This window comes from Novosphingobium sp. SG720, from assembly GCF_012275365.1.
GTDB classification, from domain to species: Bacteria; Pseudomonadota; Alphaproteobacteria; order Sphingomonadales; family Sphingomonadaceae; genus Novosphingobium; species Novosphingobium rhizosphaerae.
The window spans coordinates 513,955-614,805 of sequence record NZ_JAAZQN010000002.1 but is presented as its reverse complement, the minus strand read 5'-3'; the positions used below and the strand labels follow the sequence as shown (position 1 = coordinate 614,805).

Below are 100,851 nucleotides of genomic sequence, written 5' to 3'. Positions count from 1 at the left end.
CTTGCTTTAAACTGGACGTCGGAGCCCAAAGACCCCCGACACCAGGCGCCGTCGCCCACATGTCCCTTCATCTAATCAACAATGTCAAAGACCAAACCCAGACAACAAAACCCGGACAACAATCAATCCCCGGTTCTCACCGGAAACCTAAGCCGTCCGTAGCTATCTGGCGACCAACACCGCAACACCTGGAAACAACCAGGCCGCCGGAAAAACCGGCTGCACCGCATCGGTGAAGCGGCATATATGGAGGCTCTCCCCAACCGTCAACGGCCATTTTTCCACAACCCCCGCAAATCCAACCAAAACCCCCACACCACAAGGCTTTTGAACCCAAACTTTTCTGTCTTTCCCCCCCAACCAACCCGAATCACCGCCGCTGAATCACTCCCCAAACACCCCCTCTCCAACACCATCACGTCAGAAGAAGCGCGGAAAAGGCACAAAAAACCCCGCAGCTCGCGCTGCGGGGTTTTTCGTTTGCGATCGAATCGCGGCTTAGTGGTGCGGCGTATCCTCAATCACCGGCAGCGTTTCGAACTGGTGGAACGGCGGCGGGCTGGACAGCGTCCATTCCAACGTCGTGGCGCCTTCGCCCCAGTAGTTGGGCGCGGCCTTCTTGCCGGCCAGGAAGGCGTAGGCGATGTTGATGAAGAAGATCACCAGCGACACGGCCATGACCATGTAGCCGATCGTGGCGATGTGGTTCCAGTATTCGAACGCCGGCGCATAATCGGGATAGCGGCGCGGCATGCCCTGCACACCCAGGAAGTGCATCGGGAAGAAGATCAGGTTCACCCCGACGAAGAACACCCAGAACTGCAGATGGCTGAGGAATTCCGAGTGCATCCGGCCGCTCATCTTGGGGAACCAGTAGAAGAACCCGGCGAAGAGCGAAGTCACCGCACCCAGCGACAGCACGTAGTGGAAGTGCGCAACGACGTAATAGCCGTCCTGCAGGTTATCGTCGATGCCGCCGTTGGCGAGGACCACGCCGGTCACGCCGCCCACGGTGAACAGGAAGATGAACCCGATGGCCCAGACCATGGGCGACTTGAACTCGATCGAACCGCCCCACATCGTGGCGATCCACGAGAAAATCTTGATGCCGGTGGGCACCGCGATCACCATCGTGGCGGCGGTGAAATACATCTTCGTGTTCACGTCGAGCCCGGTTGTGTACATGTGGTGGGCCCACACGATGAAGCCGACCAGGCCGATGGCGACCATGGCATAGGCCATGCCGAGGTAGCCGAACACCGGCTTGCGCGAGAAGGTGGAGATGATCTGGCTGACGATGCCGAAGCCCGGCAGGATCATGATGTAGACTTCGGGGTGGCCGAAGAACCAGAACAGGTGCTGGTAGAGCACCGGATCACCACCGCCGGCCGGATCGAAGAACGTGGTGCCGAAGTTGCGATCGGTGAGCAGCATGGTGATGGCCGCGGCCAGCACCGGCAGCGCCAGCAGCAGCAGGAACGCGGTGACCAGCACCGACCACACGAACAGCGGCATCTTGTGCAGCGTCATGCCCGGTGCGCGCATGTTGAAGATGGTGGTGATGAAGTTCACCGCACCCAGGATCGAGCCGGCGCCTGAAAGGTGCAGCGAGAAGATCGCGAAGTCCACCGCCGGGCCGACCGAGCCGGACGTGGAAAGCGGCGCATAGACCGTCCACCCGGTACCGGCGCCATGGCCGGTGCCGCCCGGCACGAAGGGCGAGATCATCAGCGAGCAGAAGCCCGAGAAGGTCAGCCAGAACGAGATGTTGTTCATGCGGGGGAAGGCCATGTCGGGCGCGCCGATCATGATCGGCACGAACCAGTTGCCAAAGCCGCCGATGATCGCGGGCATGACCATGAAGAACACCATGATCAGGCCGTGCGCCGTGATCAGCACGTTCCACATGTGCAAGGTCTGGTTGAAATCGGCGCCATCACCGCCGACGAAGCGGGTCCAGAACGCCAGGTACTGGATACCGGGATGCGCCAGTTCGGCGCGCATGATGCCCGAGATCGCGCCGCCGATGACACCGGCGAAGATCGCGAAGATCAGGTAGAGCGTGCCGATGTCCTTGTGGTTGGTGGACATGAACCAGCGCGCGAAGAAGCTGGGCTTGTGATCGTGTTCATGCGCATGATCATGATGCGCATCGAAGCTTTCATGATCGGCGGGAATGGTGGCCATGACGGGCGATCCTCTTTCCGATTGTCGTTCAGGCAGCAGGCGCTGCAGGCGCTGCGCCCACGGTGCCGCCCTGGCTCTTGATCCAGGAGTCGAACTGCGGCTTGGTCACCGCTTCGACCACGATCGGCATATAGCCGTGGCGGGCGCCGCACAGTTCCGAACACTGGCCGTAATAGACGCCGGGCTTGTTGATCATCAGCACCTTTTCATTGATGCGGCCTGGCACGGCGTCGAGCTTGAACCACAGCGAGGGCACCGCGAACGAGTGGATCACGTCAGACCCGGTGGTCTGGAGGCGAATCGGCACGCCGGCAGGCACGACCATGCGGTTGTCGGCGGCAAGCTGCGGCTGTTCGCCCCGCTTGATCGCCTCGGCCGGCGGCAGCATGTTGGAAATCACCTCGAACCCGCCGTTGTCGGGATAAGTATAGCCCCAATACCACTGGTAGCCGGTGACCTTCACGGTCAACGCGCCCTTGGGCGCCGGTTCGTACTGGTGGGCCAAGAGGCGAATCGAGGGCACCGCGATCACCACCAGGATCAGCACCGGAACCAGCGTCCAGATCACTTCGATCACGGTGTTGTGGCTGGTCTTGGAAGCGACCGGATTCTTGCGGCGGTTGAACTTGGCCATCACCGCGATCAGCAGGAACAGCACCAGCAGCACGATGGCCGTGATCACCGGCATCAGCACGTAATCGTGCATTTTCAATGCTTCCTGACCAATCGGCGAATATTGGTCCTGGAACGTCCAGCCACCGGGAACCGGTTGCCCCTTGCCCGCAACCGGCTTGGCCGGGACGTAAGTGGCCGCAGCCAGCGCCAACGAAGGCGCGGCAGCCGCCGCAGTTGCTGCAATGCCTGCCACGAGATGACCGGCGGTCCGAAACGCTGTGCCCGCATGGCGGACGAATTCGATTGGACTCATCGTCGCTTGTTCCGCTCTTCCCCGCGTACACGCCGGTTTCGAGGTCCGCGTGCACTGATTGTAATTCCCTCGATTGAACCGGGCTATACGCGGCCTTGTCGCGCCCCACAAGTTGCGACCTTCACCATGGCGGCAGGAAAGGATTGCCCCTTTGGCCAAGATGCCGCTTTGGCGCGGGCCAATGGGCGAAAAATCCTTGCCCGCCGCCGCGCCAGCGCCCATGGCAGGCCGCAAACACCAGCAAGCCCCCCAACACCCCGGGCGGGCGATCATGCAGGACCAGCGAACGACAGCCATGCAGGACGAAGACATCCTTTCCGAATTCCGTGCGTGCCAGGCGCTGCTTGAAGGGCATTTCCTGCTCTCTTCGGGACGCCGCAGTGCCTATTATCTTCAGTGCGCACGCGTGTTGATGGACCCGATGCGCGCCTCGCGCCTGGCCAGTGCCCTGGCCGCCAAGCTGCCGCGCGACTTGCGCCAGCAGATTGCCAAGGTGGTTTCCCCCGCGATGGGCGGCGTGATCATCGGCCACGAGATGGGCCGCGCGCTGGGCGTGGAAGCAGTGTTCGTGGAGCGGCCCACCGGCACGTTCGAACTGCGCCGCGGCTTTTCGCTCAATCCGGGCGAAAAGGTGCTGATGGTGGAAGACGTGGTGACAACCGGCCTTTCGAGCCGCGAGGCGATCAAAGCCGTGGAAGAAGCCGGCGGCGTGGTGATCGCCGAGGCGGCCCTGGTCGATCGGTCGGCCGGCGCGGTGGACCTGGGTGTGCCGTTCTATCCGCTCGTCTCGCTCAACTTCCCCACTTATGCCCCGGACGAGATCCCGGCCGAACTGGCCGCCCTGCCGGCGATCAAGCCCGGCAGCCGCGCGCAACCCTGAAGGCACGACCCAAGGACAGGAGACGGTGGCAGTGAGCGAGTTGTTCACGCCGGCCCGGCTGAGGCTGGGGGTTAACATCGATCACGTGGCGACGATCCGCAACGCGCGCGGCGGGGATCATCCCGATCCGGTGCGCGCGGCCGAAATCGTGGCGGCCGTGGGCGGCGACGGGATCACCGCGCACTTGCGCGAAGACCGGCGCCACATCCGCGACGAAGATCTGGCCCGCATCCAGGCCGCGACCAACCTGCCACTGAACCTGGAGATGGCCGCCACCGACGAAATGCTGGCGATCGCGCTGCGCCACAAGCCGCACGCCTGCTGCATCGTGCCCGAGCGGCGCGAGGAACGCACCACCGAAGGCGGGCTCGATGCCGCTGGGCAGCACAACCGCCTCGCCCCGATCGTGGCGCGCCTGCGCGACGCCGGCATCCGCGTCAGCCTGTTTATCGCGCCCGAAGCGCGGCAGATCGAAGCGGCGATGAAACTGGGCGCGCCGGTGGTGGAACTGCACACCGGCGAATATGCCCATGCGCAAGGGGAAGCCCGCGCGGCGGAATTGAAGCGCCTGGCCGACATGGCCGCGCTGGCCGCCAAGAACGGTATCGAGCCCCACGCCGGCCATGGCCTGACCTATGACAACGTGCAGCCCGTCGCCGCGATTCCCCAAGTGGCCGAACTCAACATCGGCCACTACCTGATCGGCGAGGCGATCTTCGTGGGACTTGACGCAGCGGTGCGCCGCATGCGCAGTCTGATGGACGAAGTGCGCTGATGCCAGCGCGCGCATCGGAGGAGCACCCCGCGTGATCATCGGCCTGGGTTCCGACTTGTGCAACATCGAACGCATCCAGCACTCGCTGGAACGGTTCGGCGATCGCTTCGTGGAACGGGTGTTCACACCCACGGAACAAGCCAAGGCCGCGCGGCGCCCCTACACCCGCGCCGGAACCCTGGCCAAGCGGTTTGCCGCCAAGGAAGCCTATTCCAAGGCCGTCGGCACAGGCTTCAAGGCCGGCGTGTTCATGAAGGACATCGGCGTGGTCAATGCGCCGTCGGGTGCCCCCACCCTGGCGTTGACCGGTGGCGCTGCCGCGCGCCTCGCCGCCATCACCCCGCCCGGCCACAAGGCCGTGGTGCACCTGACGATGACCGACGACCATCCCTGGGCGCAGGCGTTCGTGGTGATCGAGGCGGTTCCGGCATGAGCGACGGCGTGACCGGCATCCCGCCCGAACAGGCCCAGGCCCGCACCGGGCGTGTCAACTGGTGGGAGGAACTGCGCGGCCTGGTCGGCATGCTGCTGGCCGTGCTGGTGTTCCACAGCCTGCTGGCCAAGCCGTTCTACATCCCCTCGATGTCGATGATGCCCAATCTGCTGGTCGGTGACAGGCTGGTGGTGTCCAAGTATCCCTATGGCTGGTCGTGGGTTTCGCCCTCGTTCCACGTGCTGCCACGCTCGGCCACGCGGCTGTTTCCGGCAACGCCGCAATATGGCGATATCGTCATCGTGGTCCCGCGCGGCAGCAACGAGGACTATATCAAGCGCGTGGTGGCGCTGCCGGGCGATCGCATCGCGGTGGTCCACGGGCAGATCGTGCTGAACGGCCGCGCCGTGCCGCAAGCGGTCGAAGCCCCGCTCGATCTGCCGGTCGACGCCAACGACCCATGCGATCCGGCCGATTTTCCCGGCCTGCGCTTTCGCGACGCCATGGGCCACGATTTCTGCGAATTGCCGATCCTGCGCGAGACCCTGCCCAATGGCGCAACCTATCGCATCATCGACCACAAGCAGCAGCCGCTGGACGATTATGCCGAAGTAACGGTGCCGGCCGGCCACGTCTTTCTGATGGGCGACAACCGCGATCATTCCGCCGACAGCCGCGAGCCGCTGGCACTCAAGGGACTGGGCGGACCCGTGCCGCTGGCCGACGTGGGCGGCCGCGCCGAATTCGTCACCGTTTCGCTGGATGGCAGCGAGACCTGGAACCCGTTGACGTGGTGGCATGCCTTGCGTCACGGCCGCAGTGGGACGACACTGCGCCCCGAACGGGGGCCGGAACGGGATGCGCCAACGCCCGTTCCCGCTTCCTGACGTCTCTTAGCAAGGTAGCTTGCCACCGATGCCCGACACTGCCCATCCCGCCGCCGCGCAACCAGCTATGACACCGGGGGTACAGACCAAGGCCCACGCCCCCGGCCCCACCGACATCGCCGATCGCACCGTCCGCCAGGAAGCCAAGAAGGCCTTCGTGTGGATCGGCATCGCGGCCCTGGTGGTTCTGGCGGTGTTCCTGGCGCAACCGCTGCTGGTCATTTTCGGCGGCGTGGTGTTCGCATCGCTGATCGAAGGCGGGCAGCGCCTGCTGGGCCGCATCCTGCCCGGCCCGCGCGCCTTGCGCATCGCCCTGGTGCTGGTGGCGGCGGTCGGTTTCCTGGTGTGGCTGGGCTATTTCGCCGGCAACCAGATCGCCGCGCAGGCTGCGCAGTTCCCCCATATCGTGGAAGGGCAGGCCCAGCGCACGCTGAGTTGGCTGCACGGCCATGGCATCAACGTGGGCCAGGCCGACGTTTCGAAGATTGCCGAACAGGTGATCGGCGGCGTGGGCCCGGTCACCCAGGCGCTGGGCGGGATTTTCGGCGGTTTCACCACGTTTTTCCTGATCGTGATCCTGGGCATCTATTTCGTGCTGGAGCCTGACATCTATCGACGCGGCTTTGCCTGGCTGTTTCCGCTGGAAAGCCGCCCGCATTTCCAGGTGACGCTGCAGCGCATGGGCAAGTCGTTGCGCATGCTGCTGTTCGGGCGGATGATCGGCATGTTCACCGAAGGTCTGGCCACCTGGGTGCTGCTGGCGGTCTATGGCGTGCCGATGTCCGCGCTGCTCGGCATCCTCACCGGCCTTCTGGTGTTCCTGCCCAATATCGGCGCGCCGCTTTCCGGGTTGCTGATGGTACTGGTGGGCTTCTCGGGCGGCACCGACATGGGCATCTATTGCATCATCGTCTACCTGGTGGTCCAGACGGTGGACGGCAACATCATCGTGCCGATGGTGGCGAAGAAGACGGCAGACCTGGCACCAGCGATGGTGCTGGGCGCGCAGCTCATTTTCGGCGTGCTGTTCGGTATCCTGGGGCTGGCCCTGGCCGATCCGATCGTGGCGATGATCAAGATCGCACTGGAACGCCAGGCGGAGCGCAACGACGGGGAGCGCGCGCAACCGGACGGCGAAACTACCACGCACGACGGCACTGCGCTTTCGACATGACGGTATAATGATCAAGCGGGTAATCCAGGCCGGCGCGTTGTTCGTGGCGCTGGCCTTGCTGTGCCTTGGCGTGCTGAGCCAATGTTCCGCGCAGATTTCACGCTATGCCTTTGCGCCAACCCACGGGTTCGAACCCGGTGCACCGCTGCCGCCGCGCGCCTATGACGACGCCGCGATGTGGATCGCGCGGCCGGGATTGGCCCGCGATCCCGCGCAATGGCTGCCACCCGGCATGATCCATGGCGTGACCGGCGATGCGGCGGTGTTCTTCGTCCATCCGACCAGCTACCTCAGCCGCAACCACTGGAACGCCCCGCTGACAGACGCGGATTCGCGCCGCCGTGCCGAAGTGCTGGTTGCGGCAACTGCCAGCGCGTTCAACAGCGTGGGCCCGGTCTGGGTGCCACGCTATCGCCAGGCCGCCTTCGGGGCATTTCTCACCGAAGGAGCAGAGCGGCAGCGCGCGATGGACCTTGCCTATGGCGACGTGCGCGCGGCCTTTGCCACATTCCTGACAACGCTGCCGCCCGAGACGCCGATCGTGCTGGCCGGGCACAGCCAGGGGGCCTGGATCGTGGCCCGCCTGCTGCGTGACATGGTGCGGGGCAAGCCGCTGGCCCGCCGCGTAGTGGCCGCCTATGCCATCGGCTGGCCGATCGTCGCGTCGCGTGCCGCTGCCGAAACCGGCTTGCCACCCTGCAGCGCGCCCGATCAGGCCGGATGCCTCGCGGGCTGGATCAGCTTTGCCGAACCGGCCGATCCAAGGCTGCTGGTCCAGGCCTATCACCCCTGGCCCGAAACCGGCGCGGCAAACCAGCCGGCCGATGCGCCGCTGCTTTGCGTCAATCCCCTGACCGGCACCCAGGGAGGCGCGGCGCCACGCAGCGCCAACCGCGGCACGCTGCTGCCCGATGAGAACGACGACGAGACCGAACGGGCGGGACCTTTGGTGCCGGCGCTGGTGCCGGCGCACTGCAGCGCGCAAGGCATCCTGCTGATCGGGTCGCCGCCTGAAATCGGCCTGTTCGTGCTGCCCGGCAACAACTATCACGTCTACGATATCCCGCTGTTCTGGGCCAATCTGCGCGCGGACGCCTTGCGTCGCAGCGCCGCGTGGCACCAGAAGCGGGATGGAGGAACCCGATGATCACGCAAAGCACTGCCGATTTTCGCGCCGCCCTGCCGATGGGCGGGGTGCTGATGGGTCTTGATCCCGGCACCAAGACGATCGGCGTGGCGCTGTGCGATACCGGCTGGCGCTTTGCCACGGCGGGGCAAACCGTGATCCGCCGCAAGTTTGCGCAGGACAAGGCCGCGCTTACCGCCATCGTCGCCGAACGCAGCGTGAAAGGCCTGGTCATCGGCCTGCCACTCAACATGGATGGCAGCGATGGGCCGCGCAGCCAATCCGCCCGCGCCATGGCCCGCAATCTGGCTGACCTCAACCTGCCGGTCCTGATGTGGGACGAACGCTGGTCTACCCAGGCCGCCGAACGCGCGATGATCGAGCAGGATTTCAGCCGGGCCAAGCGCGCCCAGCGCATCGATTCGCATGCCGCCGCATTGATTCTCCAGGCCGCGATCGACGCCCTGGCCGGCGGCGTCCTGTAATTTAAGCATTCGGTTGAACACTGCCCCGCGATGCGGCAAGGAACGGTGATGGCAGACGATCAACCCCCAACCTGGCGCAACGAAGGCCCGTTCGATCCGGCCCGTGCCGGCCAGTTGCTGGGGCGGATGGGCCACGGCGGATTCCTGGGCATGCGCTATGGCGATCACGGCCCCGACTGGTTCGAGGCGGAACTGCCGTGGCGCGAGGACCTGGTGGGCGCAGGCAACACCGGCGTGCTGGCTTCGGGCCCGATCATCAGCTTGTTCGACAATTGCACGGCGATGGCGATCTGGACACGGCGCGGGCGCTTCGTGCCCCATGTGACGCTGGACCTGCGCATCGACTACGTGCGCGCCGCGGTGCCGGGGCGCAGCGTGATCGCGCGGGCCGAATGCTATCAATTGCGCGGTGACCTGGCCTTTGCCCGCGCGCTGGCCCACGATGGCGACATCGCCGATCCGCTGGCCCACGCCGCGGCGATATTCATGGTGCTGGGGGAAAGCGAATGAGCGATCGCCCGGCCTTCATCCTGCCTCCCTTTGCGCTGGCGATGGGCATGGCGCTGTCCGCCGACGACGATGGCAATCCGATCGTCACGATGCAGTTCGGCAGCCATTCCGAAGGGCGCCCGGGTTTCCTGCACGGCGGCGCCATCGGCGGCCTGCTGGAAATGGCGGGCTTTGCCGCGCTTGCCACCGATCACGCCCGCCGCGGGGTGGAGCAGCGGATGAAGCCGATCAACATCTCGATCGAATATCTGCGCGCCGGCCTGCCCCGCCCGATCCACGCCATGGGACAAGTGCTGCGCGCCGGGCGCCGCGTGGCCAATGTGCGTGTGGAAGCCTGGCAGGCTGACCGCGCCACGCCCATCGCCAGTTGCTGGATGAATTTCCACCTCTCGGCGCCCAAGGCCTGATCAGCCGGGCAAGCGCAGTTCCACGGTCAGCCCCTCGGGGAGGGCCGCGCCGGGCGGCAGGCGCTGCGCATCGGCGCGAGCGCGGGCCAGCAGCGCTGCGGGCACATCGGAAGCGGCGACAACCGCGTCGGCCATGCCGAGCAGGCGCGCCTCGCGCAAGGTAAGGTCTTCGGGATCGGCGCTGCGCAGCGCGATCACGTGATGGCCGGTCGCACCGCCCCGCGCGCCGCCCAGCCAGGCCTCTACCGCGCCCGCCGGCTGCGCCACCATGGGATCGAGCGCCCCGCCCTCGCCCAGCGCCAGGTCGAGCGCGCGGCGCCGTTCCGCACCATCGGGAAAGCGCGCGCGCAAGCCTTCGCGCGCAGCAAACAACGCATCGGCCAGCGCGCCCAGGCCCTGGGGCAACAACCGCTCCAGCCGCAGGCGGATATGCTTGGCCAGGCCCGCCGAAGCGCCCGCCGTGCCCACGGCGATCACCACCGGGCTGCGATCGACCAGCGACGGCGTGGTAAAATCGCACAGCGCCGGGCGATCCACCACGTTGACCAGCAGGCCCGCCCCCCGCGCGCGCAGCGCGTCGGCCATGCAGGCATCGGCGCTGTCGTGGGCTATGAAGGCCAGCCGCGCGCCGATGTCGATGCCGTGGGCCAGATCGTCGATCACCTGCCCGCCGGCCCGTTCCACCAGCCGGGCCTTGGCCTGCGCTGCCTCCCCATGGCCCAGCACGATCACCGGCTGCCCGGCGATGCGGTGGAACAGGGGGAGAGCAGGCAGGCTCATCGCGTCAGGCCAGCCATTCCGGCACGCGCTCGGCGGCCAGGATCGTGGCGGGCTCGATGCGGTCGGCCACCACTGCCCACTTGTCGCCATCGACCATCACTTCGGGCACCAAGGGCCGTGAGTTGTAGGTGTTGGCCATCGTCGCGCCATAAGCGCCGGCGGTGCGGAACACGGCAAGGTCGCCCCGCGCCACCTTGTCGATCGTGCGGCCCATGGCAAAGGTATCGCTCGATTCGCAGATCGGGCCGACGATGTTGGCCTCCATCGTCTCGCCACCGGGCGAAACGGCGGCGAAATCGTGCCAGGCATCATAGAGCGCCGGACGCGCCAGATCGTTCATCGCGGCATCGACCACCACCCAGGGGGCGCCCACGCCTTCCTTCACGCGCACCACGCGCGTCATCAGCACGCCGGTGTTGCCGGTGATCACCCGGCCGGGCTCGAACATCGCGGTAATGTCCCAGCCTTGCGTCACGCGGGCGACCATCGCGGCGTATTCTTCCGGCTGGGGGAATACTTCGCCGGCCTTGTAGGGCACGCCCACCCCGCCACCGAAATCGATATGCGTGACGGCATGGCCAGCCTGGCGGATCGCGCGCATCAGGTCGCCGATCTTGGTAAAGGCGGCTTCCAGCGGATCGAGCCGCGACAGCTGGCTGCCGATATGCAGCGCCAGGCCGCGCATCGCCAGGCCCGGCGTGGCGGCCAGGCGCGCATAGATCGCGCCCGCGCGGTCATAAGGCACGCCGAACTTGTTTTCCGCCTTGCCGGTGGAAATCTTGCCATGGGTGCCCGCGTCCACATCGGGGTTCACCCGCAGCGCGCATTGCGCGGTCTTGCCCAGGGCCACGGCGATTTCGGCCAGCTCCAGGCCTTCTTCTTCGCTTTCCAGGTTGAACTGGCCGATCCCGGCCTCCAGCGCGCGGGCGAGTTCCGCTTGTGTCTTGCCCACGCCCGAAAACACGATGCCATCCGCCGGCATTCCCGCCGCCAGCGCGCGTTCCATTTCCCCACCCGAAACCACATCGGCGCCATAACCTTCGGCGGCCAGAACCTTGAGCACGGCAAGGTTGGGGTTGGACTTGACTGCAAAGGCCAGCTTCACCCGCGGCAGCACGGCCAGGGCATCGCGAAACACGCGGGCATGGCGCGTCAGCGTGGCGCGGGAATAGACATAGAGCGGGGTGCCCACCGCTTCGGCCAGCGTGGGCAGGGCAATATCCTCGGCGTGCAGCACGCCGTTCAACGTGTGAAAGTGGTCCATCGGAACTCTCGAAACAGATTTTTGAAAACGCTTATTCTTCGGGCGGCAGATCGAACGGGTCGTCCTCGCGCTCTTGCGAGCGGCTGCGCAACTCCACGTTGCGATCGGGCTTGGCCTGGATCGGCGCTTTCAAAAGCTCGTCCGCCCCGCGGCTCTGCGCACGCCCATAAGGCGCCGGCGGCAGGCCATGCCCCGGCGTGGGTTTCAGCTCGCGTTTGTTGCCGCAGCCGGCAAGCGCCAGCGCGGCTACACCAACGAGCAGGAACCCAACGGCTTTCGGGGCAGCGGGACGGATCAAGCGATTACTCCTCTATACCCAGTGCTTCGCGCGCCTGGGCCACGCGCTTCCTTACCTCGGCGGGGGCAGTTCCGCCATGGCTGCTACGCGCCGCCACCGATGCTTCGACCGAAAGCGCGGCATAGACGCGTTCGTCGATACGCGCATCGATGGCTTTCAGATCCTCGAGCGGCAACTGGTCGAGCGCGATGCCCCGGCTTTCAGCGAGCTTCACGGCGCTGCCGGTGATGTGGTGCGCTTCGCGGAACGGGATATTGGCCTGGCGGACCAGCCAATCGGCCAGGTCGGTCGCCGTGGCATAGCCGAGTTCGGCTGCGCCGCGCATCCGCTCGGTGCGGAACTTGGCCTCGGCCACCATGCCGGCCATCGCCGCGATCGACAGGGCCAGCAGGCTGGCTGCTTCGAACACCGGCGGCTTGTCGTCCTGCATGTCCTTGGAATAGGCCAGCGGCAGGCCCTTCATGGTGATCATCAGGGCCGTTAGGCAGCCCACGATCCGCCCCGAATGGCCGCGCACCAGTTCGGCCGCGTCGGGATTCTTCTTCTGCGGCATGATCGAGCTGCCGGTCGAAAGGCTGTCGGGCAGCGTGACGAAGCCGAACGGCTGGCTCGCCCAGATGATGAATTCCTCGGCCAGGCGCGAAAGGTGTAGCGAACATTGCGCGGCTGCCATCAGGTAATCGAGCGCGAAATCGCGATCGGACACCGAATCGAGGCTGTTGTCGGTCGGCCCGTCGAAGCCCAGCGCCTGCGCCGTGCGGAAGCGGTCGATCGGAAAACCGGTGCCGGCAAGCGCGGCGGCGCCCAGTGGCGAGCGGTTCATGCGGGCGCGCGCATCGGCAAAGCGCGAGCGATCGCGCGCGATCATCTCGTAATAGGCCATCAGGTGGTGGCCCAGCGTCACCGGCTGCGCGGTTTGCAGGTGGGTGAAGCCGGGCATGATGCTGGCGGCATGTTCGCCCGCGCGCGTGACCAGCGCGGTTTGCAGCGCCAGCAGGCCCGAATCGACCTGATCGATGGCATCGCGCACCCACAGGCGGAAATCGGTGGCCACCTGGTCGTTGCGGCTGCGCGCGGTGTGCAGGCGGCCTGCCGCCGGGCCGATCAGTTCGGCCAGCCGGCTTTCGGTGGTCATGTGGATGTCTTCCAGGTCCCAGTTCTCGGGCACCCCATTGGCTTCGTATTCGGCGGCCACCTGGTCCAGGCCGCCCGCGATCAGGCGCGCATCATCCTCGGCCACGATGCCTTGCGTGGCCAACATGTCCACATGGGCCTTTGACGCGGCGATGTCTTGGCGCCACAGCGCCTTGTCGAAGGGAATCGAGGCGTTAATCTCGCGCATGATGGCCGAAGGGCCGGCGGCGAAACGCCCGCCCCACATCTGGTTGGAGCCTGAATTGCCGCTCATGTCCGCTCGTCCGCCCTATGTGCCGTTGATCCTGGGTGCGCTGGCCGCAGCCACGCTTGGCGGCTGCGATAGGCAAGCAAGCCCGCCGGCGCAACCGTCGAGCGCCGCTGCCGCACCCGCAGGTGGCGCGAACGCCGCCGCTGGCAAGATCGACAGCAGCCACAAGGGCGCTGCCATGCCCGCCTTTGCGCTGACCGGGCCCGATGGCACCAAGGTTTCGTCAAAGGATCTGGCCGGCAAGCCGGTGCTGGTGAACCTATGGGCCACCTGGTGCGGCCCCTGCGTGGTGGAAATGCCCACGCTCGACAAGCTGGCCGCCGGCGGCCTGCGCGTGCTGACCGTGTCGCAGGACAGCGCGGGCCAGGCCGACAAGGTCAAGGGCTTCAAGGCCGAGCATGGCCTGGCCCACGTGCAGATGCTGCTCGATCCCGACAACGACCTGTCGTTCCACTACAACACCGGCGTGCTGCCCACCACCGTGGTCTATGACGCGCAAGGCAAGGAAGTGGGGCGCGTGGTCGGCGCGTTCGACTGGACCGGGCCCGAGGCTGCAGCCCTGATCAAGGCCGCCTCCTGATCCACCAGCGCCACACCCCGGTGACATAGAGCGCCACGGGCACCAGCCCCGCCAGCACGACGGCCAGCCGCAAGGGCAGCCCGGCGGCCGAGCCATCGTGCAGCGGATGCAGCCACTTGAGCCAGATGTCCATGGCCCCGCCCCGCGCCACGTCTGCCGTGGCCAGCACGGCGCCGCTGTGGCGATCGACCATGACCCAGCTATGCGGAAAGCGCGGCGATGGATCGGCGCGCTGCGCCAGGCGCAAGCGATAGGCGCCCTGCCCGCGCCCGGGCAATTCCACCCACACCGCGCGGGCACCAGGCAGGGCCGCCTGTGCCACCGCCACCGCGCGCGAGACCGGAATGTCGCGCCCCGGCGCGGCATCCGCAGGCTGGACCGGGGCCTTTTGCGCCTGGCCCAGCATGGGTGACAGAACGCTGTCGGTTTCCTGCGGCAGAGCCAGCATCACGCCGGTCAACGTCAGCAGCAGCAATAGCGGCGCGCCCGCCAGGCCCGCCAGTTTGTGCCAGTCGTAAAGCCGGCGCACCGGGGCGGCCCCGGCCTTGAAACGCAAGGCCTTGGCCCATCCGCCCCTTGGCCACCAGGCCCAGATGCCACTGGCCAGCAGCATGGCCAGGGCCAGCCCCGCCCAGCCGAAGATCGTGCCGCCCAAGGGCCCCAGCTTCAGGCAATAATGCAGGTCATAAATCCAGGTCATCCCCCCGTCGCCCCAGAATTCGGCGCGCAGCACCCGGCCGCCATCGGGGGAAAGCCAGGCCATCAACGGGGCATGGCCCGCGCCCGCACGCTCGGCCGGATGGTAATAGCGCGCGGGGATCGCGCCATCCCGGCCGGTCAGTTCCAGCCGCCACGGACCGTCCCGCTGTGGAAACATGGCGTGCAGGGTAACCGCTGCCCGGTCCCAATCGGCCGGCCCAGCATGGCCCGCCACCTGCACCACCGGGTGCAGGGCGCGGTCGATCTCCACATAGAAGACCAGCAGCGCCCCGGTCACCCCGGCCAGCACCATCAGCGCCCCCAGCGACAGACCCAGCCACAGGTGCACGCGCCGCACCCATGCGCGCAGGCTTATGGTACGGCGCGCCATGGTCAGAAACGCACGCGGGCGCTGGCGGTCAGGCCCAGGCCCTCGGCCGGGCTGTGCGCGCTGGGCGAACGGCTCTGGCTGGTGGTTATGCTCGAATCGTACCAGACATATTCGTAAGCCCGGTCGAACAGGTTCTTGCCCGTCAGCGCCAGTTCCAGCTTCTCCAGCCTTTCCAGCGGGCGAAACGCCACTTCGGCATTGAACACGGCGTATTGGCCGAACTTGCCCACCGCCGGGTCGTTGGCCGTGGTCAGCCAATAGCTCGATTGCCCATTGCCCCAGACCGAAACGCGCCAGCGGGCCGAAGGCGTCAGGTCCACCCCGCCCGACCACAACCAGTGCGGCACGTGGTCGATCTCGTGCCCTATATACGTGGGGGTTGCCGGATCGGCGACGCGGATGCGCGAGGTTTGCCAGGACAGCGCGCCCCAGGCGGAAACGCCCGCCACCGGCCTGACGTTCACCTGCACGTCCACCCCGCGCCGCCGCGTGGCACCCACGTTTTCGCTGTCGCCCAGCGGATCGTTGAGCTTGCGCTTGATCTCGCCACTGGCATCCTGCAGCCACAGCGCCACGCGCGCTTCCACCCCTGCCACCGGGCGCAGCTTTACGCCGGCTTCCCAGCCTTCGTTGATCGAAGGCGCCAGATCGGTGGTGCGCGGCGGGATCAGATAGGCACCCGATCCCACCCCGATCTGGAAGCTCTTGCCATAGTTGCCATAGAGCGTGACCTGGCTGACCGGGGTGATCGCCACTTGCAGCTTGGGCTGGCTGATCGTGCCGTAATCGTTGATCGGCGCCGTGGTGCCGGTCAGCCGGTTGTGGAACGTGCCGCCCACCCAATCGAGCCGCCAGCCCGGGCTGATCGTCAGCCAGGGCGCCGGCTCCAGCCGAACCTGGGCATAGACGCCGCCGATGTTGGTGGTGAAGGCCTGGTCGCGCGTTTGCGCGGTCACCACCCGCGCCACGGTGTTGTAGCGCAGCGAGACATTGTCCTGCCACTGCATGTCGCCGCCCACTTCGGCCATGACCGGAACGCCGGCCACGCGCGCATGCCAATGCAGCGCCGCGCTGGCGCCATAATGGTCTTCGTCGGTCACCCGCCGTTGCTGCGATGTGGTGGCGGAAAACTTGACATAGCGATCGTCGCGCAGGCGGTTGGCATAGGCCTTGGCGGTAAAATCGACCGTGTCGCCCAGGCTTGCATCCAGGTGCAGGCTGCCCTGCGCCACGGTGCGCGTGTCGCCATCGGTGCGGTTGTAGGCGTTGGTCATGCGCGGGTTGGCGGCGGCGTTTTCCAAGGTCAGATAGCCCGGCTCGTCGGCCGTGCCGCGATACCAGCGCGCAATCGCGCCGATGCGCACATCCTCGCTCGGGCGAAAGAACCACTTGCCCGCCAGCGTGCCCCGCGTCAGGCCGCCATGATCGCGCCACCCGCCGGCCTGGCGCCAAGCCGCCAGGTAGTTCTGGCTGAACCGGCCCTTTTCGATTCCCGCCACGGCCTGCGCTTCATAGGTATCGAAGCTGCCGCCCGAAACCTTGCCTTCCAGATAGTTGCCGCCAATCCGCGTCTGGATATTGGCGCTGCCGGCAATGGCATGCACGCCATAGCGCGGATCGGAAGTGCCGCGCACCACTTCGATCCCGGCGATATCGAGTGGAAAGACCGCATCGATATAGGGCATGTTGCCGTCGTTGCTGTTGGCCGGCACGCCATCGATCAGCAGCTTGACCGCGTTGATCTCGCCCTCGCCATTGAAACCGCGAAAGCTGAACTTGCCGCTGGTGGTGCCTTGGTTGAAATTGGTGAGCATCACGCCGGGCAGGCGGCCGACCAGTTCCCAGGCATAGTTGACGTTGGCCCGCTGCGCCACGTCGCCGCCCATACGGTCGATCGAGGTCAGGACGTTCTGCGACGAGGCGGCCATCGATCGCGCCGACACCACGATCTGCTCCCCGATCGAAAAACCGGTATCGACACCGTTGGCTTTCTCTGCAGCAGCCGGCGCTGGCTCTGCCGCCTGCGCGGGCATGGCGAAAACAAGCGCGCAGGCAAGCGCGCTTCCCGAAATACGCATTGTGATAATCCCCTGTCCGGCGCCTGGCGCCGGCCTGAACCTTGGTCATGCCGCCCCGGCAGTGGGGGCGGCGTGGTGTGGATCAGGCGATCAGGGGTGGGCCGCGCAGCGGGGGCCAGGCATGGGAATGCCGGCGCGGCGCGAGAGCCGCCACTGGTGCAAAGCCCAGCGCCAGGATAAAGGCCAGCGCGCCAGCCAGCAGCACCGGATCGGCGCCACCCAGCAAGGCATGGCCCAGGGCGCCAAACGGACACGTGCCCTGTGCCTTGGCATGGCCGGCATCGGCCTTGTCGGCCGCACCGCTCGCCGGCACCACCACCTGGCGCACCAGATCGTGGCGCCCGTCGATCCCTTCGGAACAGAGCTGGATGGTAAAGCTGCGCGTTTCCCCGCCCACCATATAGCCGGCGGGCACCAGCGCCTTCATCGCCAGGGCCAAGGCCACCAGCGCAAGGGCCAGGCCACGATTCCGCAGAAGAAAGGCGCGCAGGGCAATCATGCGATACGCGCCATAAGTGGCGCTAGCCGGATTGTCATCAGGGCAAAATGTCCCGCGAGGCCATAAACCGCCTGCTCTCACGGTATAAACGAGATGCTCTGGCGCGTGGTCCTGGTGGGCGGTGACGGGCTCGAACCGCCGACCCTCTCGGTGTAAACGAGATGCTCTACCAACTGAGCTAACCGCCCCCGTCCGGGGAAGCGCGCCTTTGCGGGATTTGCGCGGCAAGGTCAACGGGTTTGCGCACTGTCCTCTATCCGAAATGTGAGCCGCGCGGTGCTGTGGGCAGGCACGGTCACGCGCCAGAGCGGCTGGCCGTTCTTGCGGGTGAGCGGGCGGGAGGGGCGGGTCAGGCGCTGGTCTTCCGGCACGGGAATGGTGAGTTCGGCCTGCACGGGCTGGTCACGGCTGTTGGTCAGGGTGGCTATGTGATCGCGCCACTGCCTATGTTCGTCTTCCGTGGTCTCGGCCTCGGCCAGATGCACCGCCGTTGCCTGGCCAAGTTCGATCTCGATCTCCTCGCCTTCGGCCTTGTCGTCCATGCGGCCTTCGCCCACCGGCAGGGTGGTGGCTCCATGCGGTTCCAGCACCACGACATGCCCGGCCGGCAAGGCCAGACCCAGGCCATCGGCCTTGCGGTTGTTGAGGCGGATGGCCTGGCGCAGCGGTTGGTCCTCGCGATCGTCGAGCGACAGCGTGCCTTTGGTGAACGGCTGCACTTTCACGCCGCGCCGTTGCGCCAGGGCCACCTGCTTTTGCGCGCGCGGGGCGATCGTGGTGGGCATGGGCAGGCGATAGAGCTTGAGATCGCCCAAGGCTTCCTGCCGCGCCATCACGGGCGCGCGGCGCTGCGCGGTGACGATGATGTCCTCCATGCCCGCCACGGGTGCCGGGGCCATCAACATGAGCGGCGCCGACTCCGGCGGAGGTGGCGGGGGTGGCGGCGGAGGTGGAGGGTTGGTTTCGCATTGAAACGACAACCACTCGCCGCTGTTGTACCGGCCGCCCCAGCCCCGCCGCTGCTTTTCCGGCTTGCCGGCCACCACGGCGGCGGCAGCCCCGGCAAAGGCGGTATCGTCGCTGCTCGCCAGGGTAATCCACGCCGCCAGATCGAGATGGCGGCCATCAGGCCGCATCGACAGCACATAATCGGCACGCCAGTCGAACCCCCAGGCAAGGTAGCTGAGCGTCAGGCGCGCCGACGTGGCGACCGGCGCGGCGGTTTGCACCGACAGGGTGGGCTTGGCGACCAGGCCGGCGGGCAGTTCGCCATAGCTGATATATTCATCGGGCCAGGCGCAGCGGGCAGAGCGAAAACCTTCGCGCGTCTGGATCACCGCCGCGCCATCGGGGCCGGAGCGGATCACGCCTGCTTCCTCGATCACCGCCTTGGTCTTGGGATCGACCCGGCGCAGCATGACCGGCCGGCCAAAGCTGCGGGCATAGAGATTGCGCGCGCCGATCAGGTCTGCGTCCAGGTTCTGTTCGGCCACGCTGCCAGGCAACCCGCGCACCAGCGCGGTTTCGGCCAGCATCCCGGCCGCCACCCCTTCAAACCGCACGGTGGCCGGCCCGGCAGGCAAGGCCACGTCGCGCGTTTCGGTGACGAGGGCATAGCCACGCAGCCAATTGCCATCGAAATCGGCGTCCGCGGTCCGTCCCGGCTCGCGATAGATCGTCACCGCCACGCTGGCCGGCGCAGACGAAGTCACCGCCTGCTGCGCCAGCGCCAGGCCGGGCCACAGCGCCACGGCCGCGATCAGGCTGCGCATCGACACCCGCCTCAATAGCGGGTGTCGATCGTGGCCGTCAGGGTGACCGCGCCGCGCGCCGGCACCTTCACGCGCCAGACCCGGCTATCGCGCGAAAGCTGCCGTCCTGGCTGGCTTTCGGCCGAAACGCGCGTGTCGTGCCAGCCATTGTCGAGGCCATCCTGGATCACGTCCACCTCCACCGGAACGGCGCGGGCATTGGTCACTTTCCAGGCCATCTGCGTGCGCCAATACGTGGGATGCGCTTCCACCGTATACGTCACGGGCGCCTCGGCATTGCGGGTGATCCGCCATTGATCGACGCGCTGCCATTCCTCGCCGGTGATGCGCTCGCGCTTTTCAACCGTGGGCTGCACTTTCACATCGAACGCGGTGCCGGTTTTCAGCGCCAGGTCCGATCCCATCGGGGTGTGGGGCAGCGGGCTTTCCCCCACGAACTGCGGGTTCCCGCGCGCATCGCGCATATAGACGCGCATCGTGCCGGCCGGCAGCGCATCGCCCAGCCCGCCATCCTTGGCCGAAGTGAACGCCAGCACGGTATCGACGCTTTCGCCTTCCTCCGCGCTATGCTGCCAGTCGTTGCGATACTGATACAGCTTTTGCGCCGGCACGCCGGCCACGTTGAGGAAGCTGACCTGCTTGGTCTGGGCATTGGCCACCGTGGTGCGCCCGGCCAGCGGATAGACATGGAAATCGCCCAGCGTCTCGCGCCCGTCTTCGCCGCCGGTGCCCATGCGATTGCCGATCGGGCGCCGCCTTTGCGGGGGATAGACGACGGCATTGCCATCGTCGCCGTCGCCGCTTGGCTGGCCCGCCACCAGCATCACCCGCGCATTGGCAAAGCCGGTGCCCGTGGTGTTGGTCAGCGTGACCCAGCCCTGGACATCGAGCTTGCCCGCGCCTTCATCGAACAGCGCCACATAATCGGCCTTCCAGCCGAACCCGCGCGAGAGATAGCGCAGCCCCACGGCCCGTGCCCCACCGCCGGCAGCATCGAGCGTGACCGAAAGCGTGGGCCGCGCACGCAGGCCTGCCGGCAGCCCGGAATAGACCACGCGGCCCGGCATTTCGCGCAGCACCTCGATCCGGTTGCCCACCTGCACCACCGCGCCCTGGTTGTTGGCCAGCACATGCGCAGTCGTGGCCACTTCCTTGCCATCAGGCCCCAGGCGCACCACGCTCACGTCCTGGCCTACGGACTTGTCGAGCAGGGCACTGGGCGTGAGCAGGTCGTAATCGAAATTCTGTTCCACCACGGCGGCACCAGGCGCGGAAATGGTGACCGTTTCCGGCCTGATCTGCGCCGAGACATCGGGAAATTCCTGGCGGCTGAGGCCCTTGGGCAGCTCGATCCGCCGCACATCCTCGATCAGGGCCATGCCGTTATAGATGGTGAGCGCCACATCACCCTGCGCGCTTCGGGTTTCCACCACATCAGGCGTGGCCGCATGGCCCGCGGCGGCCACGCCCAGGCCCAGCGCCACGCTGCCCATCGCCCACGTTGTCCAACCCGGCCGCATCGCGCTCTCTCCCAATTGCCGAACCCCACGATAACCGTTTGTTTCGAATGCGCCACCGTCGATCGCAGCCACACCGGCGCAAATCGCCATCGCGCTTGAGCAGGCATGCGTGCTGGCCTAAACTCGGGCCATGGCACCGGCACCGCATATCAAGATCAAGCTGCAACTCTATTGCGGCGATGCCATCGCCATGGGGCCGGGCAAGGCCGACCTGCTCGATGCCATCGCCCGCGAAGGCTCGATCTCGGCCGCGGGCCGCGCCATGGGGATGAGCTATCGCCGCGCCTGGCAACTGGTCGACGTGATGAACCGCTGCTGGCACGGGCCGCTGGTGGAAACCTTCCCCGGCAGTGCCCACGGCGGCGGCGCCAAGGTCAGCGCGTTGGGCCAGTCCGTGCTGTCACACTACCGCGCCTTGCAAGCCCGGTTAGGCGGCGAGGCAACCTGTACCGATGCACAAGCGCTGGCAGGCCTGCTGCGCACCGAACCGCTGGAGCGGCAGGACGAACGCGCGGGGTAAGAGCACAGCCGCTGCGCGAAACCCACTCCGTCACCCCGGACTTGATCCGGAGGCTCGCCCTGTTTTGCCGTTTACGATCAATTCTGCCAAATGCTGGCGGCTTGGCGCCAATCGTCCTGAGAGCCATAGTGGGCGATGGCTTCGGCACGGTTCACCAACAGCCAGGCTATCATCGCAGCGATGGCTGCTTTCTGGGCCGCATCAAACGAATGCAACAGGCGGTTGTCAGGGCCATCGTGGGTCAGATGAAAGGCCATCTGGCCCGCATACCAATCCAGATCGGGCCAAAGATCGGGCGCCATCGTAAATCGCGCCAAGGCCGGCATCAGATGCGCGACACCCTGCGCGCTGGTATAATAAAGGGGATCCCAACCTTCGTGCCCAAGATCGGCGCGACGCAAGGCCATGCGCGGTCGGGCCTTAAGCTCTTCGTCGTGCTCGCGGCATTCCGAGCAGTGGTCAACATTGGTGAAATGGACAGGTCGCTCGATAGGGGCGAAAGCCTCGTCCACCAGCCGCAGAACCTGTGCGGCTTCGGCATCCCATGCAAAGCCTTGAGGCAAATCGTCGGGCTGCCATGTCAATGTCTTTGCCATCGGAACGATACTGACATGGCCCGATGGCCAAACACAACGGTGTCTGCGCAAGAGAGGCCGGCCTGAGCCGACATACCCCCTCTGCCTTTAGCCAGACACCTCCCCCACGATGTGGGGGAGGATCGTTGCGGCATCAGCCCTCGCGGCGGCGGGGCGGGCCCTTGCGGTGCGGGGTGCGGGGGCCATCGCCGCGCGGACCGTCGCCACGTGGGCCGAAGCCTTCGCGCGGGCGGTTGGGGCCATTGCCCTGGCGGCGGTTGGTGCGGGCCATTTCACGCGGCGGTTCGCTCGGTTCGATACGGATGCCGCTTTCGTCCTCGGCGCCTTCGCGGGCGGTGCGTTGCAGCGCGGCGCGGAAGCGGTCTTCCATTGCCTTGGGCACCTGGAAAAAGGTTTCGCTCGGCCCGATGCGGATCGCACCGATTTCGTTGCGGGTGATGTGGCCACGGCGGCACAGCAGCGGCAACAGCCAGCGCGGATCGGCATTCTGGCGGCGGCCGATATCCATGCGGAACCAGGCCACATCGTCAAAGCCGGTGCGGTGGGTGGCCTTGCGGCCTTCCTCGGTGGAAAGGTCGATCAGGTCTTCGGGCTGCGGCATGGCCAGGCGATGGCTGCGCACCAGGGCGAGCGCGATGTCGCGCGGGGCCATCTTTTCCATCAGCGTTTCGGCCAGCGCCACGTCCACGTCGGCCAAATCTTCGGCGTCGATCGGCGTCAGCAGCTTTTCCATCAGGCGCTCGCTGTCGCGCTGGCGAATCTGGTCCGCGCCCGGTGCCGGCATCCATTCCGCCTCGATCCGCGCGCGGCGCAGCATTTCTTCCAGGCGGCGGCGGCGCGGATAGGGCACCACCAGCACGGCCGTGCCCTTGCGCCCGGCACGGCCGGTGCGGCCCGAACGGTGCTGCAGGGTTTCGGCATCGCGCGGCACTTCCACGTGCACCACCAGGCTGAGCGAAGGAATGTCGATCCCGCGTGCGGCCACGTCGGTCGCCACGCAGATCCGCGCGCGCCCGTCGCGCAGCGCCTGGATCGCCTGGTTGCGCTCGTTCTGGCTGTGCTCGCCCGAAAGCGCCACGGCGGCAAAGCCGCGTTCGACCAGCGTGGCGTGCAGCCGGCGCACGTTGTCGCGCGTGGCGCAGAACAGCATGGCCGTTTCCGCCTCGTGGAAACGCAGCAGGTTGATGACCGCGTTCTCGATGTCGTTGGGCGAGACGGCGACCGCCTGATAGCTGATGTCACCATGGCCCTGGCGTTCGTCGATGGTCGAGATACGCAGCGCGTCGCGCTGGTACTGCTTGGCCAGCAAGGCGATGGGGCGCGGCATGGTCGCCGAGAACAGCAGGGTGCGGCGCTGCGCCGGGGTGGCGTCGAGCAGTTCTTCCAGGTCTTCGCGGAAGCCCATATCGAGCATTTCGTCGGCTTCGTCGAGCACCACGAAACGCAGGGCCGAGAGGTCGAGCGCGCCGCGCTCCAGATGGTCGCGCAGGCGGCCGGGCGTGCCCACCACGATATGCGCGCCATGGTTGAGCTGGCGACGTTCCTTCGACGGGTCCATCCCGCCAACGCAGGTGGCAATGCGCAGGCCGGCCTTTTCGTAAAGCCAGGCCAGTTCGCGGCTCACCTGAAGGGCCAGTTCGCGGGTGGGGGCAATCGCCAGGGCCAGCGGCGCGCCGGCGGGCGGAATGCCGTCGCCCAACAGGTCGGCGGCCATGGCCACGCCAAAGGCCACGGTCTTGCCCGAGCCGGTCTGGGCCGAAACGAGAAGATCGCGGCCGGCCGCTTCCGCTTCGAGCACGGCAGCCTGGACCGGAGTCGGCTCGGCATAGCCGCGTGCGGCAAGGGATTCGGAAACGGCAGCAGGGAGAGATGAAAAGGGCATGAAACTCAACGGGTCTGGGCCGGGCCGCAACGTGGGCAGGGACCGGCGGGGGATTATTACGCGAAGGGTCTAAAGGCCTGATGACAGTGCCACGGCCTCACCACGCGAAGCCCGATATACCATCTCTCGGCCCGAGCCCCCTAGCCGCTTGTTCCTTTCACCGCCATGACCAAATGCCAAAAATCGCCATCATCGTGGCGATTCTTCGAAAAAATGCCTATTTTGGCACGACGGTCAGCGATGGCAGAGGGTGCCAACCCCATGGATTGGGGGAAAACCCGGTCACGCCGCCTCGCACCAGCGACCAGCGCAGCGGCCGGGCAATCGGAATGAAGCCATTGGCCGCAGTTACCGCGCGCTCGGCCTGGGCAAGCAGCGCGGTGCGCGCCGCCGGATCGCGTTCGCCCCGCGCCTGGGCCGCCAGGGCATCGCCTTGCGGGCTGCATGCCGCGGGGCTGACCGGGCAGGCCAACTGGTTGAGAAACCAGGCAACGCGGGTATAGCGGGCGACATTGTCGACCAGGCGCAAATCCGCCGCCCTGCCCTCGTCCACGCGTTCCACCTCCACGCCGATGCCGGCAAGGTCGGCGGCGATGCGCGACAGCGCCAGGCGGGAACCCGGCCCATCGGGCGCGGCGATGCGCAACCGCGGCGCGCCTTGGCCCGTCGCCATCCACGCGATCACGCGCTGGCGGGCCAGGGCGCGCCGCTGGTCCAGCGTGGTGCCGCCCCAGCGTTCGCCGACACTGCCGTCGCTGTCGGGCACTTCGGCCGAAACCAGCCGCGTCGTGCCGCTCCACCCACCGATGCCGAATGCAGCCACCAGGCCATCGCGATCGATCGCCAGGGCCAATGCCTCACGCCGCAGGGGATCGGCCAGGAACCCGTCGGCGCGCAGCACCTGCAATCCGAACAGGCCCATGACCGGATCGAGCTGGACGTTGCCGCGCGAAAGCATGGTCGTACCGGCTAAGGGCAGCGAATCGATCGTGCCGCCCAACGCCACATCGATCAGCCCGTCGTTGAACCGCTGCGCCGCCACGGCCATCGGCTCCAATTCCAGGGCAAGCGGCCGCACGCTGCGCGAGAACCCGTCCTGCGCAGGCAGCCCCCGCTTTTCGGGGGGAATCGGGGAAAGCGTGGCCGATAGCCCATCATGGCGCAGGCCAAGCGGGCCCGAACCCAGCCGCGTGCGTGGCAGGCCGAGTTCGGGCTGGGCCAACAGGGTGAGCAGGTCGGGCAGCGGCGCGGACAAATCCACTTCCACCACGCGATCGGTCATCACCCGGATATCGTCGATCGGCGCGAGATCGAGCCCCAGCGCCGTGCCCGATAGCGCGCTGCGCGCCCGGCGCAGGGCAGTGGCCACGCTGGGTGCGTCGATCGGCGTGCCATCGGGCCATGTGCCATCGCGCAGCCGGAAAATATAGCTGAGGCCATCGTCGGTCACGATCCAGCGCTCGGCAATCGCGGGCACCACGCGTCCTTGCGCGTCAAATCCCACCAACCCTTCCACCGTCGCCGCGCGCAAGACCTGGGCCGCGGGCGAAAGGCGGGTGGCGGCGGTCTGGAATGCGGTTTCATCGCCAGCCAGCGCCACCGGCAGCGGGCCGCGACGGTCTGCGCCGCAACTGGCCAGAGCGCCGGCCAGAACCGGGGCCAACAGCGGCAGAAACGCCGCAAGCGTGCGGCGCGAATGGCAAAACAGCGGGGCCATGGCCCCTGCCTAGCAGATCAAGGCCGGCAGGCCAGTAAAGAAGGGCGTGGTAGAATTCGCCCGCGCCCAGTCAACGCTTGTGACGGCTCACAGCTTGCGCAGGCGCTTGACTTCGTTCTGCGCCAGCGGCGGGCGTACATAGCGCGGGGCGTAATCGTCGGATGGCTGCGTGGCCACCGGCTCGCGCGCCAGCTTGGGATCGATCTGTTCGACAAAGGCGATGCCAAAGCGGTTGTCCTGCACCCAGGCCACCACGCCTTCGATCCAGCCGATGTGGCGCAAGTTCGCCTCAAGCCGGGTACCGCGCGACACGCGCAGCGCACCTTCGGCCATCATCCCCCCGGCCGAAAGATTGCGCACGCGCACGCGATGCTCGCCGTCCTGCCCATCAAGGCGCAGGTCGGCCATCAGAAAAAGGCTGTCGCGCCCCAATTGCCGATGGTCGATATCAGTCACCGTCAGGTTCCGTTCCAGCAGAGATGGGCCAGCAAGGATGGATCAAGGAAGATGGGGCCAGCCACAAGTGGCTTGCGCCCGCCCTGCCCATCATGCGCAGCTATCCGTACCGACGCTGTAAACGAAAACGGCAAAAAAATCCTTAAAATCGGCATGGCCCAGCAGACAAGTGCCGATGGCAGCGGGGCGGCAGGCCCGCCCGCGCGTTTACCGAGTATCACAGCGTGGCGGATCGCCCGCGGCCGCCGGCCGGCGCATGGCCAGGCCGAGCGTGCCGCCAAGCCCATCACATGTCGCGCGAAATCTTTTCGCGGCGCTCGTGCGCTTCTTGCGCTTCGACAGTCATCGTCGCGATCGGGCGGGCGATCAAGCGGCCCAGGCCGATCGGCTCCCCGGTCACTTCGCAAAAGCCGTATTCGCCTTCGTCGATGCGACGCATGGCCGAATCGATCTTGGCGATCAGCTTGCGCTGGCGATCACGGGTGCGCAGCTCGATGCCCCAGTCGGTTTCGCTCGACGCGCGATCGTTGAGATCGGGTTCGCGAAGCGGGCCGTCCTGCAGGGCCGAAAGCGTGCCGGCCGAGGCAGAGAGGATCGATTTCTTCCATTCGAGCAAAAGGCGGCGAAAATAGTCGAGCTGAAGCTCGCTCATATAGGGTTCGTCGTCACTCGGAACGTAATCACCCGGCATGGCCCGGCGGGCTTTTGCCAACACGTCAATTTCGTCACCCAGAACCCCAGCCATCCGGCCCTCCGTATTGCGCCTTCCGACCACCGGGGCCGCAACGCGCCGCATGTTGGCGCGACCAGCCCCCGGCTTGCCGCGCCTATAGGCAGGCTGGAAAGGGCGCACAAGCACTTCCTCAACACCTTGGCGCATTGCTGCTGAACCGATGTGAAACAGACCGATAGGCATTGCGCACCAGTCCCCCGGCCAAATCGCGGCACGCAGCGATTCATGATTAACGGTTTGTTGACCTTAATTGGCGAGCGTTGCCGTGCCGCCAGGGGTTGGGTCTGGCAGATTCGCAGGGGGAATGAACGATGCCACAAGCACAATCCGAAACGGCGCAGAGCAGGATGTCATTGGTGCCGCCGCCACCGCCCGCCCATGCCGCGATGGGCGCGCACGGCACCGCAGACCGCGCCGACAGCCTGATCGCCGCATGCCTGGCTGCTGCCGCGCAGGGTGACAGCCACGCCTATTTCGATCTGGGCGTCGCGTTTTCCACCGGCAGCTATGGGGCCTGCTGCGATCTGGTCGAAGCGCACAAGTGGTTCAACCTGGCCGCCGTTGCCGGGCATAACGATGCCGCCCGCGCCCGCGCCGATGTTGCCGAAGACCTGACCGCACGCGAAATTGCCGAAGCGCAGCGCCGCGCCCGCGAATGGCTGCGCGCCGCCGCCCGCCGCGCTGCCTGACCGGCAAGGTTACCCCTTGCGATAGGGGGTGTGCCCGGCCAGTTCGAGCTGGCCCTGTTCGATCCCTTCGCGCTCGCGCACCAGGAAATCGGCCACGGCGGCGCGAAAACCGCGATCGGCGATGTAATGCGCCGACCACGTCTGCACCGGCTCATAGCCGCGCGCCAACTTGTGCTGCCCCTGCGCCCCCGCCTCCACGCGCGACAGGCCCAGCGCGATGGCTGCATCGATCGCCTGATAATAGCACAGCTCGAAATGCAGGAACGGCTTGTCCACCACGGCACCCCAATAGCGGCCGTACAGCGTATCACGGCCGATGAAATTGAGTGCGCCTGCCACCGGTTCGCCCTCGTGCAGCGCCAGCACCAGCAAGACCTTGTCCGCCATGCGCTGCCCGATCAGGTCGAACGCCGCGCGGGTCAGATAGGGCCGGCCCCACTTGCGCGCGCCGGTATCCTGGTAGAACACCCAGAACGCATCCCAGTGGGCTGGCGTGATCGCATCGCCGGTCAGCGCCACGATCTCCACCCCCGCCTGGGCGGCGGCGCGTTCCTTGCGCAGGTTCTTGCGCTTGGCCGAAGACAGCACGGCCAGGAAATCGTCGAACGTGGCATAGCCGCGGTTTTCCCAGTGGAACTGCAGGTCTGACCGCAAGAGCCAGCCGGCCTCCTCGAACAGCGGCAACTGCGCGGGCGCGATGAACGTGGCGTGGGCCGATGACAGGCCGTTCTGGTCCACGACCGCTTCGGCCGCGCGCAACAGCGGCAACGCCAGGTCGGGCCGCCCCTCGCACAGCAGGCGCGGGCCCGTGGCCGGGGTGAACGGCGCGGCGATCTGCAACTTGGGATAATATTCCCCGCCCGCGCGCTGCCAAGCATCTGCCCAGGCGTGATCGAACACATATTCGCCTTGGCTGTGCTGCTTGAGATAGGCCGGCAATGCCGCCGCAGGCCGGCCATCGGCATCGTCGATCAGCAGCGGCAGTGGCGTCCACCCGCTGCGCCCGCCGACGCTGCCCGATTCTTCCAGCAGGGTCAGGAACGCGTGGCTGACAAAGGGATTGTCCGCGCCGGCCAGCCGGTCCCAATCATCGGCCGGAACCGCGCCCACCGCGTGTTCCACGCGGGCGACCAGGCTCATGATGCGGGAGGGGCCAACAGCACCGGTCCTTCGGCGATCGGCGCATCGGCATAGGCGGCCGCGCGCTTGGCGTCTTCGGGCGTACGCACGGTCCAGGTCAGCACCGGCACACCCCGGCGCCGGGCCAGGCGCACCACGGGATTGGCGATATCGGCAATGTCATAGGCCAGGAATTGGGGACGCGCCCGCCACAGCGCAAGATGCCTCTTCAGGCGGGCCAGCAGGGTGCGGCGGCCCGCCTCGGTCACCACCAGCCCATGCACGACATGGGGCGAATAGCGCCGGAACCAGGCGGGCACGCGGGGATCAAAGCTCATCACCGCCACCGGCCCGCGATACCCTTCGAGCAGGCGCCGCACCGCCAGGCACAAGGGCGCAATGCGCCGGCCGCCCTGCGATTTCACCTCGATCAGCAGCGGCACGCGGCCTTCGATGCGATCGAGCAACTGGCGCAGGCCGGGAATGGTTTCGCCCGGCACCGCAGCACCGGTTTCGTCCAGCAGGCCGATGCGCGCCAGGTCTGCTGCGTTGAGATCGCCCACGCTGCCCTCGCGGCCGGTCAGGCGTTCGAGCGTCCAATCGTGGAACACGATGGCCTGGCCATCGTGGCTGCGCTGCACATCGCACTCGATGCCAAAGCCGCGCGCGATGGCGGCATCGGCCGCTGCCAGTGAATTTTCCGGCACGCCGGGGCCGTGCAGCCCGCGATGGGCATAGATCGCGTGCGCCAACCAGCCGGCCCGGTCCGCAGCCCGCGCCGGCAGGAGGAAGCGATCAATGAGCGCGAACAGCAAAGACAGCATCGATTTCCACCGCAGCGCCCAACGGCAGCACCGGCACGCCCACGGCGCTGCGGGCATGGCGCCCGGCATCGCCGAACACGGCCTGCATCAGTTCCGAGGCGCCATTGGCCACCTTGGGCTGATCGGTGAAATCGCCGGTCGAATTGATGAAGGCGCCCAGCTTGACGACCTGCTCGATCCGATCGAGCGAGCCGAGCGCAGCCTTGGCCTGGGCCAGCAGCATCAGCGCGCAGGCCTTGGCCGCGGCCGTGCCCTGTTCCAGGCTCACGTCTTCGCCCAGGCGGCCGGTGACCAGCTTGCCCTCGATGAACGGCAACTGCCCCGAAACGTGCAGCAGCCCGCCCGCCAGAACCGTGGGCACATAGGCCGCCACGGGCGCGGCGGCCTGCGGCAGTTCCAGGCCCAGTTCGGCAAGGCGGGCATCGATCGAAACGGTCATTACGGCAAACTCCAAGACGTGAAGCGAAAAATCAGGCGGCGGCCCAGTCCAGGCGGGCCAGTCCAGGCGGCCCAGCCCAGGCGGGCTAATCCAGCCGCGCCATCAGCCACGGCAGCGCGTGGTCCCAGGTATCGATCCGCGCGTGGGCGTGCCCCGCCTTGTGCGCGCAATCGATATGCGGCGCCAGCAAGGGCTCGCCGCACAGATGCAGGCGGATGACCTCGGGCGTGAGTTGTGACGCCGAATGGTGATGCTGGGGCAGATCATCGATGAACACCGCGCGCGTGGGCTGGTATTCATCGAGAATGGCCTTGAGCGCCGGCCCCTTGGGTCCCTGGTTGGTAAAGACGCGGGCCGTGATGCCCACGCTTTCCAGCTGCGCCGTGCGCGCCGCGCGATAGCCGTCCCCCAGGTTGGTGAGGATCACGAAATCGGCGCGTGTCGCCAATGTGCCCACCGCCTCCACCGCGCCGGCAATGGCCGGCTGGGCGTGCATCTGGGTGTCGAAGAACAAGTCGAGCAGGCGCCAGATCTCGCGCGGCTCCACCGCGCGGCCATCGGCGGCATGGCGCATGGCCTTGCCGAAATCGTTGCTTTCCATGACGAAGTCGATGTCGTGGTGGGCTTTCAACCAGGCCTTGTACGGGGCCACCATGTGCAGCAGCACTTCATCGCAATCGCTGATCACCAGCGGGCGGCTCATCCCAACTTCTCCCGTGCTGCGGCCAAGGCCTGGGGGCTTATATCGAGCGCGTCGGCCGCGGCAACAAGATCGGGCTCGTAAGCCATGAGGAAATCGAGCACCCCGCCCAGCACCGCGCTTTGCCCGGCCGGATCGGCCAGGCCGCTGCGCAGGGTTTCGGGCGTCATCCCGCTCAACGCCAGGAAGCGTTCGGCACGCTGCCCGTCGCCCAGCACCCAGCCGAGCGCGGCCAGCGCCAGATCCTGGGGATCGGGTACGGGGGACGATGGTTCGCGAATGATTGTCAGAGCCTTTCGAGGTCAATAGAGCATGGCGCGAACGAGGTGGGGCCCAAGGATGAGAGCCATGTGCCCTCGCGCAATAGAGGTGTTCCGTGGCAAAAAGAATTCTGGTTGTCGAGGACAACGACCTCAACCGCAAACTGTTCTGCGACCTGCTGGTCGCCAACGGCTTTACCGTGGAGCCGGTGGCTGATGGGCGCGAGGCGCTGGACCGCGCGCGCCAGTTCGTGCCGGGCCTGGTGATCATGGATATCCAGTTGCCCAACATTTCGGGCCTGGAACTGATCGAGGCACTCAAAGCCGATCCGGTGCTGCGCCAGATTCCGGTGCTGGCCGTCACCGCCTATGCCGGCAAGGGCGACGAGGAGCGCATCCGCGAGGCGGGCGCCGAAGGATACCTGGCCAAGCCGGTGTCGATCGGGCCGTTCATGCAGGCGGTGATGAAACTGGTGTAATTCCCCGTTCAGGCTTGACAGGGCAGGCCACAGGCCGCTTTTCCGCCGCAATGTTCTGGCAGGGGCACAGCCCTGCCCCACGGAGATAGAGACAAGATGGACCGCGCAGCGACCGCCGCAAGGATTGCCGAACTGATCGAGCCCTTCAACAAGAAGGGCGTGGCCATCAGCGATGCCACCACCTTTGCCGGCGACCTGGAGTGGGACAGCCTGACGGTGATGGATTTCGTTGCCGCGATCGAGGACGAATTCGACATCATCATCAGCATGAACCAGCAGGCCGAGATCGAGACGTACGGCCAGCTGATCGACGCCGTGACCAAGCTGCAAGGGTGAAACTGCCCATGACCGACCTGTTTTCCAAGTTTGACGGCCTGATCGAACAGCGCCGCGCCCTGCTGTCCACCGGCGTCACCGATCCGTTCAACCTGGTGATGGAAAAGGTGATCTCGCCCACGGTCGCGATCTGCAACGGCCGCGAGACGATCCTGCTGGGCACCTACAACTACATGGGCATGACGTTCGATCCGGACGTGATCGCCGCGGGCAAGCAGGCGCTGGACGAATTCGGTTCGGGTACCACCGGCAGCCGCGTGCTCAACGGCACGTATGCCGGGCACCGCGCCGTGGAAGACGCGCTCAAGGAATTCTATGGCATGGACCATGCCATGGTGTTTTCCACCGGCTACCAGGCGAACCTGGGCATCATTTCCACGATGGCCGGCAAGGGCGATTACATCGTGCTCGACATCGACAGCCACGCTTCCATCTGGGACGGCTGCAAGATGGGCGACGCCGAAGTCGTGCCGTTCAAGCACAACGATATCGAAGCGATGGAAAAGCGCCTCAAGCGCATTCCCGAAGGCGCGGGCAAGCTGGTCGTGCTCGAGGGCGTCTATTCCATGCTGGGCGACATTGCCCCGCTCAAGGAAATGATCGCCGTGGCCAAGGCCCACGGCGCCATGGTGCTGGTGGACGAAGCCCACTCGATGGGCTTCATCGGCCCCAACGGGCGCGGCGTGGCCGAGGACCAGGGCGTGCTCGACCAGGTCGATTTCGTGATCGGCACGTTCTCCAAGTCGGTCGGCACCGTCGGCGGCTTCTGCGTTTCGAACCATCCCAAGTTCGAGATCCTGCGCCTGGTCTGCCGGCCCTATGTGTTCACCGCCTCGCTGCCGCCCAGCGTGGTCCACACCGCCAGCACCTCGATCCGCAAGCTCATGCACGCGGCCGACAAGCGCGCGCACTTGTGGGAAAATTCCAAGACGCTGCACGCCGGCCTCACCCAGCGTGGCTTCAAGCTGGGCACGGAAACACCGCAAAGCGCGATCATCTCGGTGATCATGCCCGATCTGGAACGCGGCGCGATGATGTGGGAAGCGCTGCTGCACGAAGGGCTCTATGTGAACCTGGCGCGCCCGCCGGCCACGCCCGCCGGCATGACCCTGCTGCGCTGCTCGCTGTGTGCCGCGCACAGTGCCGATCAGGTGCAGACCATCATCGGCATGTTCGAACGCGCCGGCAAGGCGGTGGGTATCATCTGATGCGCGTGCGGTTGGTTGCTTTGGCCGGCGCGCTGGCGCTCGCCACGGCCGCTTCGCCCGTGCTGGCAGCCCAGGCCGGGCAGCCGGCCGCACCCGTGGTGGTGCCGGCCGCGCCTGCGCCGCGCGCTGCCGTGGCAGTGGCGGTGGCCCCCACCGGGCCCACCGCCATGGTACCCGAACCCTGCACGCCCAGCCGCGTGGGCGGCTATGACTGGGCCAATTTGTGCCGCTATCAGAAAGCGGATCGCCAGGTACCCCAGCCGGTGCGCGCGGTGTTCATCGGCGATTCGATCACAGAATGGTGGCTGACCACGGCGCCCGGCATCTTTGCCGGTGGCGTGGTGGACCGTGGCATTGCCGGGCAGACCAGCCCGCAGATCCTGCTGCGCTTTTACCAAGACGTGGTGCGCCTGCGCCCGCGGGTGGTGCACATCATGTGCGGCACCAACGATGTGGCCGGCAACACCGGCCCCACCAGCCCCGAGGAATATGCCGCCAATGTCCTGGCCATGGTCGATCTGGCCAAGGCCAACGGCATTGCCGTGGTGCTGGGCAGCGTGCTGCCGGCCGGTGGCTTCAACTGGCGCAGCGAAATGAAGCCTGCCGCGCAGATTGCCACGCTCAATGCCTGGCTCAAGGATCTCGCCCGCGCGCGGGGCCTGGCCTATGCCGATTACTACAGCGCGATGGCCACGCCCGAAGGCGCGATGAAGCCAGGCCTGTCGAGCGACGGGGTGCATCCCAATGCGGCCGGCTATGCCGTGATGGAGCCGATCGCCCGCGCCGCCCTGGCCGAGGCGGAAAAGCCGCGCTGACGTTTCGCGGTTGAAATTGGACACTTGTCCTACCCCCGCCCTATCTGCTTAGATCACAGATAGGGCGGCGCAGGGGGCGTCGCGCCGATGCGCGAGGTTGCCCAAATGTCTTCCCTTCGCCTGCTTTCGCTTCTCGCCGGTTCGGCGCTGGCGCTCGCCGCCGGCACGGCCCACGCAGCGCCTGCCGCCGATACGGTGCTGCTCCACGGCCGCATTCACACCATCGACGCCAAGGACAGCGTGGCCCAGGCCGTGGCGATCAAGGACGGGCGCATCGTCTATGTGGGCAGCGATGCCGGGGCCAAGGCGTTTACCGGGCCGGCGACCGAAACCATCGACCTGAAGGGCGGGGTGGTCATGCCCGGCCTGGTCGATGGGCACATGCACCCGCTGGAAGGGGGATCGGGCCTGCAGGCATGCGATCTGCAATACAAGCGGCTGACCGTGCCCGAATTCCAGGCCGCGCTGAGCGCCTGCGCCGCCAAGGATGGGGCCAGTGGAAACGGGGGCGGCCACGATGGCAAGTGGCTGGTCGCGGTGCACTGGTTCCAGCACGAAATGCAACCCTTGGGCATCGAGCGGACCAAGGCCATGCTCGATGCCTTGCCCACGCCACGCCCCGTGGCGGTGTTTGACTCGTTCGGCCATTCCGCGCTGGTCAACAGCCGCGCCCTGGCACTGGCCGGGATCGATGCCAAGACGCCCGATCCAGTGGGCGGGGCAATCCATCACGATGCCAGCGGCGCGCCCACCGGTCTGCTCGAGGATTCAGCGATGGATCTGGTGCGCAAGCTGATACCCACCCCCACGCCGGAAGATGACGTGGTGGCCGCCCGCGCCGCACTGGCCGCCATGGCGGCGCAAGGCGTGACCACGTTCCTCGATGCCGATGCGCCGGTCGAATCGATCCGCGCCTTTTCCACCCTGTCGAAAGCCGGGCAATTGACCGCGCGCGGCCATTTCGCCCCGCACATCGCGCCCGAGGAAGGGCCGAGCCCGGAAGGCGCGCTGTCGCGCATCATCGAATGGCGCCGCACCTATGACGAAGGCGCCGCGCGCGTGCAGCCCTCGATCATGGTGCGCACGGTCAAGCTCTATATGGACGGGGTGATCACCGCGCCCGCGTTTACCGGCGTGATGATCGCGCCCTATCTGGAAAACCACGGCACGGCGGACAAGCCCGATTGGCAGCCCGGCACCAACCGTGGCCCCGCGCCCTATTTCCCGCCGGCCTTGCTGGCCCCGCTGGTCGATCGCATCACCGCGCTGGGGTTCGACCCGCACATGCACGCCGATGGCGACGGCGCGGTGCGCATCGCGCTCGATGCCGTGGCCGCCTTGCGCAAGAGCCACCCGGCGCGCGACGCGCGCCCGGCCATTGCCCATGACGAGATCGTCGATCCCGCCGATTTCCCGCGCTTCCAGGCGCTGGGCGTCACCCCGGTGTTGTCGCTACAATGGGGCAAGCAGGCCGCCGATACAGTGGCCGGTGCCAAGGATTTCCTGGGGCCGAAACGCTATGCCTTCATGGAGCCATCGGGCCTGCTGGCCAAGGCCGGCGCGCGGATCACGTTCGGCAGCGACTGGCCGGTCGATCCGCTGAACGAATGGTTCGCGCTGAAAGTGGGCGTCACACGGCGCAACGATCCCTCTGCCGGGCCGGAATATAGCCAGCCGCTGTCGGGCGGCCCGCCGCTCACCGTGCCGCAGGCGGTGCGCGCCGCCACGATCAACGCGGCCTGGTCGCTGCGCGCGGAAAGCCAGGTCGGCAGCCTGGAACCGGGCAAGTTTGCCGACCTGATCTGGATCGACCGCGATATCTTCACCGGCAACCCCGATGCCATCGCGCAAACGCGCGTGCTGCGCACCATCGTCGGCGGCAAGACGGTGTACCAGGCGCCGTGATCGCGGCCTGATTCCCGCGGTCAATCTCCGGCGCGGTAGATCACCGGGGCAATGTCGGTGAAATTGGCCACGTCGCCCAGGATTTCCGGCGTATCGGGGCTGGCCAGCGCGGCATCGATTGCCGCCTGGCTGGCAAAGCGCAACAGCACGGCGGCTTTCCACGGCTGCTCGCCCGCCGGAAACAGGACTTCGGCCTGGGTGAAGCCGTGCGCCGTCCACAGCCTTTCCACCAGGGGAATGTGCGTGCCGGTGTAATAGGCGGTGTCGAACCTGGCGCCTTCTTGCGCGGGATAGCTGACGATCAAAGTGGCCATCGCATGTCTCCTGTGGTGAACATCCATAAATTCAGGGATTCGGCACGGGCACCGGGGCCGTATCGACCAGGCTGCCGCCGGCATCGTGCCAGCCTTCGATGCCTTCGGCCAGCCAGCGCACGCCCGTGACGCCGCCCAGCGCCAGGCGCCGCGCCACGTTCCAGCTCATCCAGCAATCGGCCCGGCAGAACACCACGATCGGCGCCCCTCGGTGTTGTTGCCGGAACGCCGCCACGCGCGCGGCAAGCGCCTGCCACAACACCGGATCGGGCGGGCTGCGCCCCGTTTCGGGATACCACAGCGCGCCGGGTATGGTTTGGTGCGGGCTGGCCAGCTGCCATGCGCCACTTGCGCCATCACGACGGGCGCCTTCGGCCGGCAACACATCGAGGAACAAGGCAGCGCCCGGCGCCAGGCCCAGCGCCTGCGCCGGCGATATGGCCGTGGCGGGCGCGGGATCGCGATCGACCGGCGCGCGAAAGGCGGCGCTGCGATAACCCTGGGCATCGAACGGTGCCTGTGACAAAGCCTGGGCATGAACCGGCGAAGACGCCAGGGCCAGGATCGCCGCGCCTGCGACCCCGGCGGGCAGCATGCGGCCCATCGCTGCGATCATCCTCTCATGCCTTCCGTTCTTGGCCTATGGTGCAATTGTAAGCGGGCCCCGGCCCAAGGCAAATGGTGCCTTGGTATGAAGCGCGCTGCCCCCTTCTTGCTGGCCATCCTGCTGGCCGTGCCGGGAACGACCCTGGCCGCGCCGGTGGCCGACCCGCTCGATTCGCCGATGTGGGCCAACCATGCCGCCTGGCTGCTCGGCAAGGCGCCGGTCCGGTTTGATCCGGCGGTGATCGTGACCATGCCCGATGTGACGGAAAACCAGCACGCCTTTCCCGTTGCCGTCGATGCCCGCGCCTTGGCGGGCGTGCAGCGCATCGTCGTGCTGATGGATCTCAACCCCCTGCCCGTGGCGATCGATTACCAGCCCCAGGCCGCGCTCCCTTACGTCTCGCTGCGCATCAAGCTGGACCAGCGCACCCCGGTGCGTGCCCTGGTGCTGACCGCTGACGGCGTGTGGCACGTGGCCGGGCGCTGGATCGATGCCGCCGGGGGTGGATGTTCTGCCCCGCCGGTCAGCCGGGTCAAAGGCGATTGGGCGCAGCATCTGGGCGAAATGCGCGGCGCGCTGTGGCGCGAGGCCGGCGATACCCGCCTGCGCCTGACAGTGCGCCATCCGATGGACACCGGCTACGTCGACAATATCGCCGCCTACAATATCGAAGCGCTGACCGTGCGCGGCGCAGATGGCGCCGCGCTGGGCACCATGGCGATCAACGGTTCGGTATCGGAAGACCCCGCTTTCACGCTGCTCTTGCCGCCTGGCGTGTCAGGCCCGGTGCACGTGCACATGGCCGACAGCAATGGCCGCACGTTCGATGGAAACCTCACGCCATGACCTGCACGCGGCGCGCCGCGCTGGGCCTCATCGCGGCAACACCCATCGCAGCCCATGCGGAGACCTTTGCCGGCGCCTATGCCTATGATCCGCAAGCGATCGGGCCGGGCATCTGGCTGGTGCGCGGCGCGGATGAAGCGATCGTTTTCGGCAATGGCGGGGCGATTGCCAACGCGGTGATCCTGGCCTGTCCGCAGGGCGGGGCGATCCTGTTCGATTGCGGCCCTTCGCTGCGCTATGCCCAGGGGCTGGCCGCCCTGGCCCGGAAGCTGGCTGGCGGGCCGGTGCGCCGCGTGTTCCTCAGCCACCTTCACCCAGACCATGCCCTGGGCACCGCCGCGTTCGATCCGGCCATCGTGGCCGCGCTGCCCGCCACCCGCGCCGAACTGGAGCGTGACGGCAATGGCTTTGCCGATGCGATGTATCGCATCCTCGCCGATTGGATGCGTGGCACCGCCGTTACCCTGCCCGGCGCCAGCGTCGTGCCCGGCCCGATCGAAGTGGGCGGGCGCAAGCTGACGGCTTTGTCGCTCGCCGGCCATTCCGCCGGTGACCTCGTGCTGGTGGACGAGGCGAGCGGCACCGTCCTCGCCGGAGACCTGGTGTTCCACGACCGCGCGCCAGCGACGCCCGATGCCGACCTGACCGCCTGGCGCAACAGCCTCGCCACGTTGGCGGCCCTGCCCCATCGCCAACTGGTGCCGGGCCACGGCCCGCTCGATCCCACCGACCAGGCCGCCATCGCGCAGACCCGCGACTGGCTCGATTGGCTGGAACCGGCGCTGCAACAGGCCGTGGCGCGGGGCCTGGACATGACCGAGGCGGGCGCGCTTCCCATTCCCGAACGCTTCGCATCCATGAAACTGACCCGTTACGAGCTGCAGCGCAGCGTGGCACACTTCTATGCCGCGCTGGAACAGCAGCACTTGCCGCGGATCGATGCCGCTGCGGGAAATGGCTGACAAGCGGTGATTTTGCGGGAATAGTGCGGCCTTCGCCACGATCACCAGGCGGGGGCAAAATTCATGAATCGCAACACGCGTCATCGTCGTTTCGCGCAAGGGCTGGGCCTTGCCGCGCTCGCCATGATCATGGCCACAGCGCCGGCCAGCGCCGAAGATTTCCGGGTCACCGTGCCCACCACGGCCAAGGACGGCCCCATCGATGGGCGCGTGCTGGTGATCCTGGCCGCCAAGCCCGACCCCGAACCGCGCGAGCAGGTAAAGCCCGACTATGATGGCGCGCAGGTCTTCGGCGTGACGGTCGATGGCCTCAAGCCCGGCGAGAGCACGACGGTGGGCAGCGGCGTGCTCGGCTTCCCGACGCTCGATCTCAAGTCCGTGCCGGCAGGGCACTACACGGTGCAGGCGGTGCTGCACCGCTATGACACCTATCACCTGGGCAACGGCAAGACCGTCAAGCTGCCCGCCCCGCGCGGCGCCGGGCAGAACTGGCGCGCAGAGCCGGGCAATCTGTTCAGCACGCCGCAGCAGATCGATTTCGATCCGGCGCGGCCGGGCACGATCGCCCTCACGCTCGACCAGGTGAACCCGCCGATCACCCCGCCGGCCGACACGCCCTTCGTGCGCCATTTCAAGATGCGCAGCGCGCTGCTCTCCAAGTTCTGGGGGCGCGACATCTTCCTGACGGCGCACGTGCTGGTGCCGCGCGATTTCGACAAGCATCCAAAAGCGCACTTTCCGCTCATGATATTCCACGGCCACTTCCCGGCCGACTTCGGCGGCTTCCGCACCAGCCCACCCGATCCCAACCTGAAATGCCAGCCCAGCGAACGCTTCAACCTGCCCTGCTACAACCGCACCGAGCAGGAAGAAGCCTATGCGTTCTACCAGCAGTGGATCGGCGACAAATTCCCCCGCTTCCTGGCGGTGGAGATCGACCACTCCAACCCCTATTACGACGATTCCTATGCGGTGAACTCGGCCAACCTCGGCCCTTATGGCGATGCCATCACGCACGAGCTGGTGCCGGCCATCGAAAAGCAGTTCCGTGGCCTGGGCCAGGGCTGGGCGCGGTTCCTCTATGGCGGATCGACCGGCGGGTGGGAATCGCTGGGCGTGCAGATCAAGTACCCCGACGATTACAACGGCGCCTTTGCCGCCTGCCCCGATCCCATCGATTTTCGCCAGTTCATGCTGACCGACATCTATGCCGACAAGAACGCCTATGCCTATGAGGGGCCGTTCGGGCGGGTGGAGCATCCCGGCAAGCGCGACTGGCTGGACCACGTGCCCTATACGATGGAGATGGAAAACCGCCTGGAGCTGGTGCTGGGCGACAAGAACCGGTCGGGCGGGCAGTGGGACATCTGGGAAGCGGTGTTTTCGCCGATGGGTGCCGATGGCTATCCCCAGCGGCTGTGGGACAAGCGCACCGGGGTGATCGATCCCAAGGTGGCGGCCTATTGGCGCGAAAACTATGACCTGCGCTATACGCTGGAGCGTGACTGGCCCAAGCTGGCGCCCAAGCTGCAGGGCAAGCTGCACATCTATGTCGGCACGATGGACAATTTCTTCCTCAACAACGCCGTCTACCTGATGGAAGATTTCCTCAAGAAGAGCGATCCGCCCTATCGCGGCGTGGTCGATTACGGCGACCGCGCAGAGCATTGCTGGAACGGGGATCATGCCCATCCCAACGCGATTGCGCGGCTGCGCTATCACACGTTCTACCTGCCCCAGATCCTCAAGCGGATCGAGGAAACCGCCCCACCCGGCGCCGACCTGAAGAGCTGGCGCTACTAAAGCGCCCGCTCTCTTTCCGCCGCGCTCAGTTGATGGTGATTACCCCATTGACCGCGCGGTATTCCTGCGGGCCGATCAGGTGGCGATGGGCGATGCGCACGGAATGGAGTGCAGCATCGATTTCGCGCCGCCAATGATCGAGGAACCCGCCCAGGCGGGGGAACCGCGGCGCAAGATCGTATTGCTGAAAGGCAAACATCTGCAACAGCGCCGGGTGATCGGGCATGTAATAATGCACCTCGATCGTGGTCAGGCCATAGCCGGCAAGTTGGCTCAAGAAATCGCTATCAATTCGTCCAGTATTCGCTCCGCCACGCACCATGCCTTCCCTCCGTGCGAGAAAGGGGCCCGGCCCGACGCAAAGCGGTCAGGCCCCGTGAAAGCCTGAAGACTTGAGGGGCCAAGCTTGGCACGTTGCGCTGCACAGTCAAGCCGCGGCATTAACCGCAGCGGCGTTTACCCTTGGGTGAGAATCGCCTTTTCGCAGCGCTCCATCGCCGCGGTCTTGCCACCGCCGCCGCCCAGCAAGGTTGCGGCTGCGAAGCCGGCCACCACCAGGATCACGAACCCGGCGGTGACCAGGCCCAGGTACTTGTCGATGAACCGCTTGATCGGTGCCCCGAACAGGCGGAACAGCACGCCCACGATCATGAAGCTGATCGAACGCGAAACCACGCTGGCCAGCAGGAACGGCACCAGCGGCATGCCGATGAAGCCGGCGGTGATGGTCAGCAGCTTGAAGGGGATCGGCGTTGCCCCCTTGAGCACGATGATCTCCACGCCATATTCGCGCAAGTAGCAGGCTGCCTTGGGGAAACTTTCCGTCAGATGCAGCAGGGCAAGCAGTTGCGTGCCCACGCTGTCGTACAGGAAATGCCCGATCGCATAGCCCAGCATCCCGCCCAGCACCGATCCCGCCGTGGCAAACGCGGCATAGCGGACGGCCTTGCGCGGCTCTGCCAGGCACATCAAACCCAGGAGCGGGTGGGGCGGGATCGGAAAGAAACTGGCTTCCATGAAGGCGAAGAGGAACAGCCACCAGCTGGCCTGCGGATGGGCGGCCTTGGCCATGGTCCAATCGTAAAGGCGGCGCAGCATGGTGTTGTCGTGTCCCCGGGTCAGTGGCGGCAATGGCGTGCGGGCGGGCCGCATCGCCCGTTCCTAGTGCAGTGCACAAGATTGCGCCAGCCATGTGAAGCCCGGTGTTGCTGCTTTGCCCACGGCACGCTCGCGCCAGATTGGCACCCCGCGCGCATGCGGGATGGCAAGGCCCGATCTCCGCCTATCGCGGACCAAATGCAGCTCATCGGCATTTTTTGCGCGAAATTCGGGAACCGCTTTTCACCTGCAGCATTGGAGGGGGCACATGAGGGTGGTTTCAACCGGGAAATTGCTGCGATGGTGACTGATACAGTTGCTTTTCGGCAACAGTTCACGCGTGTGTCCGCTTGCATGAACATAACAGAACCGGTAGACAACTGCCACGACGTGGCATGATCTCGCTAAAAAGGGGAAACGTAATGCGGAAACTGATCCTGGGCGTTGCCTTGGCATCAAGCGCACTGGCGACGCCCGCGCTTGCCAAGAGCAAGAGCTGGTATGTGGAAGGCGATGGCGGCGCGATGCTGCTTGAAGACGCCAACCACGATGTGAACGGCACCACGGATGCCGTAACGGTCGACTCCAAGACCGGTTATGACTTCGGTGCAGTCGTCGGTTACGATTTCGGTGGCTTCCGCCTCGAAACCGAAGCCAGCTATCGCCGCGCTCGTAACGACAAGGTTCGCAACAACGTCAGCGGCGTGGAATACACCCGTGACGCTGGCCAGATCGGCGGCAGCACCAGCGCGCTGAGCTTCATGGTCAACGGCCTGCTCGACTTCGGTCCCGACGATGGCCTCCAGGGCTTCATCGGCGGTGGTGCCGGTGTTGCCAAGGCGAAGTACTACGTCGCCACCCCGGTCGGCCTTCTTGACGACTCGCAGACCAAGTTCGCCTGGCAGGTTCTGGCCGGCGTTCGCGCGCCGCTCACCAAGCATGTCGACGTGGGCCTGAAGTATCGCTTCTTCAACGTCAGCGACGTCAACCTGGTCGGCACCAACGGCGCCTATGCCGGTGCGGACTTCTCGACCCGCTTCCGTTCGCACTCGATCCTGGGCACGCTGACCTACAACTTCGGTGGCGAAGAGCCGGCTCCGCCGCCGCCCCCGCCGCCTCCGCCCCCGCCGCCTCCGCCGCCCCCCCCGCCTCCGCCGCCGCCTCCGCCGCCGCCGGTGTGCAACAAGGGCCCGTACATCGTGTTCTTCGACTGGAACAAGTCGGACATCACGCCTGAAGCGGCCACCATCCTGGACAACGCCATCACCCAGTATGGCAACTGCCAGACCGTTCCGATCATGCTGGCCGGTTACACCGACCGCTCGGGCTCGCCGAAGTACAACCTTGGCCTGTCCAAGCGTCGTAACGACTCGGTCCAGGCTTACCTGACGTCGCACGGCATCCCGGCCTCGACGATCACCAGCCAGGCCTTCGGTGAAGCCAACCCGCGCGTTCCGACCGCCGACGGCGTGCGTGAACTCCAGAACCGTCGCGTGGAAATCACGTACGGTCCGGGTTCGGGCAACTAAGTTCCTCGGCCCCGGTAAAACGGGGCCGGGTTACCCAAGCCGAACGCAAAAAAACGAAGAGGGGTCGGAGCAATCCGGCCCCTTTTTCGTTGTCCGCTGCAGCAATGCCCGGCACATCGACTAGCGCCACGGCACAGCGGCAATATGCCAAGGAGATCCCGGATGCCTTCATCGCTTCTTTTCCACCGACTGCGCGCTCTGCGTCCCCTCCCCATCCTGGCGGGCCTGGCCCTGCCGCTAACCCTGGCCGCGTGCGGTGATGGCAGCATGGGGGGCATGCACAGCACCCCCACGCCCAAGGCGCAGGTCGTGGCCAATGCCACCCTCATGCTGGCCAGCGGCGCCAGTGCCGGCACGGCCGAACTGTTGCAGGGCCCCGATGGCTTCCGCGTGCATGTCGATGCCAAGGGCCTGCCGCCCGGCGTGCACGGCATTCACCTGCACACCGTGGGCAAGTGCGAGGCGCCCGGCTTCACCACAGCCGGCGGACATCTCAATCCCGATGGGCACCAGCACGGCGCGGAAAATCCGGCCGGATCGCACCTGGGTGACCTCACCAACCTGACGGTGGGCGCCGACGGCACCGGCGCGCTCGATTTCAGCCTGCGTGGCGGCGCCGACATGACCGGGCCGGCCCTGTTCGACGCCGATGGCACCGCCTTGGTGATCCATGCCGCGCCCGATGACTACAAGACCGATCCCAGCGGCAACAGCGGCGCTCGCCTGGCCTGCGGGGTCTTCGTGCGGCAGTGACCGCGCGCTGACGCAAAAAGGGGATGGGCAGGCTGGCTGCTCATCCCCCTTTTTTGCAACGGGTTGGCGGTATCAGGCGCCGTAGCGCGTGCCGTCGGTCAGGCCCGCTTCGGCAAAGCCCGCCTTGCGCAGGCGGCAACTGTCGCATTCGCCGCAGGCGCGGCCATCGGGCAGCGGATCATAGCACGACCAGCTTTCCCCGGCGTCGAGGCCAAGGCGCGCGGCCTCTTGCGCGATTTCCGATTTCTTGAGGTGCTGGAGCGGGGCATGCACGGTCACGGTGCCACCCTGGCTGCCGACCTTGGTGGCGACGCGCGCCAGGCCTTCGAAGCCATGGATGAATTCGGGCCGGCAATCGGGGTAGCCCGAATAGTCCAGCGCATTCACGCCGATATAGAGATCCTTGGCCCCGGCCGCTTCGGCCCACGCCAGGGCAAGCGACAGGAACACCAGATTGCGGGCGGGCACATACGTGATCGGGATGTCGTCGGTCAGGCCATCCTTGGGTACGTCGATCGCAGCGGTCAACGCCGAGCCGCCGAACTGGCGCAGATCGAGCGGCAGGATGACGTGGCGTTCAACCCCCAGGCGTGCGGCAATCACGCGCGCCGCATCAAGTTCCACGCGATGACGCTGGTTGTAGTCGATGGTCAAGGCCAGGACGCGAAAGCCCTGCTCCTGGGCCAGGGCCGCGCAGACCATCGAGTCCAGCCCGCCGGACAGCAGGACAACGGCAAGCGGCGCCTGTGCCGCGGGGGAAGATGAAGACAAGTCGGTATCGGTCATGGGCCAAGGGGCTAGACCTCTCGCCCAGCGCAGGCAAGCCCCCGGCACCCGCCGATTTTTGGCCTGGTGCCGGTCAGCGGGTGCAGGCGCCCAGCCGGCGTGCCTCGGCATTGAAGGCGAAAGGCAACCCCTGGGCGATGCCCTGGGCTTCGATCTGCAGCAGTTGCTCGTTTTCGAAGCGGATGCGGGTGAGCCCCGAACCGGCTGGGCCACAGGCATAGCTGACCGACACGGCGTTGGCCTCGTCCTGCACCACGAACCGGCGGCACGCTTGGCCGGGATGGCGCAGCTGGATCAACGGGCGCCCTTCGGCCAGGCACAGCCTGCTTTCGAAACCACCCGTTTCCCGCGCGCGCACCTGCCATTGCCCAGGCAGGATCCGATCGAGCATGGCAAGGCTCGCGTCACCCCGCTCGGCATCCGCCGGCGCCACCCAGGCGAGTGCAGAAGCAAGGATCGCCGCAGCGCAAGCGCGGCGCAACGCAGCACGGTACGTCATCAACCACCCTCCATCCCTGCCCGACGCGCGCAGCAGGTGCTTGCAATATAGAGCAACGGCGCCGCAATTGAAGGCCTGCGCGTTTTGCCAGCCTCAATCGAAACGAAGCGGAAACTCTTTCGAGCAGAACGCGCAATCCACCACGATAAGTCCATCGTCATTGGCCATTTCGGCGCGTTGGGCTTCGCCAAACCGGGCCAGCAATTCGCGGTAGTGCTCTGCCGAGCAGCGGCATCCGCGGGTGAGCGGCAGGCCGCGCGCCACGCGCACTTCGCTTTCCTCGTGAAACAGGCGCCACACCAGGTTTTCGAGGCCGAGTTGCGGATCGGTCAGTTCGGCAGGCGTGAGCGAACCGGCCAGCGCTGCCACGTGCTCCCATTCGGGATGGTCGAGCCGGGCATGCAACCGCTCGCGCCCTTCCTCGCCATCGGGCAGGTGCTGCACCAGCAGGGCACCCGCCACCGTGCGGCCGCCTTCGCTGTGCACGCTCACGCGGATCAGCGTGGGTACTTGTTCGGACTGGAAGAAATAGCTTTCGCAGGCGCGCGCCAGGCTGTCACCTTCCAGCGGCACGATACCCTGGTAACGCTGATCGCTGCTGGACAGATCGAAGGTGATCGCCAGATAGCCGTCCCCGAACAGGGCATGAAGCGAAGGGTGCGGCCCGAGTTCATCAAGCCGCGCGCGATCGTGGCGAACATAGCCACGCAATTCGCCCCCGCGATAATCGCATACCAGCAAGTCCACCACCCCATCCTGGGTCTGGGCCTGCATGGTCAGTTGGCCATCATCGTCCTTGAGCAGGGCGCCCAGCAGCGCGGTCAGCGCCAGCGCTTCGGCCAGCAGGTTGCGGATCGGCGCTGGATAGGCATGGGCCGAGAGCACGGTATCGAGCACCGGCCCCAGCCGCACCACGCGCCCCCGCGCGTCGCGCGCGGGGACGGTGAATTGCAGCACTTGGTCAAATCCGGTTTCGGCTTGGTCAGTCATGGAAGCTTTCGTTGGTTAGCAGCGCGGTCAGATCTGGCCGAACGCCCAGCGCAGCACCGATTTCTGCGCGTGAATACGGTTTTCAGCCTCGTCCCACACCACCGAGCGCGGGCCATCGATCACCGCGTCGGTCACCTCTTCGTTGCGGTGGGCAGGCAGGCAATGCAGGAACAGCGCGTCGCCCTTGGCTTGGGCCATCAGGGCCTCGTTCACCTGGAATGGTGCCATGGCCGCCAGCTTGGCCTCTGCATGGGCCTGGCCCATGGAAATCCAGGTGTCGGTCACCACCACGTCCGCCCCGGCCACGGCCTGCGCCGCATCGCGATAGACCGTGACTTTGGCGCCCTGGGCCTGCGCGCGCGTGACGAACCCGGCGTCGCAATCATAGCCTTCGGGCACGCCGATGCGCACGTTGAACTTCATCAGGCCGGCGGCCTCGACGATCGAGTTGAGCACGTTGTTGCCATCGCCCAGCCAGGCCACTTCGAGCCCGGGCAGCGCCTTGCGATGCTCGATCACGGTCAGCAGGTCAGCCATGATCTGGCACGGATGAGACAGGTCGGTAAGGCCATTGATGACAGGAACGCTGGCATAATGCGCGAGTTCCTCGACCTTGGCATGGTCGTCGGTGCGCAGCATGATGGCATCGGCCATGCGGCTGAGCACGCGAGCCGTGTCGGCGATGGTTTCGCCGCGGCCCAGCTGCGTGGTGCCGGCATCGAGCACAAGCGCCGATCCGCCCAACTGGCGCATCGCCACGTCGAACGACACGCGCGTGCGGGTGGAATTCTTTTCGAACACCATGGCCAGCACATGCCCGGCCAAGGGCGCATCGGCATCGGCCCGCCCCTTGGGCAGCGCGGCGCGCGCCGCCTTGCGATCCAGCGCATCGGCCAGCATCGCCGCCACCGCATCACCGCCGGCATCGGAAAGGTTGAGGAAGTGCCTGATCATGTCTGCTCGTCTCACGCCGCGGGAGCCGGAGGAACATAGCTGGCCGCGGCGGCCGAAAGCTTGTCCATGAATTCATCGATGTGGCTGTCGTCGATCACCAGCGGCGGCAGGACGCGGAACGTCATGTCGCCAGCCGAAACCGCCAGGAGCTGGTGGTTGTCGCGCATGTGGGCGACGAACGGGCGCGGCTCCATCTTGCACTTGACGCCCAGCATCAGGCCACGCCCGCGCACCAGTTCGAACAAGTCGGGATAGTTGCCGATGAACTGTTCGAGCCGCGCCTTGAGGCGATCACCGGTGGCGCGCACCTGGGCCAGGAATTCGGGATTGGCGACCACGTCGAGCACGGCCTCGCCCGCGGCCATGGCCAGGGGATTGCCGCCATAAGTGCTGCCATGCGTACCGAACACCATGCCGCGCGCGGCCTGCTCGGTGGCCAGGCAAGCGCCGAGCGGGAAGCCGCCGCCGATGCCCTTGGCGATGGACATGATATCGGGCGTCACGCCATACTGCTCATAGGCGAACATCGTGCCGGTCCGCGCCACGCCGCACTGCACTTCGTCGAAGATCAGCATCAGGCCATGCTCGTCGCACAGCGCGCGCAGGCCCTTGATGAATTCCTCGGTGCCTTCCTTGATGCCGCCCTCGCCCTGGATCGGTTCGACCAGGATGCCGGCGGTGTGCGGGCCGATCAGCGCCTTGGTCGCTTCCAGGTCATTGAAATCGACATAGTGGAAGCCGGGCAGGATGGGCAGGAAGCCCTTGTGCATCTTTTCCTGGTCCGAGGCACTGATCGTGCCCAGCGTGCGGCCGTGGAAGGCATTGCGGAACGTGATGATCTCGAACCGCTCCGGGCTCTGGCCGTGATACTGGTGATAGGCGCGCGCGGTCTTGATCGCGCATTCCACCGCTTCCGCGCCGGAATTGGTGAAGAACACCGTATCGGCAAAGGTCATGTCGACCAGGCGCTGCGCCAGATGCTCGCCCTGCGGGCTGCCATAGAGGTTGGACACGTGCATCAGCGTTTCGACCTGGCGCTGCAACGCGCCGATCAGGTGCGGATGCGAATGGCCCAGCAGGTTGACCGCGATGCCGCTGGCGAAATCGAGATAGCGCGTGCCGTCTTCGGAAATCAGGTGGCAGTGTTCGCCTCGCACCGGACGCACGCCGCACCGGGGATAGACGGGCATGAGCGGGGTGATCGACATGGGGTATGCTCCTGTAAATTCCAAGGACGGTGTATGGATCGGAAATGGCTGCAAAACGACAAATGGCGGCCCAGCGGACCGCCATTTGCACGCGTATGTGGTGATGCAAGGCCCCCGGGTCCATCAGACCCAAGGGGCAATGCGGCCGGGATCAATCCTGGCGCGGCACCAGGTTGACCGCCGAGTGCTTGCCTCGTCGATCAACTTCGAGGTCAAACTCCAGCTTGTCGCCTTCGTTGAGCTCGCGCAGGCCGGAGCGTTCGACAGCGCTGATGTGCACGAATGCATCGGGCTGGCCATCGTCACGGGTAATGAAGCCGAAGCCCTTCATGCTGTTGAAGAACTTGACGGTGCCAGTGGCCTTTTCGCCGGTCAGCTGACGCTGCGGGGCAGCCGGCTTGGCCGCCACGGGGATCACGTCGCCCACAACCTGAAGGTCAGCGGCAGAAATCTTGCCACCGCGATCGACGAGGTTGAATTCCAGGGTCTGACCTTCGGCCAGGCCTTCAAGGCCGGCACGTTCCACGGCGCTGATGTGCACGAACACGTCTTCGCCGCCGTCTTCACGCTGAATGAAGCCGAAGCCCTTCTGGCCGTTGAAGAACTTGACGACGCCCTTGCCGGTGCCAACCACCTGGGCAGGCATGCCGCCACCACGGGGAGCGCCGCCGAAGCCGCCACCACCGCCGCCGCCGCGATTGCCGCCGCCAAAGCCGCCGCGATCGCCGCCGCCGAAGCCGCCGCGGTCACCACCGCCGAAGCCGCCGCCGCGGTTGCCGCCGCCAAAGCCGCCACGGTCACCGCCGCCGAAGCCGCCGCGATCGTAGCCACCGCCAAAACCGCCGCCACCGCCGTAGGGATCGAAACCGCCGTCGTCGCCGAAACCGTCGCGCTTGTCGCGTCCGCGACCACGCCGCCCTCTGTCAAAACCCATAAAACCCAATAAACCTTACAATCCGCCCCAATTTTCCCGGCGCCACTGGCCGGACGCGGAGACCAGGGGCACGACAAGGACGACGTGCCGGGCTTTATGGGCCGGCCCTCTCCATTGCGCGGAAGACTATAACGAATAAAAAGCCGATGCGCGAACGGAATCGACGCGCATACGCGATTCAATCGCAAAATATCATTCTCAGCCACAATTCGTGACAAAAGTGCCGCGCTTTAGTGCCGCTTGGCGCCTTGCCGCAGCCTGAACGATACGGCACAAGCGGCCCATGGACCTTGTCGCTCTTCTATCCGACCCGCAGGCCTGGGCCGCGTTCGTCACCCTGGTGCTGCTGGAAATCGTGCTGGGCATCGACAACCTGGTGTTCATCGCGATTCTGTCCAACAAGTTGCCCGCCCACCAGCAGGCACGCGCGCGGCGCATCGGCCTGGCGCTGGCGCTGGTGCTGCGCCTGGGGCTGCTGTCCCTGATCGGCTGGATCGTGACCTTGCAGGCCCCGCTGTTCGACCTGGGCCTGGCCGGCGCCCCCGGCGCCCATGGCGAGCCCACGTTCGAAACGGCGTTTTCGGGACGTGACCTGATCCTGGTGGCGGGCGGGCTGTTCCTGCTGTGGAAAGCGACCAAGGAAATCCACCACACGCTTGACCCCGAACCCAGCGGCGAACTGCTCGACCAGAAGGGACACGGGGAAAAAGGCGGCCTGGGCCAGGCTGTCGTCGCCAACTTCGGCGCGACGATCGCCCAGATCATCGCGCTGGACCTGGTTTTCTCGATCGATTCGATCCTGACCGCGGTGGGCATGACCGACCAAGTGCCGATCATGATCGCGGCGGTCATCACCACGGTTTCGCTGATGATGCTGGCGGCCGATCCGCTGGCCAAGTTCATCGAGCACAATCCCACGCTGGTCATGCTGGCGCTGGCGTTCCTGGTGATGATCGGGCTGGTGTTGTTGGCCGATGGCTTTGGCGTTCACATTCCCAAGGGCTATATCTACGCCGCGATGGGCTTTTCGGTGTTCGTCGAACTGCTCAACATTGCCGGCCGCCGCCGGCGCACCGCCACGCGCCAGGCCTCCTGAAATTTCTCCTTTCGCACGCAAGGTATTGCCATGTCCCAGTTTCGCCAAGTCGACAGCCAGTTCCTGGCCAGCCCGCAGATCACCGTGGCCGACGTGGCCGAAGCCCAGCAACTGGGGGTGAAGCTGATCGTCAACAACCGCCCCGAGGGCGAATCCGACGACCAGACCCCCGGCGCGGAAATCGCCGCGGCTGCCGAGGCCGCCGGTATTGCCTATGTGGCCATTCCGGTCACGCACGCGGGCTTTTCCATGCCGCAGGTGGAAGCTCTCAAGCAGGCGCTGGCCCAGATCGGGGATGCGCCGGTGCTCGCCTATTGCCGGTCGGGTACGCGGTCCACGCTGCTGTGGGCGCTGGCCCAGGCGGCCAACGGCGGCAATCCGTTCGAGATCGCGGCCAAGGCGGGCGCGGCCGGCTATGACATCGGGCCGATCCGCGCCCAGGTGGATATCCTGAGCGCCCGCGCACAAGGTTAACGCGACGGCGCACCGGAAGGCCACCTGGCGCATGCCAGCGGCCGCCAAACCGGGCCTCAAGCGTTAAGGATTGTCAAAACACTGTGCCATCGTGAGACCCGACGCAAAACTGTGTTGCGTTGTATCGCCAAGCGTGGCCAGGGTTTTTCGCGCGCCTGACGCTCGGGCGCGCGCTGCGACAGGACATCACTTTCCCATGCCCGCCCCTCATCGGCTGCCCGCCCGTACCCGCCTGACCGCTGCCGTTGCCACGCTGGCTGCGCTGGCGCTGCCGTTCCAGGCCATTGCCGCATCCACCCCGGTGGGGATCGATGCGCTCAAGGTCTACAACCTCATCGTGCTGGGCAACCTTACCTCTTCATCGGAAGTGGAAGGACGTACGTTCGTGGGCGGGAACCTCACGGGCAATTCGTCCAACTATCTCATCTCAACCCTGCCTGCGTCGAGCTATACCGGCCCCGGCCTGGTCGTGGTGGGCGACGTGACGGGCGGGATCAAGAACCTCAACAACGGGTCGGGCGCAATCGTGGGGGGCAACGTTTCGAGCGGGTTCAACCTCAACGGCGCCACGCAGACCGTCCAGGTGGGTGGCGCGATCGCCAACACCAACGTCAATTCCAATACCGTCCAGGCGAACCTGGGCACGACCAATCCGGGCTTCGTCAGCAGCCTGCAGCAGGACGGCAGCCTGATGTCGACCAGCATGACCGGGCTGTCCTACCAGCTTTCCCAGCAGGGCGCGAACAGCACCCTGTCGATCAGCGGCAATCGCGGCACGTTCAACGCGCAGCCGGGCAGCAACGGCGTGGCGGTGTTTTCGATCACGGCAGCCGATCTCGACAAGATCGGCGAGATCCAGTTCAACACCAACGGCGCCGATACGGTAATCGTGAACGTGACCGGCAGCACGATCAACCTGAACGACAATTTCCTGGGTGGCACGGCCAACCTGGGCGAACACGTGATCTGGAACTTCGTGGACGCGACGGACCTGACACTGACGACCGCGTGGGGCGGTTCGGTGCTGGCGCCCAAGGCGGCCGCGCACACCTATAACTATATCCAGGGTTCGGCGGTGTTCGGCAGCCTGGTCCAGGACGGCGAAATGCATATCGGCACGTATAGCGGCAGCTATGTCGTGCCAAGCGATCCGCAAGTGCCGTCTTCGTCCAGCACGAGCAGCAGCAGCACGGGCGGCACCGACGTGCCCGAGCCGGGCATGCTGGCCCTGCTGGCACTGGGCCTGGGCGGGCTGATATTGGGCCGCAAGCGGCGCGACGACGCCGCCGCCTGAACCGGGCGAAGCGCAGACATAAAAAGGGCCGCGCCAGCCATGCTGCGCGGCCCTTTTTGCATGCCCTACGCGCGGGCCGGCTCAATCGCTGCCGACACGCTCCACATCGGCGCCGAGCAGGGCGAGCTTTTCTTCCAGCCGCTCGTACCCGCGATCGAGGTGATAAAGGCGGTGGACCTGGGTTTCGCCCTCGGCGGCAAGGCCGGCGATCACCAGGCTCATCGAGGCGCGCAAGTCGGTGGCCATGACTTCGGCGCCCGACAGCTTGTCCACGCCGTGGACCACGGCGGTGCGGCCCGAGGTTTCGATGCGCGCGCCCATGCGGTTCAATTCGGGCACGTGCATGTAGCGGTTTTCGAAGATCGTTTCGGTCAGCACGCTGGAGCCCTTGGCCAGGCACAGCATGGCCATGAGCTGGGCCTGCATGTCGGTGGCAAAGCCGGGATAGGGTGCGGTGGAAATGGTCACGGGCCGCAAATCGCCATCGGCGGCAATGTGCAGGCCGCCGCGCACCGGCTCTACCGAAACGCCGGCATCGCGCAGCGCCTGGACGGTGGTTTCCATGTCTTCGATCTTGGCGCCCTGGAGCGTGACTTCGCCGCCGGTGATCGCCGCTGCGCAGGCATAGGACCCAGCCTCGATACGATCGGGCATGACCATGTAGGTGGCGCCGTGCAGGCGCTCCACGCCATGGATCGTCAGGTCCGAGGTGCCGATCCCTTCGATATCCGCGCCCATCGCCACCAGCAGGTTGCACAGGTCGACGATTTCCGGCTCGCGCGCGGCGTTGTGCAGGGTGGACTTGCCCTTGGCCAGCACCGCGGCCATCAGCGCATTTTCAGTGGCGCCCACCGACACCACCGGGAAGCTGTAGCGCCCGCCGGGCAGCCCGCCATCGGGCGCGATCGCGCGGACATAGCCGGCGGCCAGTTCGATATGCGCGCCGAACGCTTCGAGGGCCTTCAAGTGCAGGTCGATCGGGCGGTTGCCGATGGCGCAGCCGCCGGGCAGCGACACGGTCGCCTCGCCAGCACGCGCGAGCAGCGGGCCGAGCACGAGGATCGAGGCGCGCATCTTGCGCACGAGGTCATAGGGCGCGACGGTCGAGGTGAGCCGCGTGGCCTGCAGCGTCATCACGCGGCCGAAATCCTCGGGGCGCGCGCCGGCGATCGCAGTGGACACGCCGAACTGGTTCATCAGGTGCTGGAAGCCGTCGATATCGGCCAGGCGCGGCAGGTTGCGCAGCGTTACCGCTTCATCGGTCAGCAGCGCGCAGGGCAGCAACGTGAGCGCCGCATTCTTTGCCCCCGAGACCGGGACCGTACCAGAAAGACGCTTGCCGCCGCGAATGATGATCTTGTCCATCGCGGCGGTTTAGCCGGTTTGCGATGCAGGGCAAGGGGCTAGGCGGCATTGCAGGCAACATGGTGAATATTGCGTTGCAGCATTTTTTGCACGCCCTGCCCGTTGCGGAACTTGTCATCACAAAGGCAGGCTGCTTAACTATCGTGTAACAGGACAATGGGAAAGACAACGTCATGAGCGAAACCACCGCAAGTCCCCGCAAACCGATCCGCAAGGCCGTGTTTCCCGTTGCCGGCCTTGGCACCCGCTTCCTGCCGGCCACCAAGGCCGTGCCCAAGGAGATGCTGCCGATCGTCGACCGCCCGCTGATCCAGTACGCCGTGGACGAAGCGCGCGAAGCAGGGATCGAGGAACTGATTTTCGTGACCGGCCGCGGCAAGACCGCGATCGTGGAGCATTTCGACACCGCGTTCGAGCTGGAAACCACGATGGCCAGCCGCGGCAAGGATCTTTCCGTGCTCGACGATACCCGCATCAAGCCGGGCAACCTGGTCACCGTGCGCCAGCAGGTGGCCATGGGCCTGGGCCACGCAGTGTGGTGCGCGCGCGAAGTGGTGGGCGATGAACCCTTTGCCATTTTCCTGCCCGACGAACTGATGGTGGGCGCGCCCGGCTGCATGAAGCAGATGGTCGACGCTTATAACGAAGTGGGCGGCAACCTGATCTCGGTGCTGGAAGTGCCCGAGGAAGAAGTGTCGAGCTATGGCGTGATCGCACCGGGCGCGAAGATTTCCGGCAGCCTGACCGAAGTGACCGGGCTGGTCGAAAAGCCCAAGCGCGAAGATGCGCCGTCCAACCTGATCATCTCGGGCCGCTATATCCTTCAGCCCGAAGTGATGCGCACGCTGGAAAACCAGGAAAAGGGCGCCGGCGGCGAAATTCAGCTGACCGACGCGATGGCCAAGATGATCGGCACCCAGCCGTTCCATGCGGTGACCTTTGCCGGGCGCCGGTTCGACTGCGGCAGCAAGGCCGGTTTCGTGGAAGCGACGATCGCCTTGGCGCTGGAGCGTCCCGACCTGGCCGACGATGTGCGCGCCGTGATCAAGAAACTGGTGGGCTGAACCCCGCACGCCTTGCCAGCAAGGCAAACAGGGCGGCGAAGCGATCTTGCGCTTTGCCGCCCTTTTTTGCGGGCCAGAGCCGCCACCGCGCGCGGCACCGGCATAGAAAAAGGCGGCCGTTGCCGACCGCCTTTTTCCGCATCCTCTCCGATGCTTTATCCGGGAAAGCTGGCGCTTATTCTTCGCCCTCGCCTTCGGCGTCGGTGGCGTTGAACGCGCGGATCTGCGAAGCGTCGGCGGCGCTGGCCAGCTGGGCAAGATTGGCGTCACGCTGCATGTAGGGCAGCGGATTGACCGCTTCGCCAGCAACGCGAACTTCATAGTGCAAGTGCGGGCCGGTCGAATGGCCGGTCGAACCGACGTAGCCGATCACGTCGCCCTTGTGCACGCGCTGCCCTTCGGCAACCGCGATGCGCGACATATGGCCATAACGGGTTTCAAGATTGCCGCCATGTTCGAGCTGAACATAAAGGCCATACCCACCAAAGCGTTCGGCCTTGCCCACCAGGCCATCGGCGCTGGCGCGGATCGGCGTGCCGGTGGGCGCGGGCAGATCGACACCCTTGTGCGCGCGCAGGCCACCGTAGATCGGGTGGGTGCGCAGGCCAAAGGCGCTGCTCATCGCGCGGCTGCTGGTGATCGGCATCAGGGTGGGGATCGAAACCGAGCTGGAACGAACCAGGGGAGCCTGGGCCGAGGCGGCGTTGCCACCATCGAGTGCTTCCCAACTGGCGAACAGCTTGGAGAATTCTTCATCGCCAGCCGGCGCGGTCAGGCCGGCCTTGGCGGCTTCGGCGTTGCGCAGCGGGGCGGCAATATCGGCGGAAGCGGCGTTGTTGGCCAGAGCCGGCGTGGCAAGCCCAAGAGTGAGAATGGTGCCAAGGGCAGCCAGACCGGTAGACAAGGTTTTTTTCATTGCGACCCGTACAACCTCTTTTCGGCTGGTATGCCGCGCGCCCTGCCCATCGGGCCTTGCGCCATCGGCACCCGCTTTGTGCTGACCCCCAGCGAACCGCGCCTGCCAGACGATCGCGGTGGAACCGCGTGCCCGGCCGGGCGTTGTTCAGAGATTGGTGGTAACCCCCCGCCGATCTCGTGACGGTGGGGTAGCGGCGGGTGCGCCTCTCACGCAAGAGCCGCCATCATTTCACACGACAAACCGGCTGAACGACGCGCCGAGTCGTTGAACGGTGGCTTAACGCTGCCTCGGAAGTGTTGCGTAACCAGCGTTTTCCAAAGCTGCGGTGCCTGTTTACCACGCTCTGCGCACACTTTGGCGAAATGGCTTGTACCAAAACGGACATGCCGCACTTCGTCGTCAACGATTCGCTGCAGGATTCGCGCGGTGGTGTGATCGTCTGCCGCCTGGAAGCGGGCGATGGTCTGCGGTGTCACATCCAACCCGCGGGCTTCGAGCACCATCGGCACGACGGCCAGGCGCGCGGCCACATCGTGCGCCGTTTCGCGCGCCGCATCCCACAGCCCATCGTGGGCCGGCATGGCGCCATAATGGCTGCCCAACGTGCGCAGGCGGCGTGCCAGCAGGGCAAAATGCATCGCTTCGTCTGCGGCCACGCCCAACCAGTCCGACACGAAATCGCGTCCGCGCTCGGCGCCAAAGCGGCCTGCGGCATCGAGCGCCAAGTCGATCGCCACGAATTCGATGTGGCACAAGGCATGGATCAGCGCGAGGCGCCCCCGTTCCGAACCGCCGCGCCCGCGCTTGGGCATCTGGCTCGGCGGCAGCAGTTCGGGTTGTGCGGGCCGCGCCGGCACATCGGGCATGGTCACGTCAAAGGCGAAGGCAAGCTGCCCGGCAGCCCAGTCACGCGCCACGGCCCGCGTGGCCATGACCTTGTCACGCGGATCGGCGGTCAGCATGGCGGCGCGAATCGCCGCCGCCACGGTAGGAAGCGATGGAGTCATGCCGCGCGCGTTACAGCGCCTTGGCCGCCGCGAGAACCTGCGCGGCGTGGTCCTTGACCTTAACCTTGTTCCACACTTGCGCGATCTTGCCATCGGTGCCGACAAGGTAGGTGGTGCGCTCCATGCCCATGTAGGTGCGGCCATACATGGACTTTTCGGTCCAGATGCCGAGCGCATCGGACAGGCCGCCTTCTTCTGCATCGCTGGCGAGCGGCGCGGCCAGGCCATGCTTGGCAATGAACTTCTCGTGGCGTTTGGGCGGATCCTTGCTCACCCCCAGCAGCGCGGTGCCGGCGGCGGCAAAGTCTTCGGCCAGGGCGGAGAAGTCCTTGTTTTCCGTGGTGCAGCCGGGCGTATCATCCTTGGGATAGAAGAACACGACCAGCTTGCGCCCGGCAAAATCAGAAGGCTTCACCGTGCTGCCATCGGGCGCGGTCAGCGGCAGATCGGGCAGCGGATCGCCCACGCCGGGAAAAGTGCTCATGCGTTATATCTCCAATGGTTGCCCGAAGACCTGGCCCCAGGCGTGGGCGATGCGGTGTCTTGCCCGGGCGACCGCGTCAAGCAGGGCATCCCAGCTTTCCTGGCCGCAGGCGGTGGCGACGATGGCACGGCTGGCGGGCGGCGGGAACATGCCATCAGGGGCAACCAGGCGCACCACCACCAGAAGCCCCGCCAACAGATCGTGCGCGCCACGCAGGCCCGCTGGCAGCAGGCCCGACTGCTCCAGCGCGGAAACCGCCGCGCCCAGATCGGGTTCGAGCGCGACATGATCGCGCAATTGCAGGTAGTGTGCGAGGAATTCCAGATCGACCAGGCCACCGCGCGCAAGCTTGACATCGAGCGGGCCTTTCGCGGGCTTGTGCCGTGCCATTTCGCTGCGCATGGCCAGCACATCATCGCGCAGCGCCGTGCCATCGCGGGGACGGCACAGCACGCGGCCGACGATTTCGGCCAAGGCCACGCGATCGGCGGCGGTGCCGAACAGCGGGCGCGCGCGGCACAGCGCCATGTGCTCCCATGTCCACGCATCCTCGCGCTGATAGCGCTCGAAACTGTCGAGGCTGACCGCGATAGGCCCTTGCGCGCCCGAAGGACGCAGGCGCGTATCGACGTCATAAAGCGCGCCGGCGGCCGTGGGCACGGATAGCGCGGCAATCATGCGCTGGGCCAGCCGGTTGAAATAGAGCGTGCCGCCGATCGGCCGTGCGCCATCGGATTCGCGGGCAAAGGCATCGGCCGGCCCGCCGAACAGGAACACCAGATCGAGATCCGAGGCGTGGGTCAGCGCGCCCCCGCCCAGCCGCCCCAGGCCGAGCACGACCATGCGCGCACCGGGCACCTGGCCATGGACGCGGGCAAATTCCTCCTCCGCCGCCGTGCCCAGCACCGCCAGTGCCGCCTCTGCCACGCGGCTGAGCGCGGCGGCGACGGCCAGCGGCGGGTGCAGGCCTTCGACCAGTTGCACGCCCAGGGCAAAGCGCAGTTCGCCCACCTTGCGCCGCACCGCATCGAGCAGGCGCTGGTAATCGTCGCCCACTTCGCCGCGCGACAGATCGGCCATGATCTCTGCAACGCCGCCCGGCAGCGCGAAGGCGGAATGATCGATCAGGGTATCGAGCAGGTCGGCCCGCCGCGCCAGGTCGTCAGCCAGGGTTGGCGCATGGGCCAGCACGCGCATGACCACGGCCATCAGGCCCGGCCGCGCCTCCAGCAAACGGAACACGTTGATTGCCGAAGGCAGCGCGGCCAGGAGCCGCTCCCACCGCGCCAGGGCATGATCGGGGTCTGGCGCCTCTGCCAGGGCCTGGAGCAATTGCGGGCGCACGCGCGAAAAGGCGGCGCGCGCCTCGTCGCTGCGCAGCGCGCGAAAGGCGCCGCTGTCCCACGCTTCCACGCGGCGGGCGAGGCCGTCGGCATCGGCAAAGCCCAGGTCGGCCAGATCCTGGGCCAGGCTGCGGTTGTCCACCGCCACCGCGCCAGTGGGGGAAATGATCGCCAGCAGCGCATCGAAGCGCCGGGCGACCGCCTCGGAAATGCCCTGGATCTCGGCGATCAGCGCGGCGCCATCGGCATGGCCGGACAGTTGCGCGACACTATCGAGTGCGGCCTGGTTTTGCGGCAGGGCGTGGGTCTGCTGGTCTGCCACCATCTGCAGCCGGTGTTCGAGCACGCGCAGCCGGTCATAGCTTTCGCCCATGACCACGGCATCGCCATCGGTGATGATCCCGGCCTCTGCCAGGGCATCGAGCGCGGGCCGCGTGCCGCGCAGGCGCAGCGCCGGATTGCGCCCGCCGTGGATCAGCTGGTGCGTCTGGGCAAAGAATTCCACTTCGCGAATGCCGCCGCGCCCGCGCTTCAAGTCATAGCCCGGCCCCACCTGCTGCCCGGCGGCATAGTGATCGCGGATCCGCGCGGTCAGCCGGCCGATTTCGGCAATCGCGCCGAAATCCAGGCTGCGCCGCCACACGAAGGGGCGGATCGTGTCGAGGAACGCCTGCCCGCGCGCCACATCGCCCGAAGCGGCTCGCGCGCGGATATAGGCGGCACGTTCCCACGCCAGCGCACTCGATTCATAATGCGTGATCGCGCCTTCGAACGGGATCGCCAGGGGGCTGACTTCCGAAGCGGGGCGCAGGCGCAAGTCGATGCGGAAGACATAGCCTTCATCGGTGATGGTGGAGAGCAGTTCCACCACCCCGCGCGCCACGCGTTGCGCCGCCTCTCCCGGTTCGTCACGCGCGCGGCGCGGCAGGGCATCGGGATCGTAGAGCAGGATAGGATCGATATCCGACGAATAGTTCAATTCCTGCGCGCCATGCTTGCCCAGGCCAATCGCGGAAAAGCCCACCGAAAGCGCATCGGGCACGCGCCGCGCGATCGCCGCGGCAATCGCCGCATCGAGCGCGCGATCGGCAAAATCGGACAATTCCTGCATGACCCGGCCAAGCGGCAGCGCGCCGGCGATATCACCCACCGCCAGGGCCAGCGCCAGGGCCAGCCGTTCGCGCCGCAAGGCGATGCCCACATCGTCGCACCCCTCCCCCGCGCGACGCGCATGGGCTAGCGCAGCCTCGATCTTGCCCGCTGCCAGCAAGGCAGCCAGATCGGGCTGGCGATCGAGCGCGCGGGCCAGGAACGTGGTATGCGCGCGCGCCAGGACCAACCCTTGTTCCCAATCGATTCCGTGCGGCACGCGGGCTTCCTCTTTAGCTGGCCGTTCGCGCGGCCACGGCAGGCCGTCTTGCCGCAGCGGGCCGCCTCTGCCAAGTAGCCGGCATGAGGCCCGCGCGTTCCCCCCATGGCGCGGGATTGTTTGCAAAAAGGGATTTGCCCCATGCGTGTTTCCTTTGGCGCCCGCGCGGCTGCCTTCCTGCTGGCCACGGCGCTGGCCGCCCCCGCGCCCGTCTTTGCCGCCACCGCCCCGGTGCCCTCCGTGCCGGTTCCGCTGATGCGCGAAACGATCAAGACCCTCGCGTCTGACGAACTGGAAGGCCGCGCGCCCAGCGGGCCCAAGGAACAGGCGGTGCTGGATGCGATCATAACCCGCTTCAAAGCCGCCGGCCTCAAGCCCGGCAACAAGGGGCAGTGGCTGCAACCCGTGCCGATGGTGACGATCGCGGCCAAGAACATCAGCCCGCTGACCGTGGGCAGCCTGTCGTTCAAGCCGGGCGCCGATTTCGTGGTGGGTTCCTACCGCGAGGCCGATCACACCGCGATCGACGCCAGCGAACTGGTCTTCGTTGGCTATGGCATCACCGCGCCCGAGCTGGGCTGGGACGATTATGCCGGCGTGGACATGAAGGGCAAGATCGCGGTGATCCTGGTCAACGACCCGGACTATGAAAACGCCGACGAACAGGGCCTGTTCAAGGGCCGCCGGATGACCTGGTACGGCCGCTGGCCCTACAAGTATGCCGAGGCCGCGCGCCACGGCGCCAAGGCTGCGCTGATCGTGCACGATACCTTCCCCGCCGCCTATGGCTGGAACGTGCTGGAATCGAGCGGCGGCACCGGCAATTTCGTGGCCAGCGCCAACAAGGGCATGGACCAGACCGAGGCCAATGGCTGGATCCGCCGCCCGGTGGCCGAGGCGATCTTCCAGGCCGCCGGCAAGGACTTTGCCGCGCTGTCGACCGCCGCCAAGCAGAAGGGCTTCCACGCGGTGCCGCTGGGCGCCACGGCCAGCCTGTCGTTCAACAACACGGTGACGCACAGCACCTCGCACAACGTGATCGGGGTGATCCCCGGCACCAGTCGCGCCAATGAATATGTGCTCTATTCCGGCCACTGGGACCACCTGGGCCACTGCAAGCCCGATGCCACCGGCGACGATATCTGCAACGGCGCGATCGACAATGCCAGCGGCGTGGGCGCACTGGTCGCGCTGGCGCAGATGAACCGCCGCGCCGGCCCCACGCCGCGCACCCAGGTGTTCGCCGCCTGGACGCTGGAGGAATCGGGCCTTCTGGGTTCGGAATACTATGCCCAGCATCCGGTCTATCCGCTGGCCCGCACGGTGGGCGGGGTCAACATGGATGCGCTTTCGCTGATCGGCCCGACGCGTGACGTGCAGGTGACCGGGGGCGACAAGTCCGATCTCACCGCCATCCTGCGCCAGGTGGAAAGCCAGATGCACCTGACCGAAACGCCCGAGGATCACCCCGAGCGCGGGCACTATTACCGGTCTGACCATTTCAGCCTGGCCAAGCGCGGCGTGCCGATGTTTGCCGTGGGCCGCGGCACCGACCTGGTCAATGGCGGCACCAAGGCGGGCGAAGCGGCCACCGAAGACTATGTCGAGCATCACTATCACCAGCCTTCGGACGAATATTCCGATAGCTGGGACATGACCGGCATGGCCCAGGAAGTGGAACTCTATTACCGCCTGGGCCGCGCGCTGGCCACCGGCACGACCTGGCCCAACTGGCACCAGGGCGACGAGTTCCGCGCGATCCGCGATGCCAGCCGCGCAACCGTCACGCAGGGCAAGTAAGCAAACCTGATGAGCGAAAACACTTTCACGGGCGGTTTGATGCCGCCCGAATTCGCCCCGCAGGACTGGCTGTGGGTGGGCTTTCCCCACCTGGCCGAGGAATGGTCGGGCGTGATCGACCGCGCGCAGGAACAGATCGCACAATTTGCCAGCACCGTGGCCGAGAGCGGCCAGCCGGTGAAGCTGATCGTGCGCGATGCGGCCAATCGCATGCGGGCCGAGCGGCTGACCAGCGCCGCCGTGACCATCGAAGAGCGCGTCTATGGCGACGTGTGGCTGCGCGACACCGGGCCGCTGGTGGTGTCGGATAGCGCCGGCGGGCGCCGCGCGCAGTTGTTCGGGTTCAACGGCTGGGGCGGCAAATACCTGATGCCGGGCGACCAGGAGATCGGCGCCAGGCTGGCGGCCGATGCGGGCCTTTCCGCCAGCAAGGCCGATTGGGTGCTGGAAGGCGGCGCGCTCGATGGCGATGGCACCGGCCTTGTCGCCACGACCGAGCAATGCCTGCTCAACCCCAACCGCAATCCGCACTTGTCGCGCGCCGACCTGGAAATGCGGCTGCACCGCGATCTGGGCTATGACCGCGTCTTGTGGCTGGGCGACGGGCTGATCAACGACCACACCGATGGCCATGTCGACAACCTGGCGCGCTTCGTCGGCGCCAATCGCCTGGCTTTGCCCCGCGCCACCGGGCCGGACGATCCCAACGCGGCGATCTATGCCGATGCTGCCGCCCGTGCGCGCGATTTCGGCGTGGACTTGGTGGAAGTGCCCTCCCCCGGCCGTATCGAATGGGGCGGCACGATCCAGCCGGCCAGCTACATGAACTTCGTGATCACCACGCATATGGTGATCGTGCCGGTGTTCGGCTCGGTGCACGATGCGGCCGGCGTGGAAGCGATCGGCGCGCTGTTCCCCGGCCGCGCCACGGTTGGCGTGATGGGCGATGCCGTGCTGGTGGGCGGCGGCGGATTCCACTGCGCCAGCCAGCAGATGCCGAGGGCCTAAAGGATCGGGATGTGGAGAGGCTAGCCCGCTACCGCTCCACATCCGATGTTTCCCTTAAGCGCAAGCCCTTATCCGGCGCTTAAGATTCGCCCTATAAGGCGGGCCCATGACCCAGCCCGCACCCAAGACCGTCCTCCTCGTGTTCGGCACCCGGCCCGAGGCGATCAAGATGTTTCCCGTGGTTCACGCCTTGCGCGCCGATGGGCGCTTTCGCGTGGTCACTTGCGTCACCGCGCAGCATCGCGGGATGCTGGACCAGGTCCTGGCCATCGCCGGGATTGTGCCCGATCATGATCTCGACCTGATGCGCCCGAACCAGACGCTGGATGGATTGACCGCAGCGCTGCTGACCGAAATCGGCAAAGTGATGGACGCGGAAAAGCCCGATTGGGTGGTTGTCCAGGGCGATACCGCCACGGCCATGGCGGGCGCGCTGGCCGCCTATTACCGCAAGATTGCCGTGGCCCATGTGGAAGCGGGGCTGCGCAGCCACAATATCTATCACCCCTGGCCCGAGGAGGTGAACCGCAAGATCATCGGCACGATCGCCGCGCTGCATTTCGCCCCCACCGAAACCGCCGCCGCCGCGCTGCGCGCCGAAAACGTGGGCCCGGCCGCGATCCACGTGACCGGCAACACCGTGATCGACGCGCTGCACTGGGTGACCGACAAGATCGCCGCAGAGCCCACGCTCGCCAGTGGCCTGGCGCCGCTCGAAGCCCGCTTTGCCGGCAAGCGCCTGATCGGCGTGACCAGCCACCGCCGCGAAAACTTCGGCGGCGGGCTGGAAGCCATTGCCGAGGCGATCCGCACCCTGGCCGCGCGGCCAGATGTGGCGCTGATCTTCCCGGTCCACCCCAACCCCAACGTGCGCGCGGTGATGGACGCAGCCCTCGCCGGCCTGCCCAACGTCGCCCTGATCGAACCGCTCGACTATCCCCACTTCGCCCGCCTCCTCGCCATCAGCGAGATCATGCTGACAGACAGTGGCGGCGTGCAGGAAGAAGCCCCGGCACTGGGCAAGCCCGTGCTGGTGATGCGCGAAACCACCGAGCGCCCCGAAGGCGTGGAAGCCGGCACCGCCAAACTGGTCGGCACGGATGCGGCGCGCATCGTGGCAGAGGCGACCATGCTGCTGGACGATACCGCCGCCTATGCCGCGATGGCGCGGGCGCATAATCCGTTCGGCGATGGGCATTCGGCCGTACGGATTGCGGATTTGCTGTCGGGTTAGAAGAACTTAGCCCCTAACTTTTCAATTGGCACCGGCAGAGGGCCTGCGGGCAAGGGGCTTCGACAAGCTCAGCCCGAACGGAATCTCAGGGAACTCCATACGTACCTCCCATTCGCCCTGAGCTTGTCGAAGGGCTCCGCGCGCGGCGCTCGCGGCTGGAAGGACACTCGGGCCAAGTCGAACCTGGAACGTCTTGGCTTATTTTGCAACACTACTCAGTGGGAGCAGCCGAACCTTAATTTTGCTTGGTTCAATTTCACCCTGATCAGGATATAGAACGAGGTTCGCTGCCGGCTGTGCTTTCCTTGCTAGTGGTGGACGAACACCAAACATGTAACATTGCCCGAGCTTTCCGTTGAGTTTGAGATCGTTGGCTGACTGGTACCGACAGAAGACGGCAACGAGGGGCGCACAACAAATTTTACCCGTGGTATCTGGCAGGAACCACTCTTGATTTACCTCGGCTTGGAAACGGAACTCAGCATATTTACCGGGCGCTATTATTTCTCCAAACCCGTCTGGAGCTGTTATAGAATCAATCTTCCCCTCGATTTCTTTTCGGAAATTGCCTTGCAAGATAGCAATCGCTTCCATTGGAACGTTAGCAAAATCGATCAGAAAATTCACTGCTGGCACGCTGCCGTGGTTATATACTTTAACGAGAACGTTGAACCAAGCGCCGTCATCGTCCCACCGCACGGAACTCTCCGGCTCAATTTCCATGGTTATCCACGGCCGAAGCGCCTGTTCGGCAGCATCCGCACTCCTTTTCGTGTGGTACGCCGCACGTTCAGCAAAAAAAGCGGCTGCGAAAGCGGCAAGCAATGTGAGAATTCCTGCACTAAAGCCCCACGCAGCAATTCGCGTCTGCTCATACGCTACAATGGCACTTGCGTCTGCCGCGTCCGCTGCGCGCCTGGCTTGTACCAGGCTGTCATTGGCTTCACGATACTGTTCTTCCGCTTTTGCGCATGCATCAGCCTTCCGTGTGCGCAACTTGACGGGTAGCACGCTAATCCTAGCCGGTTGGCAGTCACTCCCAACAGCGCGATAGAAATTGGGTTGCTCACTTTGGCCAATGCTACCGACAAGATTTGGTCGTTCGGGTTGCAAAAGCGATCCCAACGCAACAGCGATGACCAGGCTTAAGAAAGCCGTGAAAAAGAATAACCGATAGCCAGGCGCCATTGAGTCAGAAACACCGTTGTGAATCTACGACGGAGAATGTCGCGCAGGTTCGGCTCCGTGTCCACCGCAGGAATTGCAGAAACTAAACCGCCGCTGCGCCTGAACTATCAATAGCTTGCCTCTCAAAGGTTATGCCATCCGCCGCCTACTTCCGCAACCTGCGCCACAGCAGCACCCCCGCCACCGGCACCGCCAGACCCAGCGCTGCAAATGCAGCCACTTTTGCCGCGGCCATGGCTATGCCCGACAGCAGGAACAGCACGATTTCCAGGGTGGCTTTCAGCATGGGCGGGGGCGGCGCAGCATCCGGTTGCAACGGGGGAACGGCACCCCTTGTGCCATGCAAACGTGAAAAACCCCGCCTTCTTCCGTTGGGGATACCGGAAAAAGGCGGGGTGGTAAGCCAGAAAGGCGCACGAGAAGGGGATCTGCGCCTTTCTTGCCGACTTTGTCAGTCCTGGGGGTCAGGCTTTCAGGTCAAAGCGATCGGCCTCCATCACTTTGGTCCAGGCCGCCACGAAGGCATCGACGAACGGCTTTTCAGCATCATCGGTGGCATAGGCTTCGGCCAGGGCGCGCAGTTCTGAATTGGCGCCGAAGATCAGGTCTACGCGGGTGGCACCGTACTTGGGCTCGCCGGTCTTGCGATCGAACGCGGTGAACACGCCTTCCCCGGTTTCCTGCCAGCGCATCGCCGTGGTGGCGGCCAGCAGGTTGCGGAAGAAATCGTTGCTCAATGTGCCGGGGCGATCGGTGAACTGGCCCAGCTTGCTGCCGCCGTGGTTGGCGCCCAGCACCCGCAACCCGCCGACCAGCACGGTCATTTCCGGCGCGGTCAGGCCCAGCAACTGCGCGCGGTCGACCAGCAGTTCTTCCGGGCTGCGCCGGGCCCTGCCGGAGCCTGGCCCGCCGGCATAGTTGCGGAAACCATCGACCTTGGGTTCGAGCACGGCAAAGCTGTCCGCGTCGGTCTGCTCATCGCTGGCGTCGGTGCGGCCGGGATTGAACGGCACGACCACGTCGTGACCGGCCGCCTTGGCCGCCGCTTCCACGCCGGCATTGCCGGCCAGCACGATCAAGTCAGCCAGGCTCACCTTGCGGCCACCGGGCGCGACCACGTCGAACGCCGCCTTGATGCTGCGCAGCACGTCTAGCACGCGGGCCAGTTCGGCCGGTTCGTTGACCGCCCAATCCCTTTGCGGGGAGAGGGCGATGCGCGCGCCGTTGGCGCCCCCGCGCTTGTCGGACTGGCGGAACGTGGACGCACTGGCCCAGGCGGTTTTCACCAGGTCGGCAATCGACAGGCCACTGGCCAGGATATGGGCCTTGAGCGTGGCGATATCGGTTTCGGTCACCAGCGGGTGGTCCACCGCGGGCACCGGGTCCATCCAGACGCGCGGCGACTGCGGCACATCCTTGCCCAGGAAACGCACCTGCGGGCCCATGTCGCGGTGGGTCAGCTTGAACCAGGCCTCGGCATAGGCGCGGGCGAACTTGTCCGGGTTGGCGTGGAAATCCTGCGAAATCGACCGGTACGCCGGATCGGCGATCAGCGCGATATCGCTGGTGAACATCATCGGCTGGTGGCGGCGCGTGGCATCGTGGGCATCGGGCACGGTGCCGCTGCCGGCATCGCCCTTGGGCTTCCACTGGTGGGCGCCGGCCGGGCTCCTGGTCAGTTCCCACTCGTAGCCCAGCAGGGCATCGAAATAGCCGTTGTCCCAGGCGATCGGGTTGGTCGTCCAGGCGCCTTCCAGCCCGCTGGTGATCGCGTCTACCCCAGCGCCGCTGCCATGCGTGCTGATCCAGCCCAGCCCCTGGGCAAGAATGTCAGCCCCTTCGGGAGCGACGCCCACGTGGGCGGCATCGCCCGCGCCATGGGCCTTGCCGAACGTGTGGCCACCGGCGATCAGGGCGACGGTTTCTTCGTCATTCATCGCCATGCGGGCAAAGGTTTCGCGGATGTCGCGCGCCGAGGCGAGCGGATCGGGCGTGCCATTGGGCCCTTCCGGGTTCACATAGATCAGGCCCATCTGCACGGCAGCGAGCGGATCGGCCAGTTCGCGATCTTCGCCGCTATAGCGCGCATCGGCCAGCCATTCGGTTTCCGGACCCCAATAGATGTCGGCTTCGCTTTCCCACACGTCTTCGCGGCCACCGCCAAAACCCACCGTGGGCAGCCCCATCGATTCCAGCGCGCAATTGCCGGCCAGGACCATGAGATCGGCCCAGCTCAGCGCGGCGCCGTACTTCTGCTTGACCGGCCACAGCAGCAGGCGTGCCTTGTCCAGGTTCACGTTGTCGGGCCAGGAGTTGAGCGGGGCAAAGCGCTGCGTGCCGGTGGACGCGCCGCCGCGCCCATCGAACGTGCGATAGGTGCCCGCGCTGTGCCACGCCATGCGGATGAACAGTGGGCCATAATGACCATAATCAGCCGGCCACCAATCCTGCGATTGCGTCATCAACGCGTGGATATCGGCCTTGACCGCATCGAGATCGAGCCGGGCAAAGGCCGCGCGATAATCGTGGCCATGGGGCATCGGATCGCTTTTGTGCGAATGCTGGCGCAGGATGCCCAGGTCCAGCCGGTTGGGCCACCACATCTGGTTGGTCTGTGCCGGAACCTGGGCCTGGGCCAGCGCGTCGGCGCTGGCGCCTTGGTGGAACGGGCACTTCGAAGGGGCAGACATCGCTTGGCTCTCCATCAGGGGAAGATCGTTGGACGCGGTGTAGTGCCTGGCGTTTGATCGTCTAAATGGATTAAAATGCCTAGAGTAAGTTGAAATGACGATTTGTGTTGGCGCAAGGCCCTTGCCCGGCAGGCCATGGCACCGTAAAGCGCGCCCACTTTCTCCATCGCAGACGGGGCGATTTTTCAGACATGACGGCCACTCCCAAGACTTCCGCGCTGATGGCGCGCGGCGCCGCGTTCCTGGGCACTGAACATGCAATCCTGTGCGGGGCGATGAGTTGGGTTTCGGAACGGAACCTGGTGGCCGCGATCAGCAATGCCGGCGGCTTTGGCGTGATCGCCTGCGGGGCGATGACGCCCGACCTGCTCGACGCGGAAATCGCCGGGACCAAGGCCCTGACGGCAAAGCCCTTTGGCGTGAACCTCATTACCATGCACCCGCTGCTGTTCGATCTGATCGGGGTGTGCGCAAAGCATGGCGTGGGCCATGTCGTGCTGGCCGGCGGCATTCCGCCCAAGGGCAGCGTGGAAGCGATCAAGGCATTCGGCGCCAAGGTGATCGTGTTTGCCCCGACGATCGCGCTGGCCAAGAAGCTGTTTCGTTCGGGCGCCGATGCGCTGGTGATCGAAGGCAGCGAGGCAGGCGGCCACATCGGGCCGGTTTCCACCTCGGTGCTGGCACAGGAATTCCTGCCCGCGCTGGCGGCCGACCACCTGGTGTTCGTGGCCGGCGGCATCGGCCGGGGCGAAGCAATCGCATCCTATCTGGAAATGGGCGCGGCCGGGGTGCAGCTGGGCACGCGCTTTGCCTGCGCCAGCGAATCGATTGCCCACGCTGCGTTCAAGCAGGCGTTCTTTCGCGGCAACGCGCGCGATGCCATCGCGTCGGTCCAGGTCGATCCGCGGCTGCCGGTCATTCCCGTGCGCGCGCTCAAGAACAAGGGCACCGAGGAATTCACCGCCAAGCAGATCGAAGTGGCGCGACGGCTGGACGCCGGCGAACTGGACATGGCGGCCGCCCAACTGGAAATCGAGCATTTCTGGGCAGGCGCCCTGCGCCGCGCGGTGATCGATGGCGATGTCGAGCGTGGCTCGGTCATGGCCGGGCAATCGGTGGGCATGGTCACCAAGGAAGAACCGGTGGCCACGATCATGGCACAGCTGCTGGACGAGTGCGAAACCGCGCTGGACCGGCGCTGACACACAAGCCGCGCTGAATCGGGCCAGCGCGCGGGAGGGGGCATTTCATGACGCATCGGGCATCGCTGAGCTTCGTCTTTGCCATCGTGCTGATCGACATGCTCGGCTTTGGCATCGTCATCCCGGTGTTTCCGGGGCTGATCATGCATCTGGCCAAGGTTTCGATCACCCAGGCGGCCGAATATGCCGGCTGGCTGGGCGCCGGCTATGCCGTCATGCAGTTCGTGTTCGCCCCGGTGATCGGCAACCTGTCGGACCGCTATGGCCGGCGGCCGGTGTTGCTGGCCGCGGTGTTCGCGCTGGGCCTGGACTATCTGCTGCAGGCCTTTGCCCCGGCGATGAGCTGGCTGGTTGCCGGGCGGATCATCGCCGGGATCACCGGCGCCAGCTTTTCGGCCGCCTATGCCTATATCGCCGACGTGACCCCGCCCGAAAAGCGCGCGGCCAGTTTCGGCCTGATGGGCATGGCCTTTGGCATCGGCTTCGTGGTCGGCCCGGCGCTGGGCGGGCTGCTCGGCACGCTGGGGCCGCGCGTGCCGTTCATGGCCGCCGCCGGGCTGAGCCTGGCCAATTTCGTGTTCGGCTTCTTCACCTTGCGCGAATCGCTCGATGCCGATCATCGCCGCCCGTTCGACTGGCGCCGCGCCAACGCGCTGTCGAGCCTGCTGGCACTGAAAGGGCAGAGCGCGCGGGTGCTGTGGTTCGTGGCGGCGCTGGGCGCTTGGCAACTGGCCAACGTGGTCTATCCCGCGATCTGGACCTACATGGCGATCGCTGCCTATGGCTTTTCGACCAAGGCGGTGGGGCTGGCGCTGGCGGTGGTCGGCCTGACGGCCGCATTGTTCCAGGGATTTGGCATGCGCCTGCTGCTGCCCCGGCTGGGCGAACGGCGCGCCGTGATCATGGGCGTGGTGTCGCTGGCGCTGTCGGCGGTGGCCTATTGCCTCGCGCGCGAGGCGTGGCAGGTCTATATCGCCATCGGCATCGGTTCGTTCCAGGGCGCGGTGCAGCCAGCGATATCGGCCATGAACAGCCGCGCGGTCGATGCGCGCAGCCAGGGCGAATTGCAGGGGGCGGTGCAGTCGATCGGATCGATCGCCCAGATCATCGGCCCGCCGCTTTATGCCCAGACCTTGGCGCGGTTCAGCGGGCCCAATGCGCTGATCGACCTGCCGACGATGCCGATGCTGGTGGCCACGGCGATTGCCCTGGCAGCCCTGGCGCTATTCCTGAAAGGCGCAGGGCGCGCCGGCGAACAGCCGGCCTGAACACCGCCGGCGCGGCGGCCGTCAGCTTTCCAGTTCGACGTCCCAATAGAGCCAGTCGCGCCAGCTTTCGTGCAAGTGATTGGGCGGAAAGGCGCGGCCCTTTTCCTGCAATTGCCAGGTGGTGGGGCGGATCGGCTCTTCCATCAGGCGCATGTGCGCCTGGGCCGGGGTGCGGCCGCCCTTGGCCATGTTGCACGGCGCGCAGGCGGTGGTGACGTTTTCCCAGGTGGTGCGCCCGCCCAGCCGGCGCGGCACGACGTGATCGAACGTGAGGTGTTCGCCGCTGCCGCAGTACTGGCATACGAAGCGATCGCGCAGGAACAGGTTGAAGCGGGTGAAGGCCGGAAACTCGCTGGGCTTCACATATTGGCGCAGCGCGATCACCGACGGGATCTTCATGTCGAGCGAGGGGCTGTGCACCGCGCGATCATACGTCGCGATGATGTCCACCCGTTCGAGGAACACCGCCTTGATCGCGGTCTGCCAGGGCCACAGGCTGAGCGGGTAATAGCTGAGCGGCGTGTAATCCGCGTTCAGAACCAGTGCTGGGCAATTGTCGAGATGGCGATTGGATGCCAGCAAACGGGGTGTGGCGGCGGCATCGCCGCTATGGGGCCTGGCCGCAGCCGCCCGCTCGATCAGCGCCTGGTGAAGCATGCTCCGCTTGCGCTCCTGTGCCAAATCGGCTTCAGCCTCGCTCGGGGCGAGGCATGAAGGACAGGCATGACCGCTTCATGACGCATGCGCACAACGAACACCTTTGCGCCTTTTCGGTCAAGACCCGACTGCCCCGCCAAAAGGGCAGCCGGGCTTTATCCACAGCTTGGCACGCCGCTTGGCGTTACCGCGCGTAGGCGTTCACCAGATCATAGAGATAGGCGCGGCCGGTAAGCAGCGACTTGACCTCGATCCGCTCGTTCAACCCGTGCACGCCGTTGCCATCCGGGTTGCCCCACGCGCCCGGCACGCCGTAAGTCGGGATGCCCACCGCTTCCAGGAAAATGCCGTCGGTCGCCCCGGTCGACATGTCGGGCACCACCGGCACGCCGGGGAAATATTGCGCGGCCAGCTTTTCCATCGGGCCGATGATCTTGGGATCGAGCGTCGGCGCCTTGGCAAGCGGGCGCTGCGGCGGCACCAGGCTGACGCTCACCCCCGGATCGGCGACGACTTTCTGCAAGGCAGCCTGGATTTCCTCCACCGAATGGCCGGGGAAGATGCGGCAGTTCACGTTGGCTCCGGCGCGCTGCGGGAGGGCGTTGTTGGCGTGCCCGCCATCAAGCAGCGTGGCGACGCAGGTGGTGCGCAGCTTGGAATGAAAGCTGCGGTCGGTGTTCACCAGTTTTTCCGCGTCGACAAAAGCCGGGCTGCCGATCGGATTGGCGGCCAGTGCCTGCATCGCCTTGCCCATGGCATCGCCGCGCGCGGCGCCCGCCTTGGCAAAGAAAGCGCGCGTGGTGTCGCTCAGTTCGGCGGGGAAGTCGAAATCGCGCAGGCGCGCGAGGGCATCGGCGAGTTCATAAATGGCGTTCTCACGCACGGGGATGGAACTGTGGCCACCGGGATTGCGGGTTTCGAAGCGATAGTTCTGCACCGCCTTTTCACCCACCTGGATAGACTGGTTGACGAGGCGGCCCCCCTCGGAAAGGCCTTTGCCGTCGGTCTTGCCGCCGCCGCCTTCGTTCAGCGCGAATTCGGCGTCGATCAGGTCGCGCTTGTTTTGGGCCAGCCATTGCGCGCCGTTGAACGCCCAGGTGGTTTCCTCGCCGCATGTCAGCGCCAGTTTGACCGTGCGCTTGAGCGGCTTGGCCGCCTTGAGGCGCACCATCGTATCGACCCAGATCGCGGCCATCGACTTGTCGTCGGCGGTGCCGCGACCATAGAAATAGCCGCCTTCCTCGATCAGGGTGAAAGGATCGCGCTCCCAATCGGCGCGCTTGGCCTCAACCACGTCGAGATGGGCGAGCAGCAGGATGGGCTTGGCTGCCTTGGACGTGCCGGGCAGCACGGCGACCAGGCCGCCGTCCTTGGGATGATCGGGCACCGAAAACAGGGTGATCTGGCTGTCGGCATAGCCGGCCGCCTTGAGATGCGCGGCCATGCGCTCTGCCGCCAGGGTGCAGGACCCGGTGCTGACGGTCGTGTTGGTTTCCACCAGCTCTTTATAGATCGCACGAAACTGCGCCTCGCCAGAATCGGGCGCCGCAGCAGGCGCGGCCTGGGCCGCGGCGGCAGTGGCCATCGCCGCCACCACGGCGGCCGAAACGAATGTGTGCTTGATCAAAGGATTGCCCCCTTGTTTCCGATCGAATGCGCGCAGCATGCCGCACTTGGCCATGCATGCAAGCCGGTTGCCACAACCCACCGCGCGCCCTGTGCAAAACATGGCCAATTCGCTTGGGTTTTGCGGGCAAAGTGCCTATGTGCGAGACTATGGCCAGCACCAACGAAAATACCCCGAACACCAATTCCTATGGCGCCGACTCGATCAAGGTCCTCAAGGGCCTGGACGCGGTGCGCAAGCGCCCCGGCATGTACATCGGCGATACCGATGATGGCTCGGGCCTGCATCACATGGTCTTCGAAGTGTCGGACAACGCGATCGACGAGGCGCTGGCCGGCCATTGCGACCTGGTGCTGATCGAACTGAACCCGGATGGTTCGGTCTCGGTCGAAGACAACGGGCGCGGCATTCCCACCGGCATCCATGCCGAGGAAGGCGTTTCGGCCGCCGAAGTGATCATGACCCAGCTGCACGCCGGCGGGAAATTCGAGAACACGTCTGACGACAACGCCTACAAGGTTTCGGGCGGCCTGCATGGCGTGGGCGTTTCGGTGGTCAACGCGCTGTCGGAATGGCTGGAACTGACGATCTGGCGCGATGGCCAGGAACACTGGATGAAGTTTGCCCATGGCGATGCCGTGGCCCCGCTCAAGATCACCGGGCCCGCGCCGCAGACGGCCGAGGGCAAACCCAAGAAGGGCACCCGCGTGACCTTCTTTGCCAGCCACGACACGTTCAAGAACGTCACCGATTTCGATTTCGACAAGCTCGAACACCGCTATCGCGAACTGGCGTTCCTCAATTCCGGCGTGCGCATCCTGCTGCGCGACAAGCGCCATGAAGAGGTCAAGGAACACGACCTCTATTACGAAGGCGGCATCGCCGCATTCGTGAAGTACCTCGATCGCAACAAGCAGGCGCTGATCCCCGAACCCATCGCCATTTCCGCGATGCGCGACGGCATCGGCATCGACGTGTCGCTGGAATGGAACGACAGCTATTACGAAAACGTGCTGTGTTTCACCAACAACATCCCGCAGCGCGATGGCGGCACGCACCTGGCCGCATTCCGCGCGGCGCTGACCCGCACGCTCAACAACTATGCCGACCGGTCGGGCCTGCTGAAGAAGGAAAAGGTTTCACTTTCGGGCGATGACATGCGCGAAGGGCTGACCGCGATCGTTTCGGTCAAGCTGCCCGACCCGAAGTTTTCCAGCCAGACCAAGGACAAGCTGGTCTCTTCCGAAGTGCGCCAGCCGCTCGAAAGCCTGATGGCCGACAAGATGAGCGAATGGCTGGAGGAAAACCCGGCCCACGCCAAGTCGGTGATTCTCAAGGTGATCGACGCCGCCGCCGCGCGCGAAGCGGCCCGCCGCGCGCGCGAGTTGACCCGCCGCAAGGGCGCGATGGACATTGCCAGCCTGCCCGGCAAGCTGGCCGACTGCCAGGAGCGTGACGCCAGCAAGTGCGAACTGTTCCTGGTCGAAGGGGATTCGGCCGGCGGCAGCGCCAAGCAGGGCCGCGACCGCAAGACGCAGGCAATCCTGCCCCTGCGCGGCAAGATCCTCAACGTGGAGCGCGCGCGGTTCGACCGCATCATTTCCTCGCGCGAAGTGGGCACGCTGATCCAAGCCATGGGCACGGGCATCCGTGACGAATTTAACCTGGAAAAGCTGCGCTATCACAAGATCGTGATCATGACCGACGCCGACGTCGACGGCGCGCACATCCGCACCCTGCTGCTCACGTTCTTCCACCGCCAGATGCCCGACATCATTCGCGCCGGTCACTTGTTCATCGCCCAGCCGCCGCTCTACAAAGTCGCCAAGGGCCGCAGCGAGGTCTACCTCAAGGACAACGCCGCGCTCGATCGCTACCTGGTCGAAGCCGGCACGGCCGGCCGCATCCTGGAAACCCCGGGCGGCGCGCGCGGCAGCCAGGAACTGGCCGAACTGGTCGACCATGCGCTGCGCCTGCGCAACCTGATGGCGTTCGTGCCGCGCCGCTACAACTATGACATCATCGAAGCGCTGGCCCTGGCCGGGGCGCTCGATCCCGATCTTTCGGCCGATGCGCGCGTTGCGGCTCTTGCCGATGCGGCAAGCTGGCTCGATCGCGGCGATCCCGAGGCGCAGTGGTCTGCGCAGATGAGCGCGGAAGGCGGCTATCACATCCAGCGTGCCTGGCGCGGCGTGACCGACCACCACATGATCGAGGCCGGCTTCCTCACCAGCGCCGAAGCGCGCAAGCTGGCGCGGCTGGCCGGTGAACACGCCGACGTCTATGCCGGCGTTGCCCGCCTGGTCCGCGCCAGCGCCGCCGCGGCCGAGCCGGAAAGCACCGCAGTCGATGGGGAAGAAACCCCCGCTGCGACGCGCGCCGACAGCAAGGACGCGGGCATCACCCGGCCTTCGCAACTGCTCGAGGCGGTGATGGCCAATGGCCGCAAGGGCCTGGCGATCCAGCGCTACAAGGGCCTGGGCGAAATGAACGCGGAGCAGCTGTGGGAAACCACGCTTGATCCCGAAGTCCGCTCGCTGCTGCAGGTGAAGGTAGAAGACGCCGACGTGACGGACGAGATCTTCACCCGCCTGATGGGCGACGTGGTCGAGCCGCGGCGCGATTTCATCCAGGAAAACGCGCTCAACGTGGCCAACCTGGACGTTTAAGCGCGATGAGCACGCAGACCATCCCCTGGGACCAGGCGGCGACGATGATCGACCTGGAAGGCCGCACGCCGATCATCGGCACGGTGCGCGACTGCGCCCTGCACTTCTCGCTCTACAAGCCGCACGCCAAGGAAAACGCCCGCGTGCTGCTGACCGTGCCGATCCACCGCGAAGGGCGCAAGACGCGCACCTGGCTGCTCGACCCGCCGGAAATCGCCGAACTGGCCGAGCGCCTGGCTCGCGAGACGCAATAGCGCCTGCGGGCCCATCTGCTTACGCCTTGAGCAGCTCCGGCAGCTTCCCGCTCATGCCCCGTGCCTCATCCATGAACCAGCGCTTGAGCGCGGGCAGGCGCTGCACCCCGGCCATGCCGAAGCGCCGGACCAGGCTGGGCACGCGGCCCGGCAGGCCGAACAGGCGGGTCAGCACGTCGGTGGCCGCTGCCACCATGAAAGTATCGGCCGCGCGCCAGCGTTCATAGCGGGCAAGCAATTGCGCTTCGCCCGGCTCCAGCCCCAGCCGCGCGCCTTCGGCCAGGACTTCGACCAGCGCGGCCACATCGCGCAGGCCCACGTTGAGGCCCTGCCCCGCAATCGGGTGCATCCCGTGCGCGGCATCGCCCACCAGCGCCAGGCGATGATCGACGACCTTGGCGGTGTGATGGAAATTGAGCGGGTAGGACGAGCGCGGGCCATTGAGCGCGATTGTGCCGAACACGCCGCCCATGCGCTTTTCCACTTCGGCCAGGAATGCCTTTTCGCCCATGGCGAGCACGCCCGCGGCATCCTTTTCCGCCACGGTCCACACCAGCGCGCTACGGTGCGTGCCGTCCGCCTCGTCCAGCAAGGGCAGCAGGGCGAAGGGACCAGCCGGATAGAAGATTTCCCAGGCGGTGTTCTCGTGCGGCCTTTCGTGGGTGAGGCCCGCAATGATCGCGCGATGACCATAGTCCCAGCGCGCCGGGGTGAAACCCGCCTCGTCGCGCGTGGGGCTGCGACGGCCTTCGGCAGCGACGAGCAGACTGCCTTTCAGCAAACGGCCATCGGCCAGCGTCACGGTGACGCCATGTTCGCCGCGCTCGCGCATGGCGACCTGGGCGTTGGGCAGGAACGTGATCAGGCTTTCGCGCGCGGCGGCCTCGTACATCACCAGCCGCAGATCGCGGTTGGCATACATGCGGCCGAGCGAGCCCTCGTCGGCGCCGGGGCGGAAATCGATGCGGCCGGGCTTCATGCTGTCGGTCACGGCGATGGCGTCGATCGGGCAGCCCTTGGGCGCCAGCGCCTCGGCCATGCCCAGGTTGGTGTAGAGATTCCAGCTGGCGGTGGAAATCGCCGAGGCGCGACCATCAAACCCGGCGGCGGTCTGTGCTGCTGGATCGGAGGAATCGACCACCACGCTCGACAGGCCCTGCTTGGCGAGGCCAATCGCCAGCGTCATGCCGACCAGGCCGCCGCCCAGGATCACCACGTCGCCCGAGAGCGCCTGTTCCCCAGCCTGTTCCCCAGCCCTATTCGGCGCCAAATCGCTCATCACTTCACTCCGCAGGTGCTGCCCGGCCCGGAATCGAGATCGAGGCAGCGACCGTCATAGGCGCCTTGCGGCGCCGGCAAATTGATCCATGCCGAAAGGGTGGGGGCAATGTCCACTGTTTCAACGGGCGATGGCTGTTCAAAGCCGGTCATCCCCTTGCGCCAGAACAGGATCGGCACGCGCCGGTCATAGTCCCAGGGCGAACCGTGGGTGGCGACATAGCCCGGCCCCGGCTGGGGCAGCGCCATGACCCCGCGCCGCAGCATGACCACGAAATCGCCCGAGCGCGGGGCATAGAACGAAGCGCGCGCGCGCTGGATCAGGCTCCAGGTTTCAGGCGATCCGGACGGCATCGGCGTGGCCGCGATTTCAGCGGCGGTGAACACGCTCGCGACTTGCGGATTGGCCACCAGGATGGCGCGCGCGGCTTCCACCACGGCGGCCTTTTGCGCCGCGGGCAGATCGGCCTTGACCCAGAAATCACCGGCCGCGCCATCGCCCAGAATCAGCCCCTGTGCCGGCAGTTGCAGCCGCGCGGCGACTTGCTCGCTCAGCGCCTTGGGCAGCAGCGCCACATCGGCGCGGGCGGCCTGGGGCAGCGCTTCGCGGTTCTGCCGCTCGGGCATGTCGAACCCGCCGTGGTCGGCAGAGAGCACCACGCCGTAATCGATGTGGCGCGCATCGAGCGCTGCAAAGAACGCCCCCAGCGCCTGGTCGACCGTGGCCAGCTGGATGCACATTTCCGGCCCCTGCGTGCCGGTGCTGTGCCCGACATAGTCCGTCGCCGAAAGGCTGACGGCCAGCATGTCGGGCGCCGGCCCTTGGCCCAGCTTCATCGCATCGACCAGCTTGAGCGCCAGAGCGAGCGTCGCCTGGTCCAGCCGGGGCGAGGCGCGGAACGCCGTGGCATCACCTGCCGCCAGGGCAAAGTGGCCAGTGCCCACTGTCGCGCTGCCGGCCTGGATCGCGCCTTCGCGCGGGGCGCAGAACGCGGGCAACGGCAGGGCCGGGGCGCCCTTGGCCAGCAGCTTGGCCACGGCGGCGTTTTCCTGGCTGGCGGCCGGAATGGCGGGGCGGCCATCCAGCGTGACGAAGGCATTGTTCTTCCACCACCACACCTGGTCGATCACATGGCCGCCCATCATCAGCGCGGCGCGATCCTTGCCCGAAACCGCCACGTTGCGCGCGGCGGGCCACTGCTGCTTCATCCGCTCGCCCAGGGTGGGCACCAGCAGGTGGCCCACACTCGCCACGTAATCCTTGGGATCGGCGGCCGCCTTGGTCTCGTCCTCGGCGCAATAGACCTCTTTCTTGGGCCGTGCGGCAGACTGGTCGATCCAGGTGTTGGCGATGATGCCGGTGTGCGCCGGGCGATTGCCGGTGAGCAGGGTGGAATGGCCAGGGCAGGTTTCGGTGGCGGCGTGGCTTTGATAGCCGGCCGGGAACACCGCGCCGGTCGCCAGACGCGCCAGGCCGCCCGTGAAATGGCTGCGATATTCGGCAAACAGGTCGGCCGAGAACTGGTCCATCGCCAGTGCGATCAGCAGGCGCGGCGGGGTCGCGGCAGCCGAGGTTGCAGGGGCCGTGGCAGGTGTGGGTGCCGGCGCCGCCGATGCCGGCGCAGCGGCGATCGTGGCGGCCGCAATGGCGGCAAGGGCGGAAGTCAGGAACCGGGTCTTGTGCATGAAGTCACCTCAAGGGGATGCCGCCGCCGATGTCTATCCCGCCCTTGGGGTATTCACCAAGGGGCGTTCTGGACGGGGCGGGCCATGTGCCGTACATCGCGCGGGCGAACGACCGATCCTTCGCGCCGGAGACGGAGAACCTGTGCCCCTGTTGCAGCGGTTGTGGACCAGCCTGATGTGCGCCCCAGAGCGCCAGATAGCGCGCTTGAACCTGCCATTGCGCGCGATTGTTGCAGCCGTGTGGCTGCTGCCGTTCGCGCTGATGGGCGGGCCTGGGGTGCATGCCCAGCAAGCCGCGCATATTCGCGCCACGCTGCTGGCCGAGGGCCCTGCCCTGCCCGGGCAAACCGTCACCATGGCCGTGCTGATGGAGCCCGAGGCCGGCTGGCATGGCTATTGGAGCAATCCGGGCGATGCCGGGCTGCCGCTGTCGCTGGATTGGACCCTGCCGGCGGGCGCCAAGGCGGGGGATCTGCAATTCCCCGTGCCGCGGACGCTGGTGGTGCAGGGGCTGATGAACCATGTCTACGAACAGGCCTATGCCGTCTTGGTGCCGGTAACGCTGCCGGCCGATGCGCGCGTGGGCAGCACCCTGGCAGTCAGCGCGAAGGCGCAATGGCTGGCCTGCACGAACCAGATCTGCGTGCCCGAGCGCGCCAGCCTGATGGGCACGATCACCGTGGGCGGTGGCGCCAAGGATGGGCGCTTTGCCGCCTGGCGCGCCGCCCTGCCCGCGCGGCTGGACCAACCCGCCCGGTTCGAAGCGACACCGGCCGGGCTGTCGCTTGCCGTGCCCTTTCCCGCCAGCGCGGCGGTGGATGATCCCCACTTCTTCATCGGCGCGCAGGGCCTCGTCGATTATGCCGCGCCCCAGGCGTTCCGCCGCCAGGGCGACTGGCTGATCGTCGACCTGGCGCGGGCCAAGGGCGCCTTGCCCGAACATCCGCAAAGCGTTTCGGGCGTCCTGGCGCTGGGGCCCGGCGCCGGCGGCCTGGCGATCACCGCCACGCCTGGTGCGGTGCCCAAGGGCGGCACCCCTATCGGCGGCAGTGCCAAGGCTGCGTTTTCATGGGGCACCTTGGCCCTGGCCATGCTTGGCGCGCTGGCGGGGGGCCTGATCCTCAACGTCATGCCTTGCGTGTTTCCGATCCTCAGCCTCAAGGCCATGGCCCTGGCACGCGGCAACAGCCGCCACGCGCGGGCCGAAGGGCTGGCCTATAGCGCCGGGGTGATCCTCGCCTGCCTGCTGCTGGGCGCGGTGCTGCTGGCACTGCGCGCGGGCGGCGCGCAAGTGGGCTGGGCGTTCCAGCTCCAGAACCCCGGCGTCGTGGCCGTGCTGGTGCTGCTGGCCACCGCAATTACCGCCAACTTTGCCGGGCTTTACGAACTGCCAGGGCTTTCGGTGTCGCGCAGCGGCGCCAGTGCGGGCACCGTGGGCGGCGCCTTCGGTACCGGGCTGCTGGCCGCTTTCGTGGCGACGCCCTGCACCGGGCCGTTCATGGCCGCCGCGATGGGCGTGGCGCTGGTGCTGCCGCCGCTGGCGGGCATGGCCGTGTTTGCCGCGCTTGGCCTGGGCCTGGCGCTGCCGTTCCTGCTGATCGGCTTTGTCCCGCCGCTGCGCCGCATCCTGCCGCGCCCAGGGCCATGGATGGACCGCTTCCGCCGCGCCATGGCTGTGCCGATGGGGCTCACCGTCGCGGCGCTGCTGTGGCTGGCCTGGCGCCAGGGCGGCTGGGGCCTGGTCGCCGCCGCCGCCATCCTGGCGATCGTGTTGCTGGCCATGCTGGCCCTGGCCGAGCGCCAGCGTCGCCAAGGCCGACGCGTGACGGCTTGGGTCGCACCGCTGGCTCTCGCCCTGGTCGCCGTCGCGCTGTTCGCCGCGCCGCGCCTCGCCGCGCGACCTGCGACTGAAAGCGACGGCCTGCCTGGCGCACAACCGTTCAGCCAGGCCACGCTCGACCGCGTGCGCGCCAGCGGCAAGCCGGTGTTCCTCTATTTCACCGCAGACTGGTGCCTGTCGTGCAAGGTCAACGAAAGCGTCGCGATCGACCGCGAGGCCACGGCCAAGGCCTTCGCCAAGGCCGGCGTGCAAGTGATCGTGGGCGACTGGACCCGCGCCGATCCAGCCATCACCACGTTCCTCACCACGCAAGGCGCGGCCGGCGTGCCGCTCTACCTGTGGTACGCCCCCGGCGCGGCAAGCCCTGCCAAACTGCCACAAGTGCTCACCCCGCAGACCCTGCCGGACCTGGCGGCCAAGACCCAACAAGACGGTTGACCACCCCGCCCCCCTGTGGCAATCGCGCCCCACCCGAGCGGGTGTAGCTCAATGGTAGAGCAGCAGCTTCCCAAGCTGAATACGAGGGTTCGATTCCCTTCACCCGCTCCAATTCCCGGTCTCAGGGCATCCCCGACAGCTTTACAAGCCGCTGAAATCTGCGGCATTTTTCAGGGCGTCCGGCTGGCGAAGTCTCGCCTCATGCCATGCTAGGCCGGCCCTATGTTATTGCCGATATGGCAATTCGCAGAGCCAAGACGCGTGATAAGCCCTAGAAGTCGCATGACGAGCTCGGGCTCTTTCTGGTGATCTCGCCGTCTGGCTGGTTTCTTGCACCCCGGTGAACTGCCTGCCCGGTGCCGGGAGTTGTGGTGCAGCTACAATGGTCGTACAACAACCCGCAACATCAGTACCAGATCCGCAACGCGCCTTGGGCCGAAGTGTGGGGGACTGGAACGGGAACTGAATTTTCGATCTTCAAAAATAATCTTTTAAAATAAATGCCATACAACCATATTCGAGCGTCTCGACCGCGCCAATACCTCTAAGGCATGGCGACGGCAGTTACCTGACCCAAACGCGATGGCCGCCCTCGCTTTGCTGCTCCAGCCTGACGGCCCTGCCGGCGAAGCGCTGCGCAATGTCGATTGCAGTGATCAGATGCTGGCTGGGCTTGACCGTGGTGAAAGCACCGCCACCTGCCAATACAAAGGGCAGCACCAACTGATCGGCCAGATAGGGCCCGGCGAAGGCGTCGCTTTCCAGATAGCCGCGCATCCGCGCCGCCGCGGTCTTGCCCAAGCGCTCCGCCGTCACGCCCATCTGGCCGAAGCCACTGACGATTTCCGTCGCCCCTTCATAGCGCGCCTCCAGCATCAGGATCACGCCAGGGCCCTGATCTTCGGGCAATTGGCGCATGGCAAAGTCAGCGGCCTCCCAATTCGGCAAATCCTTGCGGGCACGGTCGAGCATGCGCTGCGGAATTTCGCGGGGAAGGCCGCAATAGGCTGCCTGCGCACCCACGCCCAGCAAGGCCCCGCGCTTGGTGCAGTCCACAGGTGCCAGCGGCGCGGGCGCGATCTCCACCTCGATTCGCCCGCCGCCGCGCGGGTAGAAGCCATGCCGCACCAGGCGTGCTGACACACGTGGCCCCATACGGTTGATGATGGGCAGAAAACAGCGCTCGATAAAGTCGAAGGGCGGGGCCAGCATGTTGTGCGTGCCCCCTTCCAGCACCAGGCGCGAGGGGCCATCGGCCAAAAGCAGCGGCATCAACACCGTTTGCAGCACCAGCCCGGTGCTTCCTGCGGTGCCGATCGCAAAGTGATAGTCCCCCGCCCGCGCCGTGCCGGGGTGAAAGGTGAGATCGCACGAGCCCACCGTGAGCCCGCTGCACGTGCTGCCGGAAATGGCCGCCGCAGCCTCCACCGCGGTCGCATGCTGGCGCATCAGGCCGGGCTTGGAGCGCTTGGCGCGGATGTTGATGATGCGGAAAGGCTGGCCGGTGACCAGCGACAGCGCGCATGAATTGCGCACCATCTGGCCACCGCCCTCGCCTTCCGATCCGTCGATAATCATCATTTCTAATCTGTGTCCGTAACCATGAGGACAGTCGCGATGCCCCTGCGAGTGTCAAACCACAGGAATGTTCCATCCCAAGCCACGTCCAAGAACCAATCCGTCCATGGCATCCAATTTACCCAAGTGTTCGTTTCGGAGAATCGCTTCTCGCATACTGATTCCATGAGGCCGGTCGCCAACTTCAAAGCGGCTTCGTCCGACCCATTAAATTTGCGATAGGCACCGCCTTCGCGAATCCAGTCGGCCAATCGACCAAATGCGGTTAATGTGCCCTCCATTTGGAAAGCGCAGATTGTTGGTTTAATCCGTTCCACTGGGGGTAAAATCTCTTTGACCAAAGTGTGCCTGAAAAATCGCCCCAACAAATCGAATTCATTCCAGCGATTGCGCGAAAGCGCCCATCGTACTGCGGGCGCGGCATCGATTTCAAACTGAGCGATTTTCGCACCGCCATTAACGTGCGTACTTACCAACGCACGAACGACCGACCTTATTTTCTCGTCCGTTTGCCGAATTGGAGTGATGACTGTCCGGTCCCAATCGCTTGCAACCGCGATCGGATCCGGACAGTCGGACTGCCAATCAATGTCGCGAAAATCCATCATCACCCCTTCACGCAGACCACTTGTTTCAACGTGTGGACGATCTCGACCAGATCGGCTTGCGCCGCCATGACGGCCTCGATCGGCTTGTACGCACGGGGCGTTTCATCGATCACGCCCACGTCCTTGCGGCACTCCACGCCTGCCGTATCGGCGATATGGTCGGCCAGACTGACCAGGCGCTTGGCCGCGGTGCGGCTCATCACGCGGCCCGCGCCATGCGAGCAGCTGTCAAAGCTCTCCGCATTGCCAAGGCCGCGCACGATGAAGCTTTTGGCCCCCATCGAGCCGGGGATGATCCCCAGTACGCCCTTGGCCGCACGCACCGCACCCTTGCGGGTGACCAGCACGTTCTCGCCGAAATGGTTTTCGCGCGTGACGTAGTTGTGGTGGCAGTTCACCGCTTCCAGTTCCGCCTCGAACGGCTTGGCAATCTGGCCCCGCAATGCGGCGATCACATTGGCCATCATCATCCGCCGGTTGAGCGCGGCAAAATCCTGCGCCCAGCCCACCGCCTCGACATAATCGTCGAAATGGTCGGTCCCTTCGGGGAAGTAGGCGAGGTCCGCGTCGGGCAGGTTGATGTGCCATTTGCGCATGTCCTGCTTGGCGAGCTCGATGAAGAACGAGCCGATCGCGTTGCCCACCCCGCGCGAGCCGGAATGCAGCATCACCCACACCCGCGCGTCCTGGTCTAGGCACAGTTCGATGAAATGATTGCCCGTGCCCAGCGTGCCCAGGTGCGTGAGGTTGTTGGTGTTCTTCAGGCGGGGATGCTTGTCGCAGATCCGCGCGAAGCGCACCGCCAGGCTGGCCCATGCCTCGACAATGGCAGCCGGCGGGTTACCCCACGAACCATGATCGCGCTTGCCACGCCCCACGCTGCGCCCATGCGGCACGGCCTGTTCGATGGCACTGCGGATGCCTTCCAGATTGTCGGGCAAGTCATGCGCCATCAGCGAGGTGCGCGCGGCCATCATGCCACAGCCGATGTCCACCCCCACCGCCGCCGGGATTACCGCGCCGCGCGTGGGGATGACCGAGCCGACCGTGGCGCCAATGCCGACATGCACGTCGGGCATGGCGGCGACATGCTTGAAGATGAACGGCATCCTGGCCGCGCGCACCAGTTGGTCGCGGGCCTGGTCTTCGACAGCCACGCCGCGCGTCCACATCTTGATCGGCACGCCGCCAGCGACATCGTGAAATTCATAAGTGGTCTCAGCCATCTCGGCCTCCCGCATGGTGATCATGGTGCCGGCGACGCGGCATTGGCAAGTCGCTGGCCGCCCATGGCAAAATTCGTTGTGAGGGGCGGTCTGGGGGCGGCCGGCCCATTCCGGCCGCCCCGCTTGCCGCTTACCTGTCGGGCTGTTCGACTGACCCGACGCAATACCATCTGCAGATGACGTGCCAGTTTTGGGAATGATGCTTTGGAAATTTTGTAAAGCATTGATAATTAATGTATTTAAAATCTTCTTGCTGATTGAGGGCAGCAAAGGCCACCGCAAAAATTCGGAAATTGTATCTGAAAATATAAGCTGATATAAATTTCGCGCATGAAGCCAACCACCGTCATCAGCTTTCTTGGCTCCACGCTCGACGCCGCAAAATTCGGCCCTTCGCGCTGGATGAAGTGGCGGCCGTCGGTGGGGCTGTGCATGCATGAGGATTTGCGGGTGGATCGCTTCGTCATGATCCATGGCAATCTGCACAGCCGCCTCGCTGACTATGTCGCGCAGGACATTGCCTCGGTCTCGCCCGAAACGCGGGTGGAACGGCATGTCCTCGACTTCAAGGACGCCTGGGATTTTGAAGAGGTCTACGGCAAGCTGCTCGACTTTGCGCGGGGGCTGGCGCTGGACCCTGATGCCGAGGATGTGCTGGTGCATATCACCACCGGCACCCATGTCGCACAGATCTGCCTGTTCCTGCTGACAGAGGCGCATTATCTGCCCGGGCGCCTGCTGCAGACCCAGCCCAAGCGCGGCGCCCCCGATGCGGCAGGCACGTGGAGCGTGATCGACCTTGATCTCTCGCGCTATGACAGCATTGCCACGCGCTTTGCCAGCGAGAGCGCGGAGAGTTCCTCGTTCCTGAAATCGGGGATCGAAACGCTCAACCCCGCCTTCAACACCATGATCGACGAGATCGAGCAAGTGGCCAGCCGCACACGCGCGCCCATCCTGCTGATGGGGCCAACCGGCGCTGGCAAGAGCCAGCTTGCCCGCCGCATCTTCGAACTGAAGAAACTCAAGCGCCAGATGACCGGCAGCTTTGTCGAGGTGAACTGTGCCACCTTGCGCGGGGACAGCGCGATGTCGGCACTCTTCGGCCACAAGAAGGGCGCTTTCACCGGCGCGGCGGCGGATCGCGCCGGGCTTTTGCGCAGCGCCGATGGCGGGATGCTGTTCCTCGACGAAATTGGTGAACTGGGCCTCGACGAGCAGGCGATGATCCTGCGCGCCATCGAGGACAAGCGCTTCCTGCCCGTGGGTGCCGACAAGGAAGCGCAGAGCGAATTCCAGCTGATCGCCGGGACCAACCGCGATCTGGCGTCTTGCGTGGCTGCAGGCACTTTCCGCGAGGATCTCTACGCTCGCCTCAACCTCTGGACCTTCGCGCTCCCCGGCCTGGCCGAGCGGCGCGAGGATATCGCCCCGAACCTCGATTACGAACTCGATCGCCATGCCGAGCGCGAAGGCGAAAGGGTGACGTTCAACAAGGAAGCACGGGCCGATTACCTCGCCTTCGCGCTGTCTCCCGCCGCGCGCTGGTCAGGCAATTTCCGCGATCTGGCCGCCAGTGTCACGCGCATGGCAACCTTCTCGCCCAAGGGACGGATCGATGTTCCGGCCGTGGCCAAGGAGATCGAACGGCTCAAGCGCCTCTGGGCCGATGGCCCGGTCGATGGCGATAGGCTGGAACGCTGGCTGTCCGCCGATGCGCTGGCTGATCTTGACCCGTTTGACCGCGTGCAACTGGCCTTTGTTGTGCAAACCTGCGCTTCTGCCCGTTCCCTGTCCGAAGCAGGCCGCACACTCTTCGCCGCATCGCGCGTAAAACGTGCCAGTACCAATGACGCCGACCGGCTGCGCAAATATCTGGCGCGGTTCGGGCTGGGGTGGGATGATTTCAGGGGTGGCAGATAAGCGCGCTAAATGCCCAACCATTCCAAGCCACCCGGCAAGGCGTCGGCGCTGAAATCCACTTGAAGAACGCGTCGATGCCCGGGCTGGCTGGCAGCATCGGAGGCATGAAGGATGGGCGTGGAATAGGCCCAGATGTCTCCCGCCTCGGCAAGGCAGGCAACAACGCCACATTCCGCCACCACCTGAGCTACCGAAGATTCCGGCACGCGGCTGCGGCAGTGCGACCCGGGAGCGATCAGCAGGGGAGCATTGATGGTAGGCACATCATCGAAATGAACCCGCAGCGTTACCATGCGCGACAGCAATTCTGCAGGAGGGGCAACGTGGAGCAGGCCCGCCTTGACTGACCATGGCCCAAAACCGGGCACCGCGATCCTATCACGCACGCAGATGGTACGATCCTGGTGCCAGCCCAACGACCAGTTGGTCGCCGCGCTCTTGTCGAACAGGATGGCGCGGACAGGCTTGGCTGCGGCGCCAAGGACGTTGCTGGCGATGGCACCGATCGAGCCGGACGGCGCCAGACAGGGGCGCAGCAGGCCCACTCCATGAATGCGGACACCCGCCTGATCGGGAGGCAGTTCTGCCGTTGCTGTCTGCAACTCCTGCAGGTCCGCCAAGGCTGCCCCGCAGAAAAGCTGCGCCCCATGCTCCGCAAGGCGCAGCGCATCAAGCGCGGTCATGCCAGCCACTTGGCCGCGCCTTGCTCCACTTCTGCCTTCGCCCGTCGCAGCAGTTCGGGGTGCCCTTCGGTCAGCACCTCCAGCAGGGCGGCAATCTCGTGCAGATAGACCCGGGCAAAGCCATCGCCGTGATAGACAATCGAGCGGGTGTTGGAAATCACATCGGCCAGCTTGACGGTCTTCATCTCGGCAGGGGCCTGCGCCAGATGCGCGCGGTCCATTGCCTTGCGGACCGTGCGGTTGCCATCCTCGGGACGGCTGACATCGGTGAGCCAAGCGACGCCTTGCGCAATGTCCTCGCCAAACTGGGCACGAACATCCTCAATGCTGGCCTCGGTATCCTCAACCACATCGTGGAGCAGTGCCGCCGCAATCATCGTCGGCGTTCCACCGACCTCCGCCACCGTTCGCGCCACCTCCAGACAATGCAGCACATAGGGCTCGCCGGTATATTTGCGCTGCTGGTTGCCGTGCATGCGCGTGGCAAAGGCGCAGGCATCCAGGACAATCTGCGTCGCGGCAAGGTCTTGGGCAAACAACACGGTATCTCCAGGAGATCGGTGGGCGGGTGCAAAACCACCCACCGACGGCGTTCAAGCCGATCTTAGCTGAAACCGCTCTCCGGCATAGACCCTGACCGCGTTCCCACGTTCAAGCTCCTGATGGACCTGCCATTGCGATCTGCGCGCATCGTCTTGGGCTTGCCCGTGCCACTCTTCCAGCATGATCGCCAGTTTCAGCCGCGCCAGCTTGCGGTTGGCGTGCTGGGACCGCTGCTCTTGCGCGGTGGCGACAAGGCCTGTCGGCCGGTGCGTTGCCCGCACCGCGCTGTCGGTCTTGTTGACATGCTGCCCACCCGGCCCGCTGGCGCGCATGGCCTGATAATCGATATCCTCCTCTCTCAGATCGATCATCTCGTCGGGCTTGGGCGCCAATGACACACCGACGAACCAGTTGCGCCGCTTGTGCGTTGGGCGAAAGGGGCTGTTGCCGATCCACTGGTTGGTGCCGATGCGCTTGGCGGCAAAGGCCGACGCTGCCTCCCCCGCGAGGCGCAGCAAGATGGAGGCTGGCCGTTCCTCCGCCCCATCGAGCACTTCGCATTCCAGCCCCACGGCCTTGGCCTCCCGCGCAAAGGCACGTGCCAGGCCGGCCACCACCCAGCGGCACTCCTGCGGCCCCTTGCCCGCTGTGACATGCAGGATCACCTCGCTCATGCTGCCCTCGTCTTGTAGCTGAGGAGAGGGCGCAGCTTGGCAATGACGCGGATCAGCCCTGCCAGCTCCAGATCGGCGATGACCATGCCAATGTCCTTGTACGCTTCGGGCGCCTCCTCGAAGATCAGGCGGCGGTCTTCGCAGATCACCTGGCTGCCCAGCGCAGTGCGCTGCAGATCCGCTACTTTGAAGCGGCGCGACAGGCGCGCGTGCGCATCCTTGCGGCTCCACTTGCGGCCCGCGCCATGGGCCAGCGAATGGAGCGCATGATCGGCGCCTTCCGCGACGGGTTCGACCAGATAGCTGAAATCGCCGCGCGAGCCTGGAATGGTCACCAACCCGCGATCGGCGGGCGCCGCCCCCTTGCGGTGCAGCCAGCCGCCTTGATGCGGCGTGACACTGTTGTGGCAGATGTCCAGCACGCGGCGCCCACCAAACCCAAGGCTCTCGCAAAAGCGCCGGGCAATGACCTGGCGGTTGAGGATAGCCCATCCCAACGCGGCGTCGTGGTCGGCCAGATAGGCTTCCGCTTCGGGACGACCGGCGGGGATGCCCTGGTGCGCATCAGCCTGGCGATGCGCCTGCAGGATGGCTTGGCCCAGCCCGCGCGACCCACTGTGGACCATCATCCACACGCGGTCCTGCCGCAGGCCCAATGCAGCAAAGCGGGCCTCGTCCACCACCGCTTCGACGCGCTGGAATTCGACGAAGTGATTGCCACCACCAATCGTGCCCAGCGCCGGACTGGCCAGATGCGGGGGGAGCCCGGCCTCGGCCAGAGCGGCCGCATGATCGCCTGCCCAAGGCGCGTCCAGCCCGTGCAACTTGCGCTCGACGGAACCGAGGCGAAACTTGCGCAAGGGGCAGTCCGTTTCCCACAGGGCCATGCCACAGCCAATGTCGCTGCCCACCAGATGCGGCCAGACGTGGCTTGGCGACCAAAAGGCGGCGCCCACGGCAATGCCATTGCCGGCGTGCAGATCGGGCAGTCCGACGATGCGCGCCATGCCGTCATAGCGCGCGCAAGCTGCCAGTTGATCAAGCGCCAAGGGATCGAAACGCGATGGATCGCGGGCGATCAGGGCTATCGGGCTCATTGCGCACCACCCTGGCCATGATTCTGGCCGGCAGGCAGAGCAGCAAGGATGGAAATGTCTGAAAAATCAGCGGCGTGATGGCCGCGAAAAGCAATCAGGCGAAACGTGTCGCCCGGGATAGAATTGCCCATGCAATCTGTTCCTGAACACAGGGAAGTAAGAAGTGGTTTGTGTTGCGGGCGGATGCTGCACGCATGGTCTTCTCCTTTCCTTGTTCAAAAACAGGCCGGTCTTGGCTGGGTGGGGCAATAGTTCAGATTGACCTTGTGGGCAAGCCGCCCAAAAAGTGCCGGCGATTTTGGTCCGAGGCGTTGCTTGAAAACCATTCTGTTCATTTGCAGCCAGAACCGCCTGCGCAGCCCGACGGCCGAGCAGGTGTTCGCCGAGTATCCAGGGTTGGAAGTGTCGTCAGCCGGCACCAACCAGGGCGCGGAAAACCCGCTGACCGCTGAACTGGTCTCATGGGCGGACATCATCGTGGTGATGGAAAAACAGCATCGCGCCAAGCTGCAACGGCGGTTCCGCGCGGCCTTGCGCGGGCAGCGACTAATCTGCCTGGATATTCCGGACGATTATGCCTTCATGCAGCCGGAATTGGTGGAACTGCTCAAGGCCCGTATGGCGCGGCATCTGCCGCCGGCATGATCGTGAATCGATGGCGGCTTCGGACGCACGTGATTGGACTTGGCAAGGCCGGCTTTTGCGGCGGCCGTTGACCGCTTGTGCATGCCATTTACGATTTTTCCAGCCTGTCACCAGCCTCGGCCGGCGCCTTCCATCCACCAATTTGGGATGCCCTTATGTCCTGGATAGCCGTTCAATTCTATGTCGGCGCAAGATTTCTGCAGAAAAATTCCCTACAATTACATCGAGTCCGGCTGCTGCATCCACGTCGTTTCCGCAAACGAACAGGTCAACTGCCGCCTCACCGGTTTCTGGCCAAGTGTGGATTGAAATGTGGGATTCCGCCAGCAGGGCGACTCCGGTTACGCCCATGCCCTCTCCAAAGGCGTGGACATGGACACTCAATACCTTGGCGCCTGCCGCCAAAGCCGCTTGGCGCAGCGTAGCCTCGACCAGTTCGAAGTCGCTCAGCCGCTTCCCTTGGCACAAGTCTGCGAGCAGATGGACACTGGTGCCGGGCAAATGCGCCATGTCAGGCAAGACTCTCGAAAGGGTGAGCAAGGTGGGCCAGCGCAGCCTCCGCTGCGACGACGCCGCGGTAGTGCGCCTCCTCGAACAACGAAAGACCGGACAGGTCCGAGTGGGCGAAGAGAACGGGCGGTTTTGCGTCGATCGCAGCCCTGCGGGCCGGGTCGGACAAAAAGCCCGGTGTAGGGCTGATCATGGCATGGCCCCAGCGCCAGACGTCGATCCTGTCGATTGCGCCCATCAGATCGGGATTCATCGTCAGGAGATCATCCGCGATCAGCCGTTGCCACGCTTGCAGCGTGCGCGTCATCATCAGCTTGCGCGCTTCGTTTGGAGCGGTCCTGGACAAGGGCAAATACCAAGTCAGCACGGTGGGGCCATTACCGCCACTTGCCGACTGGTGCGTCGCGACGACATAACCGAGGCTGTCGCTGCCGGTCGAGACATTGTCCCACGCAAGGCCGACGCCTCGCCCCTTCGGATGCCGATTGACGGTCACATTGGCCACGACCCAGGGCGCATAGCGAAAACGCCCTTCGCCGGCGTGTGCTGGGGCCACACGCGCGGCAACAAAATGCGGCATAGCGACGATCGCGCAAGCCGCATTCCACCGGGTGGTGGACCCGGCCTTGTGGTCAAAGGCGTCAACCACAGCGTGGTCGCCGTGCTGCGCGATCGCACATACACTGTGGGCCGCGCGGACATGATCGGAGACGCCGTCACGCAGCAGCGAGACGAGACGCCCATTCCCTTCGGGCCAAGTGAGCTCACGATCGCCGTCGTTGCCCGCAGCCCACCCGCGGCGCGCCGCGAAATAGTGCACGCCCGCCCATGCCGATACCTCTTCCGGTTCGGTCCCATAGTCATCCCGGCAGCAGTAACGCAGGTAGGCCCGTAGCACGGGAGAGCTGTAGCCGCGCTGATCGAGCCACTGCGCAAACGAGAGTCGATCAAGCCCGGTGTAGGCGGGATCGACGCTCGAATAGGCGCGGGGGATGGCGAACGCAGGGCGCCCATCCGTGCCCACGGCATTGCGAAGCTGCGCCATTTCCTGCGCAAAACGATCGCGTTGGGCGGCATCTTCTCTCGTCAGTCCGCTGGACGGATACAACCCTTCTTGCCAGCTTCCCCGCCACAGCAGGCGCTCTTCAAGATCGGCGCAGAGTTGATAAGGATCGTAGAGCGGCGCGCCGCCTTCCTCGCCCACGATCATGCCGAACTCTTTCAGCATGTGCCGCAGGGCCACAGCTTCCTTATTCGGCACCGGTAGATAGTGGGCGCCAAGTGGATAGGCGCTCACCGGGTTGCGACCAGATCGCGCATTGCCACCGACCTTGTCCTCAAGCTCCAGGAGCACGAAATCGTCGAAACCGGCGGCCTTGAGCCGCCAGGCAGCGGAGAGCCCAGCCACGCCCCCGCCGGCGATCAGGATCGCCGCCTGCTGTTCTGCCCCGTTTGCAGGTGGAAACTTGCCGTCGCGGACGAGGTGGCCGCGCCGCCAATCCGATCCGTCCAATGTGCCAGCCATGGGCGGCGTGGCGCAACTGCCCAGAGAAAGGGCGCCTGCTCCGGCGGCGCCAGCCCGAAGGACATCGCGCCGGGTGGCATCAGCCATCGTAATGCCCCCATTCCTCGGCAAAGCTGCGCACCAGCGCCTGGTTGTCGAGGCGGTTCACAGGCGTAGGGCGGCGCGCCATATCCGGCGGGAAATCGAACATGGCCCGTTCGCTGGCCTGCGTCAGGAACCGAAGCCCAGGAGGAAGGGCCACAGCATCCCCCGGCGGGCTGTGTGCAGCCATGGTGAAGCCCCATTCGCCGAAGCTGGGAACATAGGCGTGGTAGCCGCGTGCCGATAGCCCAGCAGCTTCAAGCGTGCTTGCCACGGTCCAGTAAGAGCGTGGCGCCACGAGAGGCGACGTGCTCTGCACCGTGAGCACGCCGGCGGGGGCCAGCAGGCGTGCGACCTCGCGATAGAAACTCTCGGTATAGAGCTTGCCGAGCGAAAACTCGGTGGGATCGGGAAAGTCGATCAGGATTGCGTCATAGGGCCCGGCCGCCTTTCTGACCCAACGGAACGCATCGCCATTGATCACCTGCATCTTCGGAGAGGACAGCGAATGCCGGTTGAGTTGTGCAAGCTGGGGTACATCCCGGAACAGGTGCGTCATTTCCGGGTCGAGATCGACCAGCGTCACCTTCGATACGCGCGGATCGCGCAGGACTTCACGTGCGGCGAGACCGTCGCCGCCGCCCAGGATCAGCACCTGCCGCGGATGGGCAACGCGGCCGAGCACGGGCCAGACCAGCGCCTCGTGATATCGGTATTCGTCGCGCGTCGAGAACTGCAGGTTGCCGTTGAGGTAGAGGCGCAGGTCCTCGCCCCGCCGCGTGATGGCGATGCGCTGGTACGGCGTCGAGCGGGCATAGATGACAGGCTCGCCATAGAACGCGACTTCCGACCAGCGCTGGATATGGTCGGCTGCAAACAGGCCGGCGACAAGCGATGCGAGCACGATGAGGGCCGCAACGAGATCGCGACCAATACTCTGTCGTGCGCGCAGGGCGATAAGCAAGGCGACCGCCACGCCGACATTGGCCAGACCGAACACAAAGCCGGTGCGGATCATGCCGAGCCAGGGCACCAGGACCAGCGGGAACAGCAACGAGGCAATGAGCGCCCCGATGTAGTCATAGGTCAGGACGTTCGACACGAGATCGCGAAAAGCGAAGCGATGGCGCAAGATGCGAATCAGCAACGGGATTTCCAAGCCGACAAGGATGCCGATCGCCAGCACCAGCGCATAGAGCGCGACCCGGAAATCCTCGACGATGGGGAAGAGCAGGAACAGCCCGGCGCCCGACCATCCTCCCAGCGCGGCGATCAGTATCTCGACGCGGACGAACACTCCGATCTCGTTGTGCCGCACATGGCGCGACAGGTAACTGCCGATGCCCATGGCGAACAAATAGCTGCCGATCACGGTCGAGAACTGCGTGACGCTGTCGCCAAGCAGGTAGCTGGCGAGTGTCCCGGCGAGCAACTCGTAGATCAGGCCACAGGTAGCGACGACCAGGACCGATACCAGCAGGATGATCGCGAGGGATCCAGGAGCGTCCGGTTGGGCTCCGCCGTCATCCCCCGTAACAGGATCAACCATGCACGGCAGCAGCGATAATGTTGGAAATCCCGATGGCCACGGCCCCGGCAAGCAGCGCCACGGCCATGTTCTTGCGCTCGATGATCTCGCGCCACAGCTCGCCGGGCGTCAACTTGTCGACCAGCACGAAGCTCACGATGAATATGACGATGCCGAGCGCTGCATAAAGCACGGTTGCGAGGAAAACGTCGAGGGTCAGCATAGGCACAACTCCATCGTGCGAAAGGTGGACTACTTGTGGGTGGGGCCCCGATAGCCGGTAGAGGCAGGTCGTTCGTCGTCGGAGAAAGGCGACCAGGCGAACCACGTCGCGATGCCCGCCAGAATGATCAGGAAGGCGCACCAGGCGGAGAAGAAGATCAGGCGCTTGCTCATCTCAATCCCGGTGCCTCCGCCACAGGATCAGGCAAGGCGCGCCGAACAGCAGGATCGCAAAAATCCAGAACATGCCCCACGAATGCCCGCCGGTGCAGGCGTTAAACCACATGGATATGGAATCCGGCGCACTCCATGGGTGGTCGGGATCCGTCGCATTTGCCGGCGGGTCGGTTGGCCAGCCGTGTGATCCGGTATCAACGTAAACATCGTAGCTACCGCGCGGAACGCCGGCAAACTGGGTCTCGCTATGATGGCTGCCCTCGGTCCACGGACCGTCGCTGTCGGACCCGGAATAGTATTCCACGATGCCATAGGCATCGATCGACTGCTGTGTGCGGCGGTTGACCAGGCTGTAGTCTAAATCCACCCAGCGGTTGCTGAAGTCGTTGCTGTCCGCCTGGATGGTGACGAACTGCCAGGGGCGCGTCACCTCGATCGTGCCGATCTTGTGAGTCGCGGTAGCGGCGCCGACAACGACATCGAAGCGATTGTTGGCGCACAGGTGCGGCCGGCTCATCAGGTCCTGGACGATCCCGATCATGAGCAGGGCGCCCAGCGCCATCAGAAACATCATTGGCAGGTCGTTTTCGCCCGTGCCTGGGGCCTTGAAGAAGCCGTCCGGTATGGCCTTGAGGCCTGCCCTCGGCTTGTAGCGCTGCCGGACGGCGAATGCCTCCTCCACCTGGCGCCGGTCGACCGGGACGAGGTGTGTCCATGTAACCTCATCCATGGCTGCTTCACGCGACAGGAAGCTGCTGCCGCATGCGAAAGTCGCGCATTGCACGCGATCCCCTCGCGACACGCGCCAGTAGAATTCGCCCAGGACAGTCGTGGTTTCGACCGTCGCATCGTCATCGAGCTGGTAGGTCTTTCCCCGCCATTCGATCGAAGCCCCTGCGCCATCGGGCCGATCGAGCAGCATCGTGCCGAATTGCCATTCGCCATCGGCAACGACCAACCAGCGGTATCCGGCGTAGGGATTGAAGAGAAGGTATTCCTGCCAGATCGCTCCCGGGCTCCGCCGGCGCAGTGCCCCGATCGCTTCCCACTCCACATCGAATAAGGAGCCACGCGTGCCAAGTTCGATGGCAAAATTGGCGTTGGCGCGCTTATAGGCGGTGATCAGCCGGACATCTTCGTGGGCGACGTCGAGAACCGATCCGCAATAGCGACATGCGAGGGTGACGGTGTAGCCGGCAGCCCGCACCTCGATCGAACCGCCACATGACGGACAAGTGACGGCTCGGGCCAGGGTCATGCCAGCGTTCCAGGCATGGTCCAGCCTTCGATCCGGCGCAGGTTCTTCGGCTGCAACCCTGCCAGATCACTCCAGCGGCCGAGCCATGCCGTCGTGCCATCATCGTCGCGCTGAACCGAAAGCGCATCGCCGTTGGCGTTACGGAAATCGACGTTGGTCATGGTCCGGCCCGGAAGCGTCGCGAAAGGCAGATCGCCTTCGCTGCCAAGACAGGATGCTTCCTTCACGTCTGTTGCCTCGAGCCACTTGCCGCCAGCCTTTACGGTAGCCCCCAGGGCAAAGGGATTGCCGTCGGCGAAGTTTTTGATGGCAGGCACCGCCAGGACGGCGGGGTATTCGCTGGTCAGCATATACATGCCCATTGCCTCGCCCAGCCAGTAATGCCGGCCATCGTCGGCGCGCAGGAACCATTCGTTCCAGGAACCATCCTGCCAGCCCCAGCGCACACGGCCAACCGCCACCGCGCTGTTTCCATCAAGGGCGAAAGTCGTCCCGATCTGTATCGGAGAAACATCGAGGGGCAGGCTGGCAACCGTTCCCACAACCTCGGCAGCGCCGTCCCGCCGCCTGACGAGGCTTTGGCAGTATTGGCAGGTCGAATACGGCAAACCCGGATCGCGCAGCGGAAGCAAAGCCCCGCATGAGGGACAGTTCACGCTTTCCATTCATCCCGCCCCGATTACACTCAGCGTATCCGGCTGAGCAGCTCGGCCTTCTTGGCGTCGAACTCTTCCTGGCTCAGGGCTCCGATGGTGACCAGGCGGTGCAGCTTCTCGATTGTCGCCAGGGGATCTTCGGTCACGGCGGCCGGCTGCCCCATCGGCGTGGCGCCCAGTCCCTGGGCCATCGCACCGCCAAGGGCGGTCGCCGCTGCCATGCCTGCGCCGATACCAGCCATCCCGGCGTCGTTGCCCGCAGCCTGCTCGATCGCCTCGGCGGCCTGGAACCGGGTGTAAGCGGCAAGATCGCCCAGCACCCGCATGGAACTGCCCTTGTCGAGATGGGCCTGCACTTCGTCCGGTAGCGAGACACTCTCGACGTAGAACGAAAGGCAGGTAAGGCCCCACTGGGCGAATGCTTTGTCGACTTCGACCTTGATCTTGTCCGACAGTGCTTGCTGGTTGGCTGCAAGATCGAGAAAGGCAATGCCGCTGCCGCCCAGCGCTGTTGCAATCGCGGTCTGGATCGCGGCCCGCAGCTGCGGTTCGAGCGATGCGACGGTCACGCCGGACATGGTGCCCAGCACCCGCGATACGAAAGGCGCAGCTTCGCTCAGGCGGAACGAGTAGGAGCCGAACGCGCGCAGCCGCAGCGCGCCGAACTCGGTATCGCGGACCGTGATGGGCTGCGCCGTGCCCCACTTCAATCCTTGCTGTTCCTTGAGCGAAAGAAACACGACGTCCGACTTGAAGGGCGAACGGAAGCCCTTGTCCCAGTTCATCAGGTCCGAGAGCAACGGCAGGTTGGCGGTTTCCAAGGTGTGCAGGCCGGGCCCGAAGTAGTCGGCCATCCGGCCTTCGTTGACGAACGCGGCGATTTGCCCCTCACGCACCGTCAACTGCGCGCCATGCTGGATCTCTTGATCCGCAAAAGGCACACGCCAGGCCAACTGGCCGGGCTCTTCCAGCCACTCGATGATATCGACGAATTGCTTCTTCAGGAAATCGAACATGGTCACCTGCCGGTCGGCTACTCGCGTATCCTACAACATACTACCGCACCGGCAATGCTTTGCCGTCGCGGTGCGAAGCACGGCCGGCTAAAGCCGCTGTCTGGTCCTGGCAGGCAACCTGTCGCTGAACATGTCGCGCGGGACCAGCGCGGCGTGCGCCTGTTCCGAGACATGTGCCGGTCGTTGGACGAGGCACAGCCTTTGCCAGTGATCGTAGGCGCTCTCGCGTTGCTCCTCCCCTCCTTGCTAGGCACGCATGTGATCGTGCCCGCCTTTATCTTGCCAAGGACAATATCGATCTCGTGGTGCAGATCGGCGAATTGCCGGAAATTCCGAGGATTATCGCCCGCCGCCTTGGCGCCGTGGTCTCATAACAATCCAGCTAGAACCGAAAATGGTGCTCGACGGCAGTCTTCTGACGCCTTCGACGATCCGCGCCGGGCAGGGATTGGGGCTGGTCCCATATTGGCTTGCCCGCGGTGCGATTGCCGATGGCAGTCTCGTCTCGGTCCTGGAAGAACTTGTGGCCGGTCACCTGCCGATCCACGCGCTGTTGGATCGCGTCACCCACCCTGGTTCCGCGCCTGCGCATGACGACCGACGCCATCGTCGAAGCTGTGCGAGGGGCCGCGGTTGCTGGACTGATCGGCTGAATTGATACCAGGTTCCTGGCCGGTCGTCGCGGCGCGCAGCAAATGCGCTGCTGCACAGAACCTTTCCTCAGCGGGGAGAAACGGGGCGGTTTCAGTCCCCCGTCTGGTCCCCCGTTTTGCGGGCACTGGGAGGATACACGTTGGGTTGCGGTGAGGCAAGAAATGGCTGTTTTCAGCCATTTGGAGATTTCATGAGCAGCCCTGGGATGGGTGCTGGTGCGGTCGAGAAGACTCGAACTTCCACGGGCTTTCGCCCACAACGACCTCAACGTTGCGCGTCTACCAATTCCGCCACGACCGCATATCGCATCCGGGGCATGGCCTGGGGCCAGATCCCGTCGGGGTAGGAGCGCGCCCCTAGCAGGGGATTTGGGGGCCTGCAACAGGGGCGAACACTTTTTTATCCCCAGGGCGCGCTTGGTTCGGGCTTATTCGGGCTTCCAGCCGATTTCGGCCGACTTGGCGCTCTTGGGCACATCGGTCACCGCTTCGTTGATCGTCACGCTTTCGCCCGGGCGCAGCTTGTCCTTGGGCGGGGCGACATCCCAGGTATAGACCACGCGGTTTTGCGCATCGCGCAGCACGATCAGGATCGGCGGCACTTCGCGCAGGTCCTTGCCCACGTTGGTCACCGTGCCGCTGGCACCGAAATAGGCCGTGCCGTTGGGCAGCGTGCGCCGGTCCTGCCGCGCGGGCGGGAACGACAGCACCAGGTCGGGACTGCCATTGCCGAACGTGGGGCGGTTGACCGGCAGCCAATCGGGCAGGCCCAGCCAGGATACCAGGCCGATCATCGCCGCCACAGCCAGGGCAAAGGTGACGCCGGCCGCCGTCCACAGCCGCGCCGGATTGCGGCGCGGGCGGAACGGGGGCTCGTGCTCGAAGCTGGACACCGGCGAGACGAATTCACTGGCCGGTGGCGCGGGCTGGCGCGGCGGTTCGGCACGGGGCGCGGGGGCCGGCGGTGTTTCGGCAGCGGGCGGTGGCGCGGCTGCCGGTGCTGGCGCTACAGGCTCTGTCCGGGGTGCCGGGGCGGGCCGTTCGGCCGGCGCGGCTGCGGGCGATCCCGCCCCGGATGATGCAGGGGGAGCATCGGGCGATGGGCGCGCGGGCAGTTCTGGGCCGGCCTGGAACCAGCTGTGCCGGCACTTGGCACAGCGCACGGTGCGGCCGTCCACACCGATCGCACTGTCGGGAACGACATAGCGCGTCGCACAGGCGGGACAGGCGATTATCATGGAAACGGTCTAAGCATGGCGAGAGGGGCTGAAACAATAGGGAGCAAGGGGGCAAAACGCCCATGCGCCCTTTTTTCCACATGCATTGACGCGTATAGGCCCTATTGCCAATCGCGCAGCTGCGGCACATTGCCAATCGGCGAGTGCGCCGGCATGGTCTGCGCCGCTGGCGATCGACCAAACACGCGAACGGGGCTTGACCTTACTTCCATGAACCAACCCGCCGCCGAGATTGTCCAGTTCGACAATGTCGGGCTGCGGTATGGTGCCGGCCGCGAAGTGCTGGCCGACGTTTCGTTCACGCTTTACCCAGGCTGCTTCTATTTCCTCACCGGCGCCAGCGGCGCGGGCAAGACCAGCCTGCTCAAGCTGCTCTACCTGGCCGGGCGCCCCTCGCGCGGGCTGATCCGCATGTTCGGCACCGACGCCATCACGCTGCCGCGCGAACGCCTGCCCGGCTTTCGCCGCCGCATCGGCGTGGTGTTCCAGGATTTCCGCCTGGTGCCGCATCTTTCGGCGTGGGACAACGTCGCCCTGCCGCTGCGCGTGGCCGGGCAAAGCGAAAAGGACATCGCCAAGCCGGTGTCCGACATGCTGGAATGGGTGGGACTGGGCGACCGTTTCCAGGCGCGCCCCGCCACGCTTTCGGGCGGGGAACAGCAGCGCGTAGCCATCGCCCGCGCCGTGATCGCCCGCCCCGACATCCTGGTGGCCGACGAGCCGACCGGCAACGTGGACCCGGACATGGCAATCAAGTTGCTGCGCCTGTTCGAAAGCCTCAATCGCCTGGGCACGACGGTGGTGGTGGCCACCCACGATCTGCACCTGATCCGCAAAGTGCCCGATTCGCTGATCATGCGGCTGGACAAGGGCAAGCTGGCCGACCCCACCGGCGCGCTGCGCTATCCCCCGCGCCGCCCGATCGAGGGGGGAAGCGCGCCCGACAGCCTGATCGGCCCCGGCCCTGCGGGCGGGAACCTCCTGCCATGAAGCGCCTGGCTGCGTCCCTGCCCCGCACGCTGCGCGCCTGGGGCGGCGAGGGCGAATCCCCGCTGCTGCCCGAAGCGCGCCTGTCCGGGCCGATGCCTTGGGTGATTGCCATCATGATCGCGCTGACCGTGGTGGCCGCTGCCAGCGCGCTGGCCCTGCGCCATGCCGCGCAGGCGGCCAGCGCCGACCTGGAAGGCGGGGTCACGGTCCAGATCGTCTCGGCCGCCCCGGCCGAGCGGCAACGCCAAGCCGAAGCGGCCCTCGCCGTGCTGTCCCGTGCGCCCGGCGTGGTCAGCGCCGCGGCTGTGCCGCAAGACCAGCTCAATGCACTGGTCGAACCGTGGCTGGGCACGCGCACCGGCGATGACCTCGACGACCTGCCGATCCCCGCGCTGATCGACGTGCGCCTGGCGGGCGCTGCCACCCCGCCCCGGCTCACCGCGTTGCGCACGGCGGTGGTGGCCAAGGCGCCCGCCGCGCGGGTCGATGCCCAATCCAGCTGGCTGGCTCCGGTGTTCCGCGCGATCGGCGCGCTGCAATGGGCAGCGGGCGGCCTGATCGCGCTGTTTGCCTTTGCCACGGTATCGGCGGTGCTGCTGGCCGCGCGCAATGCGCTGGGCACCCATCGCGAAACGATCGAGATCGTGCACATGCTGGGCGCCACCGACGTGCAGATCGCCCGCGTGTTCCAGCGCTCGATGGCCACGGACGCGGCGATGGGCGGCGTGGTGGGCCTGCTTGCGGGGGTGATCACGGTACTGGGCCTGGGCCGGCAGTTTGCCGCGCTGGGATCGGGCATGGTCGCCCAAGGTTCGCTCGCCTGGACCGATTGGGTGGTGCTGGCCGGCATTCCCATCGCCGGCGTGCTGCTGGTGATGGTTACCGCGCGGCTTACCGTGCTCTCTGCCCTGCGGCGCATGGTATAACGCCCATGGCCATGCGATACCCCACCCCCATGAGAACAGTTGCGTCATGAGAAAGCCACGGGGCCTTTTCCGCCGGATCGGTTCGGCGCTGCTGCTGGTGTGGGTGCTGGGCTTCCTGTGGTTTGCCTGGTTCCTCCCCCAGCCGGCCAGCGATAGCGTGCGCACCGACGGCATCGTCGTGTTGACCGGCGGCGGCGGGCGCATCCCCCGCGCGCTGGCCATGCTGCACGCCGGCAAGGCACAGACCATGCTGGTCAGCGGCGTGGACCGCCAGGTGCGGCCCGGCGAATTCGCCGCCGAATACAAGGTCGATCCCGCGCAGCTTGCCTGCTGCATCACGCTGGGCTTCGATTCCGTGGATACCCGATCCAACGCGCGCGAGGCAGCCGACTGGATCGCGAAGGCCAAGATCCGCTCGGTGCGGCTGGTCACCACCGATTGGCACATGCGCCGCGCCACGTTCGATTTGTGGGTGGTGGCGCCCAAGGGGCTGGTGATCGTGCGCGATGCCGTGCCATCGCGCCCCAGCCTCAAGATCCTGTTCCTGGAATACAACAAGCTGCTGGCCCGCATGGTGGCGTGGCTGGCGGGATGGTGACGAACGCGTGGACGAAAATCCCCCGACTTTGGCCGAAATCGCGCGCAGCGTGATCTTCTACATTCTGTTCTATGGCTTCACCGTGGCGCTGCTGCTGGTGATGATCGTGGTGCTGTGGCTGGCGCCGCGCGGCGTGCCGGCGATGGTTCAGGCCTGGACCATGGTGCATCGCGCGTTGGTGCGCCATGTGCTGGGCATCAAGG

General features: G+C 65.9%; 99 protein-coding genes and 3 tRNA genes (1 of these 102 only partly in view). 41 read left to right on the top strand and 61 right to left on the bottom strand.

Going from position 1 to position 100,851, the window contains the following annotated elements; all coding sequences use genetic code 11:
- Positions 1-498: 498 nt before the first annotated feature.
- Together ctaD and coxB are read right to left on the bottom strand one after the other, a co-directional pair.
- Positions 499-2,187 carry a cytochrome c oxidase subunit I gene (ctaD, locus tag FHW94_RS12215; RefSeq protein ID WP_168556062.1) on the bottom strand — a complete coding sequence of 563 codons (1,689 nt, stop codon included), beginning with the start codon at positions 2,185-2,187 and terminating at the stop codon, positions 499-501.
- A gap of 28 nt (positions 2,188-2,215) precedes the next feature.
- A complete protein-coding gene (gene coxB / locus FHW94_RS12210) occupies positions 2,216-3,115 on the bottom strand; it encodes a cytochrome c oxidase subunit II (RefSeq protein ID WP_168556061.1) in 900 nt (299 codons plus the stop codon).
- A 295-nt stretch (positions 3,116-3,410) separates the two neighbouring features.
- On the opposite strand from coxB, the gene pyrE reads away from it, so the two are divergent.
- Genes pyrE through FHW94_RS12165 form a run of 9 tightly spaced genes read left to right on the top strand, consistent with a single transcriptional unit; the run spans position 3,411 to position 9,792 of the window.
- Positions 3,411-3,995 carry an orotate phosphoribosyltransferase gene (gene pyrE, locus FHW94_RS12205; protein ID WP_168556131.1) on the top strand — a complete coding sequence of 195 codons (585 nt, stop codon included), beginning with the start codon at positions 3,411-3,413 and terminating at the stop codon, positions 3,993-3,995.
- Between the two features lie 31 nt (positions 3,996-4,026).
- Positions 4,027-4,770 carry a pyridoxine 5'-phosphate synthase gene (locus FHW94_RS12200; protein WP_168556060.1) on the top strand — a complete coding sequence of 248 codons (744 nt, stop codon included), beginning with the start codon at positions 4,027-4,029 and terminating at the stop codon, positions 4,768-4,770.
- A 31-nt stretch (positions 4,771-4,801) separates the two neighbouring features.
- A complete protein-coding gene (acpS, locus tag FHW94_RS12195; RefSeq protein ID WP_168556059.1) occupies positions 4,802-5,203 on the top strand; it encodes a holo-ACP synthase in 402 nt (133 codons plus the stop codon).
- The gene (gene lepB, locus FHW94_RS12190) at positions 5,200-6,090 is read left to right on the top strand and encodes a signal peptidase I (RefSeq protein WP_168556058.1); all 891 of its coding nucleotides are present in this window, start codon (positions 5,200-5,202) and stop codon (positions 6,088-6,090) included. The genes acpS and lepB overlap by 4 nt, the downstream gene beginning before the upstream one ends.
- 28 nt (positions 6,091-6,118) lie before the next feature.
- Complete coding sequence (locus tag FHW94_RS12185) at positions 6,119-7,264, top strand: AI-2E family transporter (RefSeq protein ID WP_168556057.1); 1,146 nt, start codon at positions 6,119-6,121, stop codon at positions 7,262-7,264.
- Between the two features lie 7 nt (positions 7,265-7,271).
- The gene (locus FHW94_RS12180) at positions 7,272-8,411 is read left to right on the top strand and encodes a DUF3089 domain-containing protein (RefSeq protein WP_210425613.1); all 1,140 of its coding nucleotides are present in this window, start codon (positions 7,272-7,274) and stop codon (positions 8,409-8,411) included.
- Entirely contained in the window at positions 8,408-8,875 is a 468-nt protein-coding gene (gene ruvX, locus FHW94_RS12175) for a Holliday junction resolvase RuvX (RefSeq protein ID WP_168556056.1), read from the top strand. Before FHW94_RS12180 ends, ruvX begins: the two co-directional genes overlap by 4 nt.
- 48 nt (positions 8,876-8,923) lie before the next feature.
- Positions 8,924-9,385: a PaaI family thioesterase gene (locus FHW94_RS12170; RefSeq protein WP_168556055.1), complete on the top strand. Its 462-nt coding sequence runs from the start codon at positions 8,924-8,926 to the stop codon at positions 9,383-9,385.
- Positions 9,382-9,792 carry a PaaI family thioesterase gene (locus tag FHW94_RS12165; RefSeq protein WP_168556054.1) on the top strand — a complete coding sequence of 137 codons (411 nt, stop codon included), beginning with the start codon at positions 9,382-9,384 and terminating at the stop codon, positions 9,790-9,792. Before FHW94_RS12170 ends, FHW94_RS12165 begins: the two co-directional genes overlap by 4 nt.
- Here the strand turns inward: FHW94_RS12165 and FHW94_RS12160 are convergent, their stop codons facing one another.
- From FHW94_RS12160 to argH, 4 genes are read right to left on the bottom strand one after another with little or no spacing between them, the layout of a single operon-like run.
- Positions 9,793-10,572 (bottom strand): bifunctional precorrin-2 dehydrogenase/sirohydrochlorin ferrochelatase, encoded by a 780-nt coding sequence (locus FHW94_RS12160; protein ID WP_168556053.1) that lies wholly within the window; start codon positions 10,570-10,572, stop codon positions 9,793-9,795.
- Positions 10,573-10,576: 4 nt separating this feature from the next.
- Positions 10,577-11,836: a diaminopimelate decarboxylase gene (lysA, locus tag FHW94_RS12155; RefSeq protein WP_168556052.1), complete on the bottom strand. Its 1,260-nt coding sequence runs from the start codon at positions 11,834-11,836 to the stop codon at positions 10,577-10,579.
- A gap of 31 nt (positions 11,837-11,867) precedes the next feature.
- Entirely contained in the window at positions 11,868-12,134 is a 267-nt protein-coding gene (locus tag FHW94_RS12150) for a hypothetical protein (protein ID WP_168556051.1), read from the bottom strand.
- Positions 12,135-12,138: 4 nt separating this feature from the next.
- A complete protein-coding gene (gene argH, locus FHW94_RS12145; RefSeq protein WP_168556129.1) occupies positions 12,139-13,515 on the bottom strand; it encodes an argininosuccinate lyase in 1,377 nt (458 codons plus the stop codon).
- A 25-nt stretch (positions 13,516-13,540) separates the two neighbouring features.
- Between argH and FHW94_RS12140 the strand changes: the two genes are divergently transcribed.
- Entirely contained in the window at positions 13,541-14,119 is a 579-nt protein-coding gene (locus FHW94_RS12140; RefSeq protein ID WP_246866083.1) for a TlpA disulfide reductase family protein, read from the top strand.
- Here the strand turns inward: FHW94_RS12140 and FHW94_RS12135 are convergent.
- The 6 genes from FHW94_RS12135 to FHW94_RS12110 all read right to left on the bottom strand — a co-directional run bounded on the left by FHW94_RS12135 (position 14,103) and on the right by FHW94_RS12110 (position 21,078).
- Complete coding sequence (locus tag FHW94_RS12135) at positions 14,103-15,209, bottom strand: PepSY domain-containing protein (RefSeq protein WP_168556049.1); 1,107 nt, start codon at positions 15,207-15,209, stop codon at positions 14,103-14,105. The genes FHW94_RS12140 and FHW94_RS12135 overlap by 17 nt on opposite strands.
- A 2-nt stretch (positions 15,210-15,211) precedes the next feature.
- Complete coding sequence (locus FHW94_RS12130) at positions 15,212-17,287, bottom strand: TonB-dependent receptor (RefSeq protein WP_210425612.1); 2,076 nt, start codon at positions 17,285-17,287, stop codon at positions 15,212-15,214.
- 82 nt (positions 17,288-17,369) lie between these two features.
- Positions 17,370-17,786, bottom strand: coding sequence for a DUF2946 family protein (locus FHW94_RS12125; protein ID WP_168556048.1), 417 nt, complete (start codon positions 17,784-17,786; stop codon positions 17,370-17,372).
- A gap of 112 nt (positions 17,787-17,898) precedes the next feature.
- Positions 17,899-17,974: transfer RNA gene (locus FHW94_RS12120), tRNA-Val, on the bottom strand.
- Positions 17,975-18,016: 42 nt separating this feature from the next.
- Positions 18,017-19,558, bottom strand: coding sequence for a hypothetical protein (locus FHW94_RS12115; RefSeq protein ID WP_168556047.1), 1,542 nt, complete (start codon positions 19,556-19,558; stop codon positions 18,017-18,019).
- Between the two features lie 11 nt (positions 19,559-19,569).
- Positions 19,570-21,078, bottom strand: coding sequence for a DUF4139 domain-containing protein (locus tag FHW94_RS12110; protein WP_246866082.1), 1,509 nt, complete (start codon positions 21,076-21,078; stop codon positions 19,570-19,572).
- A 130-nt stretch (positions 21,079-21,208) separates the two neighbouring features.
- Here FHW94_RS12110 and FHW94_RS12105 point away from each other — a divergent pair, with 130 nt between their 5' ends.
- Positions 21,209-21,598, top strand: a complete 390-nt coding sequence (locus FHW94_RS12105) for a LysR family transcriptional regulator (protein WP_168556046.1) — start codon at positions 21,209-21,211, stop codon at positions 21,596-21,598.
- Positions 21,599-21,675: 77 nt separating this feature from the next.
- On the opposite strand, the gene FHW94_RS12100 is transcribed toward FHW94_RS12105, so the two are convergent.
- The 5 genes from FHW94_RS12100 to dksA form a co-directional block, all read right to left on the bottom strand.
- Entirely contained in the window at positions 21,676-22,194 is a 519-nt protein-coding gene (locus tag FHW94_RS12100; protein WP_168556045.1) for a hypothetical protein, read from the bottom strand.
- Positions 22,195-22,327: 133 nt separating this feature from the next.
- On the bottom strand, positions 22,328-24,076 hold the full coding sequence (locus tag FHW94_RS12095; protein ID WP_168556044.1) for a DEAD/DEAH box helicase: 1,749 nt from the start codon (positions 24,074-24,076) through the stop codon (positions 22,328-22,330).
- A 217-nt stretch (positions 24,077-24,293) separates the two neighbouring features.
- On the bottom strand, positions 24,294-25,793 hold the full coding sequence (locus FHW94_RS12090; protein WP_168556043.1) for an ABC transporter substrate-binding protein: 1,500 nt from the start codon (positions 25,791-25,793) through the stop codon (positions 24,294-24,296).
- Between the two features lie 87 nt (positions 25,794-25,880).
- Positions 25,881-26,249: a PilZ domain-containing protein gene (locus tag FHW94_RS12085; RefSeq protein ID WP_349237508.1), complete on the bottom strand. Its 369-nt coding sequence runs from the start codon at positions 26,247-26,249 to the stop codon at positions 25,881-25,883.
- A gap of 286 nt (positions 26,250-26,535) precedes the next feature.
- A complete protein-coding gene (gene dksA, locus FHW94_RS12080) occupies positions 26,536-26,994 on the bottom strand; it encodes an RNA polymerase-binding protein DksA (RefSeq protein WP_168556042.1) in 459 nt (152 codons plus the stop codon).
- A gap of 374 nt (positions 26,995-27,368) precedes the next feature.
- Here dksA and FHW94_RS12075 point away from each other — a divergent pair, with 374 nt between their 5' ends.
- The gene (locus FHW94_RS12075) at positions 27,369-27,671 is read left to right on the top strand and encodes a hypothetical protein (protein WP_168556125.1); all 303 of its coding nucleotides are present in this window, start codon (positions 27,369-27,371) and stop codon (positions 27,669-27,671) included.
- A 9-nt stretch (positions 27,672-27,680) separates the two neighbouring features.
- Here FHW94_RS12075 and FHW94_RS12070 read toward each other — a convergent pair whose 3' ends face one another.
- From FHW94_RS12070 to FHW94_RS12050, 5 genes are all read right to left on the bottom strand, one after another.
- Complete coding sequence (locus FHW94_RS12070; protein WP_168556041.1) at positions 27,681-28,811, bottom strand: GNAT family N-acetyltransferase; 1,131 nt, start codon at positions 28,809-28,811, stop codon at positions 27,681-27,683.
- Positions 28,808-29,614 carry a glycerophosphodiester phosphodiesterase family protein gene (locus FHW94_RS12065; protein WP_168556040.1) on the bottom strand — a complete coding sequence of 269 codons (807 nt, stop codon included), beginning with the start codon at positions 29,612-29,614 and terminating at the stop codon, positions 28,808-28,810. Before FHW94_RS12065 ends, FHW94_RS12070 begins: the two co-directional genes overlap by 4 nt.
- Positions 29,586-30,053, bottom strand: a complete 468-nt coding sequence (locus FHW94_RS12060) for a RidA family protein (protein ID WP_168556039.1) — start codon at positions 30,051-30,053, stop codon at positions 29,586-29,588. Before FHW94_RS12060 ends, FHW94_RS12065 begins: the two co-directional genes overlap by 29 nt.
- Positions 30,054-30,138: 85 nt before the next feature.
- A complete protein-coding gene (locus FHW94_RS12055; RefSeq protein ID WP_168556038.1) occupies positions 30,139-30,756 on the bottom strand; it encodes an HAD family hydrolase in 618 nt (205 codons plus the stop codon).
- A complete protein-coding gene (locus FHW94_RS12050) occupies positions 30,753-30,995 on the bottom strand; it encodes a DUF3572 family protein (protein WP_168556124.1) in 243 nt (80 codons plus the stop codon). Before FHW94_RS12050 ends, FHW94_RS12055 begins: the two co-directional genes overlap by 4 nt.
- A gap of 134 nt (positions 30,996-31,129) precedes the next feature.
- Between FHW94_RS12050 and FHW94_RS12045 the strand changes: the two genes are divergently transcribed.
- The 5 genes from FHW94_RS12045 (at position 31,130) to FHW94_RS12025 (ending at position 35,756) form a co-directional block, all read left to right on the top strand.
- Entirely contained in the window at positions 31,130-31,492 is a 363-nt protein-coding gene (locus FHW94_RS12045; RefSeq protein ID WP_168556037.1) for a response regulator, read from the top strand.
- A gap of 96 nt (positions 31,493-31,588) precedes the next feature.
- Positions 31,589-31,828: an acyl carrier protein gene (locus tag FHW94_RS12040; RefSeq protein ID WP_168556036.1), complete on the top strand. Its 240-nt coding sequence runs from the start codon at positions 31,589-31,591 to the stop codon at positions 31,826-31,828.
- A gap of 8 nt (positions 31,829-31,836) precedes the next feature.
- A complete protein-coding gene (locus tag FHW94_RS12035) occupies positions 31,837-33,036 on the top strand; it encodes an aminotransferase class I/II-fold pyridoxal phosphate-dependent enzyme (protein WP_168556035.1) in 1,200 nt (399 codons plus the stop codon).
- Positions 33,036-33,851 (top strand): SGNH/GDSL hydrolase family protein, encoded by an 816-nt coding sequence (locus FHW94_RS12030; RefSeq protein WP_168556034.1) that lies wholly within the window; start codon positions 33,036-33,038, stop codon positions 33,849-33,851. Before FHW94_RS12035 ends, FHW94_RS12030 begins: the two co-directional genes overlap by 1 nt.
- A 105-nt stretch (positions 33,852-33,956) precedes the next feature.
- Positions 33,957-35,756, top strand: a complete 1,800-nt coding sequence (locus tag FHW94_RS12025) for an amidohydrolase (protein WP_168556033.1) — start codon at positions 33,957-33,959, stop codon at positions 35,754-35,756.
- Between the two features lie 20 nt (positions 35,757-35,776).
- Here FHW94_RS12025 and FHW94_RS12020 read toward each other — a convergent pair whose 3' ends face one another.
- Together FHW94_RS12020 and FHW94_RS12015 are read right to left on the bottom strand one after the other, a co-directional pair.
- Positions 35,777-36,070, bottom strand: coding sequence for an EthD family reductase (locus FHW94_RS12020; RefSeq protein ID WP_168556032.1), 294 nt, complete (start codon positions 36,068-36,070; stop codon positions 35,777-35,779).
- 31 nt (positions 36,071-36,101) lie between these two features.
- Positions 36,102-36,686: a rhodanese-like domain-containing protein gene (locus tag FHW94_RS12015; protein WP_246866081.1), complete on the bottom strand. Its 585-nt coding sequence runs from the start codon at positions 36,684-36,686 to the stop codon at positions 36,102-36,104.
- A 75-nt stretch (positions 36,687-36,761) separates the two neighbouring features.
- Here FHW94_RS12015 and FHW94_RS12010 point away from each other — a divergent pair, with 75 nt between their 5' ends.
- The 3 genes from FHW94_RS12010 (at position 36,762) to FHW94_RS12000 (ending at position 40,288) form a co-directional block, all read left to right on the top strand.
- On the top strand, positions 36,762-37,523 hold the full coding sequence (locus FHW94_RS12010; RefSeq protein WP_168556031.1) for a quinoprotein dehydrogenase-associated SoxYZ-like carrier: 762 nt from the start codon (positions 36,762-36,764) through the stop codon (positions 37,521-37,523).
- A complete protein-coding gene (locus FHW94_RS12005; protein WP_168556030.1) occupies positions 37,520-38,485 on the top strand; it encodes a quinoprotein relay system zinc metallohydrolase 1 in 966 nt (321 codons plus the stop codon). Before FHW94_RS12010 ends, FHW94_RS12005 begins: the two co-directional genes overlap by 4 nt.
- A gap of 63 nt (positions 38,486-38,548) precedes the next feature.
- On the top strand, positions 38,549-40,288 hold the full coding sequence (locus FHW94_RS12000; RefSeq protein ID WP_168556029.1) for an alpha/beta hydrolase-fold protein: 1,740 nt from the start codon (positions 38,549-38,551) through the stop codon (positions 40,286-40,288).
- A 25-nt stretch (positions 40,289-40,313) separates the two neighbouring features.
- Here the strand turns inward: FHW94_RS12000 and FHW94_RS11995 are convergent, their stop codons facing one another.
- Both FHW94_RS11995 and FHW94_RS11990 read right to left on the bottom strand, forming a co-directional pair.
- The gene (locus FHW94_RS11995) at positions 40,314-40,610 is read right to left on the bottom strand and encodes an usg protein (protein ID WP_168556028.1); all 297 of its coding nucleotides are present in this window, start codon (positions 40,608-40,610) and stop codon (positions 40,314-40,316) included.
- 134 nt (positions 40,611-40,744) lie between these two features.
- Positions 40,745-41,386, bottom strand: coding sequence for a YqaA family protein (locus FHW94_RS11990; RefSeq protein ID WP_168556122.1), 642 nt, complete (start codon positions 41,384-41,386; stop codon positions 40,745-40,747).
- Between the two features lie 422 nt (positions 41,387-41,808).
- On the opposite strand from FHW94_RS11990, the gene FHW94_RS11985 reads away from it, so the two are divergent.
- Positions 41,809-42,915 carry an OmpA family protein gene (locus tag FHW94_RS11985; protein WP_168556027.1) on the top strand — a complete coding sequence of 369 codons (1,107 nt, stop codon included), beginning with the start codon at positions 41,809-41,811 and terminating at the stop codon, positions 42,913-42,915.
- Between the two features lie 276 nt (positions 42,916-43,191).
- Positions 43,192-43,668, top strand: coding sequence for a superoxide dismutase family protein (locus FHW94_RS11980; protein WP_246866080.1), 477 nt, complete (start codon positions 43,192-43,194; stop codon positions 43,666-43,668).
- A 72-nt stretch (positions 43,669-43,740) separates the two neighbouring features.
- Here FHW94_RS11980 and queC read toward each other — a convergent pair whose 3' ends face one another.
- From queC to FHW94_RS23580, 6 genes are all read right to left on the bottom strand, one after another.
- Complete coding sequence (queC, locus tag FHW94_RS11975) at positions 43,741-44,454, bottom strand: 7-cyano-7-deazaguanine synthase QueC (protein ID WP_168556026.1); 714 nt, start codon at positions 44,452-44,454, stop codon at positions 43,741-43,743.
- 73 nt (positions 44,455-44,527) lie between these two features.
- Positions 44,528-44,953 carry a hypothetical protein gene (locus FHW94_RS11970; RefSeq protein WP_246866079.1) on the bottom strand — a complete coding sequence of 142 codons (426 nt, stop codon included), beginning with the start codon at positions 44,951-44,953 and terminating at the stop codon, positions 44,528-44,530.
- Between the two features lie 93 nt (positions 44,954-45,046).
- Positions 45,047-45,943, bottom strand: coding sequence for an Hsp33 family molecular chaperone HslO (locus FHW94_RS11965; protein WP_168556025.1), 897 nt, complete (start codon positions 45,941-45,943; stop codon positions 45,047-45,049).
- A gap of 27 nt (positions 45,944-45,970) precedes the next feature.
- Entirely contained in the window at positions 45,971-46,897 is a 927-nt protein-coding gene (gene argF / locus FHW94_RS11960; RefSeq protein ID WP_168556024.1) for an ornithine carbamoyltransferase, read from the bottom strand.
- Positions 46,898-46,908: 11 nt separating this feature from the next.
- Positions 46,909-48,105 carry an aspartate aminotransferase family protein gene (locus FHW94_RS11955; protein WP_168556023.1) on the bottom strand — a complete coding sequence of 399 codons (1,197 nt, stop codon included), beginning with the start codon at positions 48,103-48,105 and terminating at the stop codon, positions 46,909-46,911.
- Positions 48,106-48,256: 151 nt separating this feature from the next.
- Positions 48,257-49,039, bottom strand: coding sequence for a cold-shock protein (locus tag FHW94_RS23580; RefSeq protein WP_168556119.1), 783 nt, complete (start codon positions 49,037-49,039; stop codon positions 48,257-48,259).
- A gap of 283 nt (positions 49,040-49,322) precedes the next feature.
- Here FHW94_RS23580 and FHW94_RS11945 point away from each other — a divergent pair, with 283 nt between their 5' ends.
- The 3 genes from FHW94_RS11945 (at position 49,323) to FHW94_RS11935 (ending at position 51,903) form a co-directional block, all read left to right on the top strand.
- The gene (locus FHW94_RS11945) at positions 49,323-50,135 is read left to right on the top strand and encodes a TerC family protein (RefSeq protein WP_168556022.1); all 813 of its coding nucleotides are present in this window, start codon (positions 49,323-49,325) and stop codon (positions 50,133-50,135) included.
- 30 nt (positions 50,136-50,165) lie between these two features.
- A complete protein-coding gene (locus tag FHW94_RS11940; protein ID WP_168556021.1) occupies positions 50,166-50,609 on the top strand; it encodes a TIGR01244 family sulfur transferase in 444 nt (147 codons plus the stop codon).
- Positions 50,610-50,805: 196 nt separating this feature from the next.
- Complete coding sequence (locus tag FHW94_RS11935) at positions 50,806-51,903, top strand: choice-of-anchor A family protein (protein WP_168556020.1); 1,098 nt, start codon at positions 50,806-50,808, stop codon at positions 51,901-51,903.
- An 81-nt stretch (positions 51,904-51,984) separates the two neighbouring features.
- Here FHW94_RS11935 and murA read toward each other — a convergent pair whose 3' ends face one another.
- Positions 51,985-53,268: a UDP-N-acetylglucosamine 1-carboxyvinyltransferase gene (gene murA, locus FHW94_RS11930; protein WP_168556019.1), complete on the bottom strand. Its 1,284-nt coding sequence runs from the start codon at positions 53,266-53,268 to the stop codon at positions 51,985-51,987.
- Between the two features lie 173 nt (positions 53,269-53,441).
- On the opposite strand from murA, the gene galU reads away from it, so the two are divergent.
- The gene (gene galU / locus FHW94_RS11925) at positions 53,442-54,332 is read left to right on the top strand and encodes a UTP--glucose-1-phosphate uridylyltransferase GalU (RefSeq protein ID WP_168556018.1); all 891 of its coding nucleotides are present in this window, start codon (positions 53,442-53,444) and stop codon (positions 54,330-54,332) included.
- Between the two features lie 175 nt (positions 54,333-54,507).
- Here the strand turns inward: galU and FHW94_RS11920 are convergent, their stop codons facing one another.
- From FHW94_RS11920 to glnE, 4 genes are all read right to left on the bottom strand, one after another.
- Complete coding sequence (locus FHW94_RS11920; RefSeq protein WP_168556017.1) at positions 54,508-55,248, bottom strand: M23 family metallopeptidase; 741 nt, start codon at positions 55,246-55,248, stop codon at positions 54,508-54,510.
- A gap of 209 nt (positions 55,249-55,457) precedes the next feature.
- Positions 55,458-56,258, bottom strand: a complete 801-nt coding sequence (locus tag FHW94_RS11915; RefSeq protein ID WP_168556016.1) for a ferritin-like domain-containing protein — start codon at positions 56,256-56,258, stop codon at positions 55,458-55,460.
- A gap of 10 nt (positions 56,259-56,268) precedes the next feature.
- Positions 56,269-56,742 carry a peroxiredoxin gene (locus FHW94_RS11910; protein WP_168556015.1) on the bottom strand — a complete coding sequence of 158 codons (474 nt, stop codon included), beginning with the start codon at positions 56,740-56,742 and terminating at the stop codon, positions 56,269-56,271.
- 3 nt (positions 56,743-56,745) lie between these two features.
- Entirely contained in the window at positions 56,746-59,454 is a 2,709-nt protein-coding gene (gene glnE / locus FHW94_RS11905) for a bifunctional [glutamate--ammonia ligase]-adenylyl-L-tyrosine phosphorylase/[glutamate--ammonia-ligase] adenylyltransferase (protein ID WP_168556014.1), read from the bottom strand.
- 141 nt (positions 59,455-59,595) lie between these two features.
- On the opposite strand from glnE, the gene FHW94_RS11900 reads away from it, so the two are divergent.
- From FHW94_RS11900 to wecB, 3 genes are all read left to right on the top strand, one after another.
- On the top strand, positions 59,596-61,254 hold the full coding sequence (locus FHW94_RS11900; protein WP_168556013.1) for a M28 family metallopeptidase: 1,659 nt from the start codon (positions 59,596-59,598) through the stop codon (positions 61,252-61,254).
- Positions 61,255-61,263: 9 nt separating this feature from the next.
- Entirely contained in the window at positions 61,264-62,262 is a 999-nt protein-coding gene (locus tag FHW94_RS11895) for an agmatine deiminase family protein (RefSeq protein ID WP_168556012.1), read from the top strand.
- A gap of 106 nt (positions 62,263-62,368) precedes the next feature.
- Complete coding sequence (wecB, locus tag FHW94_RS11890) at positions 62,369-63,496, top strand: UDP-N-acetylglucosamine 2-epimerase (non-hydrolyzing) (RefSeq protein ID WP_168556011.1); 1,128 nt, start codon at positions 62,369-62,371, stop codon at positions 63,494-63,496.
- 198 nt (positions 63,497-63,694) lie between these two features.
- Here the strand turns inward: wecB and FHW94_RS11885 are convergent, their stop codons facing one another.
- The 3 genes from FHW94_RS11885 to katG all read right to left on the bottom strand — a co-directional run bounded on the left by FHW94_RS11885 (position 63,695) and on the right by katG (position 67,374).
- Positions 63,695-64,684: a hypothetical protein gene (locus FHW94_RS11885; RefSeq protein WP_168556010.1), complete on the bottom strand. Its 990-nt coding sequence runs from the start codon at positions 64,682-64,684 to the stop codon at positions 63,695-63,697.
- 145 nt (positions 64,685-64,829) lie between these two features.
- On the bottom strand, positions 64,830-64,970 hold the full coding sequence (locus FHW94_RS11880) for a hypothetical protein (protein WP_168556009.1): 141 nt from the start codon (positions 64,968-64,970) through the stop codon (positions 64,830-64,832).
- 178 nt (positions 64,971-65,148) lie between these two features.
- A complete protein-coding gene (katG, locus tag FHW94_RS11875) occupies positions 65,149-67,374 on the bottom strand; it encodes a catalase/peroxidase HPI (protein ID WP_168556008.1) in 2,226 nt (741 codons plus the stop codon).
- Positions 67,375-67,565: 191 nt separating this feature from the next.
- Between katG and FHW94_RS11870 the strand changes: the two genes are divergently transcribed.
- Positions 67,566-68,576, top strand: coding sequence for a nitronate monooxygenase (locus FHW94_RS11870; RefSeq protein WP_168556007.1), 1,011 nt, complete (start codon positions 67,566-67,568; stop codon positions 68,574-68,576).
- Between the two features lie 47 nt (positions 68,577-68,623).
- Positions 68,624-69,844: an MFS transporter gene (locus tag FHW94_RS11865; RefSeq protein ID WP_168556006.1), complete on the top strand. Its 1,221-nt coding sequence runs from the start codon at positions 68,624-68,626 to the stop codon at positions 69,842-69,844.
- A gap of 21 nt (positions 69,845-69,865) precedes the next feature.
- Here FHW94_RS11865 and FHW94_RS11860 read toward each other — a convergent pair whose 3' ends face one another.
- Both FHW94_RS11860 and FHW94_RS11855 read right to left on the bottom strand, forming a co-directional pair.
- Positions 69,866-70,501, bottom strand: coding sequence for an HNH endonuclease (locus FHW94_RS11860; RefSeq protein ID WP_168556005.1), 636 nt, complete (start codon positions 70,499-70,501; stop codon positions 69,866-69,868).
- A 184-nt stretch (positions 70,502-70,685) separates the two neighbouring features.
- The gene (locus FHW94_RS11855; protein WP_349237510.1) at positions 70,686-72,125 is read right to left on the bottom strand and encodes a M20/M25/M40 family metallo-hydrolase; all 1,440 of its coding nucleotides are present in this window, start codon (positions 72,123-72,125) and stop codon (positions 70,686-70,688) included.
- A gap of 152 nt (positions 72,126-72,277) precedes the next feature.
- Between FHW94_RS11855 and gyrB the strand changes: the two genes are divergently transcribed.
- On the top strand, positions 72,278-74,797 hold the full coding sequence (gyrB, locus tag FHW94_RS11850) for a DNA topoisomerase (ATP-hydrolyzing) subunit B (protein ID WP_168556003.1): 2,520 nt from the start codon (positions 72,278-72,280) through the stop codon (positions 74,795-74,797).
- Between the two features lie 5 nt (positions 74,798-74,802).
- The gene (locus FHW94_RS11845) at positions 74,803-75,051 is read left to right on the top strand and encodes a hypothetical protein (protein ID WP_168556002.1); all 249 of its coding nucleotides are present in this window, start codon (positions 74,803-74,805) and stop codon (positions 75,049-75,051) included.
- A 19-nt stretch (positions 75,052-75,070) separates the two neighbouring features.
- Here the strand turns inward: FHW94_RS11845 and FHW94_RS11840 are convergent, their stop codons facing one another.
- Positions 75,071-76,330 (bottom strand): UbiH/UbiF/VisC/COQ6 family ubiquinone biosynthesis hydroxylase, encoded by a 1,260-nt coding sequence (locus tag FHW94_RS11840; RefSeq protein ID WP_168556001.1) that lies wholly within the window; start codon positions 76,328-76,330, stop codon positions 75,071-75,073.
- Positions 76,330-78,015 carry an alkaline phosphatase family protein gene (locus tag FHW94_RS11835; RefSeq protein WP_168556000.1) on the bottom strand — a complete coding sequence of 562 codons (1,686 nt, stop codon included), beginning with the start codon at positions 78,013-78,015 and terminating at the stop codon, positions 76,330-76,332. Before FHW94_RS11835 ends, FHW94_RS11840 begins: the two co-directional genes overlap by 1 nt.
- Before the next feature lie 205 nt (positions 78,016-78,220).
- On the opposite strand from FHW94_RS11835, the gene FHW94_RS11830 reads away from it, so the two are divergent.
- On the top strand, positions 78,221-80,293 hold the full coding sequence (locus FHW94_RS11830) for a protein-disulfide reductase DsbD domain-containing protein (protein WP_246866078.1): 2,073 nt from the start codon (positions 78,221-78,223) through the stop codon (positions 80,291-80,293).
- Between the two features lie 37 nt (positions 80,294-80,330).
- Positions 80,331-80,404 (top strand) — tRNA-Gly (locus FHW94_RS11825).
- 453 nt (positions 80,405-80,857) lie between these two features.
- Here the strand turns inward: FHW94_RS11825 and rtcA are convergent.
- Genes rtcA through FHW94_RS11810 form a run of 3 tightly spaced genes read right to left on the bottom strand, consistent with a single transcriptional unit; the run spans position 80,858 to position 83,705 of the window.
- Entirely contained in the window at positions 80,858-81,874 is a 1,017-nt protein-coding gene (rtcA, locus tag FHW94_RS11820; RefSeq protein WP_168555999.1) for an RNA 3'-terminal phosphate cyclase, read from the bottom strand.
- A 2-nt stretch (positions 81,875-81,876) separates the two neighbouring features.
- Entirely contained in the window at positions 81,877-82,476 is a 600-nt protein-coding gene (locus tag FHW94_RS11815) for a hypothetical protein (RefSeq protein WP_168555998.1), read from the bottom strand.
- A 2-nt stretch (positions 82,477-82,478) separates the two neighbouring features.
- Positions 82,479-83,705, bottom strand: a complete 1,227-nt coding sequence (locus tag FHW94_RS11810) for an RtcB family protein (protein WP_168555997.1) — start codon at positions 83,703-83,705, stop codon at positions 82,479-82,481.
- A 330-nt stretch (positions 83,706-84,035) separates the two neighbouring features.
- Here FHW94_RS11810 and rtcR point away from each other — a divergent pair, with 330 nt between their 5' ends.
- Positions 84,036-85,628 (top strand): RNA repair transcriptional activator RtcR, encoded by a 1,593-nt coding sequence (gene rtcR, locus FHW94_RS11805; protein WP_168555996.1) that lies wholly within the window; start codon positions 84,036-84,038, stop codon positions 85,626-85,628.
- A 5-nt stretch (positions 85,629-85,633) separates the two neighbouring features.
- On the opposite strand, the gene FHW94_RS11800 is transcribed toward rtcR, so the two are convergent.
- From FHW94_RS11800 to FHW94_RS11785, 4 genes are read right to left on the bottom strand one after another with little or no spacing between them, the layout of a single operon-like run.
- A complete protein-coding gene (locus FHW94_RS11800) occupies positions 85,634-86,311 on the bottom strand; it encodes a phytanoyl-CoA dioxygenase family protein (protein ID WP_168555995.1) in 678 nt (225 codons plus the stop codon).
- On the bottom strand, positions 86,308-86,853 hold the full coding sequence (locus FHW94_RS11795; RefSeq protein WP_349237507.1) for an HD domain-containing protein: 546 nt from the start codon (positions 86,851-86,853) through the stop codon (positions 86,308-86,310). The genes FHW94_RS11800 and FHW94_RS11795 overlap by 4 nt, the downstream gene beginning before the upstream one ends.
- A gap of 51 nt (positions 86,854-86,904) precedes the next feature.
- On the bottom strand, positions 86,905-87,528 hold the full coding sequence (gene prfH, locus FHW94_RS11790; RefSeq protein ID WP_168555994.1) for a peptide chain release factor H: 624 nt from the start codon (positions 87,526-87,528) through the stop codon (positions 86,905-86,907).
- Positions 87,525-88,625: an RNA ligase RtcB family protein gene (locus FHW94_RS11785; protein ID WP_168555993.1), complete on the bottom strand. Its 1,101-nt coding sequence runs from the start codon at positions 88,623-88,625 to the stop codon at positions 87,525-87,527. Before FHW94_RS11785 ends, prfH begins: the two co-directional genes overlap by 4 nt.
- 315 nt (positions 88,626-88,940) lie before the next feature.
- Between FHW94_RS11785 and FHW94_RS11780 the strand changes: the two genes are divergently transcribed.
- On the top strand, positions 88,941-89,270 hold the full coding sequence (locus FHW94_RS11780; RefSeq protein ID WP_168555992.1) for a low molecular weight protein tyrosine phosphatase family protein: 330 nt from the start codon (positions 88,941-88,943) through the stop codon (positions 89,268-89,270).
- A gap of 153 nt (positions 89,271-89,423) precedes the next feature.
- On the opposite strand, the gene speD is transcribed toward FHW94_RS11780, so the two are convergent.
- From speD to FHW94_RS11730, 10 genes are all read right to left on the bottom strand, one after another.
- Positions 89,424-89,780, bottom strand: a complete 357-nt coding sequence (speD, locus tag FHW94_RS11775) for an adenosylmethionine decarboxylase (protein WP_168555991.1) — start codon at positions 89,778-89,780, stop codon at positions 89,424-89,426.
- Position 89,781: 1 nt separating this feature from the next.
- A complete protein-coding gene (locus FHW94_RS11770) occupies positions 89,782-91,392 on the bottom strand; it encodes an NAD(P)/FAD-dependent oxidoreductase (RefSeq protein WP_168555990.1) in 1,611 nt (536 codons plus the stop codon).
- Positions 91,385-92,935 (bottom strand): polyamine aminopropyltransferase, encoded by a 1,551-nt coding sequence (locus FHW94_RS11765; protein WP_168555989.1) that lies wholly within the window; start codon positions 92,933-92,935, stop codon positions 91,385-91,387. The genes FHW94_RS11770 and FHW94_RS11765 overlap by 8 nt, the downstream gene beginning before the upstream one ends.
- Entirely contained in the window at positions 92,928-93,137 is a 210-nt protein-coding gene (locus tag FHW94_RS11760; protein ID WP_022676066.1) for a DUF350 domain-containing protein, read from the bottom strand. Before FHW94_RS11760 ends, FHW94_RS11765 begins: the two co-directional genes overlap by 8 nt.
- A 29-nt stretch (positions 93,138-93,166) precedes the next feature.
- Positions 93,167-93,310, bottom strand: coding sequence for a hypothetical protein (locus FHW94_RS11755; RefSeq protein WP_168555988.1), 144 nt, complete (start codon positions 93,308-93,310; stop codon positions 93,167-93,169).
- Position 93,311: 1 nt separating this feature from the next.
- Positions 93,312-94,571, bottom strand: a complete 1,260-nt coding sequence (locus tag FHW94_RS11750) for a DUF4178 domain-containing protein (RefSeq protein ID WP_168555987.1) — start codon at positions 94,569-94,571, stop codon at positions 93,312-93,314.
- A complete protein-coding gene (locus FHW94_RS11745) occupies positions 94,568-95,236 on the bottom strand; it encodes a DUF4178 domain-containing protein (RefSeq protein ID WP_168555986.1) in 669 nt (222 codons plus the stop codon). The genes FHW94_RS11750 and FHW94_RS11745 overlap by 4 nt, the downstream gene beginning before the upstream one ends.
- A 20-nt stretch (positions 95,237-95,256) precedes the next feature.
- Entirely contained in the window at positions 95,257-96,243 is a 987-nt protein-coding gene (locus tag FHW94_RS11740) for an SPFH domain-containing protein (RefSeq protein ID WP_168555985.1), read from the bottom strand.
- 867 nt (positions 96,244-97,110) lie between these two features.
- Positions 97,111-97,197 (bottom strand) — tRNA-Leu (locus FHW94_RS11735).
- A gap of 127 nt (positions 97,198-97,324) precedes the next feature.
- Positions 97,325-98,134 carry an MJ0042-type zinc finger domain-containing protein gene (locus tag FHW94_RS11730; RefSeq protein ID WP_168555984.1) on the bottom strand — a complete coding sequence of 270 codons (810 nt, stop codon included), beginning with the start codon at positions 98,132-98,134 and terminating at the stop codon, positions 97,325-97,327.
- Between the two features lie 210 nt (positions 98,135-98,344).
- On the opposite strand from FHW94_RS11730, the gene ftsE reads away from it, so the two are divergent.
- The 4 genes in view from ftsE to FHW94_RS11710 are tightly spaced (at most 46 nt apart) and all read left to right on the top strand, a layout consistent with a single transcriptional unit that may run on beyond the window.
- A complete protein-coding gene (gene ftsE / locus FHW94_RS11725) occupies positions 98,345-99,124 on the top strand; it encodes a cell division ATP-binding protein FtsE (RefSeq protein WP_168555983.1) in 780 nt (259 codons plus the stop codon).
- Positions 99,121-100,050 carry a cell division protein gene (locus FHW94_RS11720; protein WP_168555982.1) on the top strand — a complete coding sequence of 310 codons (930 nt, stop codon included), beginning with the start codon at positions 99,121-99,123 and terminating at the stop codon, positions 100,048-100,050. Before ftsE ends, FHW94_RS11720 begins: the two co-directional genes overlap by 4 nt.
- A gap of 46 nt (positions 100,051-100,096) precedes the next feature.
- Entirely contained in the window at positions 100,097-100,648 is a 552-nt protein-coding gene (locus tag FHW94_RS11715; protein WP_168555981.1) for a YdcF family protein, read from the top strand.
- A 7-nt stretch (positions 100,649-100,655) separates the two neighbouring features.
- A protein-coding gene (locus FHW94_RS11710; protein ID WP_349237506.1) for a lysophospholipid acyltransferase family protein crosses the window boundary here: on the top strand, positions 100,656-100,851 show its 5' end (the start). The gene runs 509 nt beyond the window's last position; 196 of the gene's 705 nt are visible here — the first part of the coding sequence; the start codon lies at positions 100,656-100,658; its stop codon lies beyond the right edge, outside the window.

What these genes read in the sequence shown, in the direction of transcription:
- ctaD (WP_168556062.1), bottom strand. Translation starts at nt 2,187, where the DNA reads ATGGCCACCATTCCCGCCGATCATGAAAGCTTCGATGCGCATCATGAT.
- coxB (WP_168556061.1), bottom strand. Translation starts at nt 3,115, where the DNA reads ATGAGTCCAATCGAATTCGTCCGCCATGCGGGCACAGCGTTTCGGACC.
- pyrE (WP_168556131.1), top strand. Translation starts at nt 3,411, where the DNA reads ATGCAGGACGAAGACATCCTTTCCGAATTCCGTGCGTGCCAGGCGCTG.
- lepB (WP_168556058.1), top strand. Translation starts at nt 5,200, where the DNA reads ATGAGCGACGGCGTGACCGGCATCCCGCCCGAACAGGCCCAGGCCCGC.
- FHW94_RS12185 (WP_168556057.1), top strand. Translation starts at nt 6,119, where the DNA reads ATGCCCGACACTGCCCATCCCGCCGCCGCGCAACCAGCTATGACACCG.
- FHW94_RS12180 (WP_210425613.1), top strand. Translation starts at nt 7,272, where the DNA reads ATGATCAAGCGGGTAATCCAGGCCGGCGCGTTGTTCGTGGCGCTGGCC.
- ruvX (WP_168556056.1), top strand. Translation starts at nt 8,408, where the DNA reads ATGATCACGCAAAGCACTGCCGATTTTCGCGCCGCCCTGCCGATGGGC.
- FHW94_RS12170 (WP_168556055.1), top strand. Translation starts at nt 8,924, where the DNA reads ATGGCAGACGATCAACCCCCAACCTGGCGCAACGAAGGCCCGTTCGAT.
- FHW94_RS12165 (WP_168556054.1), top strand. Translation starts at nt 9,382, where the DNA reads ATGAGCGATCGCCCGGCCTTCATCCTGCCTCCCTTTGCGCTGGCGATG.
- FHW94_RS12160 (WP_168556053.1), bottom strand. Translation starts at nt 10,572, where the DNA reads ATGAGCCTGCCTGCTCTCCCCCTGTTCCACCGCATCGCCGGGCAGCCG.
- lysA (WP_168556052.1), bottom strand. Translation starts at nt 11,836, where the DNA reads ATGGACCACTTTCACACGTTGAACGGCGTGCTGCACGCCGAGGATATT.
- argH (WP_168556129.1), bottom strand. Translation starts at nt 13,515, where the DNA reads ATGTGGGGCGGGCGTTTCGCCGCCGGCCCTTCGGCCATCATGCGCGAG.
- FHW94_RS12140 (WP_246866083.1), top strand. Translation starts at nt 13,541, where the DNA reads ATGTCCGCTCGTCCGCCCTATGTGCCGTTGATCCTGGGTGCGCTGGCC.
- FHW94_RS12135 (WP_168556049.1), bottom strand. Translation starts at nt 15,209, where the DNA reads ATGGCGCGCCGTACCATAAGCCTGCGCGCATGGGTGCGGCGCGTGCAC.
- FHW94_RS12130 (WP_210425612.1), bottom strand. Translation starts at nt 17,287, where the DNA reads ATGCGTATTTCGGGAAGCGCGCTTGCCTGCGCGCTTGTTTTCGCCATG.
- FHW94_RS12125 (WP_168556048.1), bottom strand. Translation starts at nt 17,786, where the DNA reads ATGATTGCCCTGCGCGCCTTTCTTCTGCGGAATCGTGGCCTGGCCCTT.
- FHW94_RS12115 (WP_168556047.1), bottom strand. Translation starts at nt 19,558, where the DNA reads ATGCGCAGCCTGATCGCGGCCGTGGCGCTGTGGCCCGGCCTGGCGCTG.
- FHW94_RS12110 (WP_246866082.1), bottom strand. Translation starts at nt 21,078, where the DNA reads ATGCGGCCGGGTTGGACAACGTGGGCGATGGGCAGCGTGGCGCTGGGC.
- FHW94_RS12105 (WP_168556046.1), top strand. Translation starts at nt 21,209, where the DNA reads ATGGCACCGGCACCGCATATCAAGATCAAGCTGCAACTCTATTGCGGC.
- FHW94_RS12100 (WP_168556045.1), bottom strand. Translation starts at nt 22,194, where the DNA reads ATGGCAAAGACATTGACATGGCAGCCCGACGATTTGCCTCAAGGCTTT.
- FHW94_RS12095 (WP_168556044.1), bottom strand. Translation starts at nt 24,076, where the DNA reads ATGCCCTTTTCATCTCTCCCTGCTGCCGTTTCCGAATCCCTTGCCGCA.
- FHW94_RS12090 (WP_168556043.1), bottom strand. Translation starts at nt 25,793, where the DNA reads ATGGCCCCGCTGTTTTGCCATTCGCGCCGCACGCTTGCGGCGTTTCTG.
- dksA (WP_168556042.1), bottom strand. Translation starts at nt 26,994, where the DNA reads ATGGCTGGGGTTCTGGGTGACGAAATTGACGTGTTGGCAAAAGCCCGC.
- FHW94_RS12075 (WP_168556125.1), top strand. Translation starts at nt 27,369, where the DNA reads ATGGGCGCGCACGGCACCGCAGACCGCGCCGACAGCCTGATCGCCGCA.
- FHW94_RS12070 (WP_168556041.1), bottom strand. Translation starts at nt 28,811, where the DNA reads ATGAGCCTGGTCGCCCGCGTGGAACACGCGGTGGGCGCGGTTCCGGCC.
- FHW94_RS12065 (WP_168556040.1), bottom strand. Translation starts at nt 29,614, where the DNA reads ATGCTGTCTTTGCTGTTCGCGCTCATTGATCGCTTCCTCCTGCCGGCG.
- FHW94_RS12060 (WP_168556039.1), bottom strand. Translation starts at nt 30,053, where the DNA reads ATGACCGTTTCGATCGATGCCCGCCTTGCCGAACTGGGCCTGGAACTG.
- FHW94_RS12055 (WP_168556038.1), bottom strand. Translation starts at nt 30,756, where the DNA reads ATGAGCCGCCCGCTGGTGATCAGCGATTGCGATGAAGTGCTGCTGCAC.
- FHW94_RS12040 (WP_168556036.1), top strand. Translation starts at nt 31,589, where the DNA reads ATGGACCGCGCAGCGACCGCCGCAAGGATTGCCGAACTGATCGAGCCC.
- FHW94_RS12035 (WP_168556035.1), top strand. Translation starts at nt 31,837, where the DNA reads ATGACCGACCTGTTTTCCAAGTTTGACGGCCTGATCGAACAGCGCCGC.
- FHW94_RS12030 (WP_168556034.1), top strand. Translation starts at nt 33,036, where the DNA reads ATGCGCGTGCGGTTGGTTGCTTTGGCCGGCGCGCTGGCGCTCGCCACG.
- FHW94_RS12025 (WP_168556033.1), top strand. Translation starts at nt 33,957, where the DNA reads ATGTCTTCCCTTCGCCTGCTTTCGCTTCTCGCCGGTTCGGCGCTGGCG.
- FHW94_RS12020 (WP_168556032.1), bottom strand. Translation starts at nt 36,070, where the DNA reads ATGGCCACTTTGATCGTCAGCTATCCCGCGCAAGAAGGCGCCAGGTTC.
- FHW94_RS12015 (WP_246866081.1), bottom strand. Translation starts at nt 36,686, where the DNA reads ATGATCGCAGCGATGGGCCGCATGCTGCCCGCCGGGGTCGCAGGCGCG.
- FHW94_RS12010 (WP_168556031.1), top strand. Translation starts at nt 36,762, where the DNA reads ATGAAGCGCGCTGCCCCCTTCTTGCTGGCCATCCTGCTGGCCGTGCCG.
- FHW94_RS12005 (WP_168556030.1), top strand. Translation starts at nt 37,520, where the DNA reads ATGACCTGCACGCGGCGCGCCGCGCTGGGCCTCATCGCGGCAACACCC.
- FHW94_RS12000 (WP_168556029.1), top strand. Translation starts at nt 38,549, where the DNA reads ATGAATCGCAACACGCGTCATCGTCGTTTCGCGCAAGGGCTGGGCCTT.
- FHW94_RS11995 (WP_168556028.1), bottom strand. Translation starts at nt 40,610, where the DNA reads ATGGTGCGTGGCGGAGCGAATACTGGACGAATTGATAGCGATTTCTTG.
- FHW94_RS11990 (WP_168556122.1), bottom strand. Translation starts at nt 41,386, where the DNA reads ATGCTGCGCCGCCTTTACGATTGGACCATGGCCAAGGCCGCCCATCCG.
- FHW94_RS11985 (WP_168556027.1), top strand. Translation starts at nt 41,809, where the DNA reads ATGCGGAAACTGATCCTGGGCGTTGCCTTGGCATCAAGCGCACTGGCG.
- FHW94_RS11980 (WP_246866080.1), top strand. Translation starts at nt 43,192, where the DNA reads ATGCACAGCACCCCCACGCCCAAGGCGCAGGTCGTGGCCAATGCCACC.
- queC (WP_168556026.1), bottom strand. Translation starts at nt 44,454, where the DNA reads ATGACCGATACCGACTTGTCTTCATCTTCCCCCGCGGCACAGGCGCCG.
- FHW94_RS11970 (WP_246866079.1), bottom strand. Translation starts at nt 44,953, where the DNA reads ATGACGTACCGTGCTGCGTTGCGCCGCGCTTGCGCTGCGGCGATCCTT.
- FHW94_RS11965 (WP_168556025.1), bottom strand. Translation starts at nt 45,943, where the DNA reads ATGACTGACCAAGCCGAAACCGGATTTGACCAAGTGCTGCAATTCACC.
- argF (WP_168556024.1), bottom strand. Translation starts at nt 46,897, where the DNA reads ATGATCAGGCACTTCCTCAACCTTTCCGATGCCGGCGGTGATGCGGTG.
- FHW94_RS11955 (WP_168556023.1), bottom strand. Translation starts at nt 48,105, where the DNA reads ATGTCGATCACCCCGCTCATGCCCGTCTATCCCCGGTGCGGCGTGCGT.
- FHW94_RS23580 (WP_168556119.1), bottom strand. Translation starts at nt 49,039, where the DNA reads ATGGGTTTTGACAGAGGGCGGCGTGGTCGCGGACGCGACAAGCGCGAC.
- FHW94_RS11945 (WP_168556022.1), top strand. Translation starts at nt 49,323, where the DNA reads ATGGACCTTGTCGCTCTTCTATCCGACCCGCAGGCCTGGGCCGCGTTC.
- FHW94_RS11940 (WP_168556021.1), top strand. Translation starts at nt 50,166, where the DNA reads ATGTCCCAGTTTCGCCAAGTCGACAGCCAGTTCCTGGCCAGCCCGCAG.
- FHW94_RS11935 (WP_168556020.1), top strand. Translation starts at nt 50,806, where the DNA reads ATGCCCGCCCCTCATCGGCTGCCCGCCCGTACCCGCCTGACCGCTGCC.
- murA (WP_168556019.1), bottom strand. Translation starts at nt 53,268, where the DNA reads ATGGACAAGATCATCATTCGCGGCGGCAAGCGTCTTTCTGGTACGGTC.
- galU (WP_168556018.1), top strand. Translation starts at nt 53,442, where the DNA reads ATGAGCGAAACCACCGCAAGTCCCCGCAAACCGATCCGCAAGGCCGTG.
- FHW94_RS11920 (WP_168556017.1), bottom strand. Translation starts at nt 55,248, where the DNA reads ATGAAAAAAACCTTGTCTACCGGTCTGGCTGCCCTTGGCACCATTCTC.
- FHW94_RS11915 (WP_168556016.1), bottom strand. Translation starts at nt 56,258, where the DNA reads ATGACTCCATCGCTTCCTACCGTGGCGGCGGCGATTCGCGCCGCCATG.
- FHW94_RS11910 (WP_168556015.1), bottom strand. Translation starts at nt 56,742, where the DNA reads ATGAGCACTTTTCCCGGCGTGGGCGATCCGCTGCCCGATCTGCCGCTG.
- FHW94_RS11900 (WP_168556013.1), top strand. Translation starts at nt 59,596, where the DNA reads ATGCGTGTTTCCTTTGGCGCCCGCGCGGCTGCCTTCCTGCTGGCCACG.
- FHW94_RS11895 (WP_168556012.1), top strand. Translation starts at nt 61,264, where the DNA reads ATGAGCGAAAACACTTTCACGGGCGGTTTGATGCCGCCCGAATTCGCC.
- wecB (WP_168556011.1), top strand. Translation starts at nt 62,369, where the DNA reads ATGACCCAGCCCGCACCCAAGACCGTCCTCCTCGTGTTCGGCACCCGG.
- FHW94_RS11885 (WP_168556010.1), bottom strand. Translation starts at nt 64,684, where the DNA reads ATGGCGCCTGGCTATCGGTTATTCTTTTTCACGGCTTTCTTAAGCCTG.
- FHW94_RS11880 (WP_168556009.1), bottom strand. Translation starts at nt 64,970, where the DNA reads ATGCTGAAAGCCACCCTGGAAATCGTGCTGTTCCTGCTGTCGGGCATA.
- katG (WP_168556008.1), bottom strand. Translation starts at nt 67,374, where the DNA reads ATGTCTGCCCCTTCGAAGTGCCCGTTCCACCAAGGCGCCAGCGCCGAC.
- FHW94_RS11870 (WP_168556007.1), top strand. Translation starts at nt 67,566, where the DNA reads ATGACGGCCACTCCCAAGACTTCCGCGCTGATGGCGCGCGGCGCCGCG.
- FHW94_RS11865 (WP_168556006.1), top strand. Translation starts at nt 68,624, where the DNA reads ATGACGCATCGGGCATCGCTGAGCTTCGTCTTTGCCATCGTGCTGATC.
- FHW94_RS11860 (WP_168556005.1), bottom strand. Translation starts at nt 70,501, where the DNA reads ATGCTTCACCAGGCGCTGATCGAGCGGGCGGCTGCGGCCAGGCCCCAT.
- gyrB (WP_168556003.1), top strand. Translation starts at nt 72,278, where the DNA reads ATGGCCAGCACCAACGAAAATACCCCGAACACCAATTCCTATGGCGCC.
- FHW94_RS11845 (WP_168556002.1), top strand. Translation starts at nt 74,803, where the DNA reads ATGAGCACGCAGACCATCCCCTGGGACCAGGCGGCGACGATGATCGAC.
- FHW94_RS11840 (WP_168556001.1), bottom strand. Translation starts at nt 76,330, where the DNA reads ATGAGCGATTTGGCGCCGAATAGGGCTGGGGAACAGGCTGGGGAACAG.
- FHW94_RS11835 (WP_168556000.1), bottom strand. Translation starts at nt 78,015, where the DNA reads ATGCACAAGACCCGGTTCCTGACTTCCGCCCTTGCCGCCATTGCGGCC.
- rtcA (WP_168555999.1), bottom strand. Translation starts at nt 81,874, where the DNA reads ATGATGATTATCGACGGATCGGAAGGCGAGGGCGGTGGCCAGATGGTG.
- FHW94_RS11815 (WP_168555998.1), bottom strand. Translation starts at nt 82,476, where the DNA reads ATGGATTTTCGCGACATTGATTGGCAGTCCGACTGTCCGGATCCGATC.
- FHW94_RS11810 (WP_168555997.1), bottom strand. Translation starts at nt 83,705, where the DNA reads ATGGCTGAGACCACTTATGAATTTCACGATGTCGCTGGCGGCGTGCCG.
- rtcR (WP_168555996.1), top strand. Translation starts at nt 84,036, where the DNA reads ATGAAGCCAACCACCGTCATCAGCTTTCTTGGCTCCACGCTCGACGCC.
- FHW94_RS11800 (WP_168555995.1), bottom strand. Translation starts at nt 86,311, where the DNA reads ATGACCGCGCTTGATGCGCTGCGCCTTGCGGAGCATGGGGCGCAGCTT.
- prfH (WP_168555994.1), bottom strand. Translation starts at nt 87,528, where the DNA reads ATGAGCGAGGTGATCCTGCATGTCACAGCGGGCAAGGGGCCGCAGGAG.
- FHW94_RS11785 (WP_168555993.1), bottom strand. Translation starts at nt 88,625, where the DNA reads ATGAGCCCGATAGCCCTGATCGCCCGCGATCCATCGCGTTTCGATCCC.
- speD (WP_168555991.1), bottom strand. Translation starts at nt 89,780, where the DNA reads ATGGCGCATTTGCCCGGCACCAGTGTCCATCTGCTCGCAGACTTGTGC.
- FHW94_RS11770 (WP_168555990.1), bottom strand. Translation starts at nt 91,392, where the DNA reads ATGGCTGATGCCACCCGGCGCGATGTCCTTCGGGCTGGCGCCGCCGGA.
- FHW94_RS11765 (WP_168555989.1), bottom strand. Translation starts at nt 92,935, where the DNA reads ATGGTTGATCCTGTTACGGGGGATGACGGCGGAGCCCAACCGGACGCT.
- FHW94_RS11760 (WP_022676066.1), bottom strand. Translation starts at nt 93,137, where the DNA reads ATGCTGACCCTCGACGTTTTCCTCGCAACCGTGCTTTATGCAGCGCTC.
- FHW94_RS11755 (WP_168555988.1), bottom strand. Translation starts at nt 93,310, where the DNA reads ATGAGCAAGCGCCTGATCTTCTTCTCCGCCTGGTGCGCCTTCCTGATC.
- FHW94_RS11750 (WP_168555987.1), bottom strand. Translation starts at nt 94,571, where the DNA reads ATGACCCTGGCCCGAGCCGTCACTTGTCCGTCATGTGGCGGTTCGATC.
- FHW94_RS11745 (WP_168555986.1), bottom strand. Translation starts at nt 95,236, where the DNA reads ATGGAAAGCGTGAACTGTCCCTCATGCGGGGCTTTGCTTCCGCTGCGC.
- FHW94_RS11740 (WP_168555985.1), bottom strand. Translation starts at nt 96,243, where the DNA reads ATGTTCGATTTCCTGAAGAAGCAATTCGTCGATATCATCGAGTGGCTG.
- FHW94_RS11730 (WP_168555984.1), bottom strand. Translation starts at nt 98,134, where the DNA reads ATGATAATCGCCTGTCCCGCCTGTGCGACGCGCTATGTCGTTCCCGAC.
- ftsE (WP_168555983.1), top strand. Translation starts at nt 98,345, where the DNA reads ATGAACCAACCCGCCGCCGAGATTGTCCAGTTCGACAATGTCGGGCTG.
- FHW94_RS11720 (WP_168555982.1), top strand. Translation starts at nt 99,121, where the DNA reads ATGAAGCGCCTGGCTGCGTCCCTGCCCCGCACGCTGCGCGCCTGGGGC.
- FHW94_RS11715 (WP_168555981.1), top strand. Translation starts at nt 100,097, where the DNA reads ATGAGAAAGCCACGGGGCCTTTTCCGCCGGATCGGTTCGGCGCTGCTG.